Below are 109,371 nucleotides of genomic sequence, written 5' to 3' on the forward strand. Positions count from 1 at the left end.
GGCGTGGGAGACGAGGATGAGCCCGGAGACGCGCATGCCGAGGAAGGCGCGCAGATAGTGGACCTCGCGTTCACCGATGTAGTCGGTGTTGCCGACCAGGACCATCTTTCCGCGCTCGGAGGCGGCCTGTTCGACCGCGTGCGCCATCTCGCCGAAGAAGGGCTGGCGGGCGTCCGGGATGATCAGGCCTATGAGGTCGGTGCGGCGCGAGGCCATCGCCTGGGCGACCCGGTCGGGGCGGTACCCCAGTTCCTTGATCGCCGCGAGGACACGCTCGCGCGTGGCCGGGGCGACCGGCCGGGGTCCGTTGTTGATGACATAACTGACGACGGCGGTGGAGGTCCCAGCCAGCCGTGCCACATCATCCCGAGTCACCTTGGCCACGCGCGGAGTCTACGCGGATGGACCCGCTCTGGGCAGGGCGTATCAGTGCTTGGATGTGCGGAAGCAATGCCCCGCCCGAGCCCATTCCATGCATGCGCTAGGCGTCTGCGTGGATCTCCTCGTCGCTCGGCACGGCGGAGGCGTCCGCATCTTCCGCCTTTGCCCGGTCCGCCCTGGCCTTGGCCTCCTCGCCGGACCGGTCGGTCTTGTCGCCGGACCGGTCGGCCTTCTCGGGCGTAACGAATCGATAACCGACGTTCCGTACGGTGCCGATCAGCGATTCGTGCTCCGGGCCGAGCTTGGCGCGCAGCCGCCGTACGTGCACGTCGACCGTCCGGGTGCCGCCGAAGTAGTCGTAGCCCCACACCTCCTGCAGCAGCTGGGCGCGGGTGAAGACCCGGCCCGGGTGCTGGGCGAGGTACTTCAGCAGCTCGAACTCCTTGAAGGTCAGGTCGAGGACCCGCCCCTTGAGTTTCGCGCTGTACGTCGCCTCGTCCACGGACAGGTCGCCGTTGCGGATCTCCATCGGGGAGTCGTCGTTGACGATCTGCTGCCGGCCCATGGCCAGCCGCAGCCGCGCCTCCACCTCCGCCGGTCCGGCGGTGTCGAGGAGCACGTCGTCGATGCCCCAGTCGGCGGTGACGGCGGCGAGACCGCCCTCGGTGACGACGAGGATCAGCGGACAGCCGGGCCCGGTGGAGCGCAGCAGCTGGCACAGGCTGCGCACCTGTGGCAGGTCGCGGCGGCCGTCGACGAGGATGACGTCGGCACCCGGGGTGTCGACGAGGGCGGGGCCCTCCGCCGGGGCGACCCGCACGTTGTGCAGGAGCAGGCCGAGGGCGGGGAGCACCTCCGTAGACGGCTGGAGGGCGTTGGTCAGGAGCAGCAGAGAACTCATACGTCTGGTTCCTCCTCGGTCCCTGCGAGGACTGTGCGGACGGGCACTGCTCTGCGATCCCGAAGGCCCCGTACACACCCACGGTCACCTGAGGTTTCCCGCTTCGTATACAACGCTTCCGAAAGCACAAAAGGACCCGGGGGCTTCGCTGCCCGAGTCCTCTGCCCAGCAGAATAGCCCACATGAGGAACCGTCCGGCAGGTCAAGTGGCGCATTCCACCGTTCGTCCGAATCCCGAGACAGGCAGACAGGCCCCTATCCGGACGTTTCTGCGCACCACCGACGGGGTTCCGATCGATTTCGTATACGACCCGGGCACCTTCGTATACGAAACACTCCCGGACGTCGGCCGTTCACCCACCCGTGGTCTCGTGTTCGTCGTCGCGCATGGCTTCACCGGGGACGTGGACCGTCCGCATGTACGACGGGTGGCGGGCGTGCTGCGCCGTTACGGCGCGGTCGTCACCTTCTCCTTCCGTGGCCACGGGCGCTCCGGCGGCCGGTCCACGGTCGGCGACAAGGAGGTCCTGGACCTCGCGGCCGCCGTCGAGTGGGCCCGCGGCCGCGGCCACGCGCGCGTGGCGACCGTCGGTTTCTCCATGGGCGGCTCGGTGGTCCTGCGCCACGCGGCCCTGCGCCCCGGCACGACGGACGCGGTGGTCTCGGTCAGCGCCCCCGCCCGCTGGTACTACCGGGGCACGGCCCCCATGCGCCGGCTGCACTGGCTGGTCACCCGCCCCGAGGGCCGCCTGGTCGGCCGCTACGGCCTGCGCACCCGTATCCACCACCGCGACTGGGACCCGGTACCGCTGTCTCCGGTGCAGGCGGTCCCCGGGATCGCCCCCGCTCCCCTGCTGATCGTGCACGGCGACCGCGACGGCTACTTCCCCCTCGACCACCCCCGGATGCTCGCCGAGGCGGCCGGTGACCACGGGGAACTGTGGGTGGAGCCCGGCATGGGCCACGCGGAGCACGCGGCGGACGACGCGCTGCTCGCCCGGATCGCGGACTGGGCTGTGGCCCGGTCGGGCTAGCCTGACACCATCTGTTCTCTGTCTTTGAAGTCTTTTGATGTCCCTTGCCGCCGATTGAGGAACGAGATGCCCCAGGTCACGGTGCGCTACTGGGCCGCCGCGAAGGCCGCGGCCCAGGTCGCCGAGGAGCCGTACGACGCGGACACGCTCGCCGACGCGCTGGCCGCCGTACGCGCGCGACACCCCGGTGAACTCACGCGCGTGCTGCAGCGATGCTCCTTCCTGATCGACGGTGACCCCGTCGGGACCCGCGCGCATGAGACGGTACGGCTGGCCGAGGGCGGCACGGTCGAGGTGCTCCCGCCGTTCGCAGGAGGGTGAGGCGATGAGCGACCAGCCGTATCAGGGCGGTCAGCCCTATCAGGGCAACCCGTACGAGGGCTACGAGGGCTACGAGGGTTACGACCCCTATCAGCAGCATCAGCACCAGCAGCAGTGGCCCCAGCAGGACCAGTACCCCGGACACGGGCAGCAACAGCCCGGCTACGACCCCCAGCTCACCCAGCACTGGCAGGGGCAGACCTGGGACTCACAGACGCACGCGTCGATGCAGACGCCCGCGCAGGCGTCGGAGACGGCGTATCTGCCGCCGCAGCAGTACGAGGGGCAGTACCACCAACAGCAGCAGCCGTACGCGGGCCCGTACACATCGGCTCCCCAGCCCCAGCCGGTGGCTCAGCCCCAGCCCCAGCCGCAGCCCGCTACACGTGCACCGGCACCGGCACCGGAGGCCGTACCGGAGCCCGAGCCGGACTACGGACCCGCCACGCTCGCCGGCAACACCCGGGTCACCGATGCCCAGCGGGCGCGCCTGGAAGGCCGTTCGCCGATCATCGAGCCCGGCATGCAGCCGGCGCTGCTGACCGCGGCGCTGGGCCTGCTGCTGGCGGTGACGGCGCCGGTCGCCTCGTACGCGCTGGTCGTGCCGCTGGTGGTGCTCCAGGCGGTGACGGCGGCGGGCTGGTTCCGGCTGAACGGCATGTGGCCGGCCCGGCAGGGCATCGCGCTGGCGTTCGCGGGCGGGCTCGCCGCCGACGTGGCCGTTCTGGCCGCGGGCCGCGACAACGCGCCCGCCGCGATCCTCGGCCCCCTCGGCGTCTGGGTCCTGCTGTCCCTGGTCCTGCAGCTGCGTTCGCACGCCTCGCCGGACGAGCGGATGTACGGCCTGATGGCGACCGTCGTCTCGGCGGCGCTGTCGGTACTGGCCACCGGGTATCTGGGCGCCGGCCCGCACGCGGTGTCCGTGGGCGCGGCGGCGGTGGCCGTGGCGATCGTGGCGAAGGCCCTGCCGCTGCCCGGGCCGGCCTCGATCGTGGTGTCGCTGCTGGCCGCCGCGGGCGCGGGGATCGCAGTGGGCGATGTGACGGGGCTGGGCCCGAAGGGTGCGGCCCTGGGCGTGGCGGCGGGCGTCTGCGCCCTGATCGGCCACCGGGTCGCCAGCTACGACTACCCGTCCCGCTTCGTCCACTTCACCGCCGGCGTGGCCCTGCCGCTGTCGGCGGCGGCCCCGGCGGTGTGGGTACTGGGGCGCGCCCTGGGCTAGGGCCTGTCGTCAAACTCCGTTCCCTACTGCCTTGAGGGCGTCGGAGATGCCCCCAGCCCGGCGGCGTCCGGCGCGCGCATCTGCCGCGTTGCCGTCGGTCGCCGACGCTCGGCTTCGCTCGCGCGGGGGCACTCCCGTCGCCGCCGCGGGGCCCGCCCTCCGGGCGGACGACGGGAGTTCGACGACAGGGCCCAGGCGCCTTGGGCATGGAGGGAAGCCGAAGGGCCGTACCCCCACCTGGCGTCCAACCCCAGGGGTACGGCCCTTCGGCCCGTCACTGCTGAACCACTAGATGGCGATGGCAACCTCGGCCAGGCCACCCTGCTGGGCGACGACCGTGCGGTCGGCAGTCGCACCCGGCACCAGCGCCCGCAGGGTCCACGTGCCCTCGGCCGCGTAGAACCGGAACTGACCGGTCGCCGAGGTCGGAACCTCCGCGGTGAACTCGCCGGTCGAGTCGAGCAGACGCACGTAGCCCGTCACCGGCTCGCCGTCGCGGGTCACCTGACCCTGGATCGTGGTCTCACCGGGCTTGATCGTCGAGGCGTCCGGACCGCCGGCCTTCGCTCCACACATGCTGTTTCTCCTGATGAAGTGGGGTGTCTTAGTTGCCGGCGCCGAGCTCGATCGGCACGCCGACGAGGGAGCCGTACTCGGTCCAGGAACCGTCGTAGTTCTTCACGTTCTCGACGCCGAGCAGCTCGTGCAGCACGAACCAGGTCAGGGCCGAGCGCTCACCGATGCGGCAGTAGGCGATCGTGTCCTTGGCGAGGTCCACGTCCTCCTCGGCGTAGAGGGCCTTCAGGTCCTCGTCCGACTTGAACGTGCCGTCGTCGTTGGCGTTCTTCGACCACGGGATGTTCTTCGCGCTCGGGACGTGCCCCGGACGCTGCGACTGCTCCTGCGGCAGGTGTGCCGGGGCGAGCAGCTTGCCGGAGAACTCGTCGGGCGAGCGCACGTCGACCAGGTTGTGCGAGCCGATCGCGGCGACGACGTCGTCACGGAAGGCGCGGATGGCGGTGTTCTGCGGCTTGGCCTTGTAGGTGGTCTCGGCGCGCTCCGGGACCTCCTCGACCAGCTCGCGGGCGTCCAGTTCCCACTTCTTGCGGCCGCCGTCGAGAAGCTTGACGCTGTCGTGGCCGTAGAGCTTGAAGTACCAGTAGGCGTACGACGCGAACCAGTTGTTGTTGCCGCCGTAGAGGATCACCAGGGTGTCGTTGGCGATGCCCTTCGCCGACAGGAGCTTCTCGAAGCCGGCCTGGTCGATGAAGTCGCGGCGGACCGGGTCCTGCAGGTCCTTGGTCCAGTCGATACGGATCGCGTTCCTGATGTGGTTCTTCTCGTAGGCGGACGTGTCTTCGTCCACCTCCACGATCGCGATGTTGGGGTTGTCCAGGTTCTCCTGGACCCAGTCGGCGTCGACGAGGACGTCGCTGCGGCTCATGCTCTTTCTCCTCCGGGGCAGTTGCGGCAGGGCGTGCGAGTAGAGAGGGGTGTGCGCGCGGACGGCGCACGGGTGCCCTTCCAGCAGGGCAGGGGGTGAGATGCGGAAGTCGCGGACTTTCGCTCAGAAGGGGCGACAGAGCATGGCGGCAACGCGGCACAGGTCCACTGCCCGCCGCTTCGTGAGATCCGCCTGTCGCTTCATGGGCTCGATCGTAGGGACGTCCGGGCGGGCGTGTCACCGGTGTGTCACATGACGAGACACGATCGTCCGTATAGCGGGATGAGAAAAGCGCCCGGCGGCCGTCGCGCGACCTGCCGAGCGCTCTTACGGGTCTTGTATCTACGTTACGGACGACGCTGTCTCGCCAGTCGGACAATCGCCGTCCACAGCCGCTGCTTCCACCCGGTTACCCGGTACCGGTTACCCCGCCAGCTTGACGTCGGAACCCTTCACCGTGATCTCCACACCATTCGCCGCGGCCTGCACCTTGTCCAGCTTGATGCCGCCGGGCAGCTGGTCGACGGCCTGCTGGAAGTCGGTGATCTCGCGGATGCGGCTGTCGGCGATCGCGGCGGCACCGAGCCTGGGCAGCGAGTCGGCGTGGACCTGCACCTTGTCGTTCTCGACGGTCACCGAGCTGAGCACCGGCACCGTGTGCTTGATCCCCAGGGCGGCGATGGTGCCCTCGATCATGACCTTGATCTTGCCGTTGCCGCCGTCGGAGAGGCCGACGATCCGGGCCGTGATCCCGGGGGCGACCTCGGTCGGCTGGGACTTGGCGGTCTTCATCAGCTCGGAGTACGAGATCGTCGCGCTGCCGGTGGCGCTGTCCGCGGTGGCCGAGCTGTAGTTCCCGGAGAAGGAGACGCCCTTCATGTCGGCCTTCAGGTCGTCGATCCGGATCGTCTTCCCGGCGGTCCCGGTCGCGGCCTCGTAGTCCTTGATCCCGACCTCGACGTCGTCGAGCGACCCGCCCGCGACCTGGGTGAGGAAGGGGAACCCCTTGATGTTCACATCCGGCGTCGACGCGAGGTTCTGCGTCGACTTCAGCTTGTCGGCCGCCTCCCCCTCGGCGAAGTGCACGGCGACCCGGTCCGCGATCACGAACAGCCCGCCCAGGATCACGACGAGGATCAGGAGTATTCGCAGGGCGCGCATGTGGTGTTTCCCCCCGGGGCGGAGACTGGTGTGGCTACGTCACGGTAACTCCGCGGGACGGGCGGGGGCGGTGATTGTGGATCAGTTGTGACAGGGAACTCCGGACCTACCCTGGTCTTATGTACGCGCGGCGGCGGCACATCTACTTCGCCATGATGGGGACCTGCATCGGGCTCTTCGTCCTGGCCTGGGGAGTTGTACGCATCTGGTCGGTCCCGGCGGCCGTCGGCATGTGCCTGGTGGCCATGCTGATCCCGCCCGTCGCCGCGATGGTCGCGAACCGGCGGGGCCCGGAGGACCGCTGGTGGGACGACCCCTCCGGCGATCCCCAGTCCGACGAGTGGTGGGACGAACTGGACGGCAAGAAGCGCCCGCGTCAGTAGACGAGCGCCTGCGTCCCGTCCGCCAGTGCCTCCTGTACGAAGACCTGGGCGCCCGCGATCCGTACGCCCTCGATGACGTCCTTCTCGGTGATCTCCCGCCGGGCCGCGCACTGCGTGCACAGCGTGATCCGCCCGGCGGAGAGGATCGACTCGATCAGATCCGGCAGCGGTGCGGCGTGCGGCAGCTCGAACTCCGCCGCCCGCCCCGGCAGCGCGAACCAGGACGACTCCCCGGTCAGCCACAGGGACACCTCGACACCGCTGGCCACGGCCACCGCCGCCACGGTGAAGGCCTGCGAGCAACGCTCGGGCGCATCGGCGCCGGCCGTCACCTTGATCACGAGCTTCTTGGTCATAAAGGCAGCGTAGCCGCGGCGACGACGGTGACGATCAGCGTGGCGAGACACAACACGGTGAGCGCGCCGCTGACGACGGCCCCGTCGACCCTGCGCCGCGGGCGCTGTCTCTGCCGGGCCTGCTCGGCGAAATACGGGTGGAAGGGCGGCAGCGCGTACGCGGGCTGGACGAATTCCCGATCCCGAGGCGTACGCCCCATTGCCTGCCGCCGCTTGCACTCCTCATACGGCAGCCCCGTCATGCCTGATGCTCCTTCCGCTGGTGCTGGCGCAGCAGGACGTTCGCGTCGGTCTCGGCGCTGCGGTCGTACTCGGCGCGGGCGGTCTGCCTGCGCCCGGCAAGCTCCGCGCAGGCCGGGCAGCCGGGGATCGGCCGGGGCGGGCGACTTAGGTCCTCGGGGTCCGGCGGAGCGCTCGCACCGGCCGCGCGGGTGTGCCGGTTCGTCGCCCGCACCTCGGCGCTCAGCCGCTCCCCACGCGTGGCGGGGCGCAGCGAGGCCGGGTCGGCCTGCCACTCCCTGCCGCCGCCGACGGGGCGCAGCATCGCGTACGGGCCTGACTTGTCCCGGTACTCGCCGACCTGGCTGGTCGCCGGGTCGTAGAGGAGGGATCCGGGTTCGAGGGGCTCCGACTTCGTTGTCATCGGGGTCAGCTCCTTTCCATGAACACCTGTGCGCAGAGCGAGCGTTGGACTACGCTGCGTGTTCGTGTGCTTCGAGCATGGCGCATGGAAGGGGCGTTTGGGCTGTTGAGAGGCCCAACTTCAACACCAGGCCCTTCAAATTCCACAAATTCCACAGCCGGGGAGCGCGATGCCGCAGCGAAGGGTGGTCACGGGACGCAGCCAGGAGCCGAGGGTGCGGTTCACCGAGGAGTTGCGGCTCCTGCGGACCGAGCGGGGCTTAAGCCTGCGGAAGCTGGCTGAGGAAGTCGGCTGGGACGCCTCGCAGTTCGGGAAGATGGAGAGCGGGCGGACGCTGGGCAGCCCCGAGGTCGTACAGGCGCTGGACCAGCACTACGGGACGCCGGGGTTGCTGTTGGCGATGTGGGAGCTGGCGGCGGCGGATCCGACGCAGTTCAGGGAGCAGTACCGGCGGTACATGCTGCTGGAGGCGGAGGCGATCAGTCTGTGGCACTACGCCGTGAGCGCACCGCCGGGCCTGCTCCAGACGGCCGGGTACGCACGCGAGGCGCTTGCCGTGGGTTGGATCAAGGGCCCTGAACTGGAGCAACAGGTCGAGGCACGCGTGGGGCGACGGCAGCTGCTGGAGGGCGACGACCCACCGCTGTTCCGCGTCATCCTCTCCGAGGCCGTGCTGCGTACGTCGCTGCGCGACGAGAAGGCGTGGCGGGATCAGTTGGAGAACCTGGTGGAGGCCGCTGAGCGCCCGAACATCACCCTCCAGGTGCTGCCGTTCAGTGCTGGCCCCCACGGCTTGATGAACACCGCCGTGATGTTCCTGCGGCTACCGGGCGGTCGGACGGTCGCCTATTCCGAAAACGACCTGCGCGGTGAACTCGTCGAAGAAGACACCTCAGTTGAGCTGCTACAGCGTAGGTACGATGCGATGCGTGACCTGGCGCTGTCACCGGCCGAGTCGCGCAAGTTCATCCTGCGGATGTTGGAGGAAATGCCGTGCGAGCCATAAAACTGAGCGGCGTGACCTGGCGCAAGAGCAGCTACAGCAACACGAGCGGCGGCGAGTGCGTCGAGGTCGCCGACAACCTCCCCCTCGTCCCCGTCCGGGACAGCAAGGACACCACCCGCACCCCCCTCCTCTTCGGCGCGGGCGCCTGGTCCGCATTTGTCGAGGGAGTCAAGCGGGGGTGACCAGGGGCTCAGCCGAAGACTCTGGCATTCAGCGGGGTGCCCACCAGGTCTGTGACGTCTGACAGGGCCGCAGAACGATCGGTGCCGGGATTGGGGGCGTGTTCCACGTAGCCGGTGTTCTGGGCGTGGGCAGTAGTCGACGTGACCGCCAGCAACAGACCGGCAGCTACCCCCGTCGCCATCGTTCGCAGCACCTTGAGCATGCTCTTCTCTCCGATCTCGGGGTCGAACCTGGATCAAGGTTCGGTGCCGGCCGGACCCGGGGCGAGCCGGGCGGGCCGAATGGCGGTGCGGCCCCGAGGCGGGCGGCCGGGCCCCTGGTCGGCCCACCTCGTCAAGAGAGCCCGCCCCCGGCCGCGTAAGCTGGGCCCCGGCTCTGTCGTATGCCCGCCCTCGCTCAAGGAGCACCCGTGGAAGCATTCTTCGAAACCCTGCTGGTCCTGGTCTGCGTCGGTGTGCTCGCCTTCGCCGGGCTGACCGTGAAGAAGCTGTACCAGGGCCAGCGCTGACCCATACCTAGGAAAGCTTTCCTCTCATGATCGAGATCCCGTCCGACCTGCACAAGGACCTCGTCCCGCTCGCCTTCTTGCTCGGCAACTGGGCCGGTGCGGGCGTGCATGACTTCCCCGGCTCGGAGAAGTGCAACTTCGGGCAGGAGGTCAGCTTCACCCACGACGGCCGGGACTTCCTGGAGTACCACTCGCACACCTGGGTGCTGGACAAGGACGGCAACAAGCTCCGCGCGCTGGAGTCGGAGTCCGGCTTCTGGCGGATCGACGCCGACCGCAAGGTCGAGGTGACGATGACCCGCGACGACGGTGTCATCGAGATCTGGTACGGCGAGATGGCCGACAAGAAGCCGCAGATCGACCTGGTCACGGACGCGGTCGCGCGGACGGCCGCCTCGCAGCCGTACAACGGGGGCAAGCGGCTCTACGGGTATGTGAAGAGCGACCTGATGTGGGTCGGCGAGAAGCAGACCCCCGAGGTCGAGCTGCGTCCCTACATGTCGGCCCACCTGAAGAAGGTCGTCACCCCGGAGGACGTCGAGCGCTGGGCCAAGGCCCTGCCCGACGACATGCCGGACGACGGCATCGCCTTCTTCAAGTAGGCACCCTCCCGGCATCGTCCGGACGCCGTCGGCGCTGGGCACGAAGCTCGGCGACATCGACGGATCGGCCGTGCAGAACCTCACCGGAGGGTGGGTGGGCCGGGCGATGCCGTGAGCGGCCCGACGGACCTAGACTTTCCGGTGTGGTGAGCACCGACTGGAAGAGCGACCTCAGACAGCGCGGCTACCGGCTGACGCCGCAGCGCCAGCTTGTCCTCGAAGCCGTGGACACCCTTGAGCACGCGACGCCCGACGACATCCTCGTGGAGGTGCGGAAGACGGCGTCGGGGGTCAACATCTCCACGGTCTACCGGACCCTTGAGCTGCTGGAGGAGCTGGGCCTGGTCAGCCACGCCCACCTCGGGCACGGTGCGCCGACGTACCACCTCGCCGACCGCCACCACCATCTGCACCTGGTGTGCCGCGACTGCGAGAACGTGATCGAGGCCGATGTGGAGGTCGCCGCCGAGTTCACGGCGAAGCTCCGCGCACAGTTCGGCTTCGACACCGACATGAAGCACTTCGCGATCTTCGGCCGGTGCAAGGACTGTTCGCTGAAGAGTTCAACTACCACGTCGTAGGGTGGCTGTATGAAGAGCCCCTTGCTGTCCCTGCCCGGCGCCGTTCCCGCCGAGGGTGTGGACGAAGGTGTCGCCGCCCACTACGGCGACCTGTTCCGCGAGCAGCGCGCCCTCGCCGACGGCACCGGTTTCGTCGACCTCTCCCACCGGGGAGTCGTCACCGTCTCCGGCGAGGACCGGCTGAGCTGGCTGCATCTGCTGCTCACCCAGCACGTCAGCGAGCTGCCGGCCGGCGAGGCCACCGAGGCGCTGATCCTGTCCGCCCACGGGCACATCGAGCACGCGCTGTACCTGGTGGACGACGGGACGACCGTCTGGGCGCACGTGGAGCCCGGTACGCAGGGCGCGCTGATCGCGTACCTGGAGTCGATGAAGTTCTTCTACCGGGTGGAGGTCGCCGACCGGACCGCCGACTTCGCCGTCGTCCATCTGCCCGCCGGTTCGATCGCCGAGGTGCCCGAGGGCGTCGTGGTCCGCGAGACGGCGTACGGCCGTGATCTGTTCCTGCCGCGCGAGGACCTGGAGTCCTTCGCGGCCACGCACGGGCCGGCCGCGGGTCTCCTCGCCCACGAGGCGCTCCGCGTCGAGCAGCACCGGCCCCGGCTCGGCTTCGAGACCGACCACCGGACCATCCCGCACGAGCTGGGCTGGATCGGTACGGCGGTGCATCTGCAGAAGGGCTGCTACCGGGGTCAGGAGACGGTCGCCCGGGTCCAGAACCTGGGCAAGCCCCCGCGCCGGCTGGTCTTCCTCCACCTGGACGGCAGCGACGTCCACCTCCCGGTCCCCGGCACGGAGATCCGCGTCGCGGACGAGGGGCCGGACGGCCGCAAGATCGGCTTCGTGACGACGTCGGTACGACACCATGAGCTGGGGCCGGTGGCTCTGGCACTGGTCAAGCGGAATGTGCCGCTCGATGCGAGGCTCCTCGCCGGAGAGACTGCGGCGGCGCAGGAGGTCGTGGTCGAGCCGTAGCTCTGCGAGGCGGTGCCGTCGGGGGCGCGGGCCGTCGCCTGACTGCGGGCCCGTCGTGGCTGGTCGCGCAGTTCCCCGCGCCCCTTGAGGAACTAGATCTCCAGCAGCACCGTGAACGGGCCGTCGTTCGTCAGAGACACCCGCATCCGGGCGCCGAAGCGGCCCGTCGCCACTGTCGCGCCCAACCCCCGCAGCTGGGCGACCACCTCGTCCACCAGCGGCTCGGCGACATCACCGGGCGCGGCCGCGTTCCAGGTGGGCCGGCGGCCCTTGCGCGCGTCGCCGTACAGGGTGAACTGGCTGATCACCAGCAGCGGGGCGTCGATGTCGCTGCACGACTTCTCGTCCTGCAGCATGCGGATCGACCAGAGCTTGCGGGCCAGCTGTGCCGCCTTCTCCTTGGTGTCCTCGTGGGTCACCCCGACGAGCACGCACAGCCCCTCGCCCTCGATCGCACCGACCGTCTCGCCGTCCACGACGACACTCGCGCCGTCCACTCTCTGCACCACCGCACGCATGCGGACCATCATGCCGGGTCACCGGCACGCGGATACAGGGGGTCCAATATAGATCTCTAACCCCCCATCTGGGGCCGTTCGGGGGCACTCGGTCACATAGCGGCCAGTTGGGGTGGCACGATGCTTGCACACGCCGGTCGAGGGGACGGTCAGAAGCACATGAGCACACCTAGTACCAGCGGGTGGCTGGGGGCGCAGGGGACGTACCGGGCGCCTGTCCAGCGCGCCGACACTCCGGCGGGCGCGACGCTGCCCGCGCCGCCGGCCGAGTCCGATCCGGCCCTGCTGAGTCTGCCGGCGCCGCCTGCTGAGTCCGATCCGGCCCTGCTGAGTCTGCCGGCGGCGCCTGCTGAGTCCGATCCGGCCCTGCTGAGTCTGCCGGCGGCGCCCGCCGAGCACGACCCGGTCCTGCTGAGTCTGCCCGCGCAGCCGCCGGAGCCGGATCTGGCCCTGCTGAGCCTGCCCGAGCTGCGCACCCTGCGCCGCGACGCCCAGCGCGACGAGGCGGACCTCAGCTATGTGCGGCGGCTGCTGCAGGGCCGGATCGACATCCTGCGCGCGGAGCTGTGCCGGCGCGGCCGGGCCTCCCTGCCGGCGCCGGCGGACGGCTCCGTGGTCGACCGGCTCCCGGAAATCCTCAAGGACGCCCCGGCCCGGCACCGCTCCTCGGCCCGCCATGTCACGCTCGGCACCCCGCACAACGAGGAGTACCGGCAGCTGGCCACCGAGATGCTCGCCGAGGTCGAGCTGAGCGATCTCCAGGCGCGTACGGATCTCGAACTGACCAGCGCGATGGGGCGGTTGGTCCGGTACGAGCAGGAGGTCTCCCGGCGCCGCCAGCATCTGCAGCGCACGGCCGACGACTCCAGCGCGGAGATCGCCCGCCGCTACCGGGTGGGCGAGGCCCAGGTGGACGACCTGCTGATCTGAGGGGGGCGGTTCCGGGCGTGGGAAAGTCGGCGTCCATCTGGCTCGGTGGGGAGTCGCCGGTGCGGCCGGCGGCGCTCGGCCGGCTCCGGGAAGAACGAGAGGGCGCCGCCCGGCAGGCCGACGCCCTGTTCCGCTCGTCCGGGCGGCCATGGTGCCCGGACATCTTCTGAAGCCCTTCCTCCGGCGACGCGTTGACTGTTCATCCGTAGCGTGCTCTTCAGTTGTGGCTGTGCTGTGCCGTGTTCAGTTGTGGCTGTGCCATGTGGTGTTCAGTTGTGTCTGTGCGCTTCGGTGGCCGTCCCCTGCCCGGGCTCCCGGCTCCCCTCCGGAAGGGAGCCCGGCCGACCAACCACTGGGAAGCTTGACCATGTTGTACAAGTTGGTAGCCAACTTCACTGTACTTATCTCCGTTGGGAGGCGACTCATAACCAGCTGCCGGTGAACTGCCGGAACTTGGCGGGAAGTTGTAGTGTTCGTCCGTGGACCCGGAGCACGCCTCCGTCGGTGGACGGACGAGGTCACGGCGGCCTCACGCATCCCCTCGCGACATCGCCGACGCACTGCGCGGCCGGATCAGGTCCGGTGTGCTGCGGGCGGGTCAGCGCATGCCCACGCAGGCCGAGCTGGCCGAGGAGTTCGGAGTGGAGCGCGGGGTCGTACGGCAGGCACTGCGCATCCTGCAGACGGAGCAACTGCTCACCAACGTGTCCAAGGGCAGTCCGGCCACCGTGGCGTCGGTGCCCGCACCGGTGCGGCTGCCGGCCGGTCCGGCGGCCCCGCCGCAGCCCACGATGGTCGGCCTCGCGCCCCGTATAGCGGACGCCTTCGCCGCCCCTCACGTGCGGATCGACGCGCTCTGCCTGACCTCGGTCTCGCTGACGATGGCCGTCGGCGAGCCACTCCGGCAGATCCACGCGGGACGGCTGAAACCGGCCAAGATCGACGTCCGGGTGCTGCTGCCCAGCCGGGACATCGACCTCGCCTTCCCGGCCCCGGTGGCCGACGACGGCGGTCTGCTGCACCGCCGCTGGCTGGCCCAGCGCAACGCCCAGGGCATGGTGCTGCGGCAGAATCTGCTGGCTCTGTACGCCACGCACGGCGTCGACGTACACGTCTCCTTCCGTGCCCTGCCCTTCACCCCGCCGGTCAAGCTGTATCTGCTCAACGGCTCGGAGGCGCTGTTCGCGTACTACACGCTGCTGCGCCGCGAGCGGGAGATCGAGCACGAGCACCTGGAGCTGTACGACGCCGACGGCACCCGCTCGATGCTGTTCGCCTTCGAGCGGCGGGCCGGTCAGCGGGACGCCGCGTTCGTGGAGCAGTCGCGGCTGTGGTTCGACGCGCTGTGGGAGACGATCAGTTCGGAACTGCTGCTCAGTTCATAGCACGGGCCCCGCCAGGAGCACGGCGAGCAGGACGGCTCCGGCGGAGGCGGTCCTCTGGCTCCTGGTCTTGATGCCGACCGAGAGCAGGAGCATGCCGACGCCGCCGGCGGCACCGTACTTCCACTGGACGAGTTGCTCGACGAGGAAGGCAAGAGCGGGCATGGCGATTCCCCCTTTCGAAGATTGACCAACTTGCTAAAGTTGGCAACCAACTTCACTTAAGTTGTCCCCGCTTGGTCTCATCTCATAAACAACTTTCGGGCAACTCCCCTTAGATGGACCAGAGTTGTAGCGTTTGGTCGTGACTCAGGAGCATGTGGCAGTGAACGGCAGCAGAAGGCTCACGCCCCAGGAGATCGCCGGCACCCTGCGCGAACGCATCCGCAGCGGCGCGCTGCGGCCGGGCGAGCGGCTGCCGACCCAGGCCGAGCTGGCCGAGGAGTTCGCGGTCGAGCGGGGTGCCGTACGCCAGGCGCTGCGCGTGCTCCAGGAGGACGGGCTGCTCAGCAACGTCAGCAAGGGCAGCCCGCCCCGGGTCGCCGAGCCGCAGCCCGCCCGGGACGAACCGCAGCCGACCATGGTGGCCCTCGCCCCCCGGCTGACGGAGGCCTTCGCCGCCCGGCACGTGCGCATCGACGCCGTCTGCCTGACCGCGCAGAGCCTGATCCCGGCGCTCGGCGAGGCGCTGCGCCTGGTCCACGAGGGCCGGCTGCGTCCCGAGCGGATCGACGCCCGCATCCTGCTGCCGTCCCGCGACATCAACCTCGCCTTCCCGGTGTCGGTCGACGCCGGCAGCGCGGAGGACGACGCCGTCCACCAGCGCTGGCTGGCCATGCGCAACGCCCAGGGCCAGGTGCTGCAGTACAACCTCCAGGCGCTGCGCGGCACCCACGGCATCGACGTCCAGGTCACCTTCCGGGCGCTGCCGTTCACCCCGCCGGTCAAGCTGTATCTGCTCAACGGCGCCGAGGCGCTGTTCGCGCACTACATGGTCACGCGCCGCGCCGAGCCCACCGACCGCGGGACGCTGGAGATGTACGACACCCTCGGCTCCGAGTCGCTGCTGTTCTCCTTCGAGCAGCGGGCCGGTCAGCGGGACGCGGCGTTCGTGGAGCAATCGCAGAAGTGGTTCGACGCCCTCTGGGAAACCATCACGACGGACCTGACACTCTCCTAGTGACTTCTGATGCGACGGCGCAGACCGAACCGAGTGCGAACGAGATCGAGAAGCTACGGGATCTGATCGAACCTGCCCGGGTGATCCTGTGGGACTTCGACGGACCGATCTGCCGTCTGTTCGCGCGGCACAAGGCGGAACGGGTCGCCGCCGGGCTGGTGGACTGGCTGGCCGGGCACGGGCTGCACAACCTGCTCAGCGACTCCGAACGCGAACTGCTGGACCCGCACGTGGTGCTGCGCGCCGTGGACCTCCGTCACCCCGGCAGCGACCTCGTGACCGAGCTGGAGGAACGTCTCACCCGGGAGGAACTGCGCGCCGCCGGCTCCGCGTTGCCGACCCCCTACGCCGACCCGCTGATCCGCACCTGGACCGCGGTCGGCGCCCGGCTGGCCATCACCACCAACAACTCCCCGAAGGTGGTCCGCGCCTATCTGGACGGCCGCGGCCTCAGCTCCTGCTTCGCCTCGCACATATACGGCCGCACGGCCGACCTGCACCTCCTCAAGCCCAACCCGCACTGTCTCAACCGGGCCCTCACCGCGATGGGCTGCGCCCCCTCGGCGGCTCTGATGATCGGCGACTCCGGCTCCGACCTCGCCGCGGCGAACAACGCCGGTGTTCCGTTTCTCGGCTACGCGCGTAACGAGCGCAAGGGCAAGCTCCTGCGGGACGCCGGAGCCGGATGCGTGGTCGCGTCCCTGGAGCCGCTGCTGCGGACACTGCGCGGCTGACGGCGGTCGAGCCCCGGCTCGGCCGACCGGGGACGGCAGTCCGCAGGGGACGGCAGCCGGCACGGGACAGCGGCCCGCATGGGATAGCATCCGGCCCAACCGTCCGAGTGACCGCTCGGGTCCGCGCGTCGGGGCCGGCGCACGAGCCGGCCTCTGCCGGCTTGGCGTAGACGAGTGGCAGACCACCCGTTGGGCTGCTCGTCCGGCCTCACATCGTGTCGTCCGTCATGCGGGGAGATAGCGTTTCCCCGACCTGACCCGACCCGTCTCGTCCCCCTCCAGCGCAGCGCGATCGACCCCCCGGAGCGGCCAGTGGGCGCACCATCCGTCCCCCGCGACACGGCCGGGGCGCGTGCCGGCCGGGCGCTGCCCGACGCCGTCTGCCGGGCGTTCCTGGCTCAGGCCGCCGCGCGGGGGCGCACCAGCGGCGGTTTCCATCACCAGAACCATGTACTGCCGCTCACCGAGCCCATGGCCCGGCTGCTCGGCCGTGAGCCCGGCACCGTCGTGACCGTACGGCTGCCGCGCGCCGACGCCCTGCCGGTGGTGATCCGGACCTGGCGGAGCGAGGCGGAGATCCTGCGGGCCGTCAGGGGCGTGCTGCCCGGCGTCCCCGAGTGCCTGGCCGAGGGACCCGGCTACGCCATCCACAGCCATGTGGACGGCGTACCGCTGTCCAGCGTCTGCCGGGCCGGCAAGCCGGTCGACAGCCTGCTGATCGGGGCGCTCGCGGACCTGCTCGCCCGGACGGCCCAGGTGCGCGGCGCCGCGCTGCCGCCCCTGCCGTCCCCGTGGCCCCGCAACCACACCGACAGCCAGGGCTTCCTGCAGACCCTGGCCCGCCTGGCGGACGAGCAGATCCGCAAGCCCAACTGGCGCCGTTTCGGGGGCCTGTTCGCCACTCTCGGCATCCCCGAGGACGCCCTGGCCCGGCTGGCCGAGCGCATCCCCGCCATGTCCCGCCGCCCCTACAGCCTGCTCCACGCCGACCTGCACCGCGACAACGTGATCATGCCGTACGGCGATGACGCGCCCCCGGTCTGTGTGGACTGGGAGCTGGCCGGCTACGGCGATCCGCTGCACGACCTCGCCGTCCACCTGGTCCGGATGCGCTACCCGGACCACCAGTGGGACGAGGTCGTCGCGGCGTGGGTGCGCGCCATGGGCGGGGTGCGGCCGGCCGCGGTGGGCGGCGTGGGCCGGGACCTGCGCCACTACGTCGCCTTCGAACGGGCCCAGTCCGTGTACCCCGACGTGATGCGGGCCGCGCAGTCGCTGGAGGAGTCCTTCGACCAGGAGAGCCTGGACGAGGCGACGGCACGGGTGCACCGGGCCGTGCTGGCGGCGGCGGAGCCGCTGCGGCTGGGCCGGGTGCCGGGACGGGAGGAGATCGAGCGGATCCTGTTCCGCTGGCGGGCCTCCCTGGGGCCCGGCACCGGCGCCGCGGCGCCGGCCCACGGCGGGGCGGGCCGGTCGCCGGTCGCCCGGGCCATCGACTGGACGCCGGACCGGCGTGTCCCGGAACACCCGGACTTCCCCCACTCCGCCGTCGCCGACGCCCTGATCCTGGAGGGCGCGGCCCCGGCCCACCGGGTGTTCAAGGGCACCGCGCACCTCACCTCGGTGCTGCGGGTCCCCGGCACCCCGTTCCCGGTCGTCGTCCGCCGCAAGGTCACCCACGTCACCCGGCGCGAACGCAGCTTCCTCAGCGAGCACGGCGTACTGCGGGCCATCGAGCGGTCCGGGGCGGCGGTGGCCGCGCCGCGGGTGCTGGCACTGGGCGAGAGTCACTCGAAGGACCTCTTTGGCATCCGGACCTACTCCGGGGACCGCTTCGCCATCCACACCTACGAGGGCCCGCCCGACGTCCGCCGGCGGCCCGAGCACCCGGTGCACGGGCTGCTCCCGCACGAGGCGGACGGCCTGGTCGACCAGCTGGCCGCGCTGACCGGGGTCGACTACACCCTGGTCGACCCGGTGGGCGGCCGGACCGGCTTCTACGCCTGGCTGAGCGACCAGCTCGTGGCCCTGGTGGCCGGACTGCCCAAGGAGTCCCAGCAGGTGGCCCGTTTCCTGGGTCTGCCCGACGCGCCCCGGCTGCGCGAGATCCTCGCCCGGCACGAGGTCACCGACCGCGCCGCGGCCCTGCTGCACGGCGACCTCAACCCCTGGAACCTGGTGCGCCGCGACGGCCCGCCGGCGCTGACCCTCATCGACTGGGAGCTGGCCGTGGTCGGCGACCCGCTGTACGAGCTGGTCCGGCACATGCATCTGACCCCGACCCGGCCGGAGATCCGCGACCGCATGTTCCAGCGCTGGGAGCGCCGGCTGCCCGCCCGGTGCACCGAGAACTGGCGGGAGGACTGGCGGGTGTACCGGTGGATCGAGATCGTCCGCTCCGCCTACGTCGACCTGGACCGGCTGGTCACCGGCGCGAGCCTGGACGCCCCCAATGTCCGCCGCGCGGTGGAGTCGTACGCCATGACCCTGGCGTCGGCCACCGCCTCGCTGGGGCTGTCGTCCCGGCGCCGGACCGATCCGTGCCTCACGCACGCCCTGGTCCGGCCCACCCGCCCGGGCGGCGCTGCGTAGGCTCCCCTCATGGGTGAGATGGGGCTGCGCGAGCGCAAGAAGCAGCAGATGTACCAGGACGTGTCGGACATCGCCGTACGGCTGTTCCTGGAGCGGGGCTTCGACGCGGTGTCCGTGGCCGAGATCGCGGCGGCGGCCGGGATCTCCAAGCCGACCCTCTTCCGGTACTTCCCGGCCAAGGAGGACCTGGTCCTGCACCGGATCGCGGACCACGAGGCGGAGGCCGCGCGGGTGGTCGCCGGCGCGGCCGACCCGGTGGACGCGCTGCGCCGGCACTTCCTCGCCGGGCTGGAGCGCAGCGATCCGGTCACCGGGCTCAACGACCACCCGCAGGTGCTCGCCTTCCACGCCCTGCTCTACGGCACCCCGTCCCTGGTGGCGCGGGCGTACCGGCATCAGGAGCGGTCCGAGGCGGCGCTCGCCGAGGCGCTCGGCGGGGATCTGGACGCGCGGCTGGCAGCCGGGCAGATCATCGCCGTCCAGCGGATCCTCGCGCTGGAGAACTTCCGGCGGATCGCGGCGGGGGAGGGCGTGGAGGAGGTGAGGCCGGACGCGGTACGGGCGGCCGAGCGAGCCTTCGGGCGGCTGTCGCAGGGGCTTCCCGGTCTGGGAACCCATACGTGAGATCGGGTTAAAAATTTAACTCGGTAACGCTATGGCGGTACGCTGTCGGCATGACGCCCATCGACCCCGCCCTCGTCGGCACCCTCCACGCCGAGCGCGCCCACCACGACCGCTGCCGTGCCGCCCTCGCCGCGATGATCGAGGGCGCCGCCGAACAGGTCGTCATCGGCGAGGACGTCTCCGCATCCGGAGCCGACGCCGAAGTGCTCGGCTTCCGCTTGCGCAGCCAGGCCAAGGCGATGCGCGAACTCCCGCCCGGCCCGCTGTTCTTCGGCCGGCTGGACTTCGCCGACGGCGCCCCCGGACACGGCGGGCAGCACTACCACGTCGGCCGGCTGCGGATCACCGAGGACCCGGCGGCCCCACCGCTCGTGGTCGACTGGCGGGCGCCGGTCTCCCGCGCCTTCTACCAGGCGAGCGCCCGCGATCCACAGGGTGTGGAGGTGCGGCGCCGGTTCGGCTGGGCGCCCGGCAGCACCGGCGCCGCCACCGACCTCACCGGCCTGGAGGACGAGCACCTGAGCCGGGGCGAGTCGCGGACCAGCGACATCGTGGCCCGCGAGATCGAACGGCCCCGCGTCGGACCCATGCGGGACATCGCCGCAACGATCCAGCCCGAGCAGGACGACCTGGTCCGCGCCGCCCTCACCGACTCGGTGTGCGTCCAGGGCGCGCCCGGCACCGGCAAGACCGCCGTCGGCCTGCACCGCGCCGCGTACCTCCTCTACACCCACCGCAAGCGGCTCCAGCGCTCCGGGCTGCTCATCCTCGGCCCCAACCCCACCTTCCTCCACTACATCGCCGAGGTGCTGCCCTCGCTCGGCGAGACCGCCCATGGCGGAGCGGCCGACGGGGGCTATCGCCAGTCCACCCTCCTGGCAGAGATCGCCCGGCACCCGGCCACCGCCACGGACCCGGCGGACACGGCCGTGCTCAAGCACGACGCCCGGATGGCCGAGGTGCTGCGCCGGGCGCTGTACGCCCACGTCACCACCGACGGCGTGACCGACCTCGCCGTACCGGACGGCTCCTGCCGCTGGCGGGTGCCCGCCGCCGAACTCGCCGCCCTCGTCGCCGAGGTGCGCGCCGAACAGCCGCCGTACGCCATCGGCCGCGAGCGGGTGCGCACCCGGGTGGTTCGGCGGCTGCGCGAGCGGGCCGAACGGCGCTCCGGCGTCCTGCCCGCCGCCTGGGTGCGCCGCATCGAACGGGCCCGGCCGCTCACCGAGCACCTCGACCTGGTCTGGCCGAAGGTCCGCCCCGAGGAAGTGCTGGCCCAACTCCTCACCGATGCGGGGGCGTTGGCGCGGGCGGCGGAGGGTCTGCTGGGCGAGGAGGAGCAGGCGGCGCTGGTGTGGCCCCGCCCGCCGCGCTCGTACAGGTCCGCCCGCTGGTCGGCCGCCGACCTGGTCCTCCTGGACGAGCTGTCCGGACTCGTCGAACACCCCGAGGGCTACGGCCACATCGTCGTGGACGAGGCGCAGGACCTCTCGCCGATGGAGTGCCGGGCGATCGCCCGCCGAGCCGCCTTCGGCTCGCTGACCGTCCTCGGCGACCTCGCCCAGGGCACGACCGCGTGGGCCGCCCGCGACTGGTCGGTCCAGCTGCGCCACCTCGGCCGGCCGGACGCGGCGGTGGTGCCGCTGACCACCGGTTTCCGGGTCCCGGCGGCCGTCATGGAGCTGTCCAACCGCCTGCTGCCCCGCCTGGAGGTGTCCGTTCCCCCGGCCAACTCCCTGCGCGCAGGGACGGTGAGTTGAGGGTGCGCCCCACCGACGACGTGCCCGGCACGACGGTGACCGCCGTACGCGAGGCACTCTCCCACGAGGGCTCGGTGGGCGTCGTGGCGGCGGACGCGGAGGTGGCCGGCGTACGACAGGCGCTGACGGCGGCCGGCCTCGACCCGGCCGGCCCGGACGAGCTGGGCGCCCGCGTGACGCTCGTCCCCGCGACCCTGGCCAAGGGTCTGGAGTACGACCATGTCGTCGCCGTGGAACCGGCCGCCGTCGCGGAGGCGGAGGAGCGGGGCGCGCACCGGCTGTACGTGGTCCTGACCCGGGCGGTGTCCCGTCTGGACATCGTCCATGCCCGCCCGCTGCCGTTCTGACGCCGGTAGCGTGCGGCCATGACCGACATCGAGAACTTCGCCGCGTTCCAGGGAGTCCCCACCACCACGCTCGCCGACCTGCTCGGCCGCGAGCAGGTCATGGACATCGGGATACGGCCCCTGTGGGAGCCCGTACCGCGTGTCGCCGGACCGGCGTTCACCGTCAGCTGCCCGCCCGGCGACAACCTCATGCTGCACGCGGCCGTCCACCGTGCCGCGCCCGGCTCGGTCATCGTGGTCGAGTCCGGCGACCTCGACTACGCGCTGGCCGGGGGCAACGTGTGCGCGGTCGCCCAGCGCCGAGGAGTGACGGCGTTCGTCGCCGACGGCCTGATCCGCGACCTCGCCGAGGTCCGCGAGTCGGCGTTCCCCGTCTTCGCCCGCGGCATCATCCCGGTCCCCGGCGCCAAGAAGGCGGTACGGCCGCTGAACGAGCCCGTGCGCTGCGGGGGCGTCCGGGTGGAGTCCGGGGACGTGGTCGTGGCGGACGAGGAGGGGGTGGTCGTGGTGCCGGGCGGGCGCGCGGAGGAGGTGCTGCGGGGGGCTCGGGCCAAGCTCGCCGGGGAGGCCGAACAGACCCTGGACGACTGGGAGAAGGCCCACCGGGAGCGGATCGACGAGTTGCTGGCGGCGGGGGGCTTCGAGGGCTGACCGGCGTCGGGGCGGGCCGGGGGTGGGCGCAGCTCAGCTACGCACGCGCCCCTCACATCCCCACGTACTCGGCCAGGTGCTCCCCGGTCAGCGTCGATCGCGAAGCGACCAACTCCCCCGGCGTCCCCTCGAAAACCACCCGCCCCCCGTCATGCCCGGCCCCCGGCCCGAGGTCGATGATCCAGTCCGCGTGGGCCATGACGGCCTGATGGTGCTCGACCACGATGACCGACTTCCCGGAGTCGACCAGCCGGTCCAGCAGAGCGAGGAGGTGTTCCACGTCGGCCAGGTGGAGACCCGTCGTCGGCTCGTCCAGGACGTAGACACCGCCCTTGTCGGCCATGTGCGTGGCCAGCTTCAGCCGCTGCCGCTCGCCGCCCGACAGGGTCGTCAGCGGCTGGCCCAGCGTGAGGTAGCCGAGGCCCACGTCGGCCATCCGCTGAAGGATCCTGTGCGCCGCCGGGATGTGGGCCTCATCGGCGGCGAAGAACTCCTCCGCCTCGGTCACCGACATCTCCAGCACCTGTGCGATGTCCCGCCCGCCGAGGGTGTACTCCAGCACCGACGCCTCGAACCGCTTGCCGTCGCACTCCTCGCAGGTCGTGGCGACCCCGGCCATCATCGCCAGGTCGGTGTAGACGACGCCCGCGCCGTTGCAGGTGGGGCAGGCACCCTCGGAGTTGGCGCTGAACAGCGCCGGCTTCACGCCGTTGGCCTTGGCGAACGCCTTGCGGATCGGCTCCAGCAGCCCGGTGTACGTCGCCGGGTTGCTGCGCCGCGAGCCGCGGATCGGGGTCTGGTCGATGGACACGACGTCCGCGCCTGCCGGGATCGACCCGTGTACGAGCGAACTCTTGCCGGAGCCCGCGACCCCGGTGACGACGGTCAGCACGCCCAGCGGGATGTCGACGTCCACGCTCCGCAGGTTGTGCGTCGTCGCGCCCCTGATCTCCAGCGCGCCCGTCGGCTTGCGGACGGTGCCCTTCACAGCGGCCCGGTCGTCCAGATGGCGGCCGGTGAGGGTGCCGCTGCCCCGCAGCCCCTCCACCGTGCCCTCGAAGCAGACCGTGCCGCCCTCCGTACCGGCGCCGGGGCCGAGGTCCACGACGTGGTCGGCGATCGCGATCGCCTCCGGCTTGTGCTCCACGACCAGCACGGTGTTGCCCTTGTCGCGCAGCCGTAGCAGCAGCTCGTTCATCCGCCGGATGTCGTGCGGGTGCAGGCCGATGGTGGGCTCGTCGAAGACGTAGGTCACATCGGTGAGCGAGGAGCCGAGGTGGCGGATCATCTTCACGCGCTGTGCCTCGCCGCCCGACAGCGTGCCCGCGGGCCGGTCGAGCGAGAGATAGCCGAGGCCGATCTCCACGAACGAGTCGAGGGTGTGCCGCAGGGAGGCCAGGAGCGGTGCCACCGTCGGCTCGGACAGCGACCGTGCCCACTCCGACAGGTCGCTGATCTGCATCGCGCACGCGTCGGCGATGCTGACGCCCTCGATCTTCGAGGACCGGGCCGCCTCGGTGAGCCGGGTGCCCTCGCACTCGGGGCAGACGGTGAAGGTGACCGCGCGGTCCACGAAGGCCCGGATGTGCGGCTGCATGCCCTCCTTGTCCTTGGCGAGCATCGACTTCTGGATCCGCGGGATCAGACCCTCGTAGGTCATGTTGATGCCCGCGATCTTCATCCGGGTGGGCTCGCGGTGAAGGAAGTCCTGCAGCTCCCGCTTGGTGAAGGCGCGGATCGGCTTGTCCGGGTCGTACAGGCCGGACTCGGTGTAGAGGCGGTAGTTCCAGCCGCCCGTCTTGTAGCCGGGGACGGTGAGCGCGCCCTCGTTGAGGGACAGGGAGTCGTCGAAGAGCTGGGTGAGGTCGAGGTCGGTGACCGTGCCCCGGCCCTCGCAGCGCGGGCACATGCCGCCGGTGATGCTGAAGCTGCGCCGCTCCTTCACCTTCTGCCCGCCGCGCTCCACGGTGACCGCGCCGGCGCCGCTGATCGAGGCGACGTTGGAGGAGAACGCCTTGGGCGAGCCGATGTGCGGCGTGCCGAGCCGGCTGAACAGGATGCGCAGCATGGCGTTGGCGTCGGTGGCGGTGCCCACGGTGGAGCGGGGGTCGGCGCCCATCCGCTGCTGGTCCACGATGATCGCGGTGGTGAGCCCGTCGAGGACGTCGACCTCGGGCCGCGCCAGCGTCGGCATGAAGCCCTGCACGAAGGCGCTGTACGTCTCGTTGATCAGCCGCTGCGACTCCGCGGCGATCGTGTCGAACACCAGCGAGCTCTTGCCCGAGCCGGACACGCCGGTGAACACGGTCAGCCGGCGCTTGGGCAGCTCGACGCTGATGTCCTTGAGATTGTTCTCGCGGGCGCCGTGCACCCGGATCAGATCATGGCTGTCTGCTGCGTGCGCTGCGGTGCGGTCCATGGCGGCCACGCTAGCCCGGAGCGTCCCGCCGGCGCTTCTCGAATCCTGACGGCTTTGCCGGTCACGCCGGGCCCGAGGTGTCCGCGGCCAGCGATACGGCGAGGGCGCCGAGCACCGTCCCCATCAGCCAGCGCTGCACCTTGAGCCAGGAGGGGCGGCGGGCGAGGAAGACGGCGATCGTGCCGGCGGCGAGCACGATGGTGAGGTTCACCGAGACGCTGATCACGATCTGCACCGAGCCGAGGACGAGACCCTGGAGCAGGACATGTCCCCGGTCCAGGTCGATGAACTGGGGGATCAGGGAGACGTACATGATGGCGATCTTCGGGTTCAGCAGACTCGTCATCAGGCCCATCGAGAACAGCCTGCGCGGCGAGTCGTGCGGCACGTCCTGCGGGGCGAAGACCGAGATGCCGCCCGGCTTCAGGGCGTTCCAGGCCAGGTACGCGAGATAGCCGGCGCCGGCCAGCTTCACCGCGAGGTACAGCTCGGGTACGGCGGTGAAGACGACCGACAGCCCGAGGTTCACGGTGACCAGGTACACCAGGAAGCCGAGGGCGACTCCGCAGAGGGAGATCATCCCGGCCCGCCTGCCCTGCGTGATGCTGCGCGAGACGAGATAGATCATGTTCGGCCCGGGTGTGAGCACCATGCCGAGCGCCACCACCGCCAAGCCGAGGATTCCGCTCACATCAACCATGAAGATCCCCCTCGTCGCTGCAATTGCCGTGAGCGTAGGACAGGGCAATAGCTCAGTGCAATCAAAAGATTGCACTCGGTGCAATTCTGTGGTGGGATGGCGGGCCGTGACCGACTACCAGAGCGTCGCCGATGCCGTGGCCGAGGAGATCAGGTCCGGTGCGCTGCGGCCCGGCGACCGTCTGCCCCCGCAGCGCGCGTTCGCGAAACGCCATGGCATCGCCGACTCCACCGCCATGCGCGTGTACCGGGAACTGGCCCGCCGGGGTCTGACCGTGGGCGAGGTGGGACGCGGTACGTTCGTCCGCGCGGCCGCCGTCGACCCGGCCCCCGCACTCACCGAACCGGCGGCCGGCCGGATCGACCTGGAGCTGAACTACCCGTCCGTACCCGAGCAGAGCGCGCTGCTCGCAGAGGGGCTCGGTGGGTTGCTGCGCCCCGATGCCCTCGGGCAGGCGCTGCGGCCGGTCGGCGCGGCCGGGCTGCCCGCGGTGCAGGAATCGGCCGCCGGCATCCTCGCCCGCGGCGGCTGGGCCCCCGCCCCCGAGCGGATCCTGTTCACGGGCAACGGCCGGCAGGCCCTCTCGGCCGCCGTCGCCGCCCTGGTGCCGCCGGGCGGACGCCTCGGCGTCGAGGAGCTGACGTACCCGCTCGTCAAGGCGGTCGCCGCGCGGCTCGGCATCACCCTCGTACCGCTGGCCATGGACGAGGACGGCCTGGTCCCGCAGGCGGTGGCGGAGGCCCACGCGGCCGCGCCGCTGCACGCCGTCTACGTCCAGCCGCGGCTGCACAACCCGCTCTCGCTCACCATGCCCGAGCAGCGCGTCGAGCAGCTGGCCGAGGTGCTGCTGCGGCTCGGGCTGCCCGCCGTGGAGGACGCGATCTGGGCGTTCCTGCGCGACGAACTCCCGCCGCTCGCCGCGTACGCCCCCGAGCGGACCGTCGTGATCGACAGCCTCTCCAAGCGCATCGCCCCCGGCCTGTCCCTCGGCTTCGCGATCACCCCGCCCGCCCTGACGACAGCGGTCACCACCTCCCTGCGCGCGGGCGGCTGGGCTCCCCCGCGCTTCGCCCTGGAGGCCGCCCACCGCTGGCAGCTCAGCGGCACGGTACGGAAGCTGGTGGCCGCCAAGCAGCGGGAGGCGACGGTACGGCAGGAGATCGCGGCCCGGTGCCTGGCCGGGTTCGCCGTGCGGAGCGACGAGCGCTCCTTCCACGCCTGGTGGGACCTGCCGCGCCCCTGGCGGGCGGACACCTTCGTGGCCGCCGCCGCGCGGCACGGCATCGCGGTCGTACCGGCGGCCGCGTTCACCGTCGGCGACAGCCACGCCCCGAACGCCGTCCGGCTGGGCCTCGCCACACCGCCGCCCGACGTCCTCGCCCAGGCCCTTCGCACCCTCGCCGACGTGGCCCGCACCGCACCGGAGGACCTCGTCACCGACTGACACGGGCCGGGTGTCACATCCGGGCACCGGGTGGTGTCTTCATGCCGAACGGCCGGACAGGCATACGCAGGCAGAAGGAGAAGACGATGGCGCTGCGGGTTCCGAAGGCAGAGCTGACCGCCGAGCTGAGCGAGAGCATGATCGAGCAGTTCGGTACCGTGCCCGAACCCCTTCAGGCGACCGGGCACCACCCCGACGTCGCCCAGGCAGGCTCGGAGATGGGAGCCAGGGTGGCCGCGTGGAACGTTGCCGACGAGAGCCTCAAGACGTTCGCGCACATGGCCGTCGCGGCACAGGTCGGCTGCAGCTGGTGCCTGGACATCAACTACTTCCTGGCGCAGAACCAGAACCTGGACCTGACGAAGGCGAGCCAGGTGCCGCGCTGGCGGGAGGCGGAGGTGTTCACGTCGCTGGAGCGGGATGTGCTGGAGTACGCCGAGGCCATGACGGACACCCCGCCGACCGTCACCGACGAGCTGTCCGCGCGCCTGCTGGAGCGGCTCGGCCCGGCGGCGCTGGTCGAGCTGACCGCGGCGATCGCCTTCGCCAACTTCTCGACCAGGAACAACACGGCGCTCGGGGTCAAGTCGCAGGGCTTCTCCGACGCCTGCGAAATCCCCCTGGCCGCACGCCCGGCCGAGTCCGACGCGGCCGTGACGGCATGACCCCGGAGGACCCCTTCCTCATCCACCGCAGCCTGCTCTTCACGGTCGCCTACGAGATGCTCGGCTCGGCGGCCGACGCGGAGGACGTACTGCAGGAGTCCTGGCTGCGGTGGGCCGACGTGGACCGGGCACAGGTGCGCGACCCGCGGTCGTACCTGGTCCGGACCGTCACCCGGCAGGCGCTCAACCGCCTGCGCACGCTGTCCCGCAGCCGTGCGGAGTACGTCGGCGTGTGGTTGCCGGAACCCCTGCTGACGAGCCCCGATGTCGCCGAGGACGTCGAACTCGCGGAGAGCGTCTCGCTCGCGATGCTGACGGTTCTGGAAACCCTCGGGCCGACCGAGAGAGCGGTGTTCGTGCTCCGCGAGGTCTTCGACCTGCCGTACGGCGAGATCGCCGAGGCCGTGGGGAAGTCGGCGGCCGCGGTACGGCAGATCGCGCGGCGGGCCCGCGAGCGCGTGGCGGCCCGGCGTCCGCGCGTGCGGGTGAGCCGCGCGGAGCAGCAGGCCGTGGTGGAACGCTTCCTGGCCGCACTGCGCACCGGACAGCTGCAGGACCTCCTGGAGATCATGGCCCCGGACGTGGTCATGATCACCGATGGCGGGGGAGTGGTCGCGGCCGCGCTGACTCCGTTCCAGGGAGCCGATGTGGTGGCGCAGGTGCTCGCGGGCGCACACCGTGCGGTGGACACACTGGACACGACGGTCGTGTGGCTCAACGGCACACCGGCCGGTCGTATCGACTTCGACGGCGAGCCGAACGCGGTGAGCCTCATGGTGGAGAACGGCCGGATCACCCGGATCCACGTGGTCCGCAACCCGCACAAGCTGACCCGCCTGGACACCCCGGCGGAACTCGCCCGCTAGCCCGCGTCAGGCCCGTCGGGCCCGTCGGGCCGTGTCAGGCCCGTAGGCCCCACCCGTCTCACCCTCGCAAACACTTTTGCAAGCGAGTCGCTTGCAATTGTTAGCGAGGGTGAGGCAAGGTGGAGGCATGGCATCGCTGAACGTCGGCAATCTCGGTGAGTACCTGCGCGAGCAGCGGCGCAACGCCCAGCTGTCGCTGCGGCAGCTCGCCGACGCCGCCGGGGTGTCCAATCCGTACCTGAGCCAGATCGAGCGCGGGCTGCGCAAGCCGAGCGCGGAGGTGCTCCAGCAGGTCGCCAAGGCCCTGCGCATCTCCGCCGAGACGCTGTACGTCCGCGCCGGCATCCTCGATGCCGAACGCGACCGCGACGAGGCGGAGACGCGGGCGGTCATCCTCGCCGACCCCTCGCTCAACGAGCGGCAGAAGCAGGTGCTGCTCCAGATCTACGAGTCCTTCCGCAAGGAGAACGGATTCGGGGGCGGCGAGCCCGACGCGGACGAGGCGGCCGGGGACCTGGCGCAGGACGCGGGCACGGACGACACCGGTACGGCCGATGTGAACGATGCCGATGCCGGTCCGCGGCGGACGGCCGGATAACCGGACCAGGGCGCCGGCCGCCCCACCGCGGACCACACCAACCTCAGCCGAACGCGAATCCGGGAGGACCTGATCACGATGGCCATCACCGACGACCTGCGCAAGACCCTCAGCGACCCGACTCCGCTCTACTTCGCCGCCGGTACGGCCGACCTCGCCCTGCAGCAGGCCAAGAGGGTGCCCGCCCTGGTCGAGCAGCTGCGCGCCGAGGCCCCGGCCCGCATCGACGCCGTGCGCCACACCGACCCGAAGGCCGTGCAGGAGAAGGCCGCCGCCCGTGCCAAGGAGGCGCAGGAGAAGGCCGCCGCCCGCGCCAAGGAGGCGCAGGAGACGCTCCAGACCAAGGTCAACGAGTTCCTCGGCACCCTCGACGTCGACCTGCGCAAGATCGGCGAGCAGGCGCAGGACCTCGCCCTGCGCGGTGTCGGCGTCGCCGCCGAATACGCCGTCAAGGCCCGCGAGACCTACGAGAAGGTCGCCGAGCACGGCGAGCAGGCCGTGAAGACATGGCGCGGCGAGGCCGCCGACGAGATCGAGGACTTCGCGGTCGTCGTCGAGGGCAGGCCCGAGCCGGTCGCGGTCAAGGACGAGCCGAAGCCGGTCGAGACCGAGGCCAAGGACGAGCCCGCGGACAAGAAGCCGGCGGCCAAGAAGGCCCCGGCCGCCCGCAAGGCCACCACCGCGAAGAAGACGACCCCGCCGGCGAAGTGAGCGGGATCGAGGAGATGACATCGGGCCGGGCACCTTGGGGGTGTCCGGCCCGTTGTACGGGTACGGTGACTGTACGGACGACTCGACTCAGGTGGTGGGCATTGTGCTGATGACGGCAGTCGGCGGAGTGATGTGGCTGATCTTCACCGCCATGCTGGCACTCGCCATCGTGGCGTTCGTGATGGCCGCGATCTTCCGCGAGGACGCGTACCGCGCCGCGGACAAGCAGAACAAGGGCTTCTGGCTGATCATCCTCGGCATCACGGTCGCCGTGAACCTCTTCGTCCCGATGCTGTTCCTGCAGCTCGCGGGCCTGGTCGCGACGATCGTCTTCTTCGTGGACGTACGCCCCGCCGTCCAGCAGGTCTCGGGCGGCAAGGGCTTCCGCCGCCGGGGCCGCGGGAGCAGCAGCGACGGACCTTACGGCCCGTACAACGGCGGCCGCTGAGGGGTGTTTCCCGGGCGGGGACCCCTCACGGCCAGAGCCCGAATCACGACGTCCGGTCCAGCAGCACAACGGCGACGTCGTCGGTCAGCTCGCCCCCGTTGAGATCCCGCACCTCGCTCACCGCGGCCCGCAACAGCGTCTCCCCCCGCAGCCCCTCGGCCAGCTGCCGACGGATCATGGACACCATCCCGTCCTGCCCCAGCCGCTCGCCGCTCTGCCCGACCCGGCCCTCGATCAGCCCGTCGGTGTAGAGCATCAGGCTCCACTCGGCACCGAGCTCCACCTGCATCCGCGGCCAGCGCGCACCCGGCAGCAGGCCCAGGGCGGGCCCGTTGTTGTCATAGGGGAGCAGCCCGGCCAGCCGTCCGGGACGGGCCAGCAGCGGCGCCGGGTGCCCGGCCAGGCACAGGCCCGCACTCCGGCCGTCCGGCGCGATGTCGACCGTGCACAGCGTCGCGAAGATCTCCTCGTCGGACCGCTCGTGCTCCAGCACCTGCTGCAGCGTGCTCAGCAGCTCGTCCCCGCACAGCCCGGCCAGCGTCAGCGCGCGCCAGGCGATGCGCAGTTCCACGCCGAGCGCGGCCTCGTCCGGGCCGTGGCCGCAGACGTCGCCGATCATGGCGTGCACGGTGCCGTCGGGGGTGCGGACGGCGTCGTAGAAGTCGCCGCCGAGCAGCGCCCGGGAACGGCCGGGGCGATAGCGGGCGGCGAAGCGCAGCGCGGAGCCGTCCAGCAGGGGCGTGGGCAGCAGCCCGCGCTCCAGACGGCGGTTCTCCTGCGCGCGCAGCCGGCCCTCGGCCAGCCGCCGCTCGGCCGTGTCGGAACGTTTCCTCTCCACCGCGTACCGGATGGCACGGCTGAGCAGCCGGCCGTCCAGCTCTTCCCGGTAGAGATAGTCCTGGGCGCCCACCCGCACGGCCTCGGTGCCGCGCTCGGCGTCGCCGGAGCCGGTCAGCGCGAGCACGGCGTGCCGGGGTGCGAGCCTCAGCACATGCCGGAGCACGGAAAGCTCGTCGTCCGCGTCGCTGCCGCCGGGCGCGGGCAGCGCGAGGTCCAGCAGGATGCAGTGCACGTCGTCGGTGAGCAGCCGCTCGGCCTCGGTGAGGTTGCGGGCGGTGCGCACGCGGATCGGCTTGCCGGCGGAGTCCAGCAGATCGGGCACGATCGGCGAACCGGCCGGATCGTCCTCGATCAGCAGCAGGGTGAGAGTGGTGCCGGTGTTTCCGGTGGATGTGGCGTCGCGGTGGGCCTCTTCCTTGCGGGGGCCGCCGACTGCGGAGGCGGCCTGCGCCTGACCACTCTCCACGGCCGGGATCGCTCTCTGCCGCGGTACGGGTACGGGCATCGTCTTGGTTTCCTTCCCTCCCCCCGAGGGCATGGCGGCGTCGAGGGTCTCGAAGCCACCGACGGGGACCATAGCGGCATTGACCGCCCCGATGGAATGGTGTGAGCCGCGTCGCTCGCGCGCAGGCCGCTGTCATATGCCGCGTTCCGTACGACAGTTGGACAGGGTGCCCCGGCACGGGGGATGACGAAGCTCACGTCCGGCCCGGATTTGGGCGGCGGGTCGGTGGAGTGGGTCACATGGCGTGGGTCACGGGGATTCCCCGGCGGAGCGCCCGGCCACGGCGAAAGCCGCACCCGGAGCACGGCCGCACCTCAACGGCGCTGTACCGCCCCGAGCCCCGGCCAAAGGCCTATGCGTCGGGTCGTACGACGCCCAGGATCTGCATCGAGCCGGCGCCCGCGATCGTCACCGTACGCCCCGGGCGCGGGGCCTGGATGATCGCGCCGTCGCCGATGTAGATGGCGACATGGCTGGCGTCGTCGAAGTAGATGATGAGGTCACCGGGGCGCATGTCCTGGACGTCGACGTGCTGGAGCTGTTTCCACTGCTCCTGCGAGGTGCGCGGGATGGGGTGGCCGGCCGCGGCCCAGGCCTGGGAGGTCAGGCCGGAGCAGTCGTAGGACTGCGGGCCCGCGGCGCCCCACACATACGGCTTGCCGAGCTGCTCGGTGGCGAACGCGACGGCCTTCTCGCCCTGCGCGGACGCCTTGCCGTGGATCTTCTTGAGGATGCCGGTGTCCAGCCAGTCCGTCTGCGCCTTCAGTGCGGCCTGCTGCTCCAGCTGGTCGAGCTGCTGCTGCTCCTTCTTCTGCAGCTCGGATTCCAGCTTCTTCGCGGCGTCGATCTGCTGCTGGACCCGCTTCTGGGCGGCGGCCTTGTCCTTGGTGTCGGCGTCCAGTTTCCTCCACTGGTCGGCGGCGTCGTCGGCATACGCCTGCAATTGCTTCTGGGTGCTGGTCAGTTCGCTGATCATCGACTTCGTCGCCCGCTGGCCCTGGAGGACCAGCCCGGCCCCGTCCAGGACCTGTCCGGGGTCGTCGCTGAGCAGGAACTGGGCGGTGGGCGGGATGCCGCCGGTGCGGTACTGGGCGCGGGCGGCCGCGCCCGCCTGGTCCTTGAGCTCGGCGAGTCTCTGCTGTCCCTCGTCGATCTTCTTCGCCAGCGAGACGATCTCGGCGGACTGCTGCTTCGCCTTCTCCTCGGCCGCGTTGTAGGCGTCGGTGGCGACAGCCGCGTCGTGGTACAGCTTGTGGAGCTTCTCGCGGACCTTCTCAAGGTCCCTGCCCGGCGGGGGAGTCGGGGAGGTGCTCGGGCCCGGGGTCGGTTTCGGGGCGGCGAAGGCCATGCCGGGCGCGCCCAGCACGGTCACCGCGCAGACCACGGTCACGGCGGCCGAGAGGATACTGCGCTTGCCCCAGCCCATCACGGATGCCCCCAAGCTGATTTACCGTCAGTAACTTATGGTGCCTCGGGGATGGTGTCACGTTGAGGCTTAAAGCGACAGAGGCAGGTGTTTCCCCCGTACCCGCCCGGTCGTGACGATCTCCCCGCCGGTGTGACGAACGACGCGCGGGATTCGTTCCACCCCACGGCCCCCGAAAGGGTGATGTCAAGCCCTCGGCGCCAACGCCGCCCACGCCACCGTGACTTCGCCCTGCCGCCAGCGGGCCGGGGAGTCGCTCACCGGCCAGTCGGCCGTCAGGTCCCGTACCGTGCGCAGCCAGCGCTGCCGGGCGCCGTAGGAGGCATAGGGCGCGGCGGCGGCCCAGGCGCGGTCGAAGTCGCGCAGGAAGGCGTGCACCGGCTCACCGGGGACGTTCCGGTGGATCAGCGCCTTCGGCAGCCGCTCGGCGAGGTCGGACGGCTGCTCCAGCGAGCCCAGCCGGGCGGCGAAGGTCACGGTCCGCGGCCCCTCCGGGCCGAGCGCCACCCACACGTGCCGCCGCCCGATCTCGTCGCACGTCCCCTCGACCAGCAGCCCGCCGCGCGAACCGGCGCCGGCCGGGGCGAGCCGCGCGCACAGCCGCTCCCAGACGGCGGCGACCTCGGTCTCGTCGTACTGGCGCAGCACATTGGCGGCCCGGATGAGCAGCGGCCGTCCGGGTACCGGGACCTCGAAGCCGCCGTGCCGGAAGGCCAGCCCCTCCCGTTCGTACGGCCGCGCGGCCGCGACCCGCTCGGGTTCGATCTCGACGCCCACCACGCGCGCGCGTGGCGCTGCGGTCCGCAGCCGGCCGAGCAGTTCGACGGCGGTCCAGGGCGCGGCGCCGTAACCGAGGTCGATCGCCAGCGGGTCATCGGCGCGCCGGAGTTCGGCGCCGTGGGCCGCCGCGATCCAGCGGTCCATACGACGCAGCCGGTTGGGGTTGGTGGTCCCGCGCGTCACCGTTCCCACGACGGGGGTCCCCCCGCTCGGGCGACGCCGAGAGCGGGGGAGGGATGCGGCGCGGGCTGTCATGCGTACGAGGGTAAGCGGGTTCGGGGGCGCGCCCCGCAGACACCGACCGAATCCGAACAGTTGATCGATCCACGGTAATGATTGGGTAAAGCGGCCTGATCGGGAAATGGCAGGGCCCTCGTTCGCTGTTGGACCTCCCTGGAGGGCGAGGTCGGTCCTCCGTCCGGCATGCCCGCAGCAAGGAGGACCGCCACGTGAGCCAGTACGTCAGCAGGCTCGGGCGACGTTCCCCGTCGGCCGCGTCACGGCTCCGGCTCCACCGCCGACCCCGCCGGGTCGCCATGCTCTCCGTGCACACCTCCCCGCTCCACCAGCCCGGCACCGGCGATGCCGGCGGGATGAACGTCTACATCGTGGAGCTGGCCCAGCGGCTCGCCGCCCTGGGCATCGACGTCGAGATCTTCACCCGGGCCACGGCGGGCGGCCTGCCTCCCGCGGTGGAGCTGGCCCCCGGCGTCCTCGTCCGGCACGTCGACGCCGGCCCCTACGAGGGCCTCGCCAAGGAGGACCTCCCGGCCCAGCTGTGCGCCTTCACGCACGGCGTGATGCAGGCCTGGGCCGGTCACCGTCCCGGCTACTACGACCTCGTCCACTCCCACTACTGGCTCTCCGGCCACGTCGGCTGGCTCGCCGCCCAGCGCTGGGGCGTCCCCCTGGTGCACGCCATGCACACCATGGCCAAGGTCAAGAACGCCAACCTGGCCGACGGCGACACCCCCGAGCCCGCCGCCCGGGTCATCGGCGAGACCCAGATCGTCGCCGCCGCCGACCGGCTCATCGCCAACACGGCGGAGGAGGCCGACGAGCTGGTACGGCACTACGCCGCCGACTCCGCGAAGGTGGCCGTGGTCCACCCGGGCGTGAACCTCGACCGCTTCCGCCCGGGCGACGGCCGCGCGGCGGCCCGCGCCCGCCTGGGACTGCCCCCGGACGCCCTGATCCCGCTCTTCGCGGGCCGTATCCAGCCCCTGAAGGCCCCGGACGTCCTGCTGCGCGCGGTGGCGGTGCTGCTGGACGAGCGCCCCGAGCTGCGCTCCCGCATCCACGTCCCGATCGTCGGCGGCCCGAGCGGCAGCGGGCTCGCCAAGCCGGAGGGGCTGCAGAAGCTCGCCGCCCGGCTCGGCATCGCGGACGTCGTACGGTTCCGCCCGCCGGTCGGCCAGGAGCAGCTCGCGGACTGGTTCCGGGCCGCGTCCGTGCTGGTCATGCCGTCGTACAGCGAGTCCTTCGGGCTGGTCGCGATAGAGGCGCAGGCGGCCGGAACGCCGGTGCTCGCGGCCGCGGTCGGCGGGTTGCCGGTGGCCGTGCGCGACGGCGCGACCGGCTTCCTCGTGGGCGGCCACGATCCCGCCGACTACGCGCGCGTGCTGTGCCGTCTCGCCGACGAGCCGGACCTCTCGGCGACCATGGGCCGGGCCGCGGCCCGGCACGCGCAGTCCTTCGGCTGGGACCGGGCGGCCGCCGCGACCGCCGACGTCTACACGGCCGCGACCCAGGCGCACCGCCGTCGCGTACGCTCCCACCATGGGTGATGTCGAGAAGGCCGCGCAGGTCATCGAGGGGGTCCTCAAGGACGCCGAACTGGAGTGGGAGAGCCCCGAGCCCGGGAACTACGTGGTCAGGCTGCCCGGTACACGCAAGCTCTCCACGACGGTCTCCTTCCTCGTCGGCCGCCACTCCCTCTCCCTCAACGCCTTCGTTGTCCGGCACCCCGACGAGAACGAGGCGGGCGTCCACCGCTGGCTCCTGGAGCGCAACCTCAAGCTGTACGGCGTGAGTTACGCCGTCGACCGCCTCGGCGACATCTACGTCACCGCCCGCCTGCCGCTCGCCTCCGTCACCCCAGACGGGATCGACCGTCTCCTCGGCCAGGTCCTGGAGGCGGCCGACGGCGCCTTCAACACCCTGCTGGAGCTGGGCTTCGCCTCCTCCATCCGCAAGGAGTACGCCTGGCGGGTGTCCCGCGGCGAGTCCACGCGCAACCTGGACGCGTTCAGGCATCTGATCGAACGCCCTGCTGACTGACTTACGGTTCACCCCCTTCCCTCTGCTGCCGAGGCAGTGGCATGCTCACCGCCGACGAGATCCTGAACGTCGTTCATATCCATGAATATGAAGGGGCGGATGGGCATGAGCAGCACGCATCTCACGAGACGGACCCTGCTGGCCGGTGCCACGGCCGTGGCGCTCGGGGCCGCGACCGGTACCGCGCGGGCGGCCGAATTCCCCTCGCTGTGGCAGGAGTTCAGGCGCACCCCGTTCACCCATCCGCAGATCCCCTACGTCGGCCGGTCCGGCTGCCACGGCGGAGCCGCCCGCTTCCCGCGCCCCCGGACCGTCGCCGACGTCACGGACTACGGCGCCGTACCCGACGGCACCACCGACTGCGCCCCCGCGATCAACCGTGCCATCGCCGCCGCCGGAAGGGCCGGTGGTGGCACGGTCACCATCCCGCCCGGCACCTTCCGCATCGACGACGTGATCCGCGTCGGCGACTCGAACGTCGTCCTGCGCGGCGCCGGCAGCGGCCGTACGACCCTCCATGCCACGAAGTCCCTGACCGAACTGATCGGCGTCTACGGCTCCCGCTACGGCGGCGACAAGTCCGCCTGGTCCTGGGCGGGCGGCCTCATCTGGCTGGCGCCCAGGTCCCGTTGGGACTCCCTGGTGGCCGCGATCCGGTCCCGCGCCTGGCCCTTCGAGGGCTGGACCGGCAACAAGCGGGACGAGTGGACGGCCCTGACGGCGGTGGAACCGGCCGAGCGGGGCTCCTGGACCGTCACCGTCGCGGACGCCTCCGCCCTGCACCCCGGCCGGCTCGTCCTCCTCCGCCTCGCCGACGGCCCCGGCCACACCCTCCTGCAGCACATGGCGGGCGGCGGCCCGGGCCCGGCGTCGTACACCTGGGACGACAAGACGAAACTGCTGTCGTACATCCCCTACGAGTGGCCGGTGCGCATCACCCGCGTCCAGGGCCGCCGGATCACCCTCGAACGCCCGCTCCCGCTGGACCTGCGCCCCGAGTGGAACCCGCAACTGACCACCCATGTAACGGAGCTGACCGGCTCGGCGGTCGAGGGCCTGACGCTCGACGTGGTGGAGACCCCGATGTCCCCCCACCTCCTCGACAAGGGCTACAACGGTGTGGTCCTGCAGTGCGCCTACGACTGCCGGGTGGACGACGTCACGGTCCGCAACGCCGACAACGGTTTCGGCCTGGTCGCAGCCTCCGCCTGCACCCTGCGCCGCACGCGCGTGGCCGGCCGCGGCTCGCACCACCCCTACTTCTGCCGCGAGGGCTCCCACGACAACCTGATCGAGGACTTCACCATCGAGCAGCGCACGGTCCCGGCCCCGCCGAACACACAGCTGCACGGCATCAACGTCGAGGGACTGTCGTCGTACAACGTCTGGTCGCGCGGCGAGATGCGGATGGGCACCTTCGATTCGCACCGTGGCCTGCCCTTCGCGAACGTCCGCACGGACATCACGGTGAACAACAACGGCCGCCACGGCGGAGACGCCAACGCTGGACCGCTCTTCGGCGCCCGCTTCACGCACTGGAACATCCGGGTCACCAACGGCCGCGCGGGCCTGATGAAGATCGACGGCCTGGCGCCGTACTCGGCGACCGTGGGGCTGAACGAAGTGAGCGAGTTCGACCAGATCGACGTCCCCGACTTCACCGGCGATCCGCACTCCCGCCTGGAGCTGTACGGCACGACGGACGCCGTACGCCCGCGCAATCTGTACGACGCTCAGCGCGAGCTGCGCCGGTAGCGCCCGGGCGTGACCCCCACCAGCCTCTTGAAGTGCCGGGTGAGATGGGCCTGGTCGTAGAACCCGGTGGCCGAGGCCACCTCGCCCGGCGCCAGCCCGTCCAGCAGCAGCCGCCGGGCCCGCCCGACCCGCCGCGACATCAGGTACTGGTGCGGGGCGATGCCGTACGCACCGCTGAACGCCCGTACCAGATGGGCCGGATGGGCGTGCAGCAGACGCGCCGCCTCCTCCAGCGAGACACCGTCGACGACCCGGGCGTCGAGCAACTCCCGCAGTGAGCGGGCGAGAACGGGGTCCGGGCGGTGCGCCGTTGTGGCCGTCCGCCGCAGATGCCCGCGCAGCCGCTCCCCGACGAGACTCAGCCTGCTCTCCGCCTCCAGTTCGTCGCCGGGGTGGGCGAGGGCGGAGTGCAACTGCCCGACGCGCAGCCGCAGTACGGGATCCCGGAGGTCGGGCGTGTCGACGGCACGCCCGATGAGATCGCTGTCGAGACGGCTGGTGTCGAGGTAGACGACCCGCTTGCGGAAGCCGTCCGGGGTCGCGGGGGAGCCGTTGTGCGGCACGTGCGGCGGGAGCAGGGTGACGGTGTCGAGCGGGGTGCCGTGCTCATGCCGGTCGAGGTCGTACCGTACGGCCCCGTCGTCCACGATGAGCAGCGTCCAGGCGTCGTGGACGTGCATCGGATAGGCGTACTCGGTGAAGTGGGCGTGGAAGACCTCCACGACACCCGGGATCCGCGGGCGCCAGGCGGAGACTTCCTGCTGGTCGGCCACGCAAAGAACGTACAAGACCCGCTGCCCGGCCGCCCGGCAGTCTCACTGCATGAACACCGAACCGATCCCCACCGAGCCTGTTCGCTTCGACACGAAGATCGCCGTACTGCTGCGCGCGGACCTGGAGCCCTGGCAGCGCCTCAACGTCACCGCGTTCCTGGTCAGCGGTCTCGGCAGCCAGGTCCCCGAGGTGATCGGCGAGCCGTACGAGGACGCGGACGGCGTCGGCTACCTCCCCATGTTCCGCCAGCCGGTGCTGGTCTTCGAGGGCTCGAAGGAGACCCTGAAGGCGGCCCACGGCAGGGCGCTGAGCCGCGCCCTGCCCCGCGCCGTCTTCACCTCGGACCTGTTCGCGACGGGCAACGACCGCGACAACCGCGCGGCGGTGCGGGCCGTACCGACCGCCGAGCTGGACCTGGTCGGGCTGGCGGTGCACGGCGCGCGGGGCGCGGTGGACAAGGTGCTGAAGGGTGCGCGGATGCACCCGTGAGGTGCGGGTCCCCGGTCCGGGTCAGTCGAACATGCCGGGCTGGTAGTCGCCAGCGGGCTGCTGGACGATGACGTTGACGCGGTTGTACGCGTTGATCAGGGCGATCAGTGAGACGAGGGCGGCGAGCTGGTCCTCGTCGTAGTGCTTGGCGGCGTTCGCCCAGACCTCGTCCGGCACACCGCCGGCCGCGTCCGCGATACGGGTGCCCTGCTCCGTCAGCTCCAGCGCGGCCCGCTCGGCGTCCGAGAACACCTTGGCCTCCCGCCAGGCCGCGATCATGTGCAGCCGCTGAGCGGTCTCCCCGGCGGCGGTGGCGTCCTTGGTGTGCATGTCGGTGCAGAACCCGCACCCGTTGATCTGGCTGGCCCGGATCTTCACCAGCTCCTGCGTCGCGGCCGGCAGGGGCGAGTCCGAGACGACCTTCCCCGCCGAGTTGATGTACCTGAAGAACTTGCCGGTGACCGGGTTGGCGAAGATGTTCAGACGAGCGTCCATGGTGTGCTCCCGTGTGATGTGGCCGTTGGTGACTACACCCCTCTGACGGAACGGGCCGGGAAGATGTGACGTGAGCGAGTGTGACACCAGTCACTCGCGGGCGCCTGCTGCGGTCGTTCCATGATCAAGGATTTACCTCGCTCCTCGTTGTGCCCGGCCGACCGCGTGGCTAGCGTTCAGCCGGCGGCGGCATGAAACAAGCAGGCAGCTCATGAGCGGCTCATGGAAGAGCCCGAACATCCTGAGCGGACCGGGCGCGTTCCCCACTTCATGGCACATCCGCCGACATCTGCCGAAATGGCTGTCATGGGCAGACCAGCTGCCTCCGTCGTCACACACAGAAGGGTGGATCCTTGCGCTCAAGGACTGAACGTTCCACCTCCGAGCCGGACAGCGGACCGAGACACCGCGCGGTGTCCGCCGCCGCTCTGCTGTCCGCCGCGGCACTGATATCCAGCGTGGGCCTCACGACGACCGCGTTCGCGGCCGGATCGTCGGCGGCGTCGGCGGCCCACGCCAAACACCTGTGCGCGCACGCCACCACGCCCGGCCATGTGGCGTGTCTGGCGGAGGCTCGCACCGACGTCATCCAGCACCTGACCGTCAGCCCCCACACCGCTCCGTCCGGCTACGGCCCATCGGACCTGCAGAGCGCCTACAACCTGCCGTCCGCGACCGCCGGTTCGGGCCGGACCGTGGCGATCGTCGACGCCATGGACGACCCCACGGCCGAGTCCGACCTCGCCGCCTACCGGTCCCAGTACGGCCTTCCCGCCTGTACCACCGCGAACGGCTGCTTCCACAAGGTCAACCAGACCGGCGGCACCACCTACCCCAGCGTGGACTCGGGCTGGGCCGGCGAGATATCCCTCGACCTCGACATGGTCAGCGCGGTCTGCCCGCAGTGCCACATCACGCTCGTCGAGGCATCCTCCACGAGCATGACCGACATGGGCACGGCCGAGAACGAGGCCGTCGCCCTCGGCGCCAAGTACGTCTCCAACTCCTTCGGCGGCTCCGAGGACCCGTCCGAGACCACCGCCGACGTCCAGTACTTCAACCACCCCGGCGTCGCCATCACCGTCAGCGCGGGCGACAGCGGCTACGGCGTCCAGTACCCGGCCTCCTCCCCCTATGTCACCGCGGTCGGCGGCACCTCGCTCAGCCGCGCGAGCAACTCCCGCGGCTGGAGCGAGTCGGTGTGGTCCACCGGCAGCACCGAGGGCACCGGATCCGGCTGCTCCGCCGACGAGGCCAAGCCCACCTGGCAGGCGGACACCGGCTGCGCCCGCCGCACGGTCGCGGACGTCTCGGCGGTCGCCGACCCGGCCACCGGCGTCGCGGTCTACGACACCACCGGTGCCTCCGGCTGGAACGTCTACGGCGGCACCAGCGCCTCGTCGCCCATCATCGCGGCCACCTACGCCCTCGCCGGCACCCCGACCGCGAACAGCTACCCGTCCTCGTACCCCTACGGCCACACGTCGGCCCTGAACGACGTCACCACAGGCGCCGACGGCACCTGCTCCCCGAGCTACTTCTGCACCGCCGGCACCGGCTACGACGGTCCGACCGGCCTCGGCACGCCCAACGGCACCGCTGCCTTCGCCGGCGGCGCGAACACGGTCAACTCCCTCCAGCCCGGCCGAAAGCTCACCTCCGGCCACCGGCTGAGCAGCGCGAACATCACCCTGTCGATGGGCAGCGACGGCAATCTGGTCGCGTACCTCAAGACGAACGGGACGAGCAGCAGCGGCCCGGCGATCTGGTCCAGCCACACCTCGGGCAACTCCGGCGCGTACGCGTACATGCAGAGCGACGGCAACCTGGTGGTCTACTCAAGCACCGGCACCGCTCTGTGGTCCTCCCACACCTCCGGCCACTCCGGCGCGTACTTCCTGGTGCAGGACGACGGCAACCTGGTGGTCTACTCAAGCACCGGCACCGCCCTGTGGTCGGACGGCACCTACATGCGGTCGGCGACGATCGGTTCGGGACAGAAGCTCTACGGCGGCTGGTGGGCCCAGGCCAAGTACACCCGCCTGGTGGTGCAGCCGGACGGCAACGTGGTGCTCTACCGCAAGCGCGACGGCAAGGCGCTCTGGTCCACCGGCACCTACGGCCACTCCGGCGCGTACGCGTACATGCAGAGCGACGGCAACCTGGTGGTCTACTCAAGCACCGGCACCGCTCTGTGGTCCTCCCACACCTCCGGCCACACCGGCGCGTACGCCGTGCAGCAGAGCGACGGCAACTTCGTCGTCTACACGGCCTCCGGCGGCCCGGGCAAGGGCGGCGCCCTGTGGGCCAGCAACACCTCGTCGTACGTGCCCTGACCGAGGGCCTACGCGGACCCAGGTCGTGAAAATGCCCCCGATCGGCGCCATGCGTGCCGGTCGGGGGCTTGATCGTTACGGCTTAAGCCGTGTGGTTCGCCCTCCGCAAGGAGGCTTGAGCGAACCGCCGAGGGGTCTCGATGCCGGCGCCGGAAGGGCCCGCATGTATCCCGGTACGGAATCTGCACAGTGCGTACGCAACCGCGGAACGAGTCGTTCCGTTGGTGTCGAGTTGTCCCGGACCGGCGTCGCGGTGGCAATAGCTGTGACCGGCCTGAGTGGCGCCACATGTGGAGAAACGGTCCCGGAAGCGTGACCGCGCCCGCACGGATGGGGCACGCGGCGGGGCCAACTGACCTGGGCCGAGCTGCGGTTGGCTGGATGGCCGGCGCGCTCCGTGGTTTGATCGCTCGCACCGCCGGAATCGCGCCAGGTGTCCGAAAGGGACGGCGCACGCCTGCGGCCGCGGCCCACCGTATGTCCCCCGGCGGTGCCGCTTTCCCCTGTGGACCATGATGCGAAGGGCAGTTTCCCCATGAACTCCGCTCACCAGGTTGAGACCCTCGAGATCTCCGACGCCGAACTCGACACTGTCGCCGGCGGTCTGATGCCCGAGCTCAGCCTCACCCTCGACAACACGACCCTCAGCAGCGCCGGCGCCCTGTCCCAGCTCAGCGCCGTCTCGGGAGAGGCCCTGGGCGCCCTCGGCCAGACCCACCAGGTCGGCTTCAACGCCTCCCTCTGATCGTCCCGATCACCGCACCCAGCCCCCTGCCCGGAGGAGACTCCGGGCAGGGGGCTCGGTCATGTCCCCTGCGATTCCTCCGGGCAACTCTTTCGGCGGGGGTGCCCACGCGGGTGGCGCCATGTGCGCCCCTATTCGGGTGCTTGTGCGCACGTCACCGCTTCTCGTGTATCGGTCGGCGGCATACCTCTGGCGACCACACACCCACCGAAGGAGACGCTTCATGCGTACACGTACCGTGCTGGCCGCCATCGCTCTCGCCGGGACCGTTCTGCTCGGAGGTGCGGCCCAGGCCCTCGCCGACGACAACGACGGTATGGGCGACCTCATGGGCAACAGCGGAAGTGCCATGCCGAACAGCGGCGGCGATTTCGGGAGCAACTCCCACGCCAAACCCGCTTTCGGCACGGATGCATCTGGATTCGGCCAAATGGGCTCCATTTTCAAAGGCACCACCGGCCACTGACTGCTGCGCCGTACCTTCATTCCCCCGCCCCGCACCGTGATGCTCTCGGTGCGGGGCGGGGATGTTTCCATGCACTGGTCATTGGCCGGTGCGGTCTGCGGAGCCCGGCCCGTGAGCCCCACGGCCGAGCGCCTCAGGCCGTACGGACCTCGGGCTCGGCGTCCACGGCCGGAGCGGGCTCCGCTGGGCTCATCTTCGCCAGCCCTTGCATGAGCACCGCGTACCCCAGCCCCGCGACCGTCCCGACCACGGCGCACATCCCCCACAGCCACCGCGCGCCCAGGCGGTCGATGACCGCGCCGGACATCAGCGGTGCGACCAGCGCGGCGACCGACCACGACAGCGTGTACACGCCCTGGTAACGCCCGCGCCCGTGCACCGGGGAGAGTCGTACGACGAGTCCGGTCTGGGTCGGTGCGTTGACGATCTCGGCGAGCGTCCAGACGCACACGGTGACCATGAAGACGCCGACCGACCCGGCGAAGGCGGTGAGTCCGAAGCCGTAGCCGGCGAGCAGCGAGGAGACGACGAGCAGGGTGCGCGGGTCGCGGTGCTCGATGAACCGGGTGACCGGAATCTGCAGGACGACGATCAGGATGCCGTTGACAGCGATGGCGACCCCGTAGTCGGCGGGCGAGAAGCCGGCCCGTCCCATGGCCACCGGCAGCCCCACGGACCCCTGCTGGAAGACGAGCGCGACCAGGAAGGACAGTCCGACGACGGCCATGTACCGCCCGTCGCGCAGCACGGTGCCCAGGCTGACGGCGCTGTCCGTCTCCTTCACCTGCGCCGTGGGCCGGGACTCGGGCACCTTCAGGAAGACGACGAGCGCGCAGGCCAGGGTCATCCCGGCCTCGATCAGGAACCCGGCGAGATAGCTGAACTCGGCGATGAAGCCGGCGGCCATCGAGGAGACGGCGAACCCGAGGTTGATGGCCCAGTAGTTCAGCGAGAACGCCCGCACCCGGTCCTCGGGCCGGACGATGTCGGCCATCATCGCCTGCACGGCCGGCCGGGAGGCGTTGGAGGCCATGCCGACGAGGAAGGCGACGGCGGCGATGGCGACCGGGTCGGTCATGAAGCCGAGCAGCGCGACCGAGGCGGCCGTGGCGGACTGGGCGATGAGCAGAGTGGGCCGCCGTCCCAGCCGGTCGGCCATGACTCCGCCCCCCAGCGAGGAGACGACCCCGCCGAGTCCGTGCAACGAGGCGACGAGACCGGCGTACGAGGCCGAGTAGCCGCGGTCGAGGGTGAGATAGAGGGCCATGAACGTGGCCACGAAGGCGCCGAGCCGGTTGACGAGGGTGCTTGTCCACAGCCACCAGAACTCGCGGGGTAGCCCGGAGACGCTCTCCCGGGCGGCACGTCGAAGACGAGCGGCGGACATGACAAGACCCCCCATGGATCAATGAGCGCCCCGATATGGACGCTGTAAGTACCTCAAGCGGTAGGCACAACTTACATACAAGGTCTTCCGGCGGCCACTCGATTAACAGATGCCGTCAACGGTCCACCCATCGACCGGTCCGGGCAGGGCCGGGAAGGCGTGGATTACGCTCTTTCCCATGGCCGACGCACCGTACAAGCTGATCCTCCTCCGCCACGGCGAGAGCGAGTGGAACGCGAAGAACCTGTTCACCGGCTGGGTGGACGTCAACCTCAACGAGAAGGGCGAGAAGGAGGCAGTCCGCGGTGGCGAGCTCCTGACGGACGCCGATCTCCTCCCCGACGTGGTCCACACGTCCCTCCAGAAGCGCGCGATCCGCACGGCCCAGCTGGCCCTGGAGGCCGCGGACCGCCACTGGATCCCGGTCCACCGCAGCTGGCGCCTGAACGAGCGCCACTACGGTGCCCTGCAGGGCAAGGACAAGGCGGCCACGCTGGCCGAGTTCGGCGAGGAGCAGTTCATGCTCTGGCGCCGCTCCTACGACACCCCGCCCCCGGCGCTCGCGGACGACTCCGAGTTCTCCCAGGCGAACGACCCGCGCTACGCCTCCATCCCGCCGGAGCTGCGCCCCGACACGGAGTGCCTGAAGGACGTCGTCGTCCGGATGCTCCCCTACTGGTACGACGGCATCGTCCCCGACCTGTTGGCCGGCCGCACGGTCCTGGTCGCGGCCCACGGCAACTCGCTGCGCGCCCTGGTCAAGCACCTGGACGGCATCTCCGACGCCGACATCGCGGGCCTGAACATCCCGACCGGCATCCCGCTGTACTACGAACTGGACGAGAACTTCAAGCCGGTCACCCCCGGCGGCAAGTACCTCGACCCCGAGGCGGCCGCGGCGGCCATCGAGGCGGTCAAGAACCAGGGCAAGAAGAAGTAGGTTTCATAACCGTGCCCCCGACCCGCGCTTACGGCGCGGATCGGGGGCATTTTCACGGCCTGAGCCTTCTCTCGATGCACGACGCGTTGCTCGTTCTCGTCGCGGTTCGGCCGCGTGTGCCCGTAACGCCACCGCTCAGCGCCCCCCGCCGAAGCCGCCCACCACCTGCTTCTTCCGTCCGAGACTGCTGCGGTTGAGTGACAAGTAGTGACAAGTAGTACGGCTCCCCGAGGGCGTTCACGGTGTGAAGAGATGATTTCTCCTAGTTTCTTCTTAGATTCGGATATGTCGGGCAGCAGGTGGTCGCCCGCGTCCGCCACCCATGGAGGTCATCGGATGAATCTTCGTTCCTGGGTTGCAGCGCCGCTGGCGGGTGCGGCTTTCGCCCTGGTGTCCCCATCGGCCGACGTCGCTGCGCAGGCGTCTGTACGGCATGTGTCAGGTGTCGTGTGGCGCGGTGACGGGGGCGGGCACCGCGGTCACGGCAATCCCTGGCGTGACTGCCACAGCCACCGCCGTGTCGTGCTCATCGACAAGGGCCTCAGGGCGATTCTGACCAATGACCGGCGTGGCCCGGAGGCTCTCGTCCTCGTGGGCTCGGGACCCTCCTCGTCGCCGGAGGCACCGTGGACCACCTTTTCTGTCACGACGTATCTGGACGTCAATTATCCGACCCAGACGAGCGGCCAGTATGAGCTCAAGATTCGCGACTTCTTCAGGGTGCATCCGTTCTTCGAGGTGAAGGCCCTCGACAACCACAAGCGCGCCTTTCCCTTCCCGGTCGCCCACTGCCGCGACGGCAAGGACGACGGAGACCGCGAGGACGCTGCTGGTCCGCACGGTGGGAGTGGCCCGTCCAGTTCCCCGTTGCCCCAGAAAGGGCATGAAGACGCGGCTGCCAGTTGGAGCACCAGCCTTTTGAGCGCGAAGTACATCGTGATCGCGGCCAGCGGTTTGCTGATGGTTGGGGCAACGCTGGCCATGGCCTGGCTTCGCCGACGCCGTTCCGGCGAGTGACACCCGGCCGGAAGCGCAGGCGACAGCACCTCTGGTCCCTGACATCCCGTGATGTCAGGGACCAGAGGTGCTGTCGCCTCAGCTGTACCAATTGACGAACGGCCGACCTGCGGGGAGACGGCCGGGCCGGCCCCGCCGGGACGGCGCTGTGTCCTTGCAGTTCCGTCCAGCGGTCCATGTGGCCGTCGGGCAGGCGAAGACGTATTCCTTCGCCTCCTCCACAGCTGCGTGTGCGGCTTGGAGAAGACTCGCTGTGTAGTCTGCCTGGCTGTCACGGTCCGGTACCGGCCAGCCGACTCCGATGTGGAGATCGGGGCGAGGGGCGAGCAGGTCTTCTTCCTCCGGCGGCGCCTGCGGTTCGACCGGCACCGGCGGGTGCGCACCGCCGCTGCTGCTGGTCGTCGGAGGTCTCTTGGCGGGACTGGTCTGGGGGGACTGCTGCTTGCGGTGGTGGCCGTCATGGCCGGGGGGTCTGGATGCGGCCAAGCGGTGGGGCCTGGCTAAGCCACTGCCTCCGGCCGAGGAACCGCCGCCTCCGGCCGAGGAACCGCCACTACCGCCCGAAGAGCCGCCACTTCCGCCCGAGGAACCACCGCTTCCGGGGGAGGCCGACTTGCCCGAGGGACTGGGCGTGGCCGAGGGGCTCGGACGGGGATCATGGCGGCAGATCCAATCAGGGTTTTTGATTCCGTAGCTCAGGCCCCATTCCTTGTCGCAGCCGCCCCAGTATTTTCTCACCGAGCCGCAGTAGGGGCCGCCGTAGCTGAAACACGGGGGCTCTGAATCCCACAGGCCCGGATCCGTGAAGGGCGCCTGGGACGATTCGGCTTTGTCTCGCGAGGTGCCGATGGCGCTGACCATGCGGACCTGCGCGACATCGGAACTCTGGGACGTCCAGTCTGTGAAGAAGAGGGGCAGGCCGATGGCTGAGGCGGATGCCGTCACCGTTGTAGCAGCGAGAGCCCAGCGGGTGAGACGCATAACTGTTCCTCTCGGCTTTGTGATCTGTGGAAGGCGCGAACGAACTCTGTGCACGAGTGCCGCCGCTGTGAGCACTGGAGCTGAACGTATGATTTGAATACATCCCAACAACCAGCGAACCGCCGGTCAGACGGCCTTGCGCCGGTTTTTTCACTCGAAGAGTCTCGCCTCGATCCACTGGCATGTGACACCGAACTGCATTCCTCGCGCGACTCGTCCGACGCCGGCCTTGGTGATCAAGGCCAGCGGGGTGTCAGCGGGCAGGCTGGACAGCCCGCCGGGAATCTTCCCGTCACTTCACCGGCTTCGCGGCCCGCTTGCCTGCCTCGAAGACCAGCTACTGCACCGTCTGGGCCGACTCGGGGCAGTGCTGCTTCCGCATCGCCGTAGCCGCAGCGGGCGACGACGAGTGGGACATCGATGGGCGAGGCGGGAAGCCCGTGTCGCGCGAGGACAGCGCCGACGATTCGTCCAAGCGGCCCGCCAACGGCACTCAGGGCTCACAAGGACCCGGCAGCGTATGCGAGTTGGCCTTCACGCGTGGTCCCGGGCAACGTCGCGGCGGAGGACCCTGGCCGTGGTTGCCGTCACGACCAGGGATGACGGACATCGCTTACGACTGGAGAGGTTGTAACCGGTCCGCGCACAGGACAAGGGCCGGTGTGGATCGCAACTGGCATCCACACCGGCCCTTGTGACGTCGCGCCGCCCTCAGCCGCACTGGCAGGGGCCACCGGACTGGCAGCCGCAGCCGCAGCCCGAGCCGCAGCCGCACGCACCGATCAGCGGAAGGTTCCTCGTTTCGGCGGGCTGGTCGGTCACGCGCTCCTGCGTGGGGTCGGGCGTGGTGCTGGGGGATTCGGCCATGGGTCCCTCCTAGACGCTGGGGCAGGGGTGCCCTCGTCTATTTCATGCCCGCTTTCCTGGGCGCATCAACGGCGCACGGAGGCGCTCACGGGTCCACGCGCCCCCGACGCCACTCCGGAAGCCCCGGAAAGCCCCGGAAGCCTTGCCCCGGAGTCCCGGAGTCCCGGAGTACCGGGGGTCCCGCCCGCAGGGTCAGGATCCCTCGACCCCCGTCACCGGCTGGATGTCCGCCTGCAGTTCGTCCGCGTGCTCGCCCGTGACCAGGTACACGACCCGCTTGGCAACGGCCACCGCGTGGTCGGCGTACCGCTCGTAGTAGCGGCCGAGCAGGGTGACGTCCACCGCCGTCTCGATGCCGTGCTTCCAGCGCTCGTCGATCAGGTGCTGGAACAGCGTGCGGTGCAGCAGGTCCATCTCGTCGTCGTCCTGCTCCAGCTGCATCGCGAGGTCGACGTCCTTCGTGATGATCACCTCGGCCGCCTTCGCCATCAGGCGCTGCGCGAGCTGGCCCATCTCCAGGATCGTGGCGTGCAGGTCCTGCGGGACCGCGCGCTGGGGGAAGCGCAGCCGGGCCAGCTTCGCCACGTGCTGGGCGAGGTCGCCGGAGCGCTCCAGGTCGGCGGACATGCGCAGGGAGGTGACGACGATACGGAGGTCGGTCGCCACCGGCTGCTGGCGGGCCAGCAGGGCTATCGCCCGCGCCTCCAGGTCGTGCTGGAGTTCGTCGACCTTCTGGTCCGCCTCGATCACGTTCTCGGCCAGCTTCAGGTCGGAGTCCAGGATGGCGGTCGTGGCGCGCCCGATCGCCGACCCGACCAGCCGGGCCATCTCCACCAGACTGTCACCGATCGAGTCAAGTTCCTCGTGGTACGCGTCCCGCATCAGGGTTTCCTCTCCTACGTGCGTGTTCTGGGGTTCCCGGGGCTGTGACACCAAGCGGACCGAGCGCCCCGTGCAAAAACCGGCGGTGCGAACCCCACGCTCCCACGCTGTGGCCTGTACGCGTCCGTTTCTGCCACCCCAAATGAACCAATACTGGCTCCAAGGTGAACTCTGGGCGACGAGTGTTCGAGGTCGCCCCTCGACGGCTGTGGTCTTGTCGTACGCCCTGCTTAACCTGGATGCATGGACGTGAACGCGGCGGTCGCCGCAGCGGCAGCGATCGCCGGGGTGCTCACCGGCGTCATCGCCATGCTGGCGTTCCGCTGGAGCGAGCGCGACCAGAAGCGACCGACCAGGACTTCCTTGCATATCGATCCCGTACTCCCGCCGGGCGTGGACACCGTGCTGTCCGTGCTCCGTTCCTCGGCCGTCGTCCTCGACGAGGCCGACGCCGTCGTCAAGGCCAGCTCCGCCGCCTACGCCCTCGGGCTGGTGCGGGGCGGCAAGCTCGCCATCGAGCCCATGCTCCTGATGGCCCGGGACACCAGACGCGACGGCGAGATACGCCAGGTCGAGCTGGACCTCCCCCGGCGCGGTACCGGACGCGGCGAGGCCCTCGCCGTCTCCGCGCGCGTCGCCCCGCTCGGCTCCCGCCTGGTCCTGCTGCTGGTCGAGGACCTGACGGAGGCCAGGAGAATCGAGGCCGTGCGACGCGACTTCGTGGCCAATGTGAGCCATGAGCTGAAGACGCCCGTCGGCGCGCTCTCCCTCCTCTCCGAGGCGGTCATGGACGCCTCGGACGACCCCGAGGCGGTACAGCGCTTCGCGGGCCGTATGCAGATCGAGGCGACCCGCCTGACCAACCTGGTCCAGGAGCTCATCGACCTCTCCCGGGTGCAGAACGACGACCCGCTGGAGGACGCGGAGCCCATCCGTGTGGACGAGCTGGTCGCCGAGGCCGTCGACCGCTGCCGCCACCAGGCCGGTACGAAGCAGATCACCATGGCCGCGGGCGGCACCGCCGATCTGCACGTCTGGGGCAACCGCGGCCAGCTGGCCGCCGCCCTGGGCAACCTCGTCGAGAACGCCGTGAACTACTCCCCGGCCCGCACCCGTGTCGGCATAGCCGCCCGCCGTGTCAACGCCCCCGGCGGCGACATGATCGAGCTGGCCGTGACGGACCAGGGCATCGGGATCTCCGACAAGGACAAGGAGCGCATCTTCGAGCGCTTCTACCGCGTCGACCCGGCCCGCTCGCGGGCCACCGGAGGCACCGGTCTGGGTCTCGCGATCGTCAAGCACGTGGTCGCCTCGCACGGCGGGGAGGTCACGGTCTGGAGCGCCGAAGGCCAGGGCTCCACCTTCACCCTCAGGCTGCCGGAGGCGGGTGCGGCCCGCGACCGCGCATCGCAGCACCCCGACCCCGACCTCGACGACGAGGCCGGCAACCCCACTGAGTCATCCCCGTACGAACCGCTTCCCGCCCCGGAGGTCCTTCCGTGACCCGAGTGCTCGTCGTCGAGGACGAGGAGTCCTTCTCCGACGCCCTGTCGTACATGCTCCGCAAGGAGGGCTTCGAGGTCGCTGTCGCGGCCACGGGCCCCGACGGACTCGACGAGTTCGAGCGCAACGGCGCCGACCTCGTCCTCCTCGACCTGATGCTGCCGGGACTGCCCGGCACGGAGGTGTGCCGCCAGCTGCGCGGCCGCTCCAACGTCCCCGTGATCATGGTGACGGCCAAGGACAGCGAGATCGACAAGGTCGTCGGTCTCGAAATAGGAGCCGACGACTACGTCACCAAGCCGTTCTCCTCGCGTGAGCTGGTCGCCCGCATCCGGGCCGTCCTGCGCCGCCGCGGCGAGCCGGAGGAGGTCGCCCCGGCCGCCCTGGAGGCGGGCCCGGTCCGCATGGACGTCGACCGCCATGTGGTGACGGTCAGCGGCTCCAAGGTCGACCTCCCGCTGAAGGAGTTCGACCTGCTGGAGATGCTGCTGCGCAACGCCGGCCGCGTCCTGACCCGCATGCAGCTCATCGACCGAGTCTGGGGCGCCGACTACGTGGGCGACACCAAGACCCTCGACGTCCACGTCAAGCGCCTCCGCGCCAAGATCGAGCCGGACCCGGGCGCCCCGCGTTATCTGGTGACGGTGCGTGGTCTGGGCTACAAGTTCGAGCCGTGATCGAGGCGGTGTCAGGGACTTTTCCTGTCCGGCCGGGCGGAGTCCGGCGCGGTGCTCCGAAGCGCCCGTGCGGCGGTGCGAGGGGTGTGTGGGGGATGGGTCCCTCGGCGTCCATGTCGAGAGCCTGTGTGCCGAGGTCGAGCTGGACCCGGGCGCCCCGCGTTGTCTGGTGACGGTGCGTGGTCTGGGTTACAAGTTCGAGCCGTGATCGAGGCGGTGTCAGGGACATTTCCTGTCCGGCCGGGCGGAGTCCGGCGCGGTGCTCCGAAGCGCCCGTGCGGCGGTGCGAGGGGTGTGTGGGGGATGGGTCCCTCGACGTCCATGTCGAGAGCCTGTGTGCCGAGGTCGAGCCGGACCCGGGGGCGCCGCGTTGTCTGGTGACGGTGCGCGGTCTGGGTTACAAGTTCGAGCCGTGAACCGCTCGTACTCGCCGTACGACGAAGGGCGGCACCCCGTGCTGGGGTGCCGCCCTCGTGTGTACGGTTGCTCAGTGGCCGGCGACCGACTGCGACGCCGAGTCGCTCGGGGTGGCGCCGGTGCCCGCCTTGCCGCTCGCGGAGGACGACGGGGTGGCCTTGCCGCCCTTGCCCTTGGCCGGCTTGCCGCTGGTGGACGGGGAGCCGCTCGCGCCCGGGACGCCGGTGGGGATCGCCGGGGCGGACGGGATCGTGCTCGGGCCCCACTTGTCGAAGTAGCTGGTGGCCGGCACCACGAAGGCCTGCAGGCTCACGGCACCGGTCTTGCTGAAGGTGAAGGTGATCTTCTGCGCGTTGCCGTCCTGGACCGCCTGACGGCCACTGGCCAGCTCCGCGGAGGCGTTGCCCTTGCCGCCGAGGATCAGCGAGCCGTGCGCCGGGACGGTCAGGTTCCCGCCCTTGGCCGGGGTCAGCTTGACGGTCTCGCTGCTGCCCTCGACGGCGACGGACTGCAGGGTCTCGTCCGTGTCGGCCTGGTTGAACAGGGTCGCGGAGATGACCGCCGGACCCGTCGACTTCAGGTCGGGCTGGGTGATGACCACCGCGTTCTGGATCTTGATGTTGCCAACCGAGGTCGCCGCGTTGTCCGGCTTGACCTGCAGGGTCTGGGAGCCGTTACCGGCGCCGCAGGCGGCGAGCGAGGCGATCGAGAAGACGATGGCGGAGGCGGCGAGGGCGCCGCGTCGAAGGCTGCTGCTCACGGCGGCGGCAACTCCTTGAACGCGCGGGCGGCTCCCCTTATAAAGCCACCCTAAGTGTCTGTCAGCGGGCTTAGGTTACCGAGCCGTTCCCAGGCGGCCGCACCCGACCCTCCCCAAGCGTCCGGCTTGCCTCCGGCTGGGGGTACTGCGAACCTCTCGTCACTCCCGTCACAAGTGACTCCCCAGTCACTTTGCCGGGGCGCTCGTCCGCCATTCACATAACCGCTCGCAAAATTTCCGTGAAGGAATGCGTGACGCCTCGATGGCCCCTTGATGGCTCGCTTGATGACCCTCTCGACGGCCGTCCTCGATATTGATCACACTGCACCTGTCCGGCAGCCGTTGATCAATTCCGGAATCGGTCCGGATCGGCCACGGGTCACCGAACGGAGTAGCGGAAGTCGTACGCTTGGAAGCGGACAAAACGGGACGTTCGTCCACTTGGAGGCGGCTCCGGGAGTGTGTAACGTACGCGTTTCACCCCGCCCGAAGAGCCCCTCCGACCTGCGAATTCCCGCCTCCGCAGGCCCCTCGCAGCACGTTCCTGTCGCAGTTGTCAAGCCCCGAGATATGCCCTGACCTGCGAAAACGCCATTCAGAAGACGCCGTATCCGTGTTACCCTGGATAGCCACGGAAGGGGTACCTGTCACATGACGTTCAAGGTTGGCGACACCGTGGTCTATCCCCATCACGGGGCCGCGCTGATCGAGGCCATCGAAACTCGCCAGATCAAAGGCGTGGACAAGACCTACTTGGTGCTGAAGGTCGCCCAGGGTGACCTGACGGTGCGTGTGCCAGCGGACAATGCTGAGTTCGTGGGTGTGCGTGATGTGGTCGGTCAGGACGGGCTGGACCGGGTCTTCGAGGTGCTGCGCGCACCGTATGCGGAGGAGCCCACGAACTGGTCCCGTCGCTACAAGGCAAACCTGGAGAAGCTCGCCTCCGGCGATGTCATCAAGGTCGCCGAAGTCGTGCGTGACCTGTGGCGTCGTGAGCGCGAGCGCGGGCTCTCCGCCGGTGAGAAGCGCATGCTCGCCAAGGCCCGCCAGATCCTGGTGAGCGAGCTGGCTCTCGCGGAGAACACGAACGAGGACAAGGCCGAGGCCCTGCTCGACGAGGTGCTCGCCTCCTGACGCACCACGGCAGCGAACCTTCGCTTCCGTCAAGCTCAGCACGTTCAGCACAGTGAAATGCCGCGGTGCCCGATGACACTGACCATGTCGCCGGGCGCTGCGGCATGTTCGTCCCCGGAAAACCGTAAAACTTCAACACAGCTTCGGCAGCCGGAAACGGGGCGCCGAAACGCCCGCTGTACACCTCGGGGAAACTCCCCCTGCTTGATGTGCCGGGCCCGGGCAGATGGCTCGACCAGGGTCACGGAAAGGGTCCGGTCAAAGCGTCGCGCCCGGCACTCCTCCAGGCCATACCCACCTAGGTCGAGCACACAAACCTGACAGGAACCGATGTCTGACGAATCGCGCCCTTCGCCCGCGCAGACCCCCGTCGCCGCCGTGATTCCCGCCGCCGGCCGGGGCGTACGCCTCGGTCCGGGCGCCCCCAAGGCGCTCCGCGCGCTGAACGGCACGCCCATGCTCATCCACGCGGTCCGCGCGCTCGCCGCGTCCCGCCATGTCTCCCTGGTGATCGTCGTCGCCCCGTCCGACGGCGCCGCCGAGGTCAAGTCCCTGCTCGACGCGCACGCCCTGCCCGAGCGCACCGACTTCCTGGTCGTGCCCGGCGGGGACACCCGGCAGGAATCGGTGAAGCTCGGTCTGGACGCCCTGCCGCCCGAGTACGGCGTCGTCCTCGTCCATGACGCGGCCCGCCCGCTCGTCCCGGTCGACACGGTCGACGCGGTCATCGAGGCCGTACGCACCGGCGCGCCCGCCGTGGTCCCCGTGCTCCCGCTCGCCGACACCGTCAAGGAGGTCGAGCCCGCCGCCGAGGCCGGCGAGCCCGAACCGGTCGTCGCCACCCCGGAGCGCGCCCGGCTGCGCGCCGTCCAGACGCCCCAGGGCTTCGACCGGGCCACCCTGGTCCGCGCCCACGAGACCGTCACCGACAACGTCACGGACGACGCGAGCATGGTCGAGCAGCTGGGGCTCACGGTCGTGGCCGTCCCGGGCCACGAGGAGGCCTTCAAGGTCACCCGCCCCCTCGACCTGGTCCTCGCCGAGGCGGTCCTGGCCCGCAGGAGGCTGAACGATGGCTTCTGAACAGCCCTCGACGCCGCTGCCCCAGGTCGGCATCGGCACCGACATCCACGCCTTCGAGGAGGGCCGCGAGCTGTGGTGCGCGGGCCTGAAGTGGGAGGGCGAGGGGCCGGGCCTGGCCGGGCACTCCGACGCGGACGTCGTCGCCCACGCGGCCTGCAACGCCCTCTTCTCCGCAGCCGGGCTCGGTGACCTGGGGCAGCACTTCGGCACCGGCCGTCCCGAGTGGTCCGGCGCCCCCGGGGTGACCCTCCTCACGGAGGCCGCCCGGATCGTCCGCGAGGCGGGCTTCACCATCGGCAACATCGCCGTCCAGGTCGTCGGCCCCCGCCCGAAGATCGGCAAGCGCCGGGACGAGGCCCAGAAGGTCCTCTCCGAGGCGGCCGGCGCCCCCGTCTTCGTCTCCGGCGCCACCACGGACGGCCTCGGCTTCCCGGGCCGGGAGGAGGGGCTGATGGCGATCGCGACGGCACTGGTGGTCCGTACGGGCTGAGTCCGCCGTTCCGTTCGTGGTGCGGGTGAGCGGAGAGCGTGCGAGGGTACCCGGAGAGTCACCGCCGACCCAGGAGGTACCCATGCCCGCCGCCCTGCCAGACCGGCTCAAGTCCCTGCTCGACGGTCCCGTCTTCATCGTGGTGGGCACGATCCAGCCGGACGGCCGCCCGCAGCTGTCCCCGGTGTGGGTGAAGCGTGACGGGGACCAGATCCTCTTCTCCACGACCGTCGACCGCCGCAAGAAGAAGAACCTCGACCGCGACCCCCGGGTGAGTGTCGTCGTCCAGGACCCCGAGACGCCCTACGTGTACGGCGAGATCCGGGGTACCGCGGAGTTCACCACGCAGGGTGCCGGCGAGCTGATCGACGAACTGTCGGTGAAGTACACCGGCAAGAAATACGCGGAGTTCAACCCGGCCTCCGTCAAGGACGCCGCCCGGGTGATCGTCAGGATCACGCCCGAGAAGGTCGTGGGAATGTTCTGAGCCAAGCGGCACGAGGCACCACCCCGCGCCCACTACCCTGGAGTGGTGACCATTCGCCTGTACGACACCAGCGCCCGGCAGATCCGTGACTTCACCCCGCTCAAGCCGGGTTGTGTCTCGATCTACCTGTGTGGCGCGACCGTGCAGGCGGCACCGCACATCGGCCACATCCGCTCGGGCCTCAACTTCGACATCATGCGCCGCTGGTTCACCTACCGCGGCTATGAGGTGACGTTCATCAGGAACGTCACCGACATCGACGACAAGATCATCACCAAGGCCCATGACCAGGGCCGGCCCTGGTGGTCGATCGGGTACGAGAACGAGCGCGCCTTCAACGAGGGCTACACCGCCCTCGGGTGCCTGCCGCCGACGTACGAGCCGCGCGCGACCGGCCACATCACCGAGATGGTCGAGATGATGCAGCGCCTCATCGAGCGCGGGCATGCCTACGCGGCCGACAGCAACGTCTACTTCGACGTACGGTCCTTCCCGCAGTATCTGGAGCTGTCCCGGCAGGAGCTGGACAACCTGCTGCAGCCGTCCGGCGAGGGCGAGACCGGCAAGCGGGACCCGCGTGACTTCGCCATGTGGAAGGCCGCCAAGCCCGGCGAGCCGACGTGGCCGACGCCATGGGGCCCCGGCCGCCCCGGCTGGCACCTGGAGTGCTCGGCGATGGCGCACAAGTACCTGGGCTCCGCCTTCGACATCCACGGCGGCGGCCTGGACCTGATCTTCCCGCACCACGAGAACGAGATCGCCCAGGCCAAGGCCTACGGCGACGACTTCGCCCGGTACTGGGTGCACAACGCCTGGGTGACCATGGCCGGCGACAAGATGTCCAAGTCGCTCGGCAACAGCGTCCTGGTGTCCGAGATGGTCAAGCAGTGGCGGCCCGTCGTCCTGCGCTACTACCTCGGCACCCCGCACTACCGCTCGATGATCGAGTACAGCGAGGAGTCGCTGCGCGAGGCCGAGTCGGCGTTCGCCCGGATCGAGGGCTTCGTGCAGCGGGTCACCGAACTGACCGGGAAGACGGTCGACCCGGCCGCCGAGGTCCCGCCCGCCTTCGCCGAGGCGATGGACGACGACCTGGGCGTCCCGCAGGCCCTCGCCGTCGTGCACACCACGGTCCGGCAGGGCAACAGCGCGCTGGCCGCCGACGACAAGGAGGCCGCCGTGGCCCGGCTCGCCGAGGTGCGGGCCATGCTCGGTGTCCTCGGCCTCGACCCGCTGGACGAGCAGTGGGCGGGGGAGTCCGACCAGGGCGACGACCTGCACGGCGTGGTCGACAGCCTCGTCCGCCTCGTCCTCGACCAGCGCGAGTCCGCCCGCACCCGCAAGGACTGGGCGACCGCCGACGCCATCCGCGACCAGCTCGCCCAGTCCGGCCTGGCCATCGAGGACAGCCCGCAGGGTCCGCGCTGGAGCCTCAAGTCCTGACCCCCGGTCATGAAGATCGACTGTGCCGCCCGGCCTCCCGGGCGGCACACTGCATAAGACGTACGTACGAAGCTCACGGAGACAGGTAACTCATGGCCGCGAACAACCGCCGCATGTCCGGCAAGAAGGGCGCGCAGGTCGGCAGCGGCGGGCAGCGGCGCCGGGGCCTGGAGGGCAAGGGCCCGACCCCGCCCGCCGAGATGCGCAAGGGCCACGCCAAGCAGCGTGCCGCCGCGGCCAAGTCCCGCCGCGCCCAGGGCCGCCCGCAGCAGCGCCGGGGCGCCGGCAGGTCGACGTCCGAGATGGTCGTGGGCCGTAACCCGGTGGTCGAGGCGCTTCGCGAGGGCGTACCCGCCTCCACCCTCTACGTCCAGCAGTTCATCGACAACGACGAGCGCGTCCGCGAGGCCCTGCAGCTCGCCGCCGAGCGCGGCGGCATCAACCTGATGGAGGCCCCGCGCCCCGAGCTGGACCGCATGACGAACGGTCTCAACCATCAGGGCCTGGTCCTGCAGGTCCCGCCGTACGAGTACGCGCACCCCGAGGACCTCGCCGACGCGGCCTACGACGAGGGCGCCGACCCGCTGATCGTCGCGCTGGACGGGGTCACCGACCCGCGCAACCTCGGCGCCGTCGTCCGCTCCGTCTCCGCCTTCGGCGGCCACGGCGTGGTCGTGCCCGAGCGCCGCTCGGCCGGCATGACCGCCGGTGCCTGGAAGACCTCCGCCGGTACGGCCGCCCGCACCCCGGTCGCCCGCGCCACCAACCTCACCCGCGCCCTGGAGGCGTACAAGAAGGCCGGCATCACGGTCGTCGGCCTCGCCGCCGACGGCGAGACCGAACTCGGCGACCTGGAAGCCCTCGACGGCCCGGTCGTCATCGTGGTCGGCAGCGAGGGCAAGGGCCTGTCGCGCCTGGTCGGCGAAACCTGCGACGTCCGCGTCCGGATCCCGATGCCGGGTGGCGCGGAATCGCTGAACGCGGGTGTGGCGGCGGGCATCGTGCTCTACGAGGCGGCGCGCAGGCGCAGCTGACATCGGCGCGCGGACGGGATGGAACGAGGATTGAACACCCGTCCGGAACTTCGCCCTTACGGGGTAATTCTGGCGCCCGTGTGGCGTTCGAGACCGCTTTGACGGGGTCCGGACACATCCGCCCCGGTCAAAGCAGTGTCCTAACTCCACGTCACTCGGTTAGATGAGTGTGGACACCAGAACACCCCGCACACCCACGGGGGACCGCTCGTCGGGATTCCAGTCCGGGCCCGACGACGCTCCCGCGCTGAGCATGGTGAAGGTGCCGAGCGATCCGGCGCAGGTCATCGTCAACCACCCCAGCTTCCGCGTACAGCTGGGCCCGTCGGCGAAACGCACCCAATCCCCGCGGATCGCCCGGCATCTGAGTGCCGACCCCGCCCGGATGCCCGTCGTGGGCGCCGTCGGCCGGTCGGGTGCCGCCGCCCGCCGTCGCCCCGTCGTGTGGAGCGGCAAGTCCGCACCCGACGACACCGGCGCCCACCGCCTCCTCCAGGCCGTGCGGGGCAGCAGCGTCCGCCACGCCGACGAGCCCGAGCCCGGCGCCACCCAGGTCATCCCGCGCGTCGGGACCGACTACGGCGACGGCTACGACGCGCTGGACCAGACGGTCGAGACCCCGGTCGTGGGCCACCAGCGCACCGCCCCCGACGACTCCGGCACCCGCCTGCTGCCCCCCATGCGCACGGAAGCCGGCGCCTACGACGACCCCCCCTACCCGGACGTCGGCTACGACTCGTACGAGGACTACGACGACTACGACGAGTACGCCGAATCCGACCCCGACGCCCCGCGCCCCACCCGCCGCCACGGCGACGACCCGGCCCGGCACGCCTACTACCCCGGCCGCCGGATGAACCTCGGCGTCGTCCTCCTCCCCCTGCGCATCTTCCTCGGCTTCATCACCATCTACGCCGGCATGGGCAAGCTGTGCGACCCCGTCTACTTCGACGGCGGCAAGCGCGGCTCGATGGTCAAGTGGCTCAACACCCTGCACCCGTGGGACGTGGCCGAACCGCTGCGTCAGCTCGCCCTGCACCACCCGGTCGGCTCCGGCCTGGTCATCGCCTTCCTCCAGGTGGTCGTCGGGGTCCTCACGATCCTCGGCTGCTGGCAGCGCGTGGCCGCGGTCGTCGGTGCCCTGCTCTCCGCCGCTCTGATCGTCACCGTCAGCTGGAAGACGGTCCCCGCCTACGACGCCCCCGACATCATCTACCTCGCCGCCTGGTCCCCGCTGATCATCGCCGGCGCGCCCGTCTACTCCGTGGACGGCCGCCTCTCCGCCAGCGCCTGGCGCCGCCTCGGCCCCCGCGCCGACATCTGGGAACTGCGCAGCTACGTCCTGCGCCGTGGCGCCCTCATCACGGTCGTCACGGTCGGCCTCACCCTGCTCGTCGGCTCCCTGCTCGGCGGCGCCGTGCGCGACTCCAGCCGTGTGGTCGTCCCCGGCCCCGGCGAGGCCCCCCGCAACGACCAGCCCGGCTCCCCCCTCCCGCAGGGGCCCAGCAGGCGGCACAGCCACAGCCCGTCCTCGTCCGGCTCGCCCACGGGTGGCGCCACCGCGGGCGCCAGCCCGTCCGGCGCGGCGGCGACCCCCGGCGCCACCCGCTCCGCCGGCGGTACGACCACGACGCCCAGCCAGACCCAGGGCACCACGGGCCAGGTCCCGCCCCGCCAGTCCTCCCCGACCGGAGGCGCCCCGAGCACGTCGGCCGGCCCGACGAGCAGCGGCGGCTCCTCGACCGGCGGCGGTTCGTCGACGAGCGGCGGCGGTTCGTCGTCCTCCGGCCAGGAGGGCCTGGTGGGCGGCCTGCTCGGGTAGTCCACAGGAGAAGGCGAGGGCCCCGTACCCAGTGGAGGTACGGGGCCCTTTCCTTTGAACTACTCCCTCTGAACTACTTGGGCTGCTTCAACTACCGTCCCAGCGCCGCCAGTTCCTTGGCCGCCTCGGTCAGATCCTTGGCCGTGTCGATGGCCCGCCAGTACGCCCCCTGCGGGATCGGGAACCCGAAGAGCTTCCGCTCACGGGCCAGCCCGGGAAACGTCGTCCGCTCGTGATCCCCCCGCTCCGGCAGCAGCGAGGCGAACCCGGGCGAGAAGACGTACACACCGGCGTTGATCTCGAACGTCGACGGCGGGGCCTCGATGAAGTCGGTGATGTGCCCGAACCCGTCCGTCGTCACCGCACCCCAGGGGATACGCGGACGAGCCAGCGCCAACGTGGCCGTGGCATCCCGCTCGGCGTGGAAGTCGGCCATGTCCCGCAGCGAGAAACGGGTCCAGATGTCGCCGTTGGTGGCGTACCAGGGCTGATCCGGGCGGGGCAGATGCGCGGCGGCGTACTTGAGGCCGCCGCCACGGCCGAGGGGCTCGGTCTCCACGACCGTGGTGACCGAGACGGGCAGGTCGGCGGAGTCCAGCCACTTCTGCAGGACCTCCGCGAGGTGGCCGCAGGAGACCACCACGTCGGTCACGCCTTCCTCGGCGAGCCAGGTCAGCTGGTGGCCGATGATCGGAGTGCCCGTACCGGGGATCTCGACCATCGGCTTGGGCCGGTCGTCGGTGTAGGGACGCAGCCGGGAGCCCTGGCCACCGGCCAGGACCACGGCTTGAGTGGGGCGCGACGCGGCGTTGGGATGGGTCATGACCGCACTGTACGTGGCGCCCCACTCGGGTCGGCCGACAACGGCACGCTTCTTGAGGGGCCGTTACGAGGAACAGCCGCCTCCGGGAGGAGCGTCAGCTGTGCGCGGCGAGCACGCCGGAGGCGAACGACGTGTCGCACACCGGGCGGGCATAGGACTGGGCGCGGGAGGGGCCGTACATGCGCTCTGCGGCCTGGCCCAGGGCCCGGGCGATCGCGGCGCAGTGCCGGGCGAGCGAGGGGCGTCCGTTGACCGCCTGCTGGAGGTGGGTGAGGACGACCCCCGGGTTCTTCTCCTGGAGCTCGCCCATCAGCTGGTCGCGGAGCACGTCCTGCGGGGCGCGCGAGGCCTTCTTGGCGGAGACCCCCGCCGAGGAGATGTCCGAGGCGGCCAGCAGCGAGCTGGAGGGGCTTCCCGTCCAGTTGACCCGGGTGACCGCGAGGGTCCCCGAGAGCACCAGGAAGACGGGCAGGACGAGGGCGAGAGTGCGGCCGATCCGGTGGGCAGGGCCGCCCCGGTGGCCGCGTCGCGTATGCGGGATGGTGGAGTGCTTCACGCGTGTGAGGGTAGCGCGGGGTAATGATTTGGCGACATTTGGTCACCCTTTCGGGGGATGAAAAGGCACTTCTTTCTGGGTAAAGGGTTGACCAGCCGCGCCCGGAATGATCGCTGTGCCGGGGTATATCCGGGCGTGGTTGACACACGAAAGGGGCCCCGCGGCACTCCGCGGGGCCCTTTTCGTCAACTTCGGAGCAAACGCGCTGCTCAGTCGGAGAGACGCTCACCCGTGGACGTCGAGAACACGTGGATCTCGCCCGGCCGCGGCACCACGTGCAGTGTGGAGCCCTTCTCCGGCACCTGACGGCCGTTGACCCGGACGACCAGGTCCTTGACCTCGTCGCCGACCTCGGCGGTGCCGTAGACGTAACCGTCGGCACCCAGTTCCTCGACCACGTTCACGGAGACGGCCAGACCGGCCGGGGCGTCCGCGCTGTCCTTGGACAGGGAGGCGGCGGCACCCCCGCCCAACTCGACCACGTCGAAGTGCTCGGGCCGGACGCCCACGGTCACCGTGCGGTCGCCCTTGTCCGAGGCGGCCTTCAGGGCCTCGCGGTTGACCGGGACGACGCTGTTGCCGAACTTCACACCGCCGTCGGTGATCGGCACCTCGACCAGGTTCATGGCGGGGGAGCCGATGAAGCCGGCGACGAAGAGGTTCGCGGGCTTGTCGTACATGTTCCGCGGCGAGTCGACCTGCTGCAGCAGACCGTCCTTGAGAACCGCCACCCGGTCGCCCATCGTCATGGCCTCGACCTGGTCGTGGGTGACGTAGACCGTGGTGATGCCGAGACGGCGCTGCAGCGACGCGATCTGCGTACGGGTGCTGACCCGGAGCTTGGCGTCCAGGTTGGACAGCGGCTCGTCCATGAGGAAGACCTGCGGCTCACGCACGATGGCGCGGCCCATCGCGACACGCTGGCGCTGACCACCGGACAGGGCCTTGGGCTTGCGGTCCAGGTACTCGGTCAGGTCGAGGATCTTCGCGGCCTCCTCGACCTTCTGCCGGATCTCCGCCTTGTTGACGCCGGCGATCTTGAGCGCGAAGCCCATGTTGTCGGCGACCGACATGTGCGGGTAGAGGGCGTAGTTCTGGAACACCATGGCGATGTCCCGGTCCTTCGGCGGCAGGTGCGTGACGTCGCGGTCACCGATGCGGATGGCGCCGGCGTTGACGTCCTCGAGCCCCGCGAGCATCCGCAGCGAGGTGGACTTTCCGCAACCCGACGGGCCGACCAGGACGAGGAACTCGCCGTCCTCGATCGCGATGTCGAGCGAGTCGACGGCGGGCTTGGTGGAACCCGGGTAGATCCGGGTCGCCTTGTCGAACGTGACAGTGGCCATGGTGATGGGCCCCCTTCTACCGGCAGGAACGTGCCGGACGATCCGTTGTAGGAAGGTGGTGGTGTAGTCCACGCGGGTGAACTGGCTCATGACGGTACCTGCCGTTCACTCGCTCTGTCAGCACCAGGACGACCGTGAACTTCGCGGAAATTTTCGACAGGAGCGGGCTCAGACCTGGGTACACTGCACGGGCGCCCATGCGCAGGCCTCCTTAGCTCAGCTGGTCAGAGCGCCGCTCTTGTAAAGCGAAGGTCGTCGGTTCGAATCCGACAGGGGGCTCTGGGAAACCAGCTCTGACCTGGGGTTTATCCCAGGCGAGACGCTCTATTCGGCCTCGGACTCCGCGTCCGGGGCCGTTTGCGTGAGCGGCGCGTGAGCGGATGCGCCACCATCGCCCGGCTGGGCTGCGGATTCCCGGGCACCGTCCGGCACGGCTTCCGATCCGGATTCCTCGTCCGGTTCGAGGTTCGCCTCAGCCTCGGGAGCCTGCTCCATCCGGCGTGCGGGGGGGCGAGGCGGGCAGCGGCCCCGGCGATCGCGAGGTCGGTCTCGGGGAGCAGGCTCGTGTACGTGTCCGCCGTGCTCATCGTGTCCGTGGCCGAGCAACTCCCGGACAACGGCCGCGACGGCGGCCACCTCGTCATCCTGCGCGGCTACGAGGACGGCCCCGACCCGACGACCCACTTCCGGGACCCATCGGCTTGGGGCCAGACACACGACCGAGTCCCCCGCAGCCGCCTCTCCCCTTTCCGCACGGGCCGCGCGAGCACCTTCAGACCTCTGATCCCGAGCGGGGAATCTTGATGACCGAGACCGGCGGCGAAACGACCGAGGCACCAGGGGGCCGCAGGATCGCCGTACTCGGAGAGATGCTGGAATTGGGCGCGAACCGTTGAAGCCAACCGAGAGATTGGGCGCTTCGCAGCCGAGAGCGGCGTCGATCTCTTCGTGGCAGTCGGCGGGGACCTCGCCGAACAGCTCGCCCTCGCGGCGGGCGCAGCAGGGGTCCCGGACATTGCGGTGGTGGGCGACAACGACACCGCTGCCGCCCACCTCGAATTCATCCCCCGCCCCAGCGACGTTGTGCTCGTCAAGGCGTCCCGCGGCGGTCAGCTCTGGCGGATTGCCCAAGCGCTCACCGGGCAGCCCATCACCAGCCTGTGAGCCGCCTCCAATCCGTTAGTTCCCGGGTGGTTGGGTGACGACGATCCGCCAGATCACCGAATTGTCAGCTGAGAACTTCCACGCGAGTTCGTGGATATTGGCGTGCGGGATCTTGGCACCAAATACGCCACTCCCGTCACCGCACTGAGATCCAGCAAGGGTATGTCCGGCGGCGGTGATGTTGAACTTGGAGGGTCCGGCACATGTCCACATCACCGTGATGGATGAGGCTTTCCCCGCTGACGCGGGAAGCGTGAATGCGCGCGCACCGTGCCCCGATCCCGTGTACAGCGTCTTCGACCCGACAGGAAGCGGGGACTGGACCGGATTGGGAAGGCGGTCCGGATTCGTCGGGGTCTGCACTGGAGAGGGTGTCGCGCCGGTCCCCGTCGTCGCTTCCGCCGGAGGCGTCGTCGCGTGGGTCGCGGTCGCCCCGGGGTGAGTGCCACCGGAACAGGCGGACACAAGCACCAGGGCCGACAGGCCGACGGCCAGCAGGGAAGGCTTCATCAGATCGTCCTCAACTCACGAGTGGGCGATGTAGGGCGAGAGCGCCGGGAGCTTGGCGGTCCCATGGTTGGAGACGATCCACTTGCACCCGCCGTTCGTGGAGCCCCGTTCCCAGTTGAAGGAGTATCCCTTCGAGCCGAGGGCGAGCCATCCCTCCCTCTGATTCTTCGGAACCACCCACGACCCGCCGAGGGTGACGGTGGTGGTCTTGGCGTAGGAGATCGAGCCGCTGATGGACTCCTCGGCGGCAGCGACGAGGACTGACTCGCTCAACTTGGCCGAATATGTAAAGGTGCCGGTCCAGGTGTGGCCCTCGGCAACCGAGACAGAGAGCGTGGTGCCGGGGTCTCCGTAGACGGTCTTCTTAGGGTCACCGACGAACGTGCTCTTGACGTTGTAAAAGCGGAAGCCCGGGTCGGGCGGGCAGCCGTCCGGGTGCGCCGGAACATCGATGGCGGCGTCGGCCGGCGCCTGAGGGATCGCGTTCCCGTCCTGGCCGGCATTGACCTGCGGCGGGGCGTCTTCCGCAAAAGCAGTGCTCGCTCCCCCGGTCCCCATCGCGAGAAAGGCGGTCAGCGCAGCGGCTGTGCATGCGCGAGTTATGGCATTCATGGTTCCCTCCCGTTCGCCCCCTCCGGGAGCGTCATGGACAGAACAATCACGGAATGCCTGGGTGATCGTTAAGGAAACTCGAACAATCTGAGCGGGACTTGAGCTTGACGATTGGTTAGGCGCTGAGGCGTACGCCAGAGCCCCTGTAAGCAAGTAGGCGGAATCTCATGCTCCTTCAGCGCGAATCGACCGCACGGGAGTGAGAACACTTTCTTATGCCCCCCTTTGCTCAAACGAGAGGATTTAAGGCTTGATCCTTGAGCCGACTCTCGCTCTGTCATGGCGGTCCGCCGGGCAGACCAGTTCTTCAGTCGGGACAGGACATGCTCCACGCGGGCTCGGGCCCGGTGGTGGACGGTGTTCTCCGCTTCCTGCCGAAGGCTCAGGGGCAGCGGGCTCCCGATCACCACGGCCAGGCGGCTGTTGGCGTCGATGACGACCTGCAGGTTCGTGGAGTAGCGATGATGGTTCTTGCTTCACGCAGAACGACCAGCGCCATCTTCCTGCTGCACCGGGAGGACGCCTGCGAGCCCGGCCTGACGGCTGATGGTGGTGCAGAAGTGGGTGACGAGAGGAACCCCCGCGGAGACGAATGCATCTCCCTGTCCGGGAGGCAGAAGCGGTGGCACCCGGCCTCCGCAGGGGGCGCTTCCCCAGGGGGAGTCGTCGTGGCACGGCGGACAGCGGCAGTCTCCGCTATCGGCCTGACGGTAATGGTGGCTGCTGTGGCGTGCGGTCCAGCACATCAGGACGCCGGGAAGCCGAGCACCGGGCCGTCGCCGCGGACGACGGCACCGACCCCCGGTCCGGCACGGACGAGTGTGTCACCCTCGGCCTCAGCGGGTGCCCGAGCGGGTGCCGCATGCGGCACCGAGCAGCTGCGATGGAAGCTGACGCGTCTCGCCGCCACCTCGGCCAAGGAGCCGGCGGGCCTGCTCAGCGCGACCAACACCGGCACCACGCCCTGCGCCTTCGACGGCTACCCGTATATGCAGGTCTACCTGGGCAAGGGGCCGTCTGTGGAGGCGAAGCCGAAGGCGACGGCCCCGGTCCGACTTCGGCTGGACCACGGTGGCACGGTCGAGATCCCGCTCTTCTATCCTGCGGCCCCACTCCGTGACGGGTACTGCGGCATACCGGTCGACGAGGATCCGGAGATCGAGGTGCAGCCACCGCACCCGGCACGCACGGACTACGGCACCTTGGTGCAGATGTCCGACGCACGCGGGCGGCAGGTACGTGCGACGGTGTGCGACACCATCCACATGGGCTCGCCCCGGCTGCGACCGGCCGGGTGAGCGGCCCGAGCGCTGCGATATCCGCGTGCACATGCCGACAGGGCATGCGATCATGATTCGCCGCGACCGCTGACCACGGTCGCTGGAATCCGCCTCACGGCGGCATGGGGGAACGCATCGGGGGGTGCGCGGAGATTCTGGCCGAACAAGGCAGCGGTACGCCCGCGGCCGGCACGGATCACACCGGCCGCCGCTCCACACACAACGGCGCAGTTCGGTGTTATGCCCGCGCCAAGACCGCCGACCCCGTCCCGACGGGCTGCCCCCTGCCGTTGATCCCGTAGCGGCGGATCCGACTCCGCTGGCACGGAGAGCTCCGGTACGCGCGAAGACCCCGTAAGCCACGCGAACCTTCGCGGGACACGGTAGCCCCCGTGCGTCAGGGAGACCTCCGTGTGCACGGAGACCCGGCCCCGACTTCCGCGGCGGCCGTCACCCTCACGCATGTCCGCAGGCCCCACCCTGCCCCTGGCATGCCCTGATCTGGAGTAGATCTACTTGCATACCCAACGAATACGTCTTGGGGCTGCCGTCGCACTGTGCGCCGCGCTGCTGCTGGGCAACGCTGCGGCGGCCCGGGCCGCCGGCCCGACGCCGACCTCCTCCCGAGCCGCGACCACCAAGCCGGCACCCAGTGGCAAGACCGCTCCCACGCCGAGACCCTCCACGTCCGCCGCCGACGGAGACGGAGACGGAGACGGAGACGGAGACGGAAGTTGGACGGTCCAGGATGCCATCCGGTTCTGGACGCCCGAGCGCATCGCCTCGGCCACCGACCCCTCGGGCCGTGCCGCGCAACCGCAGGGCTGGACGGCACCGCACAAGAAGCGGTCCCTGGCCGCCATCGACGGTGAGCACTTCGACGGCATCAAGTCCGTGGGCACGCTGTTCAGCCAGAGCAAGGACATGAAGGCCCACAATTGCACCGCCAGCGTGGTGAGCAGCGGAGGGCACAACCTCATCCTCACCGCCGGTCACTGCCTCGGTGACAAGGCCGCCTTCGTGCCCAAGTACGACCACACCAAGTCAGCGGGCGACCAGAAGTACGGCATCTGGCCGGTCAAGGAGTGGTTCCGTGACTCGCAGTACGCCTCGGACCGGAGCGCCAACTCCGACCTGGACTTCGCCTTCGCGAGCCTGAAGGGCAACGGTGGGCGCAACGTCCAGGACGTCGTGGGCGCCAACACCCTCGCCCGCACCCCGGGGTTCGTCAACCAGGTGACCGTCGTCGGCTACCCGATGGTCGACCACAACCCGCAGGACCGCGCGTTCCACTGCGCCAACGTCTGGACGACCCCCCTGCCCGCCTACAACCAGATGCAGATCGACTGCGGCGGCATGTGGGGCGGGGTCTCCGGCGGACCGTGGTTCTCCAAGTTCGACCCCTCCGGTGACACCGGCGAGATCATCGGCAATGTGGGCGGCTTCTTGCGGGGCGGCCCCGATGTGCGGAGCGACAACCCGCTGTACAACCGGATCACCTACAGCCCCCTGCACGGCGACCGGTTCTTCCAGCACTACGACGACGCCCAGCAGGGCCTGCACACCGACCACGGCCCCTACCACCAGCCGTCCCTGCCCTACTCCATGGGCAGCGGCACGACGTGGCAGCACGCCAAGCTGATGGCCGCCGGCGACTTCGACGGCACCGGCCACAGCGAGCTGATCGTGGTGTGGACCGACGGCGAGGTGACCCTCTACACCAACGACGGCAACGGCCACTTCATCGCCGAACGCCAGTTGCGGGCCGCCAACTCCACCTGGACCCACGCCGAGACGATCACCGCGGGCGACTTCACCGGATCGAACCAGTTCGATCTCATGGTGCGCTGGTCCGACGGTGAGGTCACGCTCTTCGGCGATGTAGGCAGCAAGGGCCTCAACGTTCCCGGCACCCGGATGATCGGCCCCAACACGACGTGGCAGCACGCCACCCAGATCGCCGCGGGCCGTTTCAACTCCTCGTCCTACGTCACCGACCTGATGGTGCGCTGGTCCGACGGCGAACTCACCCTCTACACCAACGTGGGCGCCGGAGGCTTCGGACAGGAGCACAGGCTCCAGGACCCCAACTCCACCTGGACCCACGCCACACTGCTGACCGCCGGCGAGTTCTCCGGCAACCAGAAGTGGGACCTGATGGTGCAGTGGTCGGACGGCGAACTCGACAACTACGTCGGCACCACGACCTCCGCCCTCGGCACCGAGGCGCGCATCCAGAACCCCAACGAACTCTGGACCCACAACACGGTCATGACGACGGGCAACTTCACCCCCAATCACCGCACCGACGACCTGGTCGTCCGCTGGTCCGACGGCGAGACCACGATGTACGCCGACACTGGGATGACCACCCTCGGCACCGAGCACAACCTGGTTCCCCACGCCTAAGGGACCGATCCCGGCACACGGACGCGGAACGGGCAGGCCACCCGCCTGCCCGTCCCCCAGTCCTTCAGCGGTTCGTCGTCCATCCTGGCGTTCCTCGCATCGACGGCCGACTGTCCCAGGAGGGTAGCGGCCGCTGGGAGCCGTTCGGGTCCCCACCGCCGACTCGCTGGCCTCCCGCAAGCGGCGCCGGTCGCCCTGGAGAAGAAACGGGCATTGCTGTCCGTGATGTTCCGTCGTCGGGTGTCGGGATCATGCCAGCCGCGCTGGGTGGGCCAGCCTGGCCGCCAACTGCACCTTTGCCCAGGGGCTCCATACGGGTACATGGAGTATGAGAAGTGCTCATGTGTCCACATTCGGGGAGGCCGGTGATGGCGCGGGTGGACGTCCGTGGTGACGACCTGGTCGTCCGTCTCACGTGGCGGGAACGGATCGCCGCGCGGCGTGGTGACGTACGGGTGCCGCTCGCGGCGGTGTGCCGGGTGACCGTCGAACCCGCCTGGTGGCGCGCGCTGCGCGGTGACCCGCGGCGCGGGGTGTGGATTCCCGGGACCCGGTGCGTCGGCACGCGCGGCCACCTCGCCGGGGCGGACTTCGTCGTGCTACGGCCCGGCAGACCCGTCGTATGCGTCGAACTGCGCCCCTCCGCCCCGTTCCGCCTCCTCGCCGTCTCCGTGCCCGACCGCTCGCAGGCGGCGGCCACGGCTGCCTCGCTGGTCCGGGCCGCACCGGAGATCGACGCGTCCACACCGTGCCGGCAGCCGCTTCCGGTGCCCGACGAGCGCGGTGAGGGGTGGCCGGGGCTTCCGGTTGCCGGCGAGAGCTGAACGGCTGATCAGGGGCTCAGCGGAGTCGGCGGGCGATCTCCAGTCGGTAGTCCTCCACCGGCTCGCCGTCCTCCACGTCCCACAGCGCGTTCTGCAGCAGCCGGCCCAGCGTCCAGGCGCGGGCCCGCTCCCGGTCCAGGCCGAGGACGTCCGTCAGCGCGTCGAAGCGCCACCGCACCTCGGCCGCCTCGAAACGGTTGGCCAGCGCGGGCCACAGCTCGAAGCCCGGATCACCGGCCAGCGGCTTGGGATCGATGGCCAGCCAGTCGGCGCGCTCGGCGGCGAGGACGTTCTCGAAATGCAGATCCCAGTGCAGCAGCCGGTCGCCCGGCTCGGCGACGGCCTCGCGCACGGCGGCCGCACAGTCCGCGAGCAGCCGGCGGACCGCCGGGTCCGGGATGCGCTCCAGCGCCCACGGAGTCCGCTCCAGCATCGCCTCGGCGATGTCCCCGAGCCGTCGCATCCCGGGCGGCGCCGGGAAGGAGGTGAGGTGGGCCAGCAACCGGGCGACGACCAGGACGGCCGCGCGGGTGTCCGCCATCGTGGAAAGCATCCGGGACTCGTCCAGCCGCTCCAGCAGCATGGCGCCCGTCTCCGGGTCGTGCTCCAGCAGCCGTACGGCCCCGTCGCCGTCCCACACCCGCAGCGCGGCCGGCTCCCCCTCGGTCTCCTCGTCCAGCAGCTGCAGCTTGAGAACGGCCCGGCAGCCATCGGCGCGGACCACCGGCAGGACCAGCGCGCTGACCCCGTTCATGGAAGGACCGTCGAGCCGCAACCGCCAGCGCTCCAGGAAATCCGCCGCCAGATCCGGCAGCCCGGCGACGAAGGCCCGGCCCGCCGCACCGTTGTACGTCTCCTGCGCTTCCGCGAGATCACCGGGAATGTCAATCACGCACCGGACGATACTGGCGTGCGTGAATCAGCTCATGCGAATCAACCGGGGCCTCGGCGGAGTGTGGGCGTACGTCCGCAGTGCCCCCGGCACGTATGTCTGGCTGGCAGTCCTGTTCGTCACCACCGTCGCGCTGCACCAGATGTCGCCGGATTTCGAAGAACTCTTCCTGCGGCAGCGATCGACCAACATCCACGAGCTGTCACACAACCCGGTACGCGTCCTCGTCGCCAGCGCGATGTGGATCGACAGCGGCCGCTGGCTCCCGTACGTCCTGCTGTACAGCATCTTCCACGCACAGGCCGAACGCTGGCTCGGCACGCCCCGCTGGCTCGCGGTGTGCGCACTGGCCCACGTGCTGGCCTCACTGATCAGCGAGGGGGCACTCCTGGTCGCGATCCAGAGCGGCGTGGCCCACCGCTCCGCCGTCAACACCCTGGACATCGGCGTCAGTTACGCACTGGCCGGAGTCATCGGCGTCCTCACCTACCGGATCGCACCGCCCTGGCGGTACGCCTACCTCCTCGTCGTACTGATCTTCTTCGGACTGCCCTTGGCCCAAGGGCCGACCTTCACGGAACTCGGCCACTTCCTCTCCGTACTCATCGGGCTGGCCTGCTGTCCACTGACCAGAACCCGCGGAAAAGCATGGAATCCGAAGGAGACACTGGCCACCCTCAGGGGTTAACGTCCCGGCCATGAGCAGCTCGGCAAGCAGTGTCGTCAACGGCGGAATCTCCTACTGGTACGCGGACGACGGCCTCCCGGCCGTACGGGAACCCCTGCCCGGCGACGCATCCGCCGACGTCGTCATCGTCGGCGGCGGCTACACCGGCCTGTGGACGGCCTACTACCTGAAGAAGGCCGCTCCCTACCTCCGCATCACCGTCCTGGAGCAGAAGTTCTGCGGCTACGGCGCCTCCGGCCGCAACGGCGGCTGGCTCTACAACGGCATCGCCGGCCGCGACCGGTACGCCGCACTGCACGGCCACGAGGCCGCCGTACGGCTGCAGAAGGCCATGAACGACACCGTCGCCGAGGTGATCACGGTCGCCGGGACCGAGGGCATCGACGCCGACATACACAAGGGCGGTGTCCTCGAAGTGGCCACCACACCTGCCCAGTTGGCCCGCCTCAAGGCCTTCCACCAGCACGAGCTGTCGTACGGTGAGAAGGACCGCGAACTGTACGGCGCCCGCGAGACCGCCGAACGGATCCGGATAGCCGACGCCGTGGGCTCCACCTGGACCCCGCACGGCGCCCGGCTGCACCCCGTGAAACTCGTCAAGGGTCTCGCGTCCGCGGTTGAGGCCCTCGGCGTGGTGATCCACGAGTCGACCCCGGTGACGGAGATCCGCCCCAAACACGCCGTCACGCCGTACGGCACCGTCCGTGCCCCCTACATCCTGCGCTGCACCGAGGGCTTCACGGCGTCCCTGAAGGGCCAGAAGCGCACCTGGCTCCCCATGAACTCCTCTATGATCGCCACCGAGCCACTGACCGGGGAACAGTGGTCCGCGATCGGCTGGAACGGCCGGGAGACCCTCGGCGACATGGCCCACGCCTACATGTACGCCCAGCGCACCGCCGACGGCCGTATCGCCCTCGGAGGCCGCGGGGTGCCGTACCGCTTCGGTTCGCGGACGGACAACGACGGCCGCACCCAGCAGGCGACCATCGACGCCCTCCACGAGATCCTCACCCGCTTCTTCCCGTCCCTCGCGGGCCTGCGGGTGGAGTACGCCTGGTCGGGCGTCCTCGGCGTGCCGCGCGACTGGTGCGCCACGGTGACCCTCGACCGCTCCACCGGCCTCGGCTGGGCCGGCGGCTACGTCGGCTCCGGCGTCGCCACCACCAACCTGGCCGGCCGCGTCCTGCGCGACCTGGTCCAGCAGGACTCCGGCCAGGGCGGCCGCACCGAACTGACCGACCTGCCCTGGGTCAACCACAAGGTCCGCAAATGGGAGCCGGAACCTTTCCGCTGGCTCGGCGTCCACGGCATGTACGCCACCTACCGCACGGCCGACCAGCGCGAACGGCTCCGGCCGAGGACGGAGTCCTCCCGGCTGGCGAAGGCGGCGGACCGGGTGGCGGGGCGGCACTGAGGGGAGTGCCCCGGCACGGTGGGCCCGGTTAGCCTCCCCTCATGATTCGTACCGCGAGCCCTGCCGACATCCCCGTCATCCACGCCCTCGTCCGTGAGCTGGCCGAGTACGAGAAGGCGCCCGAGGAGGCGCGGGCGAGTGAGGAGCAGTTGCGGGAGGCGTTGTTCGGGGAGCGGCCGGCTGCCTTCGCGCACATGGCGCTGGACGACGAGAGCGGTGAGCCGGTCGGGTTCGCGCTGTGGTTCTTGAACTTCTCGACGTGGCGCGGGGCGCACGGGATCTACCTGGAGGACCTGTACGTCCGCCCGAGCGCGCGGGGTGGCGGCCACGGGCGGGCGCTGCTGACGGAGCTGGCGCGGATCTGTGTGGAGCGGGGGTACGAGCGTCTGGAGTGGTCGGTGCTGGACTGGAACCGGCCGGCGATCGGTTTCTACGAGGCGCTGGGAGCGCGTCCGCAGGACGAGTGGACGGTGTACCGGCTCACGGACGGGGCGCTGACGGCGCTGGGCTCGGGCCACTGACCGCGGTGCGGGTGCTCGGCCGGTGGCTCATGGCTCCAGCACCACCTTTCCGACCGTGCCTCGGTTCTCCAGTGCGCGGTGTGCGGCGGCGGCCCGGGCGAGGGGGAAGCGGGTGACGGCCGGGCGGAGCCGGCCGCGGGCGGCCTCGGCGAGCGCACGCAGTTCGAGCGCGCGCAGGCCGCCCGCCTTGCGGAGCATCGCCGGGCCGAGCACGGACTCGGAGAGCCCTTCGACGAGGTACCCCTCGCCCTCTGCAATGCCCTGTGCCGACCAGCCGAAGACCAGGTGCCGCCCGCCGGGTCCGAGCAGGGCGACGGCCTGGCGGGCCACCTCGCCGCCGACACCGTCGTAGACGATCGTGGCCGGGCGTCCGCCCAGGTGCGCGCGGACCTTCGCAGGCCATGCGGTGTCGGTGTAGTCCACGGCGAGATCGGCGCCGGCCGCCCGGACCCGGGCGGCCTTCGCGGCGCCGCCCGCGAGCCCGATCACGGTGGCACCGGCGTTCTCGGCGTACTGCACGAGCAGGGTGCCGATGCCGCCGGCGGCGGCCGGTACGACGACCACGTCGTCCGGTCCCGGCTCGGCGAACTGCACGATGCCGAGCGCGGTGCGCCCGGTGCCGATCATGGCGACCGCTTCGGCGAAGTCCAGGTTCTCCGGGATCTCGTGCACGCGGTCGACATCGGTGACGGCGAGTTCGGCGTAGCCTCCGGGCGCGAAGCCGAGGTGGGCCACGACCCGTCTGCCCAGCCACAGTCCGTCGACTCCGGCGCCGAGGGCGTCCACGACTCCGGCGACCTCCCGGCCGGGCACGGTCGGCAGTGCGGGCCGTTCGGGCAGCGGGCCCTGGTGCCCGGCGCGCAGGGCCGTGTCGAGCAGGTGCACCCCGGCCGCGGCCACCGCGATCCGCAGCCGGCCGGGAGCGGGCAGCGGGTCCTCGGCCGGCTCGTAGGTGAGGTTCTCGGCGGGGCCGAAGGCGTGGAGGCGGACGGCGTACATGGTGTTCCCCCAGGAGGACGGCTGTCTCTTCCCGGCCCACCCTGCGACCTCAAGCACGCTTGAGGTCAACCGCGGGTCGGCCGAGGATCAGGGAGACCGCCGTGACCGCGCTGTTGAAGGACACCTCCGACAGCACGCCCGGCGCCGCCACCGAGTCGCCCGCGAGGTACACGCCGTCGCCCCGGTCGACGGCGGGCCGGTCCCGCCAGGTGCTGCCCGGCAGGTCCACGGCCCCGGTACGGCCGTCCGCCACGGCCTCCCGCCGCCAGGTCAGCCGCCGGCGCCAGTCCCGGAAGCCCAGGTCGAGCAGTTCCTCGGCGCGGGCCAGCCCGTCGGCGCGGGTCTCGTCCGGCCCGATCGGGAGGTGCGCCTGGATGAGCTGTTCCCCGGCCGGAGCGAGAGTCCGGTCCGGCGCCGTGCACCGCTCGAACCAGCCGGTCGCGTCGAGGTCGGAGAGGATGAAGGGGTCGCCGCGCCGGGCCCGCAGGGCGAGGTCGAGCAGGACGGTACGGCCGCTCGGCCAGGTCAGCGAGTCATCGCCGAGCAGCCGCCGGGCGGCGGGCAACGAGGTGGCGACGACCACGGGCGTGCCGGTGGGCAGTTCGTCGACGCGGGACAGCGTCTCGACCCGCACGCCCAGGCTTCCGGCCCGTGCGGCCATCCGGCCGATCAGGGGGCCCCAGCCGCCGACCGGGTAGTGCGCTTCCGGTGGCAGTTTGGTGGCCCGGCGCAGGCGTTCCTGCACGAACGCGGCGGACAGGGCGCCCGGGTCGTGATGGAAGAGGGCGACGGCCGCGTAGTGGGCGGCGGCGCGGGCGCCCTCCTCGCCCGCGATGCCGGTCGCCCAGCTGAGGAAGTCGGCGTCGGCGGGGGCCTGGCGGACGCCGGGGCGCAGCAGCTTCAGCATTCCGAAGGGCGGGGTGCGGCGCAGGGCGCCGTGGTGGCGCAGCCGCAGCCGGGCGGCGTCCAGGGGCGGGATCGGGGCGAGCGGGCCGATGAGGTCGCGCTGCTTGAGCCAGGTCCAGTGCGGGCCGCCGTTGTAGAGGGCGTGCGGGCCCTCGTTGGTGCGGTACGGGCCCTCGGCGGTGCGGGCGCGGCCGCCCGGGGTGTGGTGGGCCTCGTACAGGGTGACCTCGGCGCCTGCCTCGGCGGCGGTGATCGCGGCGACGAGTCCTGCGAAGCCGCCTCCGATGACGGTGATGTGGGGCATGGGGCGGGTTCTCCCTCGGGTCGGTTCGGCTGGTTCACGCGTACGGCTGTTGCACGCGTACGGCCGGTCTGCACGGCCGGTCTGCACGGCTGTGGGTACGACCGGTCGTGACTACGACGGCGAGGGGGCGCCGGAATGTGACACTGTCCGCGTTTTTCCAGGTCAGGTGGATTGTCAGTGGTGGGGTGCAGCATGGGGGACATGGCGAGGAGAGCGACGGGCGGCGGCCGTGCGGCGGGCCGGGCAGGGGTGAAGGGTGCGCGACGGCCGGAGCTGCGGCTGCCGCCTCTGGAGCCGTGGCAGGAGGGGGAGCTGGCGCCCGACGGGGACTATGACGGGCTGGAGTTCAGGGACGCGGACCTGACGGGGCAGGACGGCGTGGGCGCCCGGTTCATGGACTGTGCGCTGACGGACTGTGTGGTGGACGGGACGGCGCTGGGGCGGGCCAGAGTGCTGGACTCGGTCCTGACGGGGCTGCGCGGGGTGGGGACGCATCTCGCCGAGTCCACGTTCCGGGACGTCGAGCTGGTCGACGCCCGGCTGGGCGGCACACAGTTGCACGGCGCCGTCCTGGAGCGGGTCGTGGTGCGCGGCGGCAAGATCGACTATCTGAACCTGCGCGAGGCCCGCCTCAAGGACGTCGTGTTCGAGTCCTGCGTCCTGGTCGAGCCGGACTTCGCGGGCGCGACCCTGGAGCGGGTGGAGTTCGTCGACTGTGCGCTGAGAGAGGCCGACTTCGGCAGCGCGACGCTGAAGGACGTGGACCTGCGGGGGGCCGCTCCGCTGGAGATCGTGCGGGGACTGGACCGGCTGTCAGGGGCCGTGATCAGCACCGGGCAACTGCTGGATCTGGCACCGGTGCTGGCGGCGGAGCTGGGGATCCGGGTGGAGTAGGGCTTGGCTTGGCGCCTGATCCGCCGAACAGGCGCTACGGCACTCGGGGGAAGCGGGCCTGCAGGGTCCAGACGGCCGGATTCTCCGCGAGGTCCTCATGGAGGTCGGTGAGGTCCGCGATCAGGTCGTGCAGGAAGTCGCGGGCCTCGCGGCGCAGTTCGGTGTGGGAGAAGGAGAGCGGGGACTCCTCGGCCGGCGCCCAGTCGGCGGTGATGTCCACCCAGCCGAAGCGGCGCTCGAAGAGCATCCGGTCGGTGGACTCGGTGAAGTCCAGTTCCGCCCGCTGCGGCCGGGCGGCGCGGGAGCCCATCGGATCCCGGTCCAGCCGCTCCGCGATGTCGCACAGCGCCCACGCGAAGTCCAGCACCGGCACCCATCCCCAGGCTGTGGACAGCTCCCGGTCGGTCTTGGTGTCCGCGAGATACACGTCACCGCAGAACAGGTCGTGGCGCAGCGCGCGGACGTCCGCGCGGCGGTAGTCGGTCTGCGGGGGGTCCGGGAACCGGTTGGAGAGGGCGTAGCCGATGTCGAGCACGGAAGAGATGGTGACACGCTTCGGCACACACCCCGGCACATAAGATCACTGACATGTCCAGATCCGTACGCCTTGTCCCGGCCGCCGCGGCCCTGCTCACCCTCGCTCTCACCACCACCGCGTGCGGCGGCGGGGTCGGCGGGGTCCACGGCACCCCGGGCGGCTCCGGCGTACGCGATCCGTACTTCCCGAAGGCCGGCAACGGGGGCTACGACGTCGGGCACTACGACCTGACCCTCGACTACACCCCCGCCGGCCGTCATCTCACCGGCACGGCGGTGATCACCGCCCGCGCCACCCAGGATCTGTCCGCCTTCAATCTCGACCTCGCCGGGCTGGATGTGGACTCGGTCACCGTGGAGGGCAAACAGGCCCGCTTCGCCCGGGCCGGCCAGGAACTCACCGTCCGGCCGCACGACGACCTGAGCAAAGGAGAAACGTTCCGCACCACCGTCCGCTACTCGGGCACCCCGCGCACCCTCGCCGACCCCGACGGCTCGAAGGAGGGCTGGCTGCCCAGCGCGGACGGCGCCCTCGGCCTCGGCGAACCCGTCGGCTCCATGGCCTGGTTCCCCGGCAATCACCACCCTTCCGACAAGGCGACGTACGACGTCAGGGTCACCGTCCCCAAGGGGCTCCAGGCGGTCTCCAACGGCGAGTTGGCGGACCAGTCCACCAAGGGCGGCCGTACGACCTTCCACTGGCACACCGCCCAGCCCATGGCGAGCTATCTCGCCATGGTCGCCGTCGGTCACTACGACATCGCCCGCAGCACGGGCCCGCACGGCCTGCCGATCCTGACCGCCGTCGAGGCCACCCAGGCGAAGGACACCAAGGACGTGCTGGCGAAGTTTCCCGACATAATCCACTGGGAGGAGATCAACTTCGGCCCGTACCCCTTCTCCTCCGCCGGCGCGATCGTCGCCGGCCCGGGCGCCGCCGGCTACGCCCTGGAGACCCAGAACCGGCCCGTCTTCCCCGCCGACCAGTTCGACACCGATACGCTCGTGCACGAACTCGCCCACCAGTGGTACGGCAACTCGGTCACCCCCAGGTCCTGGCAGGACATGTGGCTCAACGAGGCCTTCGCCACCTATGCGGAGTGGCTGTACTGGGAGGACCACGGGGGCAAGAGCGCCCAGCAGACCTTCATGGACTACTACAACGGCGACAACGACGCCATCTGGGCCTACCCGCCGGCGAAACCGTCGAGCGCCGCCCATATCTCCGACAGCCCCGTCTACCAGCGCGGCGCGATGGTCCTGCAGAAGATCCGGCAGAAGGTCGGCGACGACGCCTTCTACGACATCATCCAGGGCTGGGCCGCCGCCCACCGCTACGGCAACGCGGACACCGCCGACTTCACCGCGTACGTGGAGAAGAAGGCCCCGGGCCAGGACTTCAGCGAGATCTGGAAGGACTGGCTGTACGGCGACGGCAAGCCGGCCCATCCGTGACCCCGCTCATGACCATCCGCACGCCTTGCAGTGCCTCGCTGGTCCTGGGGCCGGTGCGAGGCACTGCCGTAGCCCGGCGCGGCGTCTGTCAGACGTTCACGCCGAAGTCCTTGGCGATGCCGACCAGGCCCGAGGCGTAGCCCTGGCCCACCGCGCGGAACTTCCACTCCGCGCCGTTGCGGTACAGCTCGCCGAAGACCATGGCCGTCTCGGTGGCGGCGTCCTCGGAGAGGTCGTAGCGGGCGATCTCGGCGCCGCCGGCCTGGTTGACGATGCGGATGTAGGCGTTGCGGACCTGGCCGAAGTTCTGGCCGCGGTTCTCCGCGTCGTAGATGGAGACCGGGAAGACGACCTTGTCGATGTCGGCCGGGAGCGCGGTCAGGTTGACGTTGATCGCCTCGTCGTCGCCCTCGCCCTGGCCCGTGGTGTTGTCGCCGGTGTGGACGATGGAGTTGTCCGGGGTCTGCTTGTTGTTGAAGAAGACGAAGTGCGCGTCCGAGTAGACCTTGCCCTGGGCGTTGACCGCGATCGCGGAGGCGTCCAGGTCGAAGTCCGTGCCGGTCGTGGTGCGGACGTCCCAGCCGAGGCCGACGGTGACGGCGGTCAGGCCCGGAGCCTCCTTGGTGAGCGAGACGTTGCCACCCTTGGACAGGCTTACAGCCATGATTGGGAGTCCTTCCCCTTAGGTTTCTGTGCCGACGAAGCTAACCGTCACCCCGAAGAACGCCGAGGGGGGTCCCGGTGGTTCCGGATGCCTTTACCTTTTTTACCGAGGGTGAAAACGGGGTGACGCGAGGCGGGCCGGACCGGGAACATGGGACGCATGTCCGGGCCCTACATCATCCGTGGTTCGGTCTCGCTGCCCGAGGCCGAGCTGACGTGGCGTTTCTCCAGGTCGTCCGGGCCCGGCGGACAGCACGTCAACACCAGCGACTCGCAGGTCGAGCTGCGCTTCGACCTCGCGCACACCGAGGCGCTCCCCCAGGTGTGGAAGCAGCGGGCGCTGCAGCGGCTGGCTGGGCGGCTGGTCGACGGGGTCGTCGTCGTACGGGCCTCCGAGCACCGCTCCCAGTGGCGCAACCGCGAGACCGCAGCCGTACGCCTCGCCGCCCTCCTCGCGGAAGCCAGCGCGCCCCCGCCGAAGCCGCGCCGGCCGACCCGGATCCCGCGCGGTATCAACGAACGCCGGCTGCGGGAGAAGAAACAGCGCTCGGAGACCAAGCGGGGCCGCACCGGCCGCGACTGGTCGTGAGCGGACGCCTGACCTCGGGCATACGAGGTTTGCCCCTGGGCATACGAGGTCGACCTCGGGCGTACGACGGCTGCCGCTCGGCATGTCGATGCCCGCGTCCAGCCGGTGAGCCCGTCACATGTCCGGCCCGTCGATCGTCAGTGAGGTAGAGGACCAGCGATGGCGACGGAGAGGCCGAAGACCCCGATGAGCGACAACGAGCAGCACCGCGACGACGACCTTCTCGCCAAGCGGTTCGAGGCGTACCGGGGGCATCTGCGGGCCGTCGCCTACCGGATGCTCGGCTCGGCCGCGGAGGCCGAGGACGCGGTGCAGGAGGCGTGGTTCCGGCTGAGCCGGTCCGACGCCCGTGAGGTGGGCAACCTCGGCGGCTGGCTGACGACCGTGGTGGGCCGGGTCTGCCTCGACATGCTCCGCTCCCGCCGCTCCCGGGGCGAGCAGCCGCTGGACACCTGGCGTCCGGGGCCCGCCGTCGAACCGGACCCGGCGCAGGACGCCGTGCTCGCGGACTCGGTCGGGGTGGCCCTGCTCGTCGTCCTCGACACGCTCTCGCCGGCCGAGCGGCTGGCGTTCGTGCTGCACGATCTGTTCGGGGTGCCGTTCGAGGAGGTCGGCGGGATCCTCGGGCGCAGCCCGGCCGCGGCGCGGCAGCTGGCCAGCCGGGCGCGGCGGCGGGTGCGGGGGGCGGATGCGCCGGAGGCCGATCTGGTGCGGCAGCGGGAGGTCGTCGACGCGTTTCTGGCGGCCGCGCGGGGTGGTGACTTCGACGGGCTGCTGGCCGTACTCGATCCCGATGTGGTGGCGCGGAGCGAGGCCGGTGCGACGGTGGGAGCGGTCGGGGTGGCCTCCGGGGCGAAGAGCTTCGCGCATCTCGCGAAGGTGGCTCAGCCGGTGCTGGTGGACGGCGCGACGGGGCTGGTCGTGTACGTCGACGGGCGCGTCGAGCGCGTCCTGACGTTCACCTTCGCCGCCGACCGGATCACATCCATCGACGTGGTCACGAACCCGACGGACCTGTCCACACTGACGATCGAGCCGGCGTAGCCCCGGCGGTCGGCTTGGCCGGGGGGCTTGTTGCGTCAACTCCTCGGTAATGCCGTGCCGTTGGGTGTACGGAAACCCTGGGGGCGTTTCCGGGTGTGAAGATCATCCGTGAAGACGGAGGTAAGGGGGGCGTAAAGCCTGGATACCGGATTTACGCCGCGGGAATCGAGAACTTCGTCGCTCAGTCCAACTGGCGGTACCGGCCCCGGAAATACAGCAGCGGGCCGCCCTCCGCGCTCGGGACGTGTGCGGTCAGGACGCGGCCGATGACGAGAGTGTGGTCGCCCGCCGTCACCCGCTGCTCGGTGCGGCACTCCAGCGTGGCCAGCGCGCCGTCGACCAGCGGGGCGCCGGTGGCCTCGCCGCGGACGTAGGGGATGTCCTCGAAGAGCAGCCGGTCACTGATCCGGCCCTTCATCGCGAACCGGCCCGCGATGTGCCGCTGGCTCTCGGTGAGCACCGACACCGCCCACAGGGGCTGTTCGTCGAGCAGGTCGTCCATGCGGGAGCCCTCGCGCAGGCTGACCAGGACCAATGGCGGGTCGAGGGAGACCGACAGGAAGGCGGTGGCGGTCATGCCGACGTCCTCCATGCCCGGTGCGCACGGGTCGTCCGGGTCCAGCGGCGGCTCCTGGGCGGTCACCAGGACCACTCCGGCGGCCAGTCGGGACATCGCGGCCCGGAACTCGTCGTTGCTCACCCCCTCAGCATGCCCGGAAGCGGCGGAGGCGGTGGGTGAGGGCGTCTTCAGCACGCCGGAAACGCTAATCTCCGCTCCGTGCGAGCCGCATCGGGCGTTCGCCCGAGCCGGGTCCTAGGACCATCGGCCGAAGGGGCGGGACCGGGACAGTAAATCCATCGGCAAAACACAGAAACTCCACTCAATTGTTCATGTTCTTCTGTGACTTGAGTCACAAGAGGCAGGAATTGTTGACCCTGTGTACCGAGTGGGCAGCGCGCTGTGATTCAGTGGCGGGGAAACTCAGACAGCACCGTAAGAGGCACCTCAGAGAAGCGCCGAAGACAACCCTTGATTCGCTGCGAGGTCTCGGGGGGAGGGCGAGCATGGAGACCGAGTCGGAGCCGTACGTCCGTCTTGCGTCCTTGCGGCAGCTGCACCAGGTCATGGCCGACATGAACACGGCACGCAGCCTGGCGGACACACTGCAGACCGTTGCCGACGGCGTGGTGAACGCCCTCGGATACGAGATGGCGTGCGTGAACCTCGTCCGCCCCGACGGCGATCTCGTCGTCGCCGGGTTCTCCGGGAACTCCGCCGCCGAGGCCCTGATCACCGGCCGGGTCGGTTCCCGCGAGTCCTGGGAGCGACGGCTGCACATGGGCGAGAACTGGGGCGACCTGGTCTTCATCCCGCACACCGAGGGCTGGGTGCTCGACGATGACGACGTACCCCAGTGGTACACGGACGGGCCCGCGCCGCGCTTCGAGGACGAGTGGCACCCCTCCGACCGCCTCTTCGCCCCCATGTACACGCCGGGCGTGCAGGGCGGCTCCTCCGGCGAGCTGCTCGGGGTCATCTCGGTCGACCGGCCGCGCAACGGCCGCCGTCCCGGCGCCTGGGGCCGCGAGGCCCTGCAGATGTACGCCTTCCAGGCCGCCATCGCGATCAGCAACGCGCGTCTACGCGCGAATATGCAGCGGGCACTGGTCCGCCTGGAGCGCGAGCAGCAGGCGCTGCGGGCCAGTGAGGAAAGCTTCAGGCAGGCCTTCGAGTACGCGCCCTCCGGCATGGCGATCGCCGAGATGGGCGGCGACCAGCACGGCCGCATCCTGCGCACCAACGACGCCCTGTGCCGCCTGCTGGGCCGCCCCGCCTCCGCGATGCGCCGCTACTCCTTCTCCGACCTCGTCCACCCCGAGGACATCGGCACCCTGCTCAGGACCTCGGCGGAGGGCGGCCGGGCGGAACTCCGCCTGGGCCGCCGGGACGGGACGTACGTCTGGGTGTCCCTGCGCAACTCCGTGGTGGCGGACGCCGCCGACGGGCCCCGCTTCCTCCTCACCCATGTCGAGGACATAGAGGAGCGCAAGCGCCGTGAGCTGCAGCTCGCCCACCGCGCCTCCCACGACTCCCTCACCGGCCTGCCGAACTCCGCCGAGCTGCGCTCGCGCCTGTCGTCCCGGCTGTGCCGGCGCCCGGCCCACGCCGGCGAGCTGGAGTCCCTGGACGCGGCCTACGGCCACCCCGCCTTCGACCCCCCCGCCGGCCACGGCTTCGACTTCCGGCCGGGCACGGAGGGGTACGACGGCTACGACCACCATGTGCACACCGTCGCCCCCGAGGACGGCCACGACGACGGCACCAAGGGCCTCGCGGTGCTCTTCTGCGACCTGGACGGCTTCAAGTCGATCAACGACCGCTTCGGGCACAACGCGGGCGACGCGGTACTCATCGAGGTCGCCCGGCGCCTTACGCGCGGTGTCCGCGACGGTGACACGGTCGCCCGGCTCGGCGGCGACGAGTTCGTGATCCTCGCCGACGGCCTCGGCCGGGCCGACGCCCAGGACCTCGCCGTGCGGCTGCGCAACGAGATCATCCAGCCGATCCGCGCCGAGGGACGGGCCGTCCGGGTGGGCGCGAGCTTCGGCATCGGCTGGGCACACTGCGGCATGACTGCGGACGAAGTGTTGAAGTCAGCCGACGAGAGTATGTACGTAGAGAAACGATCTCGTCCCAAACAACACCGACGCGCCGGGTGATCCGCAGGTCAGGGACTTGATGGGATTCGAGTCACCCGTTTGGCTCAGTCAGAGCGGGTAGGCTCGCCTTTCCAGACCTGTATCGCATCCACCCGCACCTGCTGAGGAGACCAAGGGATGACGCCCGGCGAAAACAGCCCGAGCACGCCCGAGGACGACGACCCGTTCGGCTATCTGTACGCAGACGGCCAGGCCAGAGGGGCCCAGCCGCCGTCCGGCGGTTACGGCTACCCGAACTCGGTCAGCAGGGTGCGTGCGGTCGGCGAGCGGCAGTACGGCCAGTCGACCATCCCGCAGCAGCAGGGTGCCTACGGCCAGCCGAACGCCTACTACCAGGCCCCGGAGACCATGCCGGGCGGCACCCCGCCGAGCACCCCCCGGTCCGCGCCGCCCGCGCCCGACCGCCGCGGCCCGAACACCAAGGGCCTGCTGATCGGCGCGATCGCGGTGGTCGCCGCGGTCGTCATAGGCATCAGCGTCGCCATGCTCAACGGCAACGACGACAAGAAGACCGGCAACCAGGCGGGCACGACTCCGAGCCAGTCCCAGAGCCAAGGCCCGAGCCCGTCGGGGAGCAGCTCGGCGGCGAGCGGGGAGCTGCCGAAGGCGGACGCGAGCACGCTGCAGCTCGGGCCAGGTGTGACGACGGCGTCGGACATCAAGGGCTCGAAGGCCAACGGTGGTGTCTATGTAACGGGCTTCAACCACGTCGGAGCAACGGTCACCTGGACGGTCAACAACATTGAGAATGCCGGCACCTACCGGCTGTACGTGCGCTACGGCATCCCGGGTGTGGACGCCAACGCGACTCTGGTGGTCAACAACAAGGCAGATTCGCGGCCACTGAACATGAAGAACTTCGGGGGCGGCACGCCCGAAGGTGACTGGGAGCAGGGTTGGAAGACCACCTGGTCGAACGTGGACCTGAACAAGGGCACCAATACGATCCAGATCGCTTGCCAGAACGGCAACCAGTGCAACGCCGTCCTGGACCAGCTCTACATCACCAAGTAGGGGCCGATGCGGTCCGTCAAGCAAGACAGCCGCCGTGGTGTTGATTTCCGGCGGCTGTCGAACATTGTGAACTTCAGGTGAAGCGCTTTTGGCGCACCTCAGCCGTAAATCTCAACCGAGTTGGCGCTGCCGAGGTTGTCCGAGTAGGTGCCCGGCTTCAGAGTGACCAGCTTGGTGCCGGTGGCACAGCCGAGGGTGGCCTTCCAGAAAACCAGAGTGTAAGAAGTCTGGTTCGAGGCGGACCGGGCGATGTGGTCGAGAGGGATACAGCTGGGCGTTTCGGAGTAGACCGTCCTGGTCCCGGTCCTGTTCGTCCCCGACCATCCGCAGAACTTGCCCTTCGGGCAGGTGTTGGGATCGGCCGCCGCGGCCGGTGTGGCAAAGATGCCGCCCAGCAATGCGCCAGCCACAGCCGCCGTCGTCAGGCTTTTCCTGAGCACGCTCATGTGAGGTCTCCCCTATATCTTTCGCTATTGGTCGATGTAGCGAATAGATGATCATTTGATCATCTGGCTGACATGAGGGGAAGGGCGTTTCTCGGCCAAGCTGCTAGGCGGGCATATCCGGCGAGGGCTGCAGAGTTTTCACGCCGCCGTCACCGACGCTCGAGCCAGGAATTTCTCGTAGGCCGCGCGGTCGAAGTCGCCCGCCGCCGGCGCCTGTACGGTCCCCGTCGACAGTGCGGCCGCGCGGGACAGGCGACCCGGCCACGGGAGTTGTTCGACGAACCCGCTCAACAGGCCGGCCACCGCAGAGTCGCCCGCGTCGGTCGGGTCGCCGTGGAGACGGGCGGGCGGTGTGGCGCGCCAGCGGCCCTCGGGGGTGACGGCGAGTAGGCCCTCGGCGCCGAAGGGAGTTGACCACCGCGTGGGCGCCGCGTCGGCGGGCGTCCTGGGTGGCGCGCAACGACTCGTGGGAGCCGGTCAGTTCGGCCAGATCCTCGGCCGTTGAAGGGGCCCCGGTACGGCCGTTGCCGCGCCGGGCGCCCCACGTTGTACGTCGGCCATCGGCGCCTAAGACCTCGCGGCGTGGACCCTCGCCTCGTGTACGGCCTCGCGCAGCGGCACCGCTTCGGCGCACTCCTCACCCGGGCTGTACCGGCACCCTGCGGTGCACTTCCGCACGTGGGTGGCCCAGGCGAGCCACTCCTGCTCGTCTGCGAGGTGCAGTACCGGAATGTCGTCGTCAGCCATGGACTGCCCCATCGCTCAGGGCGGCGAGCACGTATGCACGGACCGGGTGGTCTACGGCCTCCCAGCGTCCCCGGTCGGGCGGTTCGGCTCGATGTCCATGCCTTCGGCCGCCCCAGCACGCCTCGTCCGGCAGCAGAGGCAGCCCTCGCCCACTCCACCGCAGCCGCTCAGCCTGCCTTGCCCAGCGCGCCCAACGGGCCGCGTTTGGGTTGGGGCGCCAGTCCTGCGAGACCTCCGGCGCAGAACTCGACACCGATACCGCGCTGTTGGTCGCTGTTGCGAGCCCACCTCGTGTATGCGACTGGGACCTTGTCCGTAAAGCGCTCAGGATGCCCAGCATCCAGGCGATAGGGTTACGCACGTTGATAGCTCCTTGGTTGGCTGTTGACACTCCGCCCCGCGACGGCCTGCGATGCCGTTTGCGGGGCACCTTCATTCACTCGCTGAATCCCTTCTCAGCCCACACGGTCTTCCCCACACACTCCGGTCGCACGCCCCACTTGTCGGACAGGGAGTCGACCAGTAAAAGCCCCCTTCCCTCACCATCCAGGTCGCCGGGATTTCCCAGCACAGGCATGCTGTCGCTCTGGGTGTCCCGTACTTCGATGCGGTAGACGCTGTCCGCCCTTTCTGTGGACATTTCGATCTGCCGCCCAGAAGTGCCCGGCACTCGTCCGTGCGTTACGGCGTTCGTCATCAACTCGCTGACGACAAGCGTCAGATCTATTGAGAATCCGGTCTCACGGCCAATACCGCATGACTTGAGGAAGGAGAGACTATTGGTTCGGGCACGGGCTACGGATCGGATAGCGGTGGGGTACTGACGGCGTGTGGCCGATTTGGGCACGGCAATCCCCCAGGGGTTTGATTGAGCGGCCGGTAACGCCAGATTACGAATAGCCGGGGTGCAGCCCTGCATCTCTCGTTGACAGCATGCAACCCTGCAATCGAGTTCACTCGATTGAGTGTTTATCGCGCTACAGATGGACAAACGTCCTACACTCGGATACGGCAGCCAAGGTCAAGAAAAGGGGGGGCGTCTCATGGCGATGCGCCGGATGTCGCAGCCGACTGCGCGTCAGGTGCGGCTCGGGACCATCTTCCGCGGCTTGCGCGAGGAGGGCGGACACGGCAGCCAGGACACCGTTGCTCGCGAACTCGGCTGGTCCGAAGCGAAGCTGTCGCGCATCGAGTCCGGGCGAGTCGGCATTTCCGATCCAGACCTGCGGGCACTGCTCGATCACTACAGAGTCCAGGACCGGAAACTTCGCGCCTATGTGGTCGACCTGAGGCGCCGAGGAAACGTCCGCGGCTGGGAGAGCGACGTCCGCTTGGTCGTGAGTCCCACGTACGCCGACTACATCAGCTACGAATCGGACGCGTCAGACAAGTGTGACGTTCAAACCACCCTGATCCCCGGATTGCTGCAGACGTACGACTATGCGGCCGCCGTGCTCGATCAACACTTTCCGGGCATGGACGAGGAAGAGCGAGCCGAAAGGCTGAGTATTCGAGTTAAGCGACAGAGCGTATTCGATCGCCCAAACCCCTTAATTTTTCGGGGGATTATCTCGGAGTCGGCGCTCCGGCATGCCATCGGTGGACGTGAAGTGATGGCCGCCCAACTTGAACATCTCCTCATTCTGGCCAAGGAATATGTCGGCACGGTCAATATTTATGTGCTGTCGGAGGTGTCGGAATGCCATGCAGCTCTGTTCGGGCCGTTCGTGATTCTCGCTTTTCCCGAGCGCTGGGTACCTGACATCGTCTATCTGGAAGGTCTGACCGGCAACAGGTTCCTAGAGGATGCCAGGGAGGTCCAGGCGTACAGAAGGCTGTTCGACCGGCTCATGGTGTCGGCGTCCCTCCAAAGGGCCGAATCGATGAAGCTAATCGAGTGGCACCTCGATAATTATCGCAATGGATAAGTAGATGCGTCGCAGCACATAATCCCGAGCGCCTCCACGCTGGCCGTTACATGGCAGAAGTCATCCGCCTCCGGAGGCGATGGCGACTGTGTGGAGTTCGCCGCCTACGGTGATGCCGTTGCCATCCGCCACAGCAAGGCCCCCAACGGCCCCGCCCTCCTCTATACCCGCTCGGAGATAGCCGCCATGATTGAGGGAGTCAAGGCCGGCGAGTTTGACCATCTCGCAGAGGCATAGTACAGAAGGCGCTCGGCCGTACGAGTGTTTAGTTCGGTGAGCGGTTTTTCGGAATGATGGCCGAGGAAGCTTGGTGGCGACGTTGTCCTAGACGAGGCGGAAACCATGCTTGCACGTAGAGCCTTGGCCATCGCGATCGCCACCCCTGTGCTGCTCGCTGCGATCGGAATGACTGGCGCATCCGCGGCCACTTCGCAAAAGCCCACCACCGGTGGGTCGATCGCCCACCCCGACCCCACTGCCGGCAGCAAGGGCGCCGAGGCCAAAAGGCCTGACCGTCCGCACGGCGTGGCCAAGCCGGCTGCCAATGAGGAAGCGGAACCGGAAGAAGGCCTCCTCGGCACCATCACCGGGGAACTCTTCGATCGCGTTGCTCCTGCCGCAAGGTAAAGGGATCACGCGGCGCTGACTTTCCCGGTCACCGAAATCCGCCCCAGCAACTCCTCGAACGTCCTCCGATCGAACTCGCCGGCGGCCGGGGCCCGTACGGTCGCGGCCGACAGGGCGACCGCGCGGGTGAGGCGGTCCGGCCAGGGGAGTTTCTCCACCAGGCCCGACAGCAGGCCCGCGACCGCCGAGTCGCCCGCGCCCGTCGGGTTGCCACGCATCCGGGCCGGTGGGGTCGCGCGCCAGCGGCCCTCCGGGGTGACGGCCAGGAGGCCCTCCGCGCCCAGCGAGGCGACGACCGCGTGGGCCCCGCGCCGGCGGGCGTCCTGCGTGGCGCGCAACGGCTCGTGGGAGCCGGTCAGTTCGGCCAGTTCGTCGGCGTTCGGTTTGATCAGGTCCGGTCGGGCGGCGACCCCGCGGCGCAGCGGCTCCCCGCTGGTGTCCAGCAGGACCGGGACGCCCGCGGTGCGGGCGGCGCGGACGAGGTTCGCATACGCGCCGACCGGAACTCCCGGCGGCAGGCTGCCGCACAGGGCCACTGCCGAGGCGGACGACAGCAGTTCGTCGTAGCGGTCCAGGAACGCGCCCCACTCGGTCGGCTCGATCTGCGGGCCCGGCTCGTTCAACTGGGTGGTGTCACCCGAGAGTTCGTCCACCACGGCGATCGTGCGCCGGGTCGCCCCGGCGACCGGGACCAGTGCGTCCGTCAGACCGGGGGTGTCGCCGAGCTGATCGCGCATCGCACGCCCGGTCGCGCCGCCCGCGAACCCCGTGACCGTCGTCTCGTGCCCGAGCGCGTCCAGTACCCGGGCCACGTTCACGCCCTTGCCGCCGGGCCGCTCGACGACCTCCGAGACCCGGTGTGAGGCGTGCGGCCGTAGCGACCGCACGCGATAGGTGAGGTCGAGAGCGGTGTTCAGCGTGACCGTGAGGATCAACCGGGCCGACCTCCCTCGAAGTTCCCTGCGCCTGTCATCGCGCCCGTCATCGCGCTGTCATCGTTTTCTGGGCCTCGATCATGCCAAAGAGACGGCGGCCGGCCCAGTCACGGGTCGGCCGCCGTCCGGGGAAAGCCGGGCAGATCAGGCCAGTTGGGGCGGGACCACCCACTCGCCCTGCCGCATCACGCCCTTGAGGCCGAAGTCCGCGTCCAGCAGGAGCAGGTCGGCGTCCTTGCCGGGTTCCAGGGAGCCGATGCGGTCGGACAGGCCGAGGAGGCGGGCCGGGTTGACGGACAGGGCCGTCACCGCGTCCTCGACGGACAGCTTGTCGATGGTCACCGCCCGCTGGAACGCGCGGTCCAGGGTGAGCGTGGAGCCCGCGATCGAGCCGCCCTCCACCAGCCGGGCCACGCCCTCGCTGACCTCGACCTCCAGCGGGCCGAGCATGTAGCGGCCGTCGCCGATGCCGGCCGCGTCCATCGCGTCCGTGATGAACGCGACCCGGTCCGCCCCCGCGTGGTGGAAGGCCAGCTCCAGCGCGGCCGGGTGGAGGTGGGTGCCGTCGTTGATCAGCTCGACCGTGACCCGTTCGTCCTCCAGCAGGGCGGCGATCGGGCCGGGCGTGCGGTGGCCGAGCGTGGGCATCGCGTTGAAGAGGTGGGTGGCGACCGTGGCGCCCGCGTCGATCGCCTCGACGGTCTGCTCGTACGTCGCGTCCGTGTGCCCGATCGCCGCGATGACGCCGTGCTCGGCGAGCAGCCGTACGGAGTCGAGGCCGCCCGGCAGCTCGGTGGCGAGGGTGACCATCTTCGCCCTGCCGCGTGCCGCGTCGATCAGCTTGCGGACCTCGGCGGGCTCCGGGTGGCGCAGCAGTTCCTCGGAGTGCGCGCCCTTGCGGCACGGCGAGATGAACGGCCCCTCGAAGTGGATGCCCGCGATCTCGCCCTGCTCGGCCAGCTCGCTCAGCAGTCCGGCCTGCCGCGCGAGCAGGTCCATCTCGTCGGTGACGGTGGAGGCGACCAGGGTGGTGGTGCCGTGCACGCGGTGCGTGCGGATGGCCTTCAGGATGTCGTCCGGGGTGCCGGAGAAGGAGGCCCCGCCGCCGCCGTGGTTGTGGATGTCCACGAAGCCGGGGATCAGCCAGTGGCCGGATACATCGATGACCTGGGCATTCTCGGCGGCCGTGGCCACGATCCGGGTGCCCTCGACGGATACGCGCCCGTCGTCCACCACTCCGCTGGGCAGCACCACCCGAGCACCTGCGAGAACCAAGCTGGGAGCCATCAGGCGGTTACCTCCGAGGGGTCGGTGGGGTCGGGGTCGGTGGAGTCGAGCAGGTCCTGCGCGAGCAGGCCCGCGCCCAGGCAGCCCGCGGTGTCGCCGAGGGCGGCGGGGACGATGCTCGGCAGTTTCTGGAAGGTGACCCGCCGCCGGACGGCGTCCCGCAGCGGCTGGAACAACACTTCCCCCGCCTCGGCGAGACCGCCACCGATGATCAGGGTGCGCGGGTCCAGCAGGGTGAGCGCGGTGACCAGACCGTCGGCGAGCGCGTCCACCGCCTCCTGCCAGATCCGGACGGCGTTCGGGTCACCGGACGCGACGGCCTTGGCGCAGTCGGCGGCGTCCGCGTCCGGATCCCCGCAGGCCGCCGCCCAGGCCTCGGTCACGGCGGACGCGGAGGCGTATCGCTCCAGACAGCCGCGCTGCCCGCAGGGGCAGGGGGTGCCGGACGGCCGTACGACGATGTGGCCGATCTCGCCCGCGAAGCCGTGCGCGCCGGCCTCGACCCGGCCGTCGATGCCGATGGCGCCCGCGATCCCGGTGCCGAGCGGCACGAACAGGAACCGGTCGGCGCCCTTGCCCGCGCCGATCCGGCCCTCGGCGAGGCCGCCGGTGCGCACGTCGTGGCCGAGCGCGACGGGGATGCCGAGCCGTTCGGTGAGCAGCGCGCGCAGCGGTACGTCCCGCCAGCCGAGGTTGGCGGCGTAGGCCGCGACGCCCTGTTCCTCGTCGACGATGCCGGGGACGGCGATGCCGGCGGCGACGGCCGGTGCGCCGAGGTGCTCGGCGCCGTACGCGCGCAGCTCGGCGGCGAAGCCGAGGATCGTCGCGACCACCGCGTCCGGTCCGCGCTCGCGTCCGGTGGCGCGGCGGGCACGGTGGAGCAGTTCGCCGTCGTCGCCGACGAGGGCGGCCTTCATCCCGGTACCGCCCACGTCCAGGGCGATGACATGTCTCACCACGGCACCTAGTGTGACCTCCCACCCGCGAGAGGTCTAGTCCACTCACGTGGTGTAGACCTTATCTGTCCATATATTGAACGGTCAGACAGCAGGGTTGGGGTTGACGGTGCGTCGGGGTACGGCAGGAACGATCGCGGTGGTGTCCGCACTGGGCATGACGGCGATTCTGGGAGGCTGCGGAAGCACCGGCTCCTCGGACACGACCCTGAGACTGGTCGCCGCCGACTACGGCGACTCGGCCGCCAACAGTTCCAAGAAGTACTGGGACGCCCTGGTCAAGGAGTACGAGTCCAAGCATCCCGGCGTGAAGGTCGACGTCAGTGTGTACTCCTGGAACGACGTCGACGCCAAGGTCAAGGACATGGTCGCCGCGGGCCACGCCCCCGACCTGGCCCAGATCGGCGCCTACGCCGACTACGCGGCCGCCGGCAAGCTCTATCCGGCCTCCGACCTGCTCTCCATCCGCACCCAGGCCGACTTCCTCTCCCAGCTCTCCGACGCGGGCCAGTGGAACCACACGCAGTACGGCATCCCCTTCGGGGGCTCCACGCGCGTGCTCTTCTACAACAAGACCCTGTTCGCCAAGGCCGGCATCACCAACCCGCCCACCACCTGGGACGAGCTGGCCGCCGACGCCAAGGCGCTCAAGGACAAGGGCGTGAAGTACCCCATGGCGCTGCCCCTCGGGCCCGAGGAGGCCCAGGCCGAGACCATGCAGTGGATGCTCAGCGGCGCGAGCGGCGGCACCGGCTACACCGACGACATCGGTACCTACACCATCGACTCCGCGCAGAACGTCGACACCTTCACCTGGCTCAAGGACGACCTGGTCGGCAAGGGCCTGACCGGGCCGGTCGCGCCCGGCAAGCTCAACCGCGCGGACGCGTTCGCCGCGTTCGCCGACGGCCAGGTCGGCATGCTCAACGGGCATCCCACGCTGATCCAGCAGGCCGGCAAGAAGGGCGTGCAGTTCGGCATGGTGCCGATGCCGGGCCGCAGCGGCAAGGCCAGGGCCTCCATGGGGGTCGCCGACTGGATGATGGCCTTCAAGCAGAACGGGCACGCCCAGCAGATAGGCGACTTCCTCAACTTCGTCTACACCGAGAAGAACGTCCTCGACTTCTCCCGCCAGTACGGCCTGCTGCCGGTCACCGGCTCCGCCTCCAACGCCATGAGCGCCTCGGACTCCGCCCCCGACAAGGCCCTGCACCCCTTCCTCGACCAGCTGCCCACCTCCGAGCTGTATCCCGTCGGCAAGACCTCCTGGGCGGCGGTCAGCGTGGCCGTCAAGCAGAACATCGGCAAGGCCGTCGCCCCCGACGGCAGCCCCGCCGCTGTCCTCTCCCGCATCCAGGCGACGGCGACCGCGGCGGACAGCAGCAGCAAGGGCTGACCGGGTTGTCAGTCCCCGGCGCTACGGTGGCTGACATGGAACTAGGCCCACGCGAACAATCCATCCTCGCCCTGGAACGCCGGGGTTTCCCCGGCCCCGGCGCGAAGGAGCGAGCGATACGCGAGGAACTGGGCCTGGCTCCGGTCCGCTACTACCAGCTGCTGAACGCGCTGCTGGACGACGAGAGAGCACTGGCGCACGATCCGGTGACGGTGAACCGCTTGCGCCGGGTACGGGACGCTCGCCGCTCGGAGCGCTGAAGCCGACGGCACCGCAGTTCCCTCAGGGGCGCGGGGCGGAGCCGCAGGCGTGAGGGCGACCCGCGCTGGATAGTGTCGGAGGTATGGACCCTCTGCCGACCCCGCAGACCCAGCCCGGCCGGGACGGACTCGCCGCACTCCTGGCGAAACCGACCGCAGCGATCGTCGGCCTGGACTTCGACGGCACCCTCGCCCCCATCGTCGCCGACCCCGAACAGGCCCGCGCCCACCCCGAGGCCGTACCCGCCCTCGCCGCCCTCGCCCCGAAGGTCGCCTCCGTCGCCGTGATCACCGGCCGCCCCGCCGGAGTCGCCGTCCGCTACGGCGGCTTCGCCGGCGTCCCCGGCCTGGAGCACCTCACCGTCCTCGGCCACTACGGCGCCGAACGCTGGGACGCGGTCACCGGCACCGTCACCGCCCCCGCCCCGCACCCCGGCGTCGCGGCGGTCCGTGCCGAGCTGCCCGGCGTCCTGGACCGCGCCGGCGCCTGGCACGGCACCTGGATCGAGGAGAAGGGCCGCGCGGTCGCGGTCCACACCCGCCGCGCCGACGACCCGCAGGCCGCGTTCGACGCCCTGCGCGGCCCCCTCACCGACCTCGCCACCCGCCACGGCCTGATCGTCGAGCCCGGCCGCATGGTCCTGGAACTGCGCCCGCCGGGCATGGACAAGGGCGTGGCGCTCAGCGAGTACGTCCGCAAGACGGGCGCCGAGTCGGTCCTCTACGCCGGTGACGACCTCGGCGACCTCCCCGCCTTCGACGCCGTCGACGAACTCCGCTCCGACGGCGTCCCCGGCCTGCTGGTCTGCAGCGGCAGCACGGAGGTCACGGAACTGGCGGAACGCGCGGACATGGTGGTGGACGGCCCGGCCGGCGTCGTACAGCTGCTGCGGACGCTGGCGGCTCAGCTGGACTGAAGCTCCTCCAGCTCCCGCAGCTGATCGAGGAACCACCGGGCGGGCGGCAGCGCGGTGGCCGCGGCGGCCAGCCGCTTCGACCGCTCCGTCCGCTCGGCCGCGGGCATGCTCAGCGCCGCGTGCAACGCCTGCGCCGTCCCCTCGATGTCGTACGGGTTCACCACGGTCGCGTCGGCACCCAGCTCCTCGTACGCCCCCGCCTCCCGCGACAGCACCAGCGCACAGCCCTGGTCGGAGACGACCGGGACCTCCTTGGCGACCAGGTTCATGCCGTCCCGGATGGGGTTGACCAGGGCCACGTCGGCGAGCCGGTAGGCGGCCAGCGAGCGTGCGAAGTCGTCCTTGACGTGCAGCACGACCGGGGTCCAACCGGGCGTGCCGTAGGCCGAGTTGATCTCCTCGGCCACCCGCTGCACCGCGGCCGTGTAGTCGCGGTACACGGCGAGGTCCTGCCGCGACGGATAAGCGAACGCGAGATGCACCACCCGCTCCCGCCACTCGGGGTGCGTGTCCAGCAGCCGCCGGTACGCCAGCAGCCCGCGCACGATGTTCTTCGACAGCTCGGTGCGGTCGACGCGGACCACGGCCTTGCGGCCCTCGCCGATCTCCGCCCGCAGGGCCGTCATCCGCTCCTCGACATCCGGCTCATGTGCCCGCTTGCGCAGGAAGTCCGCGTCCGCGCCGAGCCCGTGCACCCCGACCGCCGTACCCGTGAGGCTGTCGGGACCCAGTACCGCGGCACAGCAGGACGCGAACGCGTCCGCCCAGCGCGCGGTCAGAAAGGCCGCCCGGTCCGCGCCCAGGATGCCGTTCAGCAACGCGGCCGCGATGTCGTCGGGCAGCAGCCGGAAGTAGTCCGGCGGCGCCCACGGGGTGTGCGAGAAATGGCCGATGAGCAGGTCCGGGCGCAGCTCGCGAAGCATGCCGGGCACCAGGCACAGGTGGTAGTCCTGCACCAGCACCGCCGCCCCGTCGGCCGCCTCCTCGGCCAGCGCCTCGGCGAACGCCCGGTTGTAGGCCTCGTACGACGCCCACTGCCGCCGGAACTCCACGTCGAAGACCGGCTCCAGCGGGGTCTGGTACAGCATGTGGTGGACGAACCAGAGCACCGAGTTGGCGATGCCGTTGTAGGCGTCGGAGTGCACCTCGGCGTCGATGTCGAGCATCCGCACCCGCTGCCCGCCGGTGTCCTCGGCCGGCAGCAGCCCGCCGGCCGCCCGCCGTACGGCCTCCCGGTCGCCGTCGCCGAGCGCCGCGCACACCCACACCGAGTCCGCCTCCGCCCCGATGGCCGACAGCCCCGAGACCAGCCCGCCGCCACCCCGTCTGGCGCGCAGCGAGCCGTCCCCCTCCCTCGCGTACGAAACCGGGCCGCGGTTGGACGCGACCAGCACCCGAGCCTTCTCGGCAGCACCCTGCGTGGAAGCCATGGTCCTCAACCTAGCCCGGCCCGGAAACGCTCAAACGTACGGTTGGGGTCCGGCGCGCGGACGTATACGACCGGCGCGCGCCAACCACTGCGACCGGTTCGCTCCGACCGCTACGACCGGTTCACGCCACCTTGCGGTCGGCGTACTCCGCGATCTCCGCCATCGGTGGCCGCTCCTCGGTGTCCACCGAGTACGTGCGTGGCTCGAAACCGTCCGTGCCGCGTTCGAACTGGGTCAGCGCGGGGCGGACCAGGTGGCCGCGGGCCAGCCGGAGCTGGGCCGTGCGGTAGATCTCCGCGGCCATCCGGCCCAGCGCCTGTCCGTCCTGGTGGCGGTGTTTGCGCACGCCCACGTCCACCTGCGCGAGCGCGTCCAGCCCCACCAGGTGCAGCGCGTCCACCAGCATGCCCAGCTCCACGCCGTAGCCGACGGGGAAGGGGAGCTGTTCCAGCAGGCTGCGGCGGGCCGCGTACTCGCCGCCCAGCGGCTGGACGAAACCGGCCAGCTGCGGCCAGTGCAGGTTCAGCAGTGGGCGGGCCATCAGCTCGGTGACCCGGCCGCCCTGCCCCGCGGCCCCGGCGAGCGGACGGTCGTACATGGCCTTGACCAGGTCGACACCCGGCTCGGTGAGCAGCGGGCCGACGATCCCGGAGACGAAGTCGGAGGAGAATTCCCTGAGGTCGGCGTCGACGAAACAGATGATGTCCCCGCCGGTCACCAGCAAGGAGCGCCAGAGCACTTCACCCTTTCCGGGGACGGCGGGAATGCGCGGGAGGATCTCGTCGCGGTGAACGACCCGCGCGCCCGCGCGCGCGGCGACCTCGGAGGTACGGTCGGTGGAGCCGGAGTCGACGACGACGATCTCGTCGACCAGCGGAACCTGTTCCATCAGGTCATGGCGGACGACCGCGACGATGTCGCCGACCGTCTCCTCCTCGTTGAGCGCGGGCAGGACGACGCTGATCGTCTGGCCCGTGCGCTGCTTGGCGGACAGAAGGCGGTGGAGAGGGCGATCGGTCACGGACCAGGAGCGGGTGGCCAGCCAGTGCTCGACTTCTTCCAGCACGGTCAGCGGCTCCTCTCTGTTCGTGATCACAGGGGCGAACCGTGTGATCCATCTCGCGGTTCGGACGACTATCTCAACTGTCCTGGCCTTCGGTTACAGTCTTGAACAACGCCGATGACCATCGCATGTCGGAGGGTCACGCGCGTTCACAACCGAATACCGCTCATCCAGAGGGGCAGAGGGATACGGCCCGATGAAGCCCCGGCAACCCTCCAGCCGGTACTCGTAGATCAGTGTTGATCGCTCCGCGAGGCTCCCGGCTAGGGAAGGTGCCAAATCCGTCTCATGGCGAGATGCGCCATGAGGAAGATGAGGAGAAAGGGCCTCGCCTCCATGGCTGTGCAGACAGTTGCAAGCAATTCCACCGTCGACCTCGGTCCGGCAGCGGCCCTGAGCTGTCGCGAGTGCGGGCACCGCGTTCCGCTCGGCCCGGTCTTCGCCTGCGAGGAGTGTTTCGGCCCGCTGGAGATCGCCTACGACTTCTCCGGTTACGACACCGAAGAACTGCGTCGCCGTATCGAGGCCGGCCCGGCGAACATCTGGCGGTACGCCCCGCTGCTGCCGGTCCCGGCGGACGTGGCCGACAAGCCCAACCTGAACCCGGGCTGGACCAAGCTCGTCAAGGCCGACAACCTCGCCCACGAGTTGGGCGTCACGGGCGGCCTGTACGTGAAGGACGACTCCGGCAACCCGACGCACTCCTTCAAGGACCGCGTGGTCGCCCAGGCCCTGGAGGCCGCCCGCGCCTTCGGCTTCACCACGCTCTCCTGCTCCTCGACCGGCAACCTGGCCGGTGCCGTCGGCGCCGCCGCGGCCCGCGCCGGCTTCCGCTCCTGCGTGTTCATCCCGCACGACCTGGAGCAGGGCAAGGTCGTCATGGCCGCGGTCTACGGCGGTGAACTGGTCGGCATCGAGGGCAACTACGACGATGTGAACCGCTTCTGCTCGGAGCTGATCGGCGACCCGGTCGGCGAGGGCTGGGGCTTCGTCAACGTCAATCTGCGGCCGTACTACGCGGAGGGCTCCAAGACCCTCGCGTACGAGATCTGCGAGCAGCTCGGCTGGCGGCTGCCCGACCAGATCGTGATCCCGATCGCCTCCGGCTCCCAGCTCACGAAGATCGACAAGGGTCTGAAGGAGCTGATCGAGCTGGGTCTGGTCGAGGACAGGCCGTACAAGATCTTCGGCGCGCAGGCCGAGGGCTGCTCGCCGGTGTCGACGGCCTTCAAGGCCGGTCACGACGTGGTCCGCCCCCAGAAGCCGAACACCATCGCCAAGTCCCTCGCCATCGGCAACCCGGCCGACGGTCCCTACGTCCTCGACATCGCGCGCCGCACCGGCGGTGCCGTGGAGGACGTGACGGACGAGGAAGTCGTCGACGCCATCAAGCTGCTGGCCCGTACCGAGGGCATCTTCGCGGAGACCGCCGGTGGTGTGACCGTCGGCGTGACGCGCAAGCTGATCAAGGACGGTGTGCTGGATCCGACGAGGACCACGGTGGTCCTCAACACCGGTGACGGGCTGAAGACGTTGGACGCGGTGGCGGGTACGGGACTGACCGCAACCATTCGTCCCAACCTGGAGTCGTTCCGCGAGGCGGGGCTCGTCTAGGGGCCCACGCGGCGGCAGCCGCACATCGAATACAGCCCCGCGCCCCTGGGGCGTCACCCTGACCGGAGGTTTCATCGTGAGCGTGACCGTTCGCATCCCCACCATCCTGCGCACCTACACCGGCGGCCAGGCCGAGGTCGCCGCCGAGGGCGCGACCCTCGCCGAGGTCATCGAGGACCTGGAGAAGAACCACACCGGGATCGCCGCCCGTGTCCTGGACGACCAGGGCAAGCTGCGCCGCTTCGTGAACGTCTACGTCAACGACGACGACGTGCGCTTCGAGCAGGGCCTTGAGACGGCGACCCCGGACGGCGCGGGCGTCTCCATCATTCCGGCCGTCGCCGGCGGCTGATCGTTACCTTAGGTAACATCAGTTACGCATTGTTCATCGAATTGCCTCCTCCGTGAGAGAAGCGGAGGGGGCAATTCTGCGTGATTGAGCGCGGTACAGTTGGGGAACCTGGTCACGGCCTCCGGGTCGAGAGCCCTGGATCCATACCGCAAGCCCGACAAGAAGTAGCCAAAGTGCGCGGGTTTTATGCGGCTTTTGTGCCCTTTGTGTAGCCCGACTTGCCCCGAAGTCGGGCGAATTCTCACCACATTCCGGACCGTTCCCGTCCAGAATTCTCGTCCGATTGACCTGTTGCAGACGGCAGTTGGACAGATACATTCAGCCGCGGTCGACGCGTTCCGGCGCACGCCCCCGACCGATTTGGGGGGTGAGGTCTGACCCGGGTCCGCGAAGTGTGGATCTGTGCAAGGGCCAGTAATAGGGGAGTTAGGCATGGCTCAGGGCACCGTCAAGTGGTTCAACGCGGAGAAGGGGTACGGCTTCATCGCGGTCGACGGTGGTGCGGATGTTTTCGTCCACTACAGCGCGATCCAGATGGACGGTTACCGCACCCTGGAAGAGGGGCAGCGGGTCGACTTCGAGATCTCGCAGGGCCAGAAGGGCCCGCAGGCGGACATGGTCCGGCTGGCGACCAGCTGAAGCACGCGTCGGCTGACAGCGACGTTCTTCTGTTTCATCTTCGAAGGGCCCGTACCTCCCGGGGTGCGGGCCCTTCGTGATGCCCGGCGCTCCCCTGTTCGCGCGCGGCTGAGCGCACCCTCCGGCAGCCCCGAGGCGCTTGCACTCGGGGGTGCCGAGTGCTAATCATTGGCGTTAGCACTCTGAAGGTGAGAGTGACAAAGAAGGACCGGGTCGGTGAGGTCCGCGGGCCACGTGGGGCAAGGAACCACAGGTCGGCGAACCGTCCGTCGCGGGCGCGGGCGCGGTCCGAAGGAATCACCCCCAGTCCTGGAGGGACCACTTCACATGGCCAAGATCATCGCGTTCGACGAGGAGGCGCGGCGCGGCCTCGAGCGCGGCATGAACCAGCTCGCGGACGCCGTGAAGGTGACGCTCGGCCCCAAGGGCCGCAACGTCGTCCTCGAGAAGAAGTGGGGCGCCCCCACGATCACCAACGATGGTGTCTCCATCGCCAAGGAGATCGAGCTCGAGGACCCGTACGAGAAGATCGGCGCCGAGCTGGTCAAGGAAGTCGCCAAGAAGACGGACGACGTCGCCGGTGACGGTACGACCACCGCGACCGTGCTCGCCCAGGCCCTGGTCAAGGAAGGCCTGCGCAACGTCGCCGCCGGCGCCAACCCGATGGCCCTGAAGCGCGGTATCGAGAAGGCCGTCGAGGCCGTCTCCGCCGCCCTGCTGGAGCAGGCGAAGGACGTCGAGACCAAGGAGCAGATCGCCTCCACCGCGTCCATCTCCGCCGCTGACACCCAGATCGGCGAGCTGATCGCCGAGGCCATGGACAAGGTCGGCAAGGAAGGCGTCATCACCGTCGAGGAGAGCAACACCTTCGGCCTTGAGCTTGAGCTCACCGAGGGCATGCGCTTCGACAAGGGCTACATCTCCGCCTACTTCGCGACCGACATGGAGCGCATGGAGGCGGCGCTTGAGGACCCGTACATCCTCATCGCCAACTCCAAGATCTCCTCGGTCAAGGACCTGCTCCCGCTCCTGGAGAAGGTCATGCAGTCGGGCAAGCCGCTGCTGATCATCGCCGAGGACGTCGAGGGCGAGGCCCTGTCGACCCTGGTCGTCAACAAGATCCGCGGCACCTTCAAGTCCGTCGCCGTCAAGGCCCCGGGCTTCGGTGACCGCCGCAAGGCCATGCTCGGCGACATCGCCATCCTCACGGGCGGCGAGGTCATCTCCGAGGAGGTCGGCCTCAAGCTGGAGAACGCGACCCTGGACCTCCTGGGCCGCGCCCGCAAGGTCGTCATCACCAAGGACGAGACCACCATCGTCGACGGCGCCGGCTCCTCGGAGCAGGTCAGCGGCCGGGTCAACCAGATCCGTGCCGAGATCGAGAACAGCGACTCGGACTACGACCGCGAGAAGCTGCAGGAGCGCCTGGCGAAGCTCGCCGGCGGTGTCGCGGTCATCAAGGCCGGTGCCGCCACCGAGGTGGAGCTCAAGGAGCGCAAGCACCGCATCGAGGACGCCGTCCGCAACGCCAAGGCGGCCGTCGAGGAGGGCATCGTCGCCGGTGGTGGCGTGGCCCTGCTGCAGGCCTCCTCGGTCTTCGAGAAGCTGGACCTGGAGGGTGACGAGGCGACCGGCGCCAACGCCGTGAAGCTCGCGCTGGAGGCCCCGCTGAAGCAGATCGCCGTCAACGGTGGTCTTGAGGGCGGCGTCGTCGTGGAGAAGGTGCGCAACCTGGCCGTCGGCCACGGTCTGAACGCCGCCACGGGCGAATACGTCGACATGATCGCCGAGGGCATCCTCGACCCGGCGAAGGTGACCCGTTCCGCCCTGCAGAACGCCGCCTCCATCGCCGCGCTGTTCCTCACCACCGAGGCCGTCATCGCCGACAAGCCGGAGAAGGCCGCCGCGCCCGCCGGCGGCGGCATGCCGGGCGGTGACATGGACTTCTGATCGACCTGACGGTTGATCGCCTGTCCTTCGGACCGAGGGCGGTGCCTCCAGCTTCTGGCTGGGGGTGCCGCCCTCGGGCGTTTTCAGTCGGCTTACTCCCTGAGTTCCTCGGTGTCCAGGGTGATGCTCACCGGCGGCCGGAGCTCGGCCTTCTTCAAGATCATGAACATGCTATGTTCCTTCTCGACCAAGATCATTTGGCTTGGTTTCACATGGCTCATTCAGGAGGAACTGTGTCCTTCGCAGTACGGGGGAAGCGCGGCATGGCACTGACCGGCCTCGCGGTCGCCGCCGCCATCGGTGGCGCGACGCTGACCACCGCGCCGGCCTACGCCGACGACGTCTACGGCCACTGCACCACGGACGGTGTCCGCATCCGCTCCAACCCGAGCACCTCGGGCACGGTGCTCGGACTCTGCTACACCGGCGAACGCCTGGCGCACCGGGACGTGTCCGGTGACGGTCAGTGGGACCTGGTCTACGACGTCGACAGCGGCGTCAGCGGATGGATGTCCCACGGCTACTACAGCTGGTGACATGTCCCGCTGAGGTACCGATGAAGATCTAGGGAAAGGGCCGCCCGGCCGTGTGGCAGGGCGGCCTCTTCTCGTTGTGGCACGAACAGCGCACCTAGGGCCCGTCCGAGACCCTCGGTGTGATCGCCGACAGTGTGTCGCCCGGGGTCAGTCTGTTGTAGAGCCAGACGGCGTCCTTCGTGCCGAGGCCGATCCAGCCGCCGGTTCGGGGGGCGCAGGCGAGGGAGCCGGCGTAGATGCTGGTCCCGTCGGTGTCGTGGAGTTCGACCACGTACGGTTCCCGCGCCTTGCAGGCGCCCTTGGCGAGTGGTCCGACGGGGTCCCGCGTGAGGTCGAGTTTCGCGGAGACGGTCAGCGGGTGCGCGGTGACGAGGGTCGGGAAGCCCGAGGTGATGGGCATGACCCGGCCGTCGATGGTCAGGGTCTGCTTCTCGAAGTTCACCGTGCCGATGACCGGGGTCGGGGCCGGGCCGGGGGGCGAAGGGGAGGGGGACGAAGGGGAGGGGGACGGGAGGCGGGGGGCGGTGGCGGCCGGGGCTTGACGGTGTTCCGGAGCGTCACCCGTGTTCAGGGTCAGTGCGAATGCGGCCAGGGCGAGGGCCGCTGTGCCCGCGCCAAGGGTGAGAGCCGTGCGACGACGGCGGCCCCGGCGGGCGCCGCGGCGGCGGATCTCGGAGGCGGCGACGGGCGGCGAGGTCTCGTTCGCCGTGGCCAACTCGCGGAGTGTGGCGGTCAGTTCATCCGTGTTGAGGTCATCCGACACGGCCACCCTCCTTCCGTACCGGCGCAACGGCCTTCCGTACCGGCTCGCCGGTCCTCCGTGCCGGCTCATCGGCCTCGTCCGTGCCCAGCTGCTTCGCCAGCGCCGCCCGGCCCCGGGACAGCCGGGCCTTGACCGTGCCCACGGGCGCGCCGGTCTCGGAGGCTACCTGCTCGACACTCAGGTCGCACAGATGGTGCAGGACGATCGCCAACCGCTGTGCCTGGGGCAATTGGCGCAACGCGGCCACCAGCGCGGTGTGTTCGGGGCCGGGGCCGGGAGTCGACTCGGGGGGTGTGTGCCGTCGCACGAGTTCCAGCCAGCGTCTGGCGCGCCGCCAGCGGCTGACCGCCAGCCGTACGGCGACCGTGCGGATCCAGGCCTCCGGGGCGCTGTCGGCCAGGAAGGACTTCCGCCGGTCCCAGGCGCGTACGAACGCCTCCTGCACCACGTCCTGGGCTTCGCCGTGGTCTCCGGTGAAGGCGTAGAGCTGCCCGGTCAGGCGGGGGAACGCGGCCGCGTAGAAAGCGTCGAACTCGTCCTCGGTCATGCCCTCCGCCGGAGTCTTGCTGAGTTTCTCGATTCGCGTGCAACCCGCCCGCCCCGTCCGTGCGTACAGGTCCCGTGGGCCGCGTGTGCGGCGTACATCGAAACACACGTGACCCAAGGAGAAGACGATGCGGAAGGGTGCCGGGATCCATGACGACTTGCCCGCGGACGACTTCGCCGCCTACGCGCGCACCTGCTGGCCCCGGCTCCTCGTCACCGCGCGGTTGCTCACCGGGGATCCGCCCGAGGCGGACGATCTGGCGAGGAGGACGCTGACCCGGGTGTACGCGCGCTGGCGCCGGGTCCCGCGCAACGACGTGGACTTCCACGTACGGCGTCACCTCGTGCGGAGCTGGCTGCGGCGGCCGTGGCCGCTCGGGCGGCGTGCCGACCGGCAGCGGGCGGTGCTGGTGCTGCGGTACGGCGAGGGGCTGCCGGACGCGCAGATAGGCCAGTTGCTCGGCATCTCCACAGGCGCGGTGCGCCACTTGGGCAAGCGGGGGGTGAAGGCGGCCGGGGGCGATGAGCAGCGGCTGCGCAAGGACTATGCCGCCGTGGCCGGTGCCGTGGTTCCCGGTCCGCTTCCGCTGGACGCGGTGACCGTGCGGGGGCGGGCGCGGCGGCGTCGGGCCGCGGTGGCCGCCGGCGGCTGTGCGGTGGTGCTGGTGGCCGGGGGTTTCCTCACCGTCGGCCGGCTCGGCGGGACCGGTCACGGTGAGCCGTCCGGTACGGTGGCCGGCCGCGCGGTGGGTTCCGTACGGATCGTGGCGCCGGGGGAGCGGGTGCAGGCGGCGCCCGGCGTGGAGATGTGGCTGACCGCGGACGGCAGCCACTGGTCGACGCCCGAACAGGCCAACCAGTTCCGCGGGTTGGACACCTGTCCGTGCCACAAGCCGGGGGTGTCCGTGCAGGCGGAGCCGGTGCGCGGCGGGTACTTCCTGTCCGGCCTGTACTACGGCGTCACCGGGGACCCGGGACGTGTCGAGCTGGACACCGGCCACGGCCCGGTCGCCGCCAACGTGCTCACCCTGGCGGGCCGCCCCGGCTGGGGCGTCTGGTACGCGAGCAGGTCGCTGTCCGAGCAGGACACCAAGACGCTCATCGTCGAGGGCATGGAGTCGGCCGGGAGCACCGGGAGCACCGGAGGCACCGGCGACGGTCAGGGCGTCAGGGTGTACGACACCGCGGGCACCGTCGTGGCACGGTTGCGGAGCGGGGGGTGGCGGGCATGACCCCGGAACTCAAGCAGGAGCCCAGGACGGAGCCCGAGCGGGGGCCCGAGAAGGATCCCGGGAAGAAGCCCAGGCGCGGGTCCAAGAAGGCGGCCACGACCGGGAGTTCTCGCCGTGTCCCGTTCCGCGTCCGCCTGCGCCGCAACCGGGGCCGTATCGCGCGTAGGCTGCTGGCCGCCTTCCTGGCCCTGATCGTCCTGCTGTGCGCGGCGGTCGTCGTCGCGTACAAGCTCACCGTCATTCCCGAGCCGCACCCGGACACCGTCGTCCAGAGCACCGTCTTCCTCGACGAGAAGGGCGCCTACCTGGGCCGCCGAGGCCCGGTCGACCGTCAGGACGTACCGCTGTCGCAGGTTCCGCGGTATGTGCAGGACGCGGTGATCGCCGCCGAGAACCGTTCCTTCCGTAGCGACTCCGGGGTCTCCCCGAAGGCCCTGGTCCGTGCCGTCGCGGCGGCGCTGACCGGCGGCGAACGGCAGGGCGGCTCCACCATCACCCAGCAGTACGTGAAGAACGCGCTGCTCAGCCCCGAGCAGTCGCTGTCACGCAAGGCGCGCGAGGCGCTGATCGCGGTCAAGCTGGACCGCACGCGCTCCAAGGACGAGATCCTCCAGGGCTACCTCAACACCGTGTACTTCGGCCGGGGTGCCGCCGGCGTGCAGGCCGCCGCGCGCAACTACTTCGACGTCGACACCAAGGACCTCACCGTCTCGCAGGGCGCGGCCCTGGCCGCCATCATCAACCTCCCCTCCTACTACGAGAAGGCCGGCTCGGACCCGAAGGTCACGGCGACCCTCCAGCGCCGCTGGGAGTGGGTGCTCGACGCGATGGCGGCGAGCGGGAACATCACGGCGAGACAGCGGTCCGAGGCGCGTTTCCCGGCGTTCCGCTTCTATCCGCCGGGGGCCACCGACGGTCAGCGGCAGTACTTGATCGACGTCGCGGCGAAAGAGGCCGCCGACCGGCTCGGCATCACCGAGGACCAGCTGGCGAAGGGCGGCTACACCGTGCGCACCACCTTCGACCTCACCCAGCAGGATTCCACGGCGGAACTGGTCAAGGGCCTCAAGTCCGCCAAGGGCGGGGTACGGCTGCACACCGCGGTCGTCGGCATCGAGCCCGGCGACGGTGCGGTGCGGGTCCTGTACGGAGGGTCGGACTACGCCCGGCAACCCTTCAACGACGCGGTGAGCGGGGCGGTGGAGGCGGGTACGGTGATGACACCGCTGGCGGGCCGGCGGTTCGGGGCGCCGCTCACGGGGTTCCCGAAGACAACCGCGCCCACACCGCTGAAGCTCACGTCGGCGTACGCGGCGGTCGCGGCCGACGGCATGTACGCCGCGCCGTACACCGTCGCCCGCATCACCCGCGACGGCCGGACCGTCTACTCCGCGCACGCCGACCGCCACCGGGTCCTGCCGGAGACGGCGGCCCGCGTGGTGGCCGCGCCGGTCCGGTTCACGGCGGGCGCGGGCGGCGGCATCACCCGCCGCACGGTGTGGACCGTCGCCTACGACACCCGGCTCACCCTGACCGTCGCCCTCTTCGCCGACAAGCCGGGCAAGAAGAAGGACACGACGGTGCCTGCGCAGCTGCCGACGGATCCCTCACCGACGGCGTTCACGGAACAGACGGCGACTCAGCTCTGGGGGCGCTTGAGGTGATCGACGAACGCGGACCAGGCCGACGGCCGGAGCAGGAGCTTCGGGCCGTGGGGGGTTTTGGAGTCGCGGACGGGGATGAGGGTGGGGAAGTCGTGGGTGACTTCGAGGCAGTCGTTGCCGCCTTGGCTGTGGCTCGACTTGTGCCAGGTGGCTGTGCTCAGGTCGTGGTCAGGGATGTTCCTCATGGGGGTAATCGTGCGCCAACGCCTCGATCAGGGCCAGGGACTTCTGCGGCGAGAGCGCGGTGGCCACGAGAAGATCGAACGCGAACCTCAGTTGGGCGACGGTGGCCGGGTCGTCCTCCAGCCGACCGGTGCGCACCCCCTCGAAGTAGACCAGCGGAGGCGCGTCCTCGAAGTCCATCAGCTTCAGGGCGCCCATCATCGCCGTGTGTGCTCCTGCGCTGAACGGCAGCACCTGCACGATGACCCGGTTGCGGCGGGCCAGACCCGCGATGTGACTCAGTGCCTCCGCCATCACCGCCCGGCTGCCGGTCTCCCGACGCAACGCGGCTTCGTCAAGCACCGTCCACAACACCGGCTTTGTTGGGTTGTCGAGCAGGCGGGTCCGCTCCATCCGGCCTTCCGTCCACTCGTCGATGGTCTCCTCCCGGGCCGTCGGGTCGTACGCGCGGTTCACGGCCCGTGCGTACGCGAGGGTCTGGAGCAGTCCGGGGATCAGGAGCGGGGCGTACTGCCTGATCGCCGCGGCCTGCGCCTCAGCCTCTGCCGCCTCTGCGAAGGGCTCCTCATACTTCGACCGGGCTGCCGCCTTGCAGTTCCGCTGGAAGAAACCCCCCGTCTCCAGGACTTCGTCCAGCATCCGCGCGAACTCCGGCCGCATCCGCCGAGTCCCCGCCTCCAGCTGCCCGATGAACGACCCGCTCACGAACAGCCGCTGGCCCAACTGCTCCTGGCTCAGCCCCTTCCGTTCCCGAGCGTGCCGTAACTCGGCGCCCAACAAGGCGCGCGGCGATGACGACGGGTCGAGGTCCTTCGGTCCTGCCATGGCAACTCCTGGTCTGACAGCAGAGTTTGTTGGGCGCCATCTCTGGCCAGGTTAGAGCGCGGTCGGCCACTCTGTGTGGCGAACGTGAATACTCAGCGTGGAGGAAGTGGCGCAATGGAGACGAAGGAAACGACCGTCGATGAGCGGCCCGCCCGGACTGCCGATGAAGCGGTGGACCGGCTGCGGGTCGCTCTGCGCGGGGTGGGGATCGTCCTGCCGTCGCTGCGGGTCGACCCGCTGAGCACCTCGGACGAGGACTCGTACGCCTTGGTCGACCTGGGCCGCTGCAATCTGGGCGTGGCCTCGCGGCTGGCGGCGGTTCTCCGGGGGAAGGCGCCTGGCGCGTGAGCCGTACACCCGAGTACGCCGTCGACGCGCGCAGCGGGCGGATCGGTGAGGTCATGGCGCGTGAAGGGGGCTATGTGCAGCTGCGCCCCATCGGCGGTGGCCGGGAGTGGGACTGTCCGCCGGAGTCGGTCGAGCCGGCGGCGCCGGACCAGGTGCTGCGGGAGCGGGTGCGGCGGCTGAACCGGGACAGTGTGAGCGGTGTCACGTGAGGGCTTCCCGCGGGCCGGAATGTGGGGCACCGCATAGGCGGTTACTTAAGGAGCTGCAACAATGCGTGTTCACATACCGACCGGTTAACACCGTCCCTCACGAGGAGCCCCCCACGTGACCGTCACGACCCCCGCCTCCCGCGCGGCCCAGATACTCTCCCGCCCGATCGCGCTCAACGGCCTCACCGTCCCCAACCGGATCGTGATGGCGCCGATGACCCGGATGTTCTCCCCGGGCGGCATCCCGGGCGAGGACGTGCGGTCGTACTACGCCCGTCGTGCCGCCGCCGGTGTGGGGCTGATCGTCACCGAGGGGACGTACGTCGGCCACGAGTCGGCCGGGCAGAGCCACCGCGTCCCCCGCTTCCACGGCGAGGAGCAGCTGGCCGGCTGGGCGAAGGTCGCCGAGGACGTGCACGCGGCGGGCGGCACCATCGTCCCGCAGCTCTGGCACATCGGCATGGTCCGCAAGGACGGTGACGCTCCCTACCCGGAGGCTCCCGCGATGGGCCCGTCCGGCCTCGTCACCGCGGGCGCCGAGACCACCGGCAAGGCCATGACCCAGAAGGACCTGGACGACGTCATCGCCGCGTTCGCCCAGGCGGCCGCGGACGCCGAGCGCATCGGCTTCGACGGTGTGGAGCTGCACGGCGCCCACGGCTACCTCCTCGACCAGTTCCTGTGGGAGGGCACCAACCGTCGTACCGACGCCTACGGCGGCGACCCGGTGGCCCGTACGAAGTTCTCCGCGGAGATCGTCGCGGCGGTCCGTGCGGCCGTCTCGACCGAGTTCCCGGTCATCTTCCGCTACTCGCAGTGGAAGCAGCAGGACTACACCGCCCGGCTCGCCGAGACCCCCGAGGAGCTGGAGGCCATCCTGACCCCGCTCGCCGCGGCCGGCGTCGACGTCTTCCACGCCTCCACCCGCCGCTACTGGGTGCCGGAGTTCGACGGCTCGGACCTGAACCTGGCCGGCTGGACGAAGAAGATCACCGGCAAGCAGGTCATCACCGTCGGTTCGGTCGGCCTCGACGGCGACTTCCTCAACGCCTTCCAGGGTGAGGGCTCCCCGATCCAGGGCATCGACAACCTTCTCGACCGGCTGGAGGCCGACGAGTTCGACATGGTCGCCGTCGGCCGCGCGCTGCTCCAGGACCCGGAGTGGGCGGCCAAGGTGCTGGCCGACCGCTTCGACGAGCTGAAGCCGTACGACGCGGCCGCCGTGAAGACTCTCAGCTGATCCCATCCGCCCCTTCCGGTCGGGCACTTGTGATCGTCGTCGTGCGTTGTCGTGATGAGTGGTGCGGCAGCGAGGAGCGAGCGAGTGATGACGAAGAGTGAGTCCCAGGTGCGGCCGGACGCCGACGGCCCTGTCGTGCGCACCGCCTCCGGCGCGGTGCGTGGCCTGCGTGAGCAGGGTCTGTCGGTGTTCCGGGGCATACCCTTCGCCGCACCTCCCGTCGGTCCGGCCCGCTTTCAGGCCCCGAGGCCGTCCCAGCCCTGGGACGGCGTCCGGGAGGCGTACGCCTTCGGGCCGCCGCCCCCGCAGGAGACGGGCTTCGCCGGACGCACGGTCCCACTCTCGCCCCCGCAGAGCGACGACTGGCTGACGGTCAACGTCTGGACCCCGGATCCGGACCCCTCCGCCGCCCGCCCGGTGATGGTGTGGATCCACGGCGGCGCGTTCAAACTGGGCCACTCCGGCCAGCCGGGTTACGACTCCCAGCATCTCGCCCGCGCCGGCGACGTCGTGGTCGTCACCCTCAACTACCGCCTGGGCATGGAGGGTTTCGCCCTCTGGGCCGGCGCCCCGGCCAACCGTGGGCTGCTGGACCAGGTGGCGGCCCTGGAGTGGGTCCAGGAGAACATCGCCGCGTTCGGCGGCGACCCCGCCAAGGTCACGGTCTTCGGCGAGTCGGCGGGCGCCGGTTCCATCGCCGCCCTGCTGGCGATGCCCAGAGCGCGGGGGCTGTTCCGGCGCGCGGTCGCCCAGAGCGCGCCCGGCACGTTCTTCTCCGCCGACCTGGCCCGCGACATGGCGGCGGCACTGGCGGCCGAGGCGGACCGCGAGCCCACGGCGGCCGACCTGGCGACGGTGGCGCCGCAGCGGCTCACCGAGGCGGGCGCGGCGCTGGGCACCAAGATGGTCCAGTACACCGCCCGTTGGGGCCAGGTTGCCCCGACCACCGTCCCCTTCGGCCCGGTCGTCGACGGCGAGATCCTCCCCGCCACCCCCTGGCAGGCCCTCGCCTCGGGCGTGGGGCG

Annotated in this window: 117 protein-coding genes, 1 tRNA gene, 4 pseudogenes and 1 riboswitch (2 of these 123 cut by a window edge); of the genes and pseudogenes, 74 read left to right on the plus strand and 48 right to left on the minus strand. The window is 70.2% G+C overall.

From position 1 onward, the window contains the following. Both AV521_RS10575 and AV521_RS10580 read right to left on the minus strand, forming a co-directional pair. On the minus strand, positions 1-384 hold the 5' portion of the coding sequence (locus AV521_RS10575) for a LacI family DNA-binding transcriptional regulator (RefSeq protein WP_076086912.1). It extends 642 nt beyond the left edge of the window; 384 of the gene's 1,026 nt are visible here — the first part of the coding sequence; the start codon lies at positions 382-384; the stop codon falls past the left edge of the window. A gap of 97 nt (positions 385-481) precedes the next feature. Continuing rightward, complete coding sequence (locus tag AV521_RS10580) at positions 482-1,282, minus strand: response regulator transcription factor (RefSeq protein WP_076086915.1); 801 nt, start codon at positions 1,280-1,282, stop codon at positions 482-484. 182 nt (positions 1,283-1,464) lie between these two features. Here AV521_RS10580 and AV521_RS10585 point away from each other — a divergent pair, with 182 nt between their 5' ends. The 3 genes from AV521_RS10585 to AV521_RS10595 all read left to right on the plus strand — a co-directional run bounded on the left by AV521_RS10585 (position 1,465) and on the right by AV521_RS10595 (position 3,859). Then, positions 1,465-2,316 (plus strand): S9 family peptidase, encoded by an 852-nt coding sequence (locus AV521_RS10585; protein ID WP_107480868.1) that lies wholly within the window; start codon positions 1,465-1,467, stop codon positions 2,314-2,316. 66 nt (positions 2,317-2,382) lie between these two features. Then, positions 2,383-2,637, plus strand: coding sequence for a MoaD/ThiS family protein (locus tag AV521_RS10590; protein ID WP_023549185.1), 255 nt, complete (start codon positions 2,383-2,385; stop codon positions 2,635-2,637). Positions 2,638-2,641: 4 nt separating this feature from the next. Next, positions 2,642-3,859, plus strand: a complete 1,218-nt coding sequence (locus AV521_RS10595) for a hypothetical protein (protein ID WP_076086921.1) — start codon at positions 2,642-2,644, stop codon at positions 3,857-3,859. Positions 3,860-4,147: 288 nt separating this feature from the next. On the opposite strand, the gene AV521_RS10600 is transcribed toward AV521_RS10595, so the two are convergent. From AV521_RS10600 to AV521_RS10615, 4 genes are all read right to left on the minus strand, one after another. Further along, positions 4,148-4,435 (minus strand): DUF1416 domain-containing protein, encoded by a 288-nt coding sequence (locus tag AV521_RS10600; RefSeq protein WP_076086924.1) that lies wholly within the window; start codon positions 4,433-4,435, stop codon positions 4,148-4,150. Between the two features lie 28 nt (positions 4,436-4,463). Continuing rightward, a complete protein-coding gene (locus AV521_RS10605; RefSeq protein ID WP_076086927.1) occupies positions 4,464-5,303 on the minus strand; it encodes a sulfurtransferase in 840 nt (279 codons plus the stop codon). Positions 5,304-5,426: 123 nt separating this feature from the next. Continuing rightward, positions 5,427-5,507 (minus strand): Ms5788A family Cys-rich leader peptide, encoded by an 81-nt coding sequence (locus AV521_RS52635; RefSeq protein WP_350751515.1) that lies wholly within the window; start codon positions 5,505-5,507, stop codon positions 5,427-5,429. Between the two features lie 219 nt (positions 5,508-5,726). Further along, positions 5,727-6,464 carry a DUF2993 domain-containing protein gene (locus tag AV521_RS10615; protein WP_076086930.1) on the minus strand — a complete coding sequence of 246 codons (738 nt, stop codon included), beginning with the start codon at positions 6,462-6,464 and terminating at the stop codon, positions 5,727-5,729. Between the two features lie 119 nt (positions 6,465-6,583). Here AV521_RS10615 and AV521_RS10620 point away from each other — a divergent pair, with 119 nt between their 5' ends. Then, complete coding sequence (locus tag AV521_RS10620; RefSeq protein WP_076086933.1) at positions 6,584-6,847, plus strand: DUF3099 domain-containing protein; 264 nt, start codon at positions 6,584-6,586, stop codon at positions 6,845-6,847. Here the strand turns inward: AV521_RS10620 and AV521_RS10625 are convergent. The 3 genes from AV521_RS10625 to AV521_RS10635 are packed head-to-tail and all read right to left on the minus strand — an operon-like array spanning position 6,841 to position 7,846. Further along, the gene (locus tag AV521_RS10625; RefSeq protein WP_076086936.1) at positions 6,841-7,203 is read right to left on the minus strand and encodes a DsrE family protein; all 363 of its coding nucleotides are present in this window, start codon (positions 7,201-7,203) and stop codon (positions 6,841-6,843) included. The two genes, AV521_RS10620 and AV521_RS10625, sit on opposite strands and share 7 nt — an antisense overlap. Beyond that, positions 7,200-7,445: a hypothetical protein gene (locus tag AV521_RS10630; RefSeq protein ID WP_076086939.1), complete on the minus strand. Its 246-nt coding sequence runs from the start codon at positions 7,443-7,445 to the stop codon at positions 7,200-7,202. The genes AV521_RS10625 and AV521_RS10630 overlap by 4 nt, the downstream gene beginning before the upstream one ends. After that, positions 7,442-7,846, minus strand: a complete 405-nt coding sequence (locus AV521_RS10635) for a hypothetical protein (RefSeq protein WP_076086942.1) — start codon at positions 7,844-7,846, stop codon at positions 7,442-7,444. Before AV521_RS10635 ends, AV521_RS10630 begins: the two co-directional genes overlap by 4 nt. A 169-nt stretch (positions 7,847-8,015) precedes the next feature. On the opposite strand from AV521_RS10635, the gene AV521_RS10640 reads away from it, so the two are divergent. Both AV521_RS10640 and AV521_RS10645 read left to right on the plus strand, forming a co-directional pair. Beyond that, on the plus strand, positions 8,016-8,852 hold the full coding sequence (locus AV521_RS10640) for a helix-turn-helix transcriptional regulator (protein WP_076086945.1): 837 nt from the start codon (positions 8,016-8,018) through the stop codon (positions 8,850-8,852). An 11-nt stretch (positions 8,853-8,863) separates the two neighbouring features. Next, a complete protein-coding gene (locus AV521_RS10645; protein ID WP_305965156.1) occupies positions 8,864-9,034 on the plus strand; it encodes a DUF397 domain-containing protein in 171 nt (56 codons plus the stop codon). A gap of 8 nt (positions 9,035-9,042) precedes the next feature. Here AV521_RS10645 and AV521_RS48615 read toward each other — a convergent pair whose 3' ends face one another. Next, positions 9,043-9,237, minus strand: a complete 195-nt coding sequence (locus AV521_RS48615) for a hypothetical protein (protein ID WP_143658591.1) — start codon at positions 9,235-9,237, stop codon at positions 9,043-9,045. A 332-nt stretch (positions 9,238-9,569) separates the two neighbouring features. Between AV521_RS48615 and AV521_RS10650 the strand changes: the two genes are divergently transcribed. The 3 genes from AV521_RS10650 to AV521_RS10660 all read left to right on the plus strand — a co-directional run bounded on the left by AV521_RS10650 (position 9,570) and on the right by AV521_RS10660 (position 11,701). Continuing rightward, positions 9,570-10,145 (plus strand): FABP family protein, encoded by a 576-nt coding sequence (locus AV521_RS10650; protein WP_076086951.1) that lies wholly within the window; start codon positions 9,570-9,572, stop codon positions 10,143-10,145. A 143-nt stretch (positions 10,146-10,288) separates the two neighbouring features. Further along, on the plus strand, positions 10,289-10,726 hold the full coding sequence (locus tag AV521_RS10655; RefSeq protein WP_076086954.1) for a Fur family transcriptional regulator: 438 nt from the start codon (positions 10,289-10,291) through the stop codon (positions 10,724-10,726). A gap of 9 nt (positions 10,727-10,735) precedes the next feature. After that, positions 10,736-11,701 (plus strand): folate-binding protein YgfZ, encoded by a 966-nt coding sequence (locus AV521_RS10660; RefSeq protein WP_076086957.1) that lies wholly within the window; start codon positions 10,736-10,738, stop codon positions 11,699-11,701. 92 nt (positions 11,702-11,793) lie between these two features. On the opposite strand, the gene dtd is transcribed toward AV521_RS10660, so the two are convergent. Next, positions 11,794-12,219 (minus strand): D-aminoacyl-tRNA deacylase, encoded by a 426-nt coding sequence (gene dtd, locus AV521_RS10665; protein ID WP_076087427.1) that lies wholly within the window; start codon positions 12,217-12,219, stop codon positions 11,794-11,796. A gap of 366 nt (positions 12,220-12,585) precedes the next feature. On the opposite strand from dtd, the gene AV521_RS10670 reads away from it, so the two are divergent. Then, entirely contained in the window at positions 12,586-13,149 is a 564-nt protein-coding gene (locus tag AV521_RS10670; RefSeq protein WP_076087429.1) for an aerial mycelium formation protein, read from the plus strand. Positions 13,150-13,628: 479 nt separating this feature from the next. Further along, on the plus strand, positions 13,629-14,534 hold the full coding sequence (locus AV521_RS10675; RefSeq protein ID WP_076086960.1) for a winged helix-turn-helix domain-containing protein: 906 nt from the start codon (positions 13,629-13,631) through the stop codon (positions 14,532-14,534). Here AV521_RS10675 and AV521_RS49215 read toward each other — a convergent pair. Next, positions 14,529-14,696, minus strand: coding sequence for a hypothetical protein (locus AV521_RS49215; RefSeq protein WP_179022985.1), 168 nt, complete (start codon positions 14,694-14,696; stop codon positions 14,529-14,531). The genes AV521_RS10675 and AV521_RS49215 overlap by 6 nt on opposite strands. 133 nt (positions 14,697-14,829) lie before the next feature. On the opposite strand from AV521_RS49215, the gene AV521_RS10680 reads away from it, so the two are divergent. The 6 genes and pseudogenes from AV521_RS10680 (at position 14,830) to AV521_RS10705 (ending at position 22,419) form a co-directional block, all read left to right on the plus strand. Further along, complete coding sequence (locus AV521_RS10680) at positions 14,830-15,711, plus strand: GntR family transcriptional regulator (RefSeq protein ID WP_179022987.1); 882 nt, start codon at positions 14,830-14,832, stop codon at positions 15,709-15,711. Then, complete coding sequence (locus AV521_RS10685; RefSeq protein ID WP_256725498.1) at positions 15,711-16,445, plus strand: HAD family hydrolase; 735 nt, start codon at positions 15,711-15,713, stop codon at positions 16,443-16,445. The genes AV521_RS10680 and AV521_RS10685 overlap by 1 nt, the downstream gene beginning before the upstream one ends. Before the next feature lie 312 nt (positions 16,446-16,757). Then, the gene (locus tag AV521_RS10690; RefSeq protein WP_076086966.1) at positions 16,758-19,037 is read left to right on the plus strand and encodes a phosphotransferase family protein; all 2,280 of its coding nucleotides are present in this window, start codon (positions 16,758-16,760) and stop codon (positions 19,035-19,037) included. A gap of 9 nt (positions 19,038-19,046) precedes the next feature. Beyond that, positions 19,047-19,661, plus strand: a complete 615-nt coding sequence (locus AV521_RS10695; protein ID WP_076086969.1) for a TetR family transcriptional regulator — start codon at positions 19,047-19,049, stop codon at positions 19,659-19,661. 50 nt (positions 19,662-19,711) lie between these two features. Further along, a pseudogene (locus AV521_RS10700) lies at positions 19,712-21,768 on the plus strand (AAA family ATPase). A gap of 18 nt (positions 21,769-21,786) precedes the next feature. Next, positions 21,787-22,419, plus strand: a complete 633-nt coding sequence (locus AV521_RS10705) for an RraA family protein (protein WP_076086971.1) — start codon at positions 21,787-21,789, stop codon at positions 22,417-22,419. Positions 22,420-22,471: 52 nt separating this feature from the next. On the opposite strand, the gene AV521_RS10710 is transcribed toward AV521_RS10705, so the two are convergent. Both AV521_RS10710 and AV521_RS10715 read right to left on the minus strand, forming a co-directional pair. Then, on the minus strand, positions 22,472-24,838 hold the full coding sequence (locus AV521_RS10710; protein WP_076087433.1) for an excinuclease ABC subunit UvrA: 2,367 nt from the start codon (positions 24,836-24,838) through the stop codon (positions 22,472-22,474). 61 nt (positions 24,839-24,899) lie between these two features. After that, positions 24,900-25,538, minus strand: coding sequence for a LysE family translocator (locus tag AV521_RS10715; RefSeq protein WP_076086973.1), 639 nt, complete (start codon positions 25,536-25,538; stop codon positions 24,900-24,902). 106 nt (positions 25,539-25,644) lie between these two features. On the opposite strand from AV521_RS10715, the gene AV521_RS10720 reads away from it, so the two are divergent. The 6 genes from AV521_RS10720 to AV521_RS10745 all read left to right on the plus strand — a co-directional run bounded on the left by AV521_RS10720 (position 25,645) and on the right by AV521_RS10745 (position 30,270). Then, the gene (locus AV521_RS10720; RefSeq protein WP_076086975.1) at positions 25,645-26,982 is read left to right on the plus strand and encodes a PLP-dependent aminotransferase family protein; all 1,338 of its coding nucleotides are present in this window, start codon (positions 25,645-25,647) and stop codon (positions 26,980-26,982) included. A gap of 86 nt (positions 26,983-27,068) precedes the next feature. Continuing rightward, complete coding sequence (locus AV521_RS10725; protein ID WP_076086977.1) at positions 27,069-27,647, plus strand: carboxymuconolactone decarboxylase family protein; 579 nt, start codon at positions 27,069-27,071, stop codon at positions 27,645-27,647. After that, a complete protein-coding gene (locus AV521_RS10730) occupies positions 27,644-28,513 on the plus strand; it encodes an RNA polymerase sigma-70 factor (protein WP_076086979.1) in 870 nt (289 codons plus the stop codon). The genes AV521_RS10725 and AV521_RS10730 overlap by 4 nt, the downstream gene beginning before the upstream one ends. 127 nt (positions 28,514-28,640) lie before the next feature. After that, on the plus strand, positions 28,641-29,111 hold the full coding sequence (locus AV521_RS10735; protein WP_076086981.1) for a helix-turn-helix domain-containing protein: 471 nt from the start codon (positions 28,641-28,643) through the stop codon (positions 29,109-29,111). Positions 29,112-29,189: 78 nt separating this feature from the next. Beyond that, complete coding sequence (locus tag AV521_RS10740; RefSeq protein WP_076086983.1) at positions 29,190-29,822, plus strand: hypothetical protein; 633 nt, start codon at positions 29,190-29,192, stop codon at positions 29,820-29,822. A gap of 109 nt (positions 29,823-29,931) precedes the next feature. After that, entirely contained in the window at positions 29,932-30,270 is a 339-nt protein-coding gene (locus AV521_RS10745) for a DUF2516 family protein (RefSeq protein ID WP_371917021.1), read from the plus strand. Between the two features lie 43 nt (positions 30,271-30,313). On the opposite strand, the gene AV521_RS10750 is transcribed toward AV521_RS10745, so the two are convergent. The 3 genes from AV521_RS10750 to AV521_RS10760 all read right to left on the minus strand — a co-directional run bounded on the left by AV521_RS10750 (position 30,314) and on the right by AV521_RS10760 (position 34,013). Further along, positions 30,314-31,615, minus strand: a complete 1,302-nt coding sequence (locus AV521_RS10750) for a PP2C family protein-serine/threonine phosphatase (RefSeq protein WP_076087437.1) — start codon at positions 31,613-31,615, stop codon at positions 30,314-30,316. 352 nt (positions 31,616-31,967) lie between these two features. After that, positions 31,968-33,041 carry a C40 family peptidase gene (locus AV521_RS10755; protein WP_076086985.1) on the minus strand — a complete coding sequence of 358 codons (1,074 nt, stop codon included), beginning with the start codon at positions 33,039-33,041 and terminating at the stop codon, positions 31,968-31,970. A gap of 186 nt (positions 33,042-33,227) precedes the next feature. Continuing rightward, positions 33,228-34,013 (minus strand): class I SAM-dependent methyltransferase, encoded by a 786-nt coding sequence (locus tag AV521_RS10760; protein WP_179022991.1) that lies wholly within the window; start codon positions 34,011-34,013, stop codon positions 33,228-33,230. Positions 34,014-34,270: 257 nt separating this feature from the next. Between AV521_RS10760 and mshA the strand changes: the two genes are divergently transcribed. The 3 genes from mshA to AV521_RS10775 all read left to right on the plus strand — a co-directional run bounded on the left by mshA (position 34,271) and on the right by AV521_RS10775 (position 37,856). Continuing rightward, on the plus strand, positions 34,271-35,608 hold the full coding sequence (gene mshA, locus AV521_RS10765; protein ID WP_076086987.1) for a D-inositol-3-phosphate glycosyltransferase: 1,338 nt from the start codon (positions 34,271-34,273) through the stop codon (positions 35,606-35,608). Continuing rightward, the gene (locus AV521_RS10770; protein WP_076086989.1) at positions 35,601-36,101 is read left to right on the plus strand and encodes a YbjN domain-containing protein; all 501 of its coding nucleotides are present in this window, start codon (positions 35,601-35,603) and stop codon (positions 36,099-36,101) included. Before mshA ends, AV521_RS10770 begins: the two co-directional genes overlap by 8 nt. 99 nt (positions 36,102-36,200) lie before the next feature. Then, positions 36,201-37,856 (plus strand): glycosyl hydrolase family 28-related protein, encoded by a 1,656-nt coding sequence (locus AV521_RS10775; RefSeq protein ID WP_076086991.1) that lies wholly within the window; start codon positions 36,201-36,203, stop codon positions 37,854-37,856. Here AV521_RS10775 and AV521_RS10780 read toward each other — a convergent pair. Beyond that, positions 37,835-38,629: an AraC family transcriptional regulator gene (locus tag AV521_RS10780; protein WP_076086993.1), complete on the minus strand. Its 795-nt coding sequence runs from the start codon at positions 38,627-38,629 to the stop codon at positions 37,835-37,837. The genes AV521_RS10775 and AV521_RS10780 overlap by 22 nt on opposite strands. A 49-nt stretch (positions 38,630-38,678) precedes the next feature. Between AV521_RS10780 and AV521_RS10785 the strand changes: the two genes are divergently transcribed. Further along, positions 38,679-39,119 (plus strand): DUF2000 domain-containing protein, encoded by a 441-nt coding sequence (locus AV521_RS10785; RefSeq protein ID WP_076086995.1) that lies wholly within the window; start codon positions 38,679-38,681, stop codon positions 39,117-39,119. A gap of 21 nt (positions 39,120-39,140) precedes the next feature. Here AV521_RS10785 and AV521_RS10790 read toward each other — a convergent pair whose 3' ends face one another. After that, the gene (locus AV521_RS10790; RefSeq protein ID WP_076086997.1) at positions 39,141-39,614 is read right to left on the minus strand and encodes a carboxymuconolactone decarboxylase family protein; all 474 of its coding nucleotides are present in this window, start codon (positions 39,612-39,614) and stop codon (positions 39,141-39,143) included. A 413-nt stretch (positions 39,615-40,027) separates the two neighbouring features. Here AV521_RS10790 and AV521_RS50675 point away from each other — a divergent pair, with 413 nt between their 5' ends. The 3 genes from AV521_RS50675 to AV521_RS10810 all read left to right on the plus strand — a co-directional run bounded on the left by AV521_RS50675 (position 40,028) and on the right by AV521_RS10810 (position 43,161). Beyond that, positions 40,028-41,950 (plus strand): hypothetical protein, encoded by a 1,923-nt coding sequence (locus AV521_RS50675; RefSeq protein ID WP_256725499.1) that lies wholly within the window; start codon positions 40,028-40,030, stop codon positions 41,948-41,950. A 535-nt stretch (positions 41,951-42,485) separates the two neighbouring features. Beyond that, complete coding sequence (locus AV521_RS10805; protein ID WP_107480869.1) at positions 42,486-42,695, plus strand: hypothetical protein; 210 nt, start codon at positions 42,486-42,488, stop codon at positions 42,693-42,695. Between the two features lie 223 nt (positions 42,696-42,918). Further along, on the plus strand, positions 42,919-43,161 hold the full coding sequence (locus AV521_RS10810; protein ID WP_076087001.1) for a hypothetical protein: 243 nt from the start codon (positions 42,919-42,921) through the stop codon (positions 43,159-43,161). Between the two features lie 133 nt (positions 43,162-43,294). Here AV521_RS10810 and AV521_RS10815 read toward each other — a convergent pair whose 3' ends face one another. Continuing rightward, entirely contained in the window at positions 43,295-44,548 is a 1,254-nt protein-coding gene (locus AV521_RS10815) for an MFS transporter (protein WP_076087003.1), read from the minus strand. 178 nt (positions 44,549-44,726) lie between these two features. Here AV521_RS10815 and AV521_RS10820 point away from each other — a divergent pair, with 178 nt between their 5' ends. Together AV521_RS10820 and AV521_RS10825 are read left to right on the plus strand one after the other, a co-directional pair. After that, positions 44,727-45,488, plus strand: coding sequence for a phosphoglyceromutase (locus AV521_RS10820; RefSeq protein WP_076087005.1), 762 nt, complete (start codon positions 44,727-44,729; stop codon positions 45,486-45,488). A 522-nt stretch (positions 45,489-46,010) separates the two neighbouring features. Then, complete coding sequence (locus tag AV521_RS10825; protein ID WP_076087007.1) at positions 46,011-46,505, plus strand: hypothetical protein; 495 nt, start codon at positions 46,011-46,013, stop codon at positions 46,503-46,505. Between the two features lie 1,692 nt (positions 46,506-48,197). On the opposite strand, the gene AV521_RS49220 is transcribed toward AV521_RS10825, so the two are convergent. Together AV521_RS49220 and phoU are read right to left on the minus strand one after the other, a co-directional pair. Further along, positions 48,198-48,353, minus strand: coding sequence for a hypothetical protein (locus AV521_RS49220; protein WP_179022995.1), 156 nt, complete (start codon positions 48,351-48,353; stop codon positions 48,198-48,200). Positions 48,354-48,545: 192 nt separating this feature from the next. Beyond that, positions 48,546-49,235, minus strand: a complete 690-nt coding sequence (gene phoU / locus AV521_RS10830) for a phosphate signaling complex protein PhoU (RefSeq protein WP_076087008.1) — start codon at positions 49,233-49,235, stop codon at positions 48,546-48,548. A gap of 243 nt (positions 49,236-49,478) precedes the next feature. On the opposite strand from phoU, the gene AV521_RS10835 reads away from it, so the two are divergent. From AV521_RS10835 to AV521_RS49225, 3 genes and pseudogenes are all read left to right on the plus strand, one after another. After that, the gene (locus AV521_RS10835; RefSeq protein ID WP_076087009.1) at positions 49,479-50,738 is read left to right on the plus strand and encodes a cell wall metabolism sensor histidine kinase WalK; all 1,260 of its coding nucleotides are present in this window, start codon (positions 49,479-49,481) and stop codon (positions 50,736-50,738) included. Next, the gene (locus tag AV521_RS10840) at positions 50,735-51,415 is read left to right on the plus strand and encodes a response regulator transcription factor (RefSeq protein ID WP_076087010.1); all 681 of its coding nucleotides are present in this window, start codon (positions 50,735-50,737) and stop codon (positions 51,413-51,415) included. Before AV521_RS10835 ends, AV521_RS10840 begins: the two co-directional genes overlap by 4 nt. 296 nt (positions 51,416-51,711) lie before the next feature. Further along, positions 51,712-51,831, plus strand: a pseudogene (locus tag AV521_RS49225) (helix-turn-helix domain-containing protein); the annotation flags it as partial. A gap of 71 nt (positions 51,832-51,902) precedes the next feature. Here AV521_RS49225 and AV521_RS10845 read toward each other — a convergent pair. Beyond that, the gene (locus AV521_RS10845; RefSeq protein ID WP_076087011.1) at positions 51,903-52,592 is read right to left on the minus strand and encodes a DUF461 domain-containing protein; all 690 of its coding nucleotides are present in this window, start codon (positions 52,590-52,592) and stop codon (positions 51,903-51,905) included. Between the two features lie 651 nt (positions 52,593-53,243). On the opposite strand from AV521_RS10845, the gene AV521_RS10855 reads away from it, so the two are divergent. The 7 genes from AV521_RS10855 to AV521_RS10885 all read left to right on the plus strand — a co-directional run bounded on the left by AV521_RS10855 (position 53,244) and on the right by AV521_RS10885 (position 60,085). Beyond that, positions 53,244-53,726, plus strand: coding sequence for a CarD family transcriptional regulator (locus AV521_RS10855; RefSeq protein ID WP_003953493.1), 483 nt, complete (start codon positions 53,244-53,246; stop codon positions 53,724-53,726). Between the two features lie 330 nt (positions 53,727-54,056). Further along, on the plus strand, positions 54,057-54,809 hold the full coding sequence (gene ispD / locus AV521_RS10860; RefSeq protein WP_076087013.1) for a 2-C-methyl-D-erythritol 4-phosphate cytidylyltransferase: 753 nt from the start codon (positions 54,057-54,059) through the stop codon (positions 54,807-54,809). After that, a complete protein-coding gene (gene ispF / locus AV521_RS10865) occupies positions 54,799-55,299 on the plus strand; it encodes a 2-C-methyl-D-erythritol 2,4-cyclodiphosphate synthase (protein ID WP_076087015.1) in 501 nt (166 codons plus the stop codon). The genes ispD and ispF overlap by 11 nt, the downstream gene beginning before the upstream one ends. An 82-nt stretch (positions 55,300-55,381) precedes the next feature. Then, positions 55,382-55,786: a PPOX class F420-dependent oxidoreductase gene (locus AV521_RS10870; protein WP_076087017.1), complete on the plus strand. Its 405-nt coding sequence runs from the start codon at positions 55,382-55,384 to the stop codon at positions 55,784-55,786. A 45-nt stretch (positions 55,787-55,831) separates the two neighbouring features. Continuing rightward, positions 55,832-57,229 (plus strand): cysteine--tRNA ligase, encoded by a 1,398-nt coding sequence (gene cysS / locus AV521_RS10875; protein ID WP_076087441.1) that lies wholly within the window; start codon positions 55,832-55,834, stop codon positions 57,227-57,229. A 92-nt stretch (positions 57,230-57,321) separates the two neighbouring features. Then, positions 57,322-58,263: a 23S rRNA (guanosine(2251)-2'-O)-methyltransferase RlmB gene (gene rlmB / locus AV521_RS10880; protein WP_076087019.1), complete on the plus strand. Its 942-nt coding sequence runs from the start codon at positions 57,322-57,324 to the stop codon at positions 58,261-58,263. A 163-nt stretch (positions 58,264-58,426) separates the two neighbouring features. Continuing rightward, positions 58,427-60,085 (plus strand): DoxX family protein, encoded by a 1,659-nt coding sequence (locus tag AV521_RS10885; protein WP_179022997.1) that lies wholly within the window; start codon positions 58,427-58,429, stop codon positions 60,083-60,085. A gap of 91 nt (positions 60,086-60,176) precedes the next feature. Here the strand turns inward: AV521_RS10885 and AV521_RS10890 are convergent, their stop codons facing one another. The 3 genes from AV521_RS10890 to msiK all read right to left on the minus strand — a co-directional run bounded on the left by AV521_RS10890 (position 60,177) and on the right by msiK (position 62,810). Continuing rightward, entirely contained in the window at positions 60,177-60,908 is a 732-nt protein-coding gene (locus AV521_RS10890) for a nucleotidyltransferase family protein (RefSeq protein WP_076087023.1), read from the minus strand. Positions 60,909-61,002: 94 nt separating this feature from the next. Next, a complete protein-coding gene (locus AV521_RS10895) occupies positions 61,003-61,464 on the minus strand; it encodes a hypothetical protein (RefSeq protein ID WP_076087025.1) in 462 nt (153 codons plus the stop codon). Between the two features lie 209 nt (positions 61,465-61,673). Continuing rightward, entirely contained in the window at positions 61,674-62,810 is a 1,137-nt protein-coding gene (gene msiK / locus AV521_RS10900) for a diacetylchitobiose ABC transporter ATP-binding protein MsiK (RefSeq protein ID WP_076087443.1), read from the minus strand. A gap of 205 nt (positions 62,811-63,015) precedes the next feature. Between msiK and AV521_RS10905 the strand changes: the two genes are divergently transcribed. From AV521_RS10905 to AV521_RS50680, 3 genes are all read left to right on the plus strand, one after another. Further along, a tRNA-Thr gene (locus tag AV521_RS10905) sits at positions 63,016-63,089 on the plus strand. Between the two features lie 285 nt (positions 63,090-63,374). Next, positions 63,375-63,614, plus strand: coding sequence for a hypothetical protein (locus AV521_RS10910; protein ID WP_256725500.1), 240 nt, complete (start codon positions 63,375-63,377; stop codon positions 63,612-63,614). A gap of 144 nt (positions 63,615-63,758) precedes the next feature. After that, positions 63,759-63,974, plus strand: a complete 216-nt coding sequence (locus tag AV521_RS50680; RefSeq protein WP_256725501.1) for a hypothetical protein — start codon at positions 63,759-63,761, stop codon at positions 63,972-63,974. A 15-nt stretch (positions 63,975-63,989) separates the two neighbouring features. Here the strand turns inward: AV521_RS50680 and AV521_RS48620 are convergent, their stop codons facing one another. The 3 genes and pseudogenes from AV521_RS48620 to AV521_RS46490 all read right to left on the minus strand — a co-directional run. After that, entirely contained in the window at positions 63,990-64,484 is a 495-nt protein-coding gene (locus AV521_RS48620; RefSeq protein ID WP_143658593.1) for a hypothetical protein, read from the minus strand. Between the two features lie 15 nt (positions 64,485-64,499). Next, positions 64,500-65,096, minus strand: coding sequence for a hypothetical protein (locus AV521_RS10920; RefSeq protein WP_143658594.1), 597 nt, complete (start codon positions 65,094-65,096; stop codon positions 64,500-64,502). Positions 65,097-65,326: 230 nt separating this feature from the next. Then, a pseudogene (locus tag AV521_RS46490) lies at positions 65,327-65,572 on the minus strand (hypothetical protein); the annotation flags it as partial. A 345-nt stretch (positions 65,573-65,917) separates the two neighbouring features. Here AV521_RS46490 and AV521_RS10930 point away from each other — a divergent pair. The 3 genes from AV521_RS10930 to AV521_RS10940 all read left to right on the plus strand — a co-directional run bounded on the left by AV521_RS10930 (position 65,918) and on the right by AV521_RS10940 (position 69,609). Then, positions 65,918-66,394 carry a DUF4232 domain-containing protein gene (locus tag AV521_RS10930; RefSeq protein WP_076087031.1) on the plus strand — a complete coding sequence of 159 codons (477 nt, stop codon included), beginning with the start codon at positions 65,918-65,920 and terminating at the stop codon, positions 66,392-66,394. A gap of 498 nt (positions 66,395-66,892) precedes the next feature. Further along, positions 66,893-68,785 carry a serine protease gene (locus AV521_RS10935; protein ID WP_256725502.1) on the plus strand — a complete coding sequence of 631 codons (1,893 nt, stop codon included), beginning with the start codon at positions 66,893-66,895 and terminating at the stop codon, positions 68,783-68,785. Positions 68,786-69,153: 368 nt separating this feature from the next. Then, on the plus strand, positions 69,154-69,609 hold the full coding sequence (locus AV521_RS10940) for a hypothetical protein (protein ID WP_076087033.1): 456 nt from the start codon (positions 69,154-69,156) through the stop codon (positions 69,607-69,609). A 16-nt stretch (positions 69,610-69,625) separates the two neighbouring features. On the opposite strand, the gene AV521_RS10945 is transcribed toward AV521_RS10940, so the two are convergent. Then, a complete protein-coding gene (locus tag AV521_RS10945; protein WP_371917022.1) occupies positions 69,626-70,513 on the minus strand; it encodes an aminoglycoside phosphotransferase family protein in 888 nt (295 codons plus the stop codon). A gap of 22 nt (positions 70,514-70,535) precedes the next feature. Between AV521_RS10945 and AV521_RS10950 the strand changes: the two genes are divergently transcribed. Genes AV521_RS10950 through AV521_RS10960 form a run of 3 tightly spaced genes read left to right on the plus strand, consistent with a single transcriptional unit; the run spans position 70,536 to position 73,127 of the window. Beyond that, positions 70,536-71,189, plus strand: coding sequence for a rhomboid-like protein (locus AV521_RS10950; RefSeq protein ID WP_179022999.1), 654 nt, complete (start codon positions 70,536-70,538; stop codon positions 71,187-71,189). A gap of 10 nt (positions 71,190-71,199) precedes the next feature. Further along, the gene (locus AV521_RS10955) at positions 71,200-72,606 is read left to right on the plus strand and encodes an FAD-binding oxidoreductase (protein ID WP_076087037.1); all 1,407 of its coding nucleotides are present in this window, start codon (positions 71,200-71,202) and stop codon (positions 72,604-72,606) included. Between the two features lie 41 nt (positions 72,607-72,647). Further along, positions 72,648-73,127 (plus strand): GNAT family N-acetyltransferase, encoded by a 480-nt coding sequence (locus tag AV521_RS10960; protein ID WP_076087039.1) that lies wholly within the window; start codon positions 72,648-72,650, stop codon positions 73,125-73,127. 27 nt (positions 73,128-73,154) lie between these two features. On the opposite strand, the gene AV521_RS10965 is transcribed toward AV521_RS10960, so the two are convergent. Both AV521_RS10965 and AV521_RS10970 read right to left on the minus strand, forming a co-directional pair. Further along, positions 73,155-74,126, minus strand: coding sequence for a zinc-binding dehydrogenase (locus tag AV521_RS10965; RefSeq protein WP_076087041.1), 972 nt, complete (start codon positions 74,124-74,126; stop codon positions 73,155-73,157). 49 nt (positions 74,127-74,175) lie between these two features. Then, positions 74,176-75,336, minus strand: a complete 1,161-nt coding sequence (locus tag AV521_RS10970; protein WP_076087043.1) for an NAD(P)-binding protein — start codon at positions 75,334-75,336, stop codon at positions 74,176-74,178. A gap of 201 nt (positions 75,337-75,537) precedes the next feature. Here AV521_RS10970 and AV521_RS10975 point away from each other — a divergent pair, with 201 nt between their 5' ends. Beyond that, complete coding sequence (locus AV521_RS10975; protein ID WP_179023001.1) at positions 75,538-76,230, plus strand: pentapeptide repeat-containing protein; 693 nt, start codon at positions 75,538-75,540, stop codon at positions 76,228-76,230. Positions 76,231-76,264: 34 nt separating this feature from the next. Here the strand turns inward: AV521_RS10975 and AV521_RS10980 are convergent, their stop codons facing one another. After that, on the minus strand, positions 76,265-76,765 hold the full coding sequence (locus tag AV521_RS10980; protein ID WP_076087447.1) for a hypothetical protein: 501 nt from the start codon (positions 76,763-76,765) through the stop codon (positions 76,265-76,267). A gap of 53 nt (positions 76,766-76,818) precedes the next feature. Between AV521_RS10980 and AV521_RS10985 the strand changes: the two genes are divergently transcribed. Then, positions 76,819-78,222: a M1 family metallopeptidase gene (locus AV521_RS10985; RefSeq protein ID WP_076087047.1), complete on the plus strand. Its 1,404-nt coding sequence runs from the start codon at positions 76,819-76,821 to the stop codon at positions 78,220-78,222. Positions 78,223-78,310: 88 nt separating this feature from the next. Here AV521_RS10985 and AV521_RS10990 read toward each other — a convergent pair whose 3' ends face one another. Continuing rightward, a complete protein-coding gene (locus tag AV521_RS10990; RefSeq protein ID WP_076087049.1) occupies positions 78,311-78,886 on the minus strand; it encodes a TerD family protein in 576 nt (191 codons plus the stop codon). 150 nt (positions 78,887-79,036) lie between these two features. Between AV521_RS10990 and arfB the strand changes: the two genes are divergently transcribed. Together arfB and AV521_RS11000 are read left to right on the plus strand one after the other, a co-directional pair. Beyond that, positions 79,037-79,474: an alternative ribosome rescue aminoacyl-tRNA hydrolase ArfB gene (arfB, locus tag AV521_RS10995; RefSeq protein ID WP_076087051.1), complete on the plus strand. Its 438-nt coding sequence runs from the start codon at positions 79,037-79,039 to the stop codon at positions 79,472-79,474. A gap of 159 nt (positions 79,475-79,633) precedes the next feature. Continuing rightward, on the plus strand, positions 79,634-80,518 hold the full coding sequence (locus AV521_RS11000; protein WP_256725503.1) for a sigma-70 family RNA polymerase sigma factor: 885 nt from the start codon (positions 79,634-79,636) through the stop codon (positions 80,516-80,518). 181 nt (positions 80,519-80,699) lie between these two features. Here AV521_RS11000 and AV521_RS11005 read toward each other — a convergent pair whose 3' ends face one another. Next, a complete protein-coding gene (locus AV521_RS11005; RefSeq protein WP_076087053.1) occupies positions 80,700-81,272 on the minus strand; it encodes a flavin reductase family protein in 573 nt (190 codons plus the stop codon). 311 nt (positions 81,273-81,583) lie between these two features. Here AV521_RS11005 and cdgB point away from each other — a divergent pair, with 311 nt between their 5' ends. After that, positions 81,584-83,239, plus strand: coding sequence for a diguanylate cyclase CdgB (gene cdgB / locus AV521_RS11010; RefSeq protein ID WP_076087055.1), 1,656 nt, complete (start codon positions 81,584-81,586; stop codon positions 83,237-83,239). Positions 83,240-83,356: 117 nt separating this feature from the next. Beyond that, complete coding sequence (locus tag AV521_RS11015; protein ID WP_076087057.1) at positions 83,357-84,253, plus strand: carbohydrate-binding protein; 897 nt, start codon at positions 83,357-83,359, stop codon at positions 84,251-84,253. Positions 84,254-84,351: 98 nt separating this feature from the next. Here AV521_RS11015 and AV521_RS11020 read toward each other — a convergent pair whose 3' ends face one another. From AV521_RS11020 to AV521_RS11030, 4 genes and pseudogenes are all read right to left on the minus strand, one after another. Beyond that, positions 84,352-84,699, minus strand: coding sequence for a peptidase inhibitor family I36 protein (locus AV521_RS11020; protein ID WP_079249204.1), 348 nt, complete (start codon positions 84,697-84,699; stop codon positions 84,352-84,354). Between the two features lie 138 nt (positions 84,700-84,837). After that, positions 84,838-85,198 (minus strand): annotated as a pseudogene (locus tag AV521_RS11025) (PfkB family carbohydrate kinase); the annotation flags it as partial. A gap of 68 nt (positions 85,199-85,266) precedes the next feature. Further along, positions 85,267-85,446, minus strand: a complete 180-nt coding sequence (locus AV521_RS49230) for a hypothetical protein (protein ID WP_179022977.1) — start codon at positions 85,444-85,446, stop codon at positions 85,267-85,269. A gap of 436 nt (positions 85,447-85,882) precedes the next feature. After that, positions 85,883-86,365, minus strand: coding sequence for an ATP-binding protein (locus AV521_RS11030; RefSeq protein ID WP_256725504.1), 483 nt, complete (start codon positions 86,363-86,365; stop codon positions 85,883-85,885). 124 nt (positions 86,366-86,489) lie between these two features. On the opposite strand from AV521_RS11030, the gene AV521_RS11035 reads away from it, so the two are divergent. From AV521_RS11035 to AV521_RS48625, 3 genes are all read left to right on the plus strand, one after another. Further along, positions 86,490-87,374, plus strand: coding sequence for a helix-turn-helix transcriptional regulator (locus AV521_RS11035; RefSeq protein ID WP_076087063.1), 885 nt, complete (start codon positions 86,490-86,492; stop codon positions 87,372-87,374). A gap of 39 nt (positions 87,375-87,413) precedes the next feature. Next, the gene (locus AV521_RS11040) at positions 87,414-87,611 is read left to right on the plus strand and encodes a DUF397 domain-containing protein (protein WP_371917023.1); all 198 of its coding nucleotides are present in this window, start codon (positions 87,414-87,416) and stop codon (positions 87,609-87,611) included. Positions 87,612-87,734: 123 nt separating this feature from the next. After that, positions 87,735-88,001, plus strand: coding sequence for a hypothetical protein (locus AV521_RS48625; RefSeq protein WP_143658595.1), 267 nt, complete (start codon positions 87,735-87,737; stop codon positions 87,999-88,001). A 5-nt stretch (positions 88,002-88,006) separates the two neighbouring features. On the opposite strand, the gene AV521_RS11045 is transcribed toward AV521_RS48625, so the two are convergent. The 3 genes from AV521_RS11045 to AV521_RS11055 all read right to left on the minus strand — a co-directional run bounded on the left by AV521_RS11045 (position 88,007) and on the right by AV521_RS11055 (position 91,179). Continuing rightward, positions 88,007-88,936: a 1-phosphofructokinase family hexose kinase gene (locus AV521_RS11045; protein ID WP_076087067.1), complete on the minus strand. Its 930-nt coding sequence runs from the start codon at positions 88,934-88,936 to the stop codon at positions 88,007-88,009. 144 nt (positions 88,937-89,080) lie between these two features. Then, entirely contained in the window at positions 89,081-90,223 is a 1,143-nt protein-coding gene (gene nagA / locus AV521_RS11050) for an N-acetylglucosamine-6-phosphate deacetylase (protein ID WP_076087069.1), read from the minus strand. Beyond that, entirely contained in the window at positions 90,223-91,179 is a 957-nt protein-coding gene (locus AV521_RS11055; RefSeq protein ID WP_179023031.1) for an ROK family protein, read from the minus strand. The genes nagA and AV521_RS11055 overlap by 1 nt, the downstream gene beginning before the upstream one ends. A gap of 157 nt (positions 91,180-91,336) precedes the next feature. On the opposite strand from AV521_RS11055, the gene AV521_RS11060 reads away from it, so the two are divergent. From AV521_RS11060 to otsB, 3 genes are all read left to right on the plus strand, one after another. After that, a complete protein-coding gene (locus AV521_RS11060) occupies positions 91,337-92,575 on the plus strand; it encodes an extracellular solute-binding protein (RefSeq protein ID WP_179023003.1) in 1,239 nt (412 codons plus the stop codon). Between the two features lie 35 nt (positions 92,576-92,610). Next, positions 92,611-92,835 carry a DUF3263 domain-containing protein gene (locus AV521_RS11065; RefSeq protein ID WP_023549329.1) on the plus strand — a complete coding sequence of 75 codons (225 nt, stop codon included), beginning with the start codon at positions 92,611-92,613 and terminating at the stop codon, positions 92,833-92,835. 83 nt (positions 92,836-92,918) lie between these two features. Continuing rightward, positions 92,919-93,752, plus strand: coding sequence for a trehalose-phosphatase (gene otsB, locus AV521_RS11070; protein WP_076087075.1), 834 nt, complete (start codon positions 92,919-92,921; stop codon positions 93,750-93,752). Here otsB and AV521_RS11075 read toward each other — a convergent pair. Next, positions 93,740-95,182 carry a trehalose-6-phosphate synthase gene (locus AV521_RS11075; RefSeq protein ID WP_179023005.1) on the minus strand — a complete coding sequence of 481 codons (1,443 nt, stop codon included), beginning with the start codon at positions 95,180-95,182 and terminating at the stop codon, positions 93,740-93,742. The two genes, otsB and AV521_RS11075, sit on opposite strands and share 13 nt — an antisense overlap. 121 nt (positions 95,183-95,303) lie before the next feature. Next, the gene (locus tag AV521_RS11080) at positions 95,304-96,248 is read right to left on the minus strand and encodes a glucosyl-3-phosphoglycerate synthase (protein ID WP_076087453.1); all 945 of its coding nucleotides are present in this window, start codon (positions 96,246-96,248) and stop codon (positions 95,304-95,306) included. A gap of 160 nt (positions 96,249-96,408) precedes the next feature. Then, a riboswitch (SAM riboswitch) is annotated at positions 96,409-96,564 on the plus strand. A 17-nt stretch (positions 96,565-96,581) separates the two neighbouring features. On the opposite strand from AV521_RS11080, the gene thrC reads away from it, so the two are divergent. The 5 genes from thrC to AV521_RS11105 all read left to right on the plus strand — a co-directional run bounded on the left by thrC (position 96,582) and on the right by AV521_RS11105 (position 101,336). Further along, complete coding sequence (gene thrC, locus AV521_RS11085) at positions 96,582-97,859, plus strand: threonine synthase (RefSeq protein ID WP_076087076.1); 1,278 nt, start codon at positions 96,582-96,584, stop codon at positions 97,857-97,859. A gap of 76 nt (positions 97,860-97,935) precedes the next feature. After that, complete coding sequence (locus AV521_RS11090; RefSeq protein ID WP_076087077.1) at positions 97,936-98,211, plus strand: MoaD/ThiS family protein; 276 nt, start codon at positions 97,936-97,938, stop codon at positions 98,209-98,211. A gap of 432 nt (positions 98,212-98,643) precedes the next feature. Then, the gene (locus tag AV521_RS11095) at positions 98,644-98,850 is read left to right on the plus strand and encodes a cold-shock protein (protein WP_019057200.1); all 207 of its coding nucleotides are present in this window, start codon (positions 98,644-98,646) and stop codon (positions 98,848-98,850) included. A gap of 327 nt (positions 98,851-99,177) precedes the next feature. After that, positions 99,178-100,800 (plus strand): chaperonin GroEL, encoded by a 1,623-nt coding sequence (gene groL, locus AV521_RS11100; protein ID WP_076087079.1) that lies wholly within the window; start codon positions 99,178-99,180, stop codon positions 100,798-100,800. Positions 100,801-101,033: 233 nt separating this feature from the next. After that, positions 101,034-101,336 (plus strand): SH3 domain-containing protein, encoded by a 303-nt coding sequence (locus tag AV521_RS11105; RefSeq protein WP_179023007.1) that lies wholly within the window; start codon positions 101,034-101,036, stop codon positions 101,334-101,336. 94 nt (positions 101,337-101,430) lie between these two features. Here the strand turns inward: AV521_RS11105 and AV521_RS11110 are convergent, their stop codons facing one another. Both AV521_RS11110 and AV521_RS11115 read right to left on the minus strand, forming a co-directional pair. Next, on the minus strand, positions 101,431-102,099 hold the full coding sequence (locus tag AV521_RS11110) for a L,D-transpeptidase (RefSeq protein WP_143658596.1): 669 nt from the start codon (positions 102,097-102,099) through the stop codon (positions 101,431-101,433). After that, on the minus strand, positions 102,089-102,646 hold the full coding sequence (locus AV521_RS11115) for a SigE family RNA polymerase sigma factor (protein ID WP_256725505.1): 558 nt from the start codon (positions 102,644-102,646) through the stop codon (positions 102,089-102,091). The genes AV521_RS11110 and AV521_RS11115 overlap by 11 nt, the downstream gene beginning before the upstream one ends. Positions 102,647-102,773: 127 nt before the next feature. Between AV521_RS11115 and AV521_RS11120 the strand changes: the two genes are divergently transcribed. Then, positions 102,774-103,877: a sigma factor-like helix-turn-helix DNA-binding protein gene (locus AV521_RS11120; RefSeq protein ID WP_076087085.1), complete on the plus strand. Its 1,104-nt coding sequence runs from the start codon at positions 102,774-102,776 to the stop codon at positions 103,875-103,877. After that, positions 103,874-105,541 carry a transglycosylase domain-containing protein gene (locus AV521_RS11125; protein WP_079249223.1) on the plus strand — a complete coding sequence of 556 codons (1,668 nt, stop codon included), beginning with the start codon at positions 103,874-103,876 and terminating at the stop codon, positions 105,539-105,541. Before AV521_RS11120 ends, AV521_RS11125 begins: the two co-directional genes overlap by 4 nt. On the opposite strand, the gene AV521_RS11130 is transcribed toward AV521_RS11125, so the two are convergent. Continuing rightward, complete coding sequence (locus tag AV521_RS11130) at positions 105,517-105,726, minus strand: DUF397 domain-containing protein (protein WP_076087087.1); 210 nt, start codon at positions 105,724-105,726, stop codon at positions 105,517-105,519. The two genes, AV521_RS11125 and AV521_RS11130, sit on opposite strands and share 25 nt — an antisense overlap. Then, entirely contained in the window at positions 105,710-106,549 is an 840-nt protein-coding gene (locus AV521_RS11135) for a helix-turn-helix transcriptional regulator (RefSeq protein ID WP_076087089.1), read from the minus strand. Before AV521_RS11135 ends, AV521_RS11130 begins: the two co-directional genes overlap by 17 nt. 114 nt (positions 106,550-106,663) lie before the next feature. Here AV521_RS11135 and AV521_RS11140 point away from each other — a divergent pair, with 114 nt between their 5' ends. The 4 genes from AV521_RS11140 to AV521_RS11155 form a co-directional block, all read left to right on the plus strand. Further along, positions 106,664-106,897, plus strand: a complete 234-nt coding sequence (locus AV521_RS11140) for a hypothetical protein (protein WP_076087091.1) — start codon at positions 106,664-106,666, stop codon at positions 106,895-106,897. Then, on the plus strand, positions 106,894-107,106 hold the full coding sequence (locus AV521_RS11145) for a hypothetical protein (protein WP_076087093.1): 213 nt from the start codon (positions 106,894-106,896) through the stop codon (positions 107,104-107,106). The genes AV521_RS11140 and AV521_RS11145 overlap by 4 nt, the downstream gene beginning before the upstream one ends. Before the next feature lie 115 nt (positions 107,107-107,221). After that, positions 107,222-108,346: an NADH:flavin oxidoreductase gene (locus AV521_RS11150; protein WP_076087095.1), complete on the plus strand. Its 1,125-nt coding sequence runs from the start codon at positions 107,222-107,224 to the stop codon at positions 108,344-108,346. A gap of 87 nt (positions 108,347-108,433) precedes the next feature. Beyond that, a protein-coding gene (locus tag AV521_RS11155) for a carboxylesterase/lipase family protein (RefSeq protein WP_076087097.1) crosses the window boundary here: on the plus strand, positions 108,434-109,371 show its 5' portion. 613 nt of this gene lie beyond the right edge of the window; 938 of the gene's 1,551 nt are visible here — the first part of the coding sequence; its start codon is at positions 108,434-108,436; its stop codon lies beyond the right edge, outside the window.

Origin of the sequence: Streptomyces sp. IMTB 2501, assembly GCF_001953885.1 — a bacterium.
In the GTDB taxonomy this organism is placed as follows: domain Bacteria; phylum Actinomycetota; class Actinomycetes; order Streptomycetales; family Streptomycetaceae; genus Streptomyces.

What these genes read in the sequence shown, in the direction of transcription:
- AV521_RS10710 (WP_076087433.1), bottom strand. Translation starts at nt 24,838, where the DNA reads ATGGACCGCACCGCAGCGCACGCAGCAGACAGCCATGATCTGATCCGG.
- AV521_RS11000 (WP_256725503.1), top strand. Translation starts at nt 79,634, where the DNA reads ATGGCGACGGAGAGGCCGAAGACCCCGATGAGCGACAACGAGCAGCAC.
- AV521_RS10735 (WP_076086981.1), top strand. Translation starts at nt 28,641, where the DNA reads ATGGCATCGCTGAACGTCGGCAATCTCGGTGAGTACCTGCGCGAGCAG.
- AV521_RS10635 (WP_076086942.1), bottom strand. Translation starts at nt 7,846, where the DNA reads ATGACAACGAAGTCGGAGCCCCTCGAACCCGGATCCCTCCTCTACGAC.
- AV521_RS52635 (WP_350751515.1), bottom strand. Translation starts at nt 5,507, where the DNA reads ATGAAGCGACAGGCGGATCTCACGAAGCGGCGGGCAGTGGACCTGTGC.
- AV521_RS10775 (WP_076086991.1), top strand. Translation starts at nt 36,201, where the DNA reads ATGGGCATGAGCAGCACGCATCTCACGAGACGGACCCTGCTGGCCGGT.
- AV521_RS10785 (WP_076086995.1), top strand. Translation starts at nt 38,679, where the DNA reads ATGAACACCGAACCGATCCCCACCGAGCCTGTTCGCTTCGACACGAAG.
- AV521_RS49215 (WP_179022985.1), bottom strand. Translation starts at nt 14,696, where the DNA reads ATGCCCGCTCTTGCCTTCCTCGTCGAGCAACTCGTCCAGTGGAAGTAC.
- AV521_RS10730 (WP_076086979.1), top strand. Translation starts at nt 27,644, where the DNA reads ATGACCCCGGAGGACCCCTTCCTCATCCACCGCAGCCTGCTCTTCACG.
- groL (WP_076087079.1), top strand. Translation starts at nt 99,178, where the DNA reads ATGGCCAAGATCATCGCGTTCGACGAGGAGGCGCGGCGCGGCCTCGAG.
- AV521_RS10650 (WP_076086951.1), top strand. Translation starts at nt 9,570, where the DNA reads ATGATCGAGATCCCGTCCGACCTGCACAAGGACCTCGTCCCGCTCGCC.
- AV521_RS10695 (WP_076086969.1), top strand. Translation starts at nt 19,047, where the DNA reads ATGGGTGAGATGGGGCTGCGCGAGCGCAAGAAGCAGCAGATGTACCAG.
- AV521_RS10890 (WP_076087023.1), bottom strand. Translation starts at nt 60,908, where the DNA reads ATGACCCATCCCAACGCCGCGTCGCGCCCCACTCAAGCCGTGGTCCTG.
- AV521_RS48615 (WP_143658591.1), bottom strand. Translation starts at nt 9,237, where the DNA reads ATGCTCAAGGTGCTGCGAACGATGGCGACGGGGGTAGCTGCCGGTCTG.
- AV521_RS10755 (WP_076086985.1), bottom strand. Translation starts at nt 33,041, where the DNA reads ATGGGCTGGGGCAAGCGCAGTATCCTCTCGGCCGCCGTGACCGTGGTC.
- AV521_RS10590 (WP_023549185.1), top strand. Translation starts at nt 2,383, where the DNA reads ATGCCCCAGGTCACGGTGCGCTACTGGGCCGCCGCGAAGGCCGCGGCC.
- ispD (WP_076087013.1), top strand. Translation starts at nt 54,057, where the DNA reads ATGTCTGACGAATCGCGCCCTTCGCCCGCGCAGACCCCCGTCGCCGCC.
- rlmB (WP_076087019.1), top strand. Translation starts at nt 57,322, where the DNA reads ATGGCCGCGAACAACCGCCGCATGTCCGGCAAGAAGGGCGCGCAGGTC.
- AV521_RS10595 (WP_076086921.1), top strand. Translation starts at nt 2,642, where the DNA reads ATGAGCGACCAGCCGTATCAGGGCGGTCAGCCCTATCAGGGCAACCCG.
- AV521_RS11095 (WP_019057200.1), top strand. Translation starts at nt 98,644, where the DNA reads ATGGCTCAGGGCACCGTCAAGTGGTTCAACGCGGAGAAGGGGTACGGC.
- AV521_RS10660 (WP_076086957.1), top strand. Translation starts at nt 10,736, where the DNA reads ATGAAGAGCCCCTTGCTGTCCCTGCCCGGCGCCGTTCCCGCCGAGGGT.
- AV521_RS10585 (WP_107480868.1), top strand. Translation starts at nt 1,465, where the DNA reads ATGAGGAACCGTCCGGCAGGTCAAGTGGCGCATTCCACCGTTCGTCCG.
- AV521_RS11075 (WP_179023005.1), bottom strand. Translation starts at nt 95,182, where the DNA reads ATGGCTTCCACGCAGGGTGCTGCCGAGAAGGCTCGGGTGCTGGTCGCG.
- AV521_RS10885 (WP_179022997.1), top strand. Translation starts at nt 58,427, where the DNA reads ATGAGTGTGGACACCAGAACACCCCGCACACCCACGGGGGACCGCTCG.
- AV521_RS11020 (WP_079249204.1), bottom strand. Translation starts at nt 84,699, where the DNA reads ATGAGCGTGCTCAGGAAAAGCCTGACGACGGCGGCTGTGGCTGGCGCA.
- AV521_RS11130 (WP_076087087.1), bottom strand. Translation starts at nt 105,726, where the DNA reads ATGAGGAACATCCCTGACCACGACCTGAGCACAGCCACCTGGCACAAG.
- AV521_RS10750 (WP_076087437.1), bottom strand. Translation starts at nt 31,615, where the DNA reads ATGCCCGTACCCGTACCGCGGCAGAGAGCGATCCCGGCCGTGGAGAGT.
- AV521_RS10955 (WP_076087037.1), top strand. Translation starts at nt 71,200, where the DNA reads ATGAGCAGCTCGGCAAGCAGTGTCGTCAACGGCGGAATCTCCTACTGG.
- AV521_RS10965 (WP_076087041.1), bottom strand. Translation starts at nt 74,126, where the DNA reads ATGTACGCCGTCCGCCTCCACGCCTTCGGCCCCGCCGAGAACCTCACC.
- AV521_RS11065 (WP_023549329.1), top strand. Translation starts at nt 92,611, where the DNA reads ATGGAACTAGGCCCACGCGAACAATCCATCCTCGCCCTGGAACGCCGG.
- AV521_RS11115 (WP_256725505.1), bottom strand. Translation starts at nt 102,646, where the DNA reads ATGACCGAGGACGAGTTCGACGCTTTCTACGCGGCCGCGTTCCCCCGC.
- thrC (WP_076087076.1), top strand. Translation starts at nt 96,582, where the DNA reads ATGGCTGTGCAGACAGTTGCAAGCAATTCCACCGTCGACCTCGGTCCG.
- AV521_RS10770 (WP_076086989.1), top strand. Translation starts at nt 35,601, where the DNA reads ATGGGTGATGTCGAGAAGGCCGCGCAGGTCATCGAGGGGGTCCTCAAG.
- AV521_RS49230 (WP_179022977.1), bottom strand. Translation starts at nt 85,446, where the DNA reads ATGGCTGACGACGACATTCCGGTACTGCACCTCGCAGACGAGCAGGAG.
- cdgB (WP_076087055.1), top strand. Translation starts at nt 81,584, where the DNA reads ATGGAGACCGAGTCGGAGCCGTACGTCCGTCTTGCGTCCTTGCGGCAG.
- AV521_RS10620 (WP_076086933.1), top strand. Translation starts at nt 6,584, where the DNA reads ATGTACGCGCGGCGGCGGCACATCTACTTCGCCATGATGGGGACCTGC.
- nagA (WP_076087069.1), bottom strand. Translation starts at nt 90,223, where the DNA reads ATGGCTCCCAGCTTGGTTCTCGCAGGTGCTCGGGTGGTGCTGCCCAGC.
- AV521_RS11060 (WP_179023003.1), top strand. Translation starts at nt 91,337, where the DNA reads ATGACGGCGATTCTGGGAGGCTGCGGAAGCACCGGCTCCTCGGACACG.
- AV521_RS10985 (WP_076087047.1), top strand. Translation starts at nt 76,819, where the DNA reads ATGTCCAGATCCGTACGCCTTGTCCCGGCCGCCGCGGCCCTGCTCACC.
- dtd (WP_076087427.1), bottom strand. Translation starts at nt 12,219, where the DNA reads ATGCGTGCGGTGGTGCAGAGAGTGGACGGCGCGAGTGTCGTCGTGGAC.
- AV521_RS10810 (WP_076087001.1), top strand. Translation starts at nt 42,919, where the DNA reads ATGCGTACACGTACCGTGCTGGCCGCCATCGCTCTCGCCGGGACCGTT.
- AV521_RS48620 (WP_143658593.1), bottom strand. Translation starts at nt 64,484, where the DNA reads ATGAAGCCTTCCCTGCTGGCCGTCGGCCTGTCGGCCCTGGTGCTTGTG.
- AV521_RS10855 (WP_003953493.1), top strand. Translation starts at nt 53,244, where the DNA reads ATGACGTTCAAGGTTGGCGACACCGTGGTCTATCCCCATCACGGGGCC.
- AV521_RS10835 (WP_076087009.1), top strand. Translation starts at nt 49,479, where the DNA reads ATGGACGTGAACGCGGCGGTCGCCGCAGCGGCAGCGATCGCCGGGGTG.
- AV521_RS10740 (WP_076086983.1), top strand. Translation starts at nt 29,190, where the DNA reads ATGGCCATCACCGACGACCTGCGCAAGACCCTCAGCGACCCGACTCCG.
- AV521_RS10960 (WP_076087039.1), top strand. Translation starts at nt 72,648, where the DNA reads ATGATTCGTACCGCGAGCCCTGCCGACATCCCCGTCATCCACGCCCTC.
- phoU (WP_076087008.1), bottom strand. Translation starts at nt 49,235, where the DNA reads ATGCGGGACGCGTACCACGAGGAACTTGACTCGATCGGTGACAGTCTG.
- msiK (WP_076087443.1), bottom strand. Translation starts at nt 62,810, where the DNA reads ATGGCCACTGTCACGTTCGACAAGGCGACCCGGATCTACCCGGGTTCC.
- AV521_RS10625 (WP_076086936.1), bottom strand. Translation starts at nt 7,203, where the DNA reads ATGACCAAGAAGCTCGTGATCAAGGTGACGGCCGGCGCCGATGCGCCC.
- AV521_RS10990 (WP_076087049.1), bottom strand. Translation starts at nt 78,886, where the DNA reads ATGGCTGTAAGCCTGTCCAAGGGTGGCAACGTCTCGCTCACCAAGGAG.
- AV521_RS10820 (WP_076087005.1), top strand. Translation starts at nt 44,727, where the DNA reads ATGGCCGACGCACCGTACAAGCTGATCCTCCTCCGCCACGGCGAGAGC.
- ispF (WP_076087015.1), top strand. Translation starts at nt 54,799, where the DNA reads ATGGCTTCTGAACAGCCCTCGACGCCGCTGCCCCAGGTCGGCATCGGC.
- AV521_RS10975 (WP_179023001.1), top strand. Translation starts at nt 75,538, where the DNA reads ATGGCGAGGAGAGCGACGGGCGGCGGCCGTGCGGCGGGCCGGGCAGGG.
- otsB (WP_076087075.1), top strand. Translation starts at nt 92,919, where the DNA reads ATGGACCCTCTGCCGACCCCGCAGACCCAGCCCGGCCGGGACGGACTC.
- AV521_RS10580 (WP_076086915.1), bottom strand. Translation starts at nt 1,282, where the DNA reads ATGAGTTCTCTGCTGCTCCTGACCAACGCCCTCCAGCCGTCTACGGAG.
- AV521_RS10600 (WP_076086924.1), bottom strand. Translation starts at nt 4,435, where the DNA reads ATGTGTGGAGCGAAGGCCGGCGGTCCGGACGCCTCGACGATCAAGCCC.
- AV521_RS11035 (WP_076087063.1), top strand. Translation starts at nt 86,490, where the DNA reads ATGGCGATGCGCCGGATGTCGCAGCCGACTGCGCGTCAGGTGCGGCTC.
- AV521_RS10715 (WP_076086973.1), bottom strand. Translation starts at nt 25,538, where the DNA reads ATGGTTGATGTGAGCGGAATCCTCGGCTTGGCGGTGGTGGCGCTCGGC.
- AV521_RS11015 (WP_076087057.1), top strand. Translation starts at nt 83,357, where the DNA reads ATGACGCCCGGCGAAAACAGCCCGAGCACGCCCGAGGACGACGACCCG.
- AV521_RS10725 (WP_076086977.1), top strand. Translation starts at nt 27,069, where the DNA reads ATGGCGCTGCGGGTTCCGAAGGCAGAGCTGACCGCCGAGCTGAGCGAG.
- AV521_RS10705 (WP_076086971.1), top strand. Translation starts at nt 21,787, where the DNA reads ATGACCGACATCGAGAACTTCGCCGCGTTCCAGGGAGTCCCCACCACC.
- AV521_RS10605 (WP_076086927.1), bottom strand. Translation starts at nt 5,303, where the DNA reads ATGAGCCGCAGCGACGTCCTCGTCGACGCCGACTGGGTCCAGGAGAAC.
- AV521_RS11140 (WP_076087091.1), top strand. Translation starts at nt 106,664, where the DNA reads ATGGAGACGAAGGAAACGACCGTCGATGAGCGGCCCGCCCGGACTGCC.
- AV521_RS10745 (WP_371917021.1), top strand. Translation starts at nt 29,932, where the DNA reads ATGACGGCAGTCGGCGGAGTGATGTGGCTGATCTTCACCGCCATGCTG.
- AV521_RS11120 (WP_076087085.1), top strand. Translation starts at nt 102,774, where the DNA reads ATGCGGAAGGGTGCCGGGATCCATGACGACTTGCCCGCGGACGACTTC.
- AV521_RS10940 (WP_076087033.1), top strand. Translation starts at nt 69,154, where the DNA reads ATGGCGCGGGTGGACGTCCGTGGTGACGACCTGGTCGTCCGTCTCACG.
- AV521_RS10950 (WP_179022999.1), top strand. Translation starts at nt 70,536, where the DNA reads ATGCGAATCAACCGGGGCCTCGGCGGAGTGTGGGCGTACGTCCGCAGT.
- AV521_RS10870 (WP_076087017.1), top strand. Translation starts at nt 55,382, where the DNA reads ATGCCCGCCGCCCTGCCAGACCGGCTCAAGTCCCTGCTCGACGGTCCC.
- AV521_RS10920 (WP_143658594.1), bottom strand. Translation starts at nt 65,096, where the DNA reads ATGAATGCCATAACTCGCGCATGCACAGCCGCTGCGCTGACCGCCTTT.
- AV521_RS11125 (WP_079249223.1), top strand. Translation starts at nt 103,874, where the DNA reads ATGACCCCGGAACTCAAGCAGGAGCCCAGGACGGAGCCCGAGCGGGGG.
- AV521_RS49220 (WP_179022995.1), bottom strand. Translation starts at nt 48,353, where the DNA reads ATGGCCGAATCCCCCAGCACCACGCCCGACCCCACGCAGGAGCGCGTG.
- AV521_RS10640 (WP_076086945.1), top strand. Translation starts at nt 8,016, where the DNA reads ATGCCGCAGCGAAGGGTGGTCACGGGACGCAGCCAGGAGCCGAGGGTG.
- AV521_RS10790 (WP_076086997.1), bottom strand. Translation starts at nt 39,614, where the DNA reads ATGGACGCTCGTCTGAACATCTTCGCCAACCCGGTCACCGGCAAGTTC.
- arfB (WP_076087051.1), top strand. Translation starts at nt 79,037, where the DNA reads ATGGGACGCATGTCCGGGCCCTACATCATCCGTGGTTCGGTCTCGCTG.
- AV521_RS10630 (WP_076086939.1), bottom strand. Translation starts at nt 7,445, where the DNA reads ATGACGGGGCTGCCGTATGAGGAGTGCAAGCGGCGGCAGGCAATGGGG.
- AV521_RS10815 (WP_076087003.1), bottom strand. Translation starts at nt 44,548, where the DNA reads ATGTCCGCCGCTCGTCTTCGACGTGCCGCCCGGGAGAGCGTCTCCGGG.
- AV521_RS10615 (WP_076086930.1), bottom strand. Translation starts at nt 6,464, where the DNA reads ATGCGCGCCCTGCGAATACTCCTGATCCTCGTCGTGATCCTGGGCGGG.
- AV521_RS11030 (WP_256725504.1), bottom strand. Translation starts at nt 86,365, where the DNA reads ATGCAGGGCTGCACCCCGGCTATTCGTAATCTGGCGTTACCGGCCGCT.
- AV521_RS10970 (WP_076087043.1), bottom strand. Translation starts at nt 75,336, where the DNA reads ATGCCCCACATCACCGTCATCGGAGGCGGCTTCGCAGGACTCGTCGCC.
- AV521_RS11135 (WP_076087089.1), bottom strand. Translation starts at nt 106,549, where the DNA reads ATGGCAGGACCGAAGGACCTCGACCCGTCGTCATCGCCGCGCGCCTTG.
- AV521_RS10805 (WP_107480869.1), top strand. Translation starts at nt 42,486, where the DNA reads ATGAACTCCGCTCACCAGGTTGAGACCCTCGAGATCTCCGACGCCGAA.